The sequence below is a fragment of the Cupriavidus nantongensis genome, from assembly GCF_001598055.1.
In the GTDB taxonomy this organism is placed as follows: domain Bacteria; phylum Pseudomonadota; class Gammaproteobacteria; order Burkholderiales; family Burkholderiaceae; genus Cupriavidus; species Cupriavidus nantongensis.
In genome coordinates this window covers 969494-1083764 of sequence record NZ_CP014845.1, presented here as the reverse complement: position 1 = coordinate 1083764, position 114271 = coordinate 969494, and the positions used below count along the sequence as shown (strand labels likewise).

The window sequence follows — 114271 nt, the reverse complement described above, 5'->3', positions numbered from 1 at the left end:
GCCAGCTGGCCGTCGATGCAGCGCGACCGCTGGGCGAGATCGCGCTGATGGCGCCGCCCGAGGCGCGCGCCGCGCTGGCGCTGGGTACCGATCCGCAGCCCTATCCCGCCGCAGAACCGGTGCACCGGCTGTTCGAAGCGCGTGTGGCAGAACAGCCCGACGCGATTGCGCTGTGCTTCGGCGAGCAGCGCCTGACCTATGCGGCGCTGAACCGCCGCGCCAACGCGCTGGCGCATCGACTGATCGCGCAAGGGGTGGGCCCGGACGTGCCGGTCGGCGTGCTGGCCGAGCGCTCGGTCGAAATGGTTGTCGCGCTGCTCGCCATCCTCAAGGCCGGCGGCGCCTACGTGCCGTTCGATCCGGACTATCCCGCCGACCGCCTGGCCTACATGGTCGACGACAGCGGCGTGGCGCTGGTGCTGGTGCAGTGCCCCGATGCGATGCCGGTCCTGTCCCGTGCCGTGGCCGCCATCGACCTGGCCGATCCGGCGCTCTATGAGCAGCGCGGCGAGCATAACCCGTCGCCGGCGCTGTCGCCGGAAAACCTGGCCTACGTGATCTACACCTCCGGCTCCACCGGCCGGCCCAAGGGGGCCGGCAACCGGCACGGCGCGCTGCATAACCGGCTCTGGTGGATGCAGGCGCAGTACCGGCTGGACGGCGGCGACACCGTGCTGCAGAAGACCCCGTTCAGCTTCGACGTCTCGGTCTGGGAGTTTTTCTGGCCGCTGATGACGGGTGCGCGGCTGGCGCTGGCGGCGCCGGGCGACCATCGCGACCCGCGGCGGATCGCCGCGTTGATCGCGCAGCATCGGGTCACCACGCTGCATTTCGTGCCGGCGATGCTGCAGGCGTTTGTGGCCGACGGTGCCGATGGTGCCGACGGTGCCGTGGCCGCCGCGTGCGCCAGCCTGCGCCACATCGTCTGCAGCGGCGAAGCACTGCCGGCGGACCTGGCCCGGCGCACCATGGCCCTGCTGCCGCACGCGGGCCTGCACAACCTGTACGGCCCCACCGAGGCGGCGATCGACGTCACCCACTGGACCTGCCGCGACGACGGCGGACACGCGGTGCCGATCGGGCGCCCGATCGCCAACGTCAGCGCACATGTGCTCGACGGCGCCATGCATCCGGTGCCGGACGGCATCGCGGGCGAACTGTATCTCGGCGGCGCGGGCCTGGCGCGCGGCTATCTCGGCCGCGCGGCGCTGACGGCCGAACGCTTTGTCGCCGATCCGCACGGCGCGCACGGAGAACGGCTCTATCGCACCGGCGACCTGGCGCGGCGCCGCGCCGACGGCCAGATCGAATACCTGGGGCGGCTCGACCACCAGGTCAAGATCCGCGGCCTGCGCATCGAGCTGGGCGAGATCGAGGCGCGCCTGCTCGCGCACGGCAGCGTGCGCGAGGCCGTGGCCATCGCGCTGACCGGCGACGGACCGGCGCGGCTGGTCGCCTATGCCGTGCCCGCAACCGACGCGACTATCGACACCGACGTGCTGCGCGGCTGGCTGGCGCAGGCGTTGCCCGACTACATGGTGCCCGGCGCCATCGTCGTGCTGGAACGCATGCCGGTCACGCCCAACGGCAAGCTGGACCGCCGCGCGCTGCCGTCGCCGGAGTTTGCCGGGTCGAGCGCCTACGAGGCGCCGCAGCCCGGCGTGGAGGCGGTGCTGGCGGACATCTGGGCCGCGGTGCTGAAGGTGGCGCGCGTGGGCCGCCACGACAACTTCTTCGAGCTGGGCGGCGATTCGATCCTGAGCCTGCAGATCGTCGCGCGGCTGCGCGCGCAGGACTGGCTGCTGACGCCGCGGCAGCTGTTCGAGCGGCAGACGCTGGCCGCGGTGGCCGAGGCTTTGTCGCCGCTCGATGGCAAGGCCGATGCCGTGCATACCGAGGCAACGCCGCGCCGGACCAGCCTGCGCAGCGAGGACTTTGCGCTGGTGCAGCTGTCGCAAGGCCAGCTCGACGGCCTCGGCCTCGACGCGGCGCGGGTGCAGGACCTGTATCCGCTGTCGCCGATGCAGGCGGGCATGCTGTACCACAGCGTGGCGCGCGCGGATGCCGGCAGTGCCTATATCAACCAGCTGCGGGTCGATGTCGAGGGGCTGGACGCCGCTCGCTTCGCGCAGGCCTGGCGCGCGGCGCTGGGCTGCCACGATGCCCTGCGCACGGGCTTCCTGCAGCGCGGCGAGCAGCCGCTGCAATGGGTGGCGCACGAGGTAGAACTGCCGCTGGCCGAACACGACTGGTCGGCGCAGCCGCCCGAGGCGCTGCCGGCTGCGCTGGACCAGCTTGCCGCGGCGGACCTGGCCCGCGGTTTCGACCTGGAATGCCCGCCGCTGATGCGGCTGACGCTGGTGCGCATTGGCCCGGACCGGCATCACCTGGTCTGGACCGTGCACCACCTGCTGCTCGATGGCTGGAGCACGTCGCAGCTGCTGGGCGAGGTGCTGAAGCGCTACGCGGGCGAGCCCGTCGCGCCGGTTGAAGGCCGCTTTGCCGACTACATCCGCTGGCTGCAGCAGCGCGACGCCGGCGGCGCGCAGGCGTTCTGGGCCGGCCAGCTCGATGGCTTCGACACGCCCACGCGGCTGGCGCAGGCGCTGCCCACGCCGGCCGGCGGCGAAGGCTACGCACTGCTGCAGCACGACTGCGGCGCGGCGCTGACCGAACGGTTGTCGGCCTACGCCCGCGCGCACAAGGTGACCCTCAACACCGTGGTGCAGGCCGCGTGGCTGCTGCTGTTGCAGCGCTACACCGGCCAGCGCCGCGTGGCCTTCGGCGCCACCGTGGCCGGACGGCCCGCGGAGGTGCCGGGCAGCGAGCAAATGCTGGGGCTGTTTATCAACACGCTGCCGGTGCTGGCCGCGCCACGCCCCGAGCAGCCGGTGGAAGACTGGCTGCGCGAACTGCAAGGCTTCAACCTGGCCGCGCGCGAGCACGGGCACACGCCGCTGTCCGATATCCAGCGCTGGGGCGGCCAAGCCGGGCAGCGGCTGTTCGACAGCATCCTGGTGTTCGAGAACTTCCCGCTCGAAGACGCGCTGGCATCCGCCAGCCGCAGCGGCCTGCGCTTCGCCACGCAGGGCAGCACGGGCCTGACCGAATACGAGATGGACGTCGAGGTCAGCCTGCGCCAGACGCTGCGGCTGGGCTTTACCTACATGCGGCGCGCGTTCGACGCCGCGCAGGTGGCGCGCATCTGCGCGCAGATGACGGGCCTGCTGGAAGCCATCGGCACCGTGCCCGGGCAGACCGTCGGCGCGCTCAGCCTGCTGACGCAGGACGAGCAGGCGGCGCTGCTGGCGCTGGGCCAGGGCGACGCGCCTGCCGGCGAGACCCTGCCGGTGCACGCGCACATCGCCCGCCACGCCGCGGCCCGCCCCGACGCCGTCGCCGTGATCTGCGGCGACCAGGTGCTGCGCTATGGCGAACTGCTGGCCCGCGCCGACCGCCTTGCCGCCGTGCTGCACGCGCGCGGCATCGGCGCCGAGGACCGCGTCGGCATCGCCCTGTCGCGCTCGCCCGACCTGATCGTCGCGCTGCTGGCGGTGATGCGCAGCGGTGCCGCCTACGTGCCGTTCGATCCCGCTTATCCCAAGGATCGGCTGGCTTATTTGTTCGAGGACAGCGCGATCCGGCTGCTCGTCACCGAGCCCGCGCTGCTCGATGCGCTGCCCGCGCCGGCGGCGTTGCCGGTGCTGACGATGGATACGGTGGACGACGCCATCTCGCCGCTGGCGGAGCAGCCGATCCACCCCGGCCAGCTTGCCTACGTGATCTACACCTCCGGCTCCACCGGTCGGCCCAAGGGTGTCTGCGTCGCGCACGGCCCGCTCGCGATGCACGTGGCCGCGACCATCGACGCCTACGAGATGGGCCCGCATTCGCGCGAGCTGCATTTCCTGTCGTTCGCCTTCGACGGCGCCCACGAACGCTGGCTGTGCGCGCTGGCCTGCGGCGGCTCGCTGCTGCTGCGCGACGATGCGTTGTGGACGCCGGAGCAGACCGCTGCCGCCATGACCCGCCACGGCGTCACCAACGCCGGCTTCCCGCCCGCCTACCTGCGCCAGCTGGCCGAACATTGCGAACAGAGCGGCGAGTGCCCGCCGGTGGCGCTCTACTCCTTCGGCGGCGAGGCCATGCCGCGCGCCGCGTTTGCGCAGGCGCGCCGCGCGCTGGCGCCGCGGACCTTCATCAACGGCTATGGCCCGACTGAAACCGTGGTCACGCCGATGGTCTGGAAGGTGCGCGCCGATGCGCCCGCAGCCGAGTTCGCTGGCACCTATGCGCCGATCGGCCGCCCGGTCGGCGCGCGCCGCTGCTATCTGCTCGATGCCGAGCTGAACCTGGTGCCGCCGGGCGTGGCCGGCGAGCTTTACATCGGTGGCGAAGGGCTGGCGCGAGGCTACCTGAACAAGGGCGGCATGACCGCGGAGCGCTTCGTGCCCGATCCGTTCGCTGGCGATGGCGCGCGGCTCTACCGTACCGGCGATCTGGCGCGCTGGCTGCCCGACGGTCAGCTCGAATACCTGGGCCGCATCGACCAGCAACTGAAGATTCGCGGCTTCCGCATCGAGCCGGGCGAGATCGAGGCGCGCATCCTGGCACAGGCAGGCGTGGCCAACGCGGCGGTGATCGCTGCCGAGGGACCGTCCGGTGCGCGGCTGGTGGCGTATGTAGTCGCTGCTGCAGGCGCGACGATCGATGGCGCGACACTCCGCACCGCGCTGGCCGCGGAACTGCCCGACTACATGGTTCCGGCCGCCTTCGTTGTGCTCGACATGCTGCCGCTGACGCCCAACGGCAAGCTAGACCGCCGCGCGCTGCCTGTACCGGGAGCTGAATCCGCCGACCAGTACGTGCCGCCGCGAACCGAAGCACAACGCTGGCTCGCGCAGGTTTGGCAAGACGTGCTCGGCGTGCCGCGCGTGGGGCTGGACGACAACTTTTTCGCGCTCGGCGGCGATTCGCTGCTGAGCCTGAAGGTGATTTCCCGCGTCCGCGCCAACCGGGCGCTGGGACTGGACCTGAAGCTGCGCGACCTGATGCGCACGCCGACCATCGGCCAGCTGCTGCCGGACGGCGAGCCGGCCGCGGCCGTGGCTCAAGCCACGCCTGCCGCGGCGCTGCGCGTGCTCGCGCCCGGCCCGGCGCACGCCACGCTGCCGCCGGTGGCCTGCGTCCATGCGGCGCTGGGCACGCTGTTCGACTACGACGCCATCGTCGCGCAGCTGGGCGCGCAGCGCACGGTCTATGGCTTCCAGGCGCGCGCGCTGGCCGATCCGGCATGGCGCGACGCGTCGCTGGCATCGATCGCGGCCGACTATGTGCGGGAATGGCGCGCGGCGCAGCCGCACGGCCCTTACCTGTTGCTGGGCTGGTCGCTCGGCGCCGCACTGGCCACGCTGATGGCGCGCGAACTGGAAGCGCAGGGGCAGACGGTCCAGTGGCTGGGCCTGGTCGATCCGTTCGTGCCGGAGCTGCGTCCGCACGCCAGTGCAACGCCTGGCTGGCCCGCTGCGCTGGCGGCGTTTGCCGGGCGCCTGCTGCCCGGTACGGAACCGCTGGCGCTGCCGCGCGATGCGGCGCCCGAGCCCGACGCCGACGCCGTGCGCGCCGTGCTCGCGCCGCGCATCGCCGCGTCCACGGCGCCGCAGGCAGCGCTGGGCGCGGACGAGCTGGCGCACATGTTCCTGGCCGCGCATCGGCTCGGCGCGCTGGCCGCGGCCCAGCGCGCGCTGCCGGTGGTACGGGCGCCGCGCGCGGTCTGGTGGCGCGCCGGCCGCGACAGTGCCGCCGCGCGGCTGGCCGGCTGGCTGGGCGCGCCGCGCGAAGAGACCGTGCTGGACGGCGTGGACCACCACGCCATCGTGCGCGACCCGCGTTTGCTGGCGCAGCTGGGCCGCAGCGTCGGGCCCCGCCCCGAGTCTCAGCCCGATACCGAGGCGCGGCACCCGGCTACCGGCACGGCCACCCTCCCGACGTAGGAGGCGCGGATGAAACTTTTTAACGCTAATGACAATGATTTGCATTTACAATACGGCCGAAATCGAGAATGCCGAAATCCAGGAGGAATATGCACAGCGGTAGAACGGGTCGTCCGAGCCAGGGTCGGCCAAGCCATCAACCCTTTGCGCTGACCGCGCTGGCGCTGGCGGTTGCCATGCAGTGTGCGCACGCGCAGGACAGCGGCACGGCGCAGCCGGGCACGGCGGCGGAAGTACAGCTGCCGACCGTGAGCGTGCGCGCCGACAGCGTGGAGAACTACGGGCCGGCGAACAAGAAGTCGGTGTCCGCGACCAAGTCCGATGTGCCGATCGCGGACACGCCCCAGTCGATCAGCGTCATCACCGCCGACCAGATGCGCGCCCAGGGCGCGCAGCGGGTCGAGGAGGCGCTGCGCTACAGCGCCGGCGTGCGCACCGAGCCCATCGTCGATACCCGGCGCAGCTTCTACATGATCCGCGGCTTCACCGTGTCGCAGAACAGCCAGTATTGGGACGGCCTGAAGCTGCCGGCCTCCGGCGGCTACGGCGGCTGGGAACTCGATCCGTACAGCCTCGAACGCGTCGACGTGGTGCGCGGTCCGTCGTCGGTGCTGTACGGGCAGACCTCGCCCGGCGGCCTGATCAACCAGATCAGCAAGCGGCCGCAGGCGGAAACCGCCAACGAGATCAACCTCAGCTTCGGCAACTATGATCGCAAGGAGGTCTCGGGCGACTTCACCGGCGCGCTCGACAAGGACGGCAAGGTGCTGTACCGCCTGACCGCGCTGGCGCGCGACAGCGGCACGCAGACCGACATGGCCGGCGACGACCGCTTGTTCATCTCGCCGCAGATCACGTGGCGGCCCACCGATGCCACCAGCTTCACGGCCTACGCGCAGATCTACCACGACAACGCCGGCAACAGCGCCAACTTCTTGCCGGCGCTGGGCACGGTCACGCCGCTGGCCAACGGCTCGAAGATCCCGACCGACCTGTTCACCGGCGAGCCCGGCTTCGACCGCTTCAAGCGCGAGCAGTACCTGGCCGGCTACGAGTTCTCGCACCGCCTGAACGATACCGTGACGCTGCGCCAGAACCTGCGCTACGGCCACATGTACGTCAGCTACGAGAACATCGGCGGCAACGGCGGGCTGGTGGCGAATCCGCCCAACGGCCCCTACCTGCTGCGGCGCATCGGCTTGCGCTCGAACGAGTCGTTCGACCTGTTCACGGTCGACAACCAGGCGCAGATCAAGGTGAAGCATGGCATCTTCGACCATACCATCCTGACCGGCATCGACTACTCGCGCTCGACCTTCAACCGCCTGCGCGGCCTGACCGGCAACACGCCGGCCGCGCAGCCGCCGCTGAATATCTTCAACCCGGTCTACGGCAATTTTGTCGCGCCGAACTACCAGACCGACGAAGACACCACGCGCAGCCAGATCGGCTTCTACCTGCAGGACATGGTGCGGATCTCCGACCGCTTCATGCTGCAGCTGGCCGGTCGCTATGACAAGGCCAAGGTCAGCACCGATACGCGCGCCCTGGCGACCAACGCGGTCACCCGCACCGGCAGCGACGACGGCAAGTTCACCGGCCGCGCCGGCCTGCTGTGGGAAGGTCCGTACGGCCTGTCGCCCTACGTCAGCTATTCGACCTCGTTCGAGCCGGCCACGGCGGTGGCGTTGTTCGGCGGCGGCACGCCGCAGCCCACCACCGGCAAGCAGTACGAGGCTGGCCTGAAGTGGCAGCCCAAGGGCAGCCGCAGCTTTGCGCAGCTGGCGCTGTTCGACCTGACCCAGGCCAACGTGCTGACCACGTCGCCGGTCAACGGCTTCGCGTCGCAGCTGGGTGAAGTGCGCTCGCGCGGCGTGGAGCTGGAAGGCACGTGGTCGGTCACGCCGAACTTCAACATCCTGGCGTCGTACACGTACACCGACGCCGAGGTCACGAAGGCGGGCCCGAACGCGCCCAACGCCGGCAAAACGCCGCAATATGTGCCGCGCCACATGGCCTCGCTGTGGGCAGACTATCGACTGTCCAGCGGCTTCCTCGCCGGGGTCTGGCTGGGCGGCGGCGTGCGCTACGTCAGCAAGACCTACGACCAGACCAACGTGACCGAGGTGCCGGGCTTCACGCTGGTCGACCTGGCCGCGAGCTATTCGTTTGCCCGCCACTACACGCTGCGGCTGAACGTCAACAACCTGTTCGACAAGACCTACGTCGCCGCGTGTGACAGCGCCACCAACTGCTACTACGGGCGCCGCCGCACCATCATCGGCACGGTAACGTACCGCTGGTAAGCCAGGCATGGCCTGGCACGCCAATACCTGGCGCCAGGCACGGCCCCGCACCCGCAACCCGGGTGCGGGGCCGCGGCCTTGCAGGAGTCTCATCACATGAAAGCCCCCACGCTACGCTTCTGGTACGCGATCCACCGCTGGACCAGCCTGCTTTGCACCCTGAACCTGCTGGTGCTGTGCCTCACCGGCCTGCTGCTGATCTTCCACGAAGACATCGACGCGCTCGCCGGCCAGGAACACCACGGCCTGGTGTCGGCCGAACGCACCCTGCCCGTGCCGGCGCAGCGCCCGCCGCTGCAGGGCATGGTCGACGCGGCGCGCGCCGCCCATGCGGGCCAGGCGCCCAAGTCGATTGCCTTTGCCGAGGATGACGCCGATGCCGTCGGCGTGCGCGTCGGCCCGCCCGGCGAGCCCAAGCTGCGCCACGGCACCACGATGCAGTTCGATGCCGCCACCGGCGCGCCGCGCAAGCCCGGCCCGGTCGGCGAGACCGTCAGCGGCTTTATCCTCAAGCTGCACCTGAACCTGTTCCTGGGACTGCCCGGGCAGTTCTTCATCGGCTTTATCGGCGTACTGTTCGCACTCAGCCTGATCAGCGGCCTGGTGCTCTACGGTCCCTTCATGCGCAAGCTGGCTTTCGGGCTGGTGCGTTTCGGCAAGCCGGTGCGCGTGGTGCAGGCGGACCTGCACAACCTGTTCGGCATCGTGGTGATGGTGTGGGCGCTGGTGGTGGGGCTGACCGGCACCTTCCTGTCGTTTTCGCCGCTGATCATCGGGCTGTGGCAGAAGACCGAGCTGCAGCACCTGATCGCCACCCTGCCCGGCCCCACGCCGCCGCAACTGGTGCCGGTCGACCGCGCGCTGGAAGCGGCCCACCAGGCCGTGCCGGGCAAGGATCCGGCCTTCGTGTTCTACCCCGGCACCGAGTTCTCCACCGGCCGCCACTACGGCGTGGTGCTGCGCGGCCATACCGAGCTGCAGAAGCGCGTCTATGCGATCGTGCTGGTCGATGCCGGCGACGGCAGCGTGGCCGCGGTGCGCGGCATGCCGTGGTACCTGCAGGTGCTGCTGCTCTCCGCCCCCTTCCACTTTGGCGACTACGCCGGCAGGCCGCTGCAGATCCTGTGGGCGCTGCTGACCGTGATCACGGCGGGAGCCACCGTGACCGGACTGATCTTCTGGCTCAAGCGGCCGCGCCGCAGCCGCGAGGACGCGCGCGCACCGCTGCCGCCGCAACTGTCGGGAGACCAGGCATGAAGCTGATCGACGCTACCTGGCCGATGCCGGTGCTGCTGGGCGCGCTGTCGCTGGGCGGCCTGGCGGCCGGCATTTTCGGCGACGGCGCGTGGGATGCGCTGTGCTGGGTCGGGCTGGGCGTGCCGGTGGCGGTTACGGCTGGCTGGCTGTGGGGGCAGTGGCGGCAGCGGCGCGCGCGGGAGCAGTCTGCGCGCCGCTGAGACGCGCGCGTGCCCGCGCATCCGCCATCAGCGGGCATGTGCCGCAATACCCTTCGCCAGGCAGGCGGTGGTTCAGGCAGCAGATGCGGCGGACCGCCGCCACGCCGGGCAGCCCGGGCTCCGCGCCTGGACGGAAGGCGCCGTGGAAGGGGTTGCCGAAGCCGTCGGCGGATGCGGCATTGCTGCTCCAGGCCAGCACTTCCGCGCGCTGTGCCGCGGCAAGCGTGGGATGTGCGGCCAGTTGCCGCGCGACGCCGGCGGCAGCGACGCCACCGGTGCACCAGAGCAGCCGCGGTGATACGCGCGCGGCAGATGCGAATGCCGCCACCACCTGCGGCAAGTGTCGCGCGAGCAGCGGCGACAGCAAGCGCGGCAGCGTCGCTGTGGCCGGCGTCCCGTCGTCGGCTAGCCCTAGCCGCGCGAGACGGCCATCCGGCGCGCCTTCCCATTCGAGCGCCGGATCATCGAACGGCAGGCTGCGCCGATGCAGCGTCGCCGCCACCAGCGCACCCGGCAGCACCGCCAGCGTGTAGTCACGGAACCATGCCGCCGCCAGCGCGCGGCGGTCGTCGCAGTTCAGCGCCTGCGCCAGCTTGACGAGGCACGCATCCGCCCAGCTGCGGTCCAGCGCCGCGGTGCCGAGCGGGTGTTGGGCTGACTGTGCGGCAATGGCCAGGCGCTCGCCGAACGGGCGCAGCGGGCCGGTGAAGAATGGCGCAAGCAAGGGGATCATCGGGGTTCTGGTGCGCGCGGCCCCGCGCCATATGCGGGGGTGCCTTACGGATGACGAATGCGGCGGCAGGGAAATTACTGGCGCCGGTGCGGCTTGGGGTTATTGCGGTCGGTTTTGTTTGGTTGTCGTGCTTGGCGGGCGTGGCTGTTTCGCCGGCGTAGCCGGCGACCTACTTCTTGGCCGAGCCCCAAGAAGTAGGCAAGAAACGCGTCGCCTGTGCGGCTGGCAATCAATTCCGCGGCGTGGGTGGTTCGGGCGGTGGTGATTTCCGTTTGGCGTGGGTGCCCGTTCGAACCTGCTAACGCTATGTGAGTCAGGGGCGGTGCCTTCGATCACCCACTTTTGAACGATCCCAACAGGGTGTAGGCAGCCTGCTGCTGGCGCTATCGGTAGGACGCCTTCGGCTGCGCTGCGCGCGCTCCCTATCTCAGGTCTATTGCTCGGGCACGGAGTGCGTCGCTGCGCTCGCACGCGTTGTCGCTGGAGAGCCCAAAGGACTTTTCCCTTCCGCTTGTTTGCTCCCCTCTCCCGCGCGCTGTATGGACCGGGGACATGGGTAACACATGTGCCGGGACATGGGTAACAGTCCAGTCTCCAGTTTAATAGACCTGCTGTAGGTCTATTGTGGCCACCTTTTGATGGCAGAAGTAGACGTCAAAGGTGCCGTCCAGGTCCACGCGAGGGCGCAATGCTACGGGCGTTCCGATCAAGGCTCGTCCGACCCGGAACGTCTTTCCCCGGAAGCAGATGCGCCCACCGTCGCCTACCTTTCGCACGATGTCATCGCTGTCGTACTCGATAGGCGGGAGTTCGCGCGGCATCGCCCGTGGACTAGGCGCATAGCGGCTTGCGGGTGTCTCCATATCCAGCGCGTGGTGTGGGCGCTTGAAGTTGTACACGTGGCGCCAATGGCTGAAGTGATGCTGCGCATCATCCAGATCCCGGAAGCGCTGGTTGGCCAGCAGCTCTGCCTGCATGGTTCGATGGAAGCGCTCGTCCTTGCCGTTGGTCTGAGGATGGCCAGGTCGGCTATGACTGAGCCGCACGCCCAGGCGAATCAGCCAGGCGCCCAGCGTGGTTAACGCACGAGGCACTGGAGAACCCCAGGGCGGGCCGTTGTCTGCATTGATCCGCTCGGGCAGCCCATAGCGCGCAAAAGCCTTCGCTAACGCTTCTTGTACGGATTCAAACTGTTCGTTGCCCAAGGCCCTGAGCAGCACATTGAACCGGGAGTGATCGTCCAAGACCGTGAGCGGGTGGCACCTCTGCGTGTCGGTCGCGAAGTGACCTTTGAAGTCAATTTGCCATAGTGCATTGGGCCGGTCGTGCTCGAAGCGCTGCCATGCTGTCGCGGCCGCGCTGGCGGCCGGATCGATCAAGCCATGGCGGCGCAGCACCCAATTGACTGTACTCGGGGCGATCTGGAGGCGGTGGTCGCGCTCCAGCACGTGTGCGATCTTGCGGGCGCCCCAGGCCGAATGTTCGGCTCGAATCGCTAGCACGCGCTCTTCGACGGCAGCTGGAGTTCGACCGGGAGAGCTATGTGGACGCCGAGTTCGGTCGTCCAGATCCTCTCGATTCAACCACTTGTAACCGGTCTTGCGACTGATGCAGAAGCGGCGGCAAAGCTCCGCAATGTTGGCGTCCGCCTGGCGTGCCAGGCGGACGAACTCTTCTCTTTGCTGCTTCACGGTGGTTTGGCTCCAGGGCAACGTTATCCTCCCGCTGACTAAGCGGGAAAAGTGTTACCCATGTCCTGGCACACCTGTTACCTATGTCCCCGGTCTATACAGCGCGCGGGAGAGGGGCGGGGGTGAGGGCCGGCGCCTCAACGAAGTCAAACACCTCAATCCGCGCGCACTCGTCCCCCGGAATTCGGCGACGAACCTAATTTTCCCTCGCCGCCACCCGTCATCCGCTCAGTAACGACCCTCCGCCTCTGAGCCCGCATGACGCTATTCGCCTCCCTGCCGCGCACGCTGCGCCTTACCATCGTCCTGGCCGCCGCGGCCAGCCTGGCCGCGGGCCTGTGCGCGGTCGGCATGGTGGCGCTGATCAACCGCGTGCTGGCCACGCAGGGCGCCGAAGCGCCGCAGTTGGCGCTGCCGTTCGCGGCGCTGGCGATTGCGGTGCTGGCGTGCCGCACGCTGGCGTCTACGCTGTTCGTGCGCGTTAGCCAGAGCGCGCTGGCGCGCATCCGCGCGCAGATCTGCGAGCGCTTTATCGGCGCGCCCTATCCGCATATCGAGCAGACCGGCAATGCGCGCGTGCAGGCCGCGCTGGCGGACGACAGCACCCATTTCGCCAACGGCCTGTCGGTGATTCCCGTGGTGCTGACCAACGCCATGGTGGTGTTGGGGTGCCTGGGCTACCTGGCATGGCTGTCGTTGCCGACCTTTGCCATCGCTTGCGCGATCCTGGGCGTGGGTTCGTGGATCTATCACCTGAACCACCGCCGCGCGCTGGTGCACCTGAAGCAGGCGGGCGTCGCCCAGGACGCGCTGCACGGCCAGTTCAAGGCGCTGGTGGCCGGCGCGCGCGAGCTCAAGCTCAACCATGACAAGCAGCGCAGCTTCCTGCGCGACAGCCTCGGCACCACGCTCGAAGCGGTGCGCGCCGCGCGCACGCGCGGCCTGTCGATCTTCTTTGTGGCGCTGGGGTTCGGCAGCTTCCTGTTCTTCGCGGTCATCGGCGGCGTGCTGTTCGCGCCGCGCGCGACGCCGCTCGATCCGGCGGTGATGACGGGCTTCACCATCATGTTCCTGTACATCATGTCGCCGCTGGAATCGCTGCTGAACGCGCTGCCGGCGCTGAGCATGGGCCGCGTCGCCTACGCGCGCATCGACGCGCTCGGCGCCGATGCCGATCCCGAGGCCCCGCCGGGCGCGGCGCCTGCCGCGCCGTTCTCGTCGGTTGCGCTCGACGGCGCCAGCCACCGCTATTTCCACGAGGGCGAGAACAGTTTCTTCGCGCTCGGGCCGGTCGACCTGGTGCTGCGTGCCGGCGAGATCGTGTTCCTGGTGGGCGGCAACGGCAGCGGCAAGACCACGCTGGCCAAGCTGGTCGCGGGGCTGTACCCGCCGCTGTCGGGCCGCCTGCTCCATAACGGCAAGGCCGCGGACCCGGCGCGCCTGGCCGACTACCGGGCGCTGTTCTCGGCGGTGTTCTCGGACTTCCACCTGTTCGACACGCTGCTGGCGCACGACCCGCAGGACGAAGCGCTGGCCAATCGGCTGATCGAGCGCTTCCAGCTCGGCCACAAGGTCGGCGTGCGCGCGGGCCGCTTCACCACGCAGGCGCTGTCGCAGGGCCAGCGCAAGCGGCTGGCGCTGATCGTCGCCTGCCTGGAGCGCCGGCCGGTGCTGATCCTCGACGAATGGGCCGCCGACCAGGACCCGCTGTTCAAGGACATCTTCTATCGCGAGGTGCTGCCGGAACTGCGCGCGCAGGGCAAGGCGGTGCTGGTGATCTCGCACGACGACCGCTACTTCGGCCTGGCCGACCGCGTGGTCCGGATCGAGAACGGGCAGATTGCCGGCGACGCCGCGCCGCCCGCCGCCACGCGGGTGCCGGAAGCCTCCGCCGCCTGACCCCTTCTTCCCCATCCGCATCGATCATGGCACTGCATCCCGATCTCGAAGCGCTGCTCGACATGGTGGCAATCGCCACCGCGACCGGCAAGCGCCCGGTCATCCACCAGCTCACGCCGGCGCAGGCGCGGCGCGAATTCGACGCGGCCTCGACCGCGCTGGACCTGGAGCCCGAGCCGCTGGCGCGGGTCGAGGCGTTGCTGGTCCCGACCCGCGATGGCCAGCAACTGGATGCCCGCCTCTATGCGCCGCGCGCACACGGCGACGGGCCGGCGCTGCCGGTGCTGCTGCATTTCCACAGCGGCGGCTTTACCGTGGGCAGCCTGGATTCGCATGCCGCGCTGTGCAGCGCGCTGGCGTCGCGCACGCCGTGCGCGGTGCTGTCGGTGGCGTACCGGCTCGCACCGGAACACCGCTTCCCGACCGCGGTCCACGATGCCATCGACGCGCTGGCGTGGCTGGGCGCGCACGCCGCCACGCTGGGGCTGGACCCGCAGCGCATTGCCGTGGGTGGCGACAGCGCCGGCGGCACGCTCGGCGCGGTGCTGGCGCTGGCCGCGCGCGACGACCCCGCGCTGCCGCAGCCCTGCCTGCAGGTGCTGTGCTACGCGGGACTGGGCGGGCGCACCGACACCGAGTCGCACCGGCGCTACGGCCAGGGCTACCTGCTGGATACGGAGACCATCGAGTGGTTCTACCGCCAGTACCTGCGCGACGCCGGCGACCGTGGCGACTGGCGCTTCGCGCCGCTGCTGGCGCCCCATCATCGCGGCGTGGCGCCGGCGCTGCTGGTGCTGGCCGAGTGCGATCCGCTGCGCGACGAGGGCCATGCCTATGCGAGCAAGCTGGCCGATGCCGGGGTGCCGGTGACGGTGCGCGAGTATGCGGGCATGGTCCACGAGTTCCTGCGCATGGGCAATATCGTTGCCGATGCCGGTCAGGCGCATCAGGACATCGCCGAGGCGCTGGCGCAGGCGTTTGCCTGCGTGCCGGGCCGCGTGCAGCCGCTCGCGGCGAACCTAAATACGACGGCCGCTGCCTCGTCTCGATAGCAAGACGGGCAGCGCCTGGCGCGTGTCCGCAACCATCGCCTCGCCTGCACAGGACTTCGATGCCGACCACGCTCTCATCCTTCCCTCGCCACCTTTCCTTCGCCGCCCATCCCGCGCTGCGCTGCGAAAGCCGCTTCGACGGCGCGACGCTTACCGTCACGCAAGCCGCCGCCGCGCCGGTGCGCTTTGCGCTCGACGGCGACGGGCTGCGGCTGCTCGATACCGAGGCCGATGCCGCCGCGCTGGCGCATGCCGCGATGGCGGCGCTGGACGCCGCGTTCGCGCACGGCGCGCCGCGCACGCTGCGCGTGCAGCTCGAGTCGCGCGACGCCGAACAACGGCTGCATGCGCTCGGCGTGCTGGTGCGCGATGCGTCCGGCGCGCGCGGCAGCGTGGCCCATGCCGAACTGCTGTGGCAACGCCCCGAGCTTTACCTTGCACCTTCGGCCGGACCGTATCCGCTGCGCTATGCGCTGACCGACGGCAAGCGCCATCCGCAGCGCGCGCCCAAGCCGCACGGCGTGGTCTACGCGCGCCATATTCCGTGGCTGGACCGGACCCTGACGCTGCGCGCCGCCGCGCTCGAGCGCGACCTGCCCCTGCTGCACCGCTGGATGAACGACCCCGACGTGGCGTATTTCTGGAACGAGGAAGGCGACGAGGCGAAACACCGCGCCTACCTGCAGGGGCTGCTCGACGACCCGCACATGCTGCCGCTGATCGCCGCCTTCGACGACGTGCCGTTCGGCTACTTCGAGGTCTATTGGGCCAAGGAGAACCGCATCGCGCCGTTCTACGACGCGCACGACCACGACCGTGGCTGGCATGTGCTGATCGGCGATCCGGCGTTCCGCGGCAAGGCTTTCCTGACCGCCTGGTTCCCCGCGATCCAGCACTACCAGTTCCTCGACGACCCGCGCACCCAGCGCATCGTGGGCGAGCCGCGCGCCGACCATGTGCGCCAGATCGCCAACCTCGACAAGGCTGGTTTTTCCAAGGTCAAGGAGTTCGACTTCCCGCACAAGCGCGCCATGCTGGTGATGCTGCTGCGCGAGCGCTTCTTTGGCGAACACCTGCTGTTCCCCTCTCTGGCTACCCCTTCGACTGCTCAGCAAGGACCGAACCCATGACGCTACGCGAGATTTCCCCGGCTGCCCACGACCTGGTCGGCATCGGCTTCGGGCCGTCCAACCTGGCCCTGGCGATCGCGCTGCAGGAGCAGGCCACGGCCGGCCGCCCGCTCGACGCCCACTTCATCGAGAAGCAACAGGACTACCAGTGGCACGGCAATACCCTGGTGGCGCAGAGCGAGATGCAGATCTCGTTCCTGAAGGACCTGGTGTCGATGCGCAACCCGACCAGTCCGTACAGCTTTATCAACTACCTGCACCGCCACGGGCGCCTGGTCGATTTCATCAACCTGCGCACGTTCTACCCCAGCCGCATGGAGTACAACGACTACCTGCGCTGGGCCGCCAGCCACTTTGCCGCGCAATGCAGCCACGGCGAGGAAGTGGCACGGATCGAGCCGGAAGCCCAGGGCGGGCGCATCGGGCGCGTGCGGGTGGTGTCGGTCGATGCGCAGGGCCGCGAGCGCACGCGGCTGGCGCGCGCCATCGTGCTGTCGACCGGCGGCACGCCGCGCATTCCGGAAGCGTTTGCCGGCCTGCGCGGCGATCCGCGCCTGACCCACCACAGCGGCTACCTCAGCTGGATCGGCACGCAGCCCTGCGCCAGCGGCAAACCCATGCGCATCGCCGTGATCGGCGCCGGCCAGAGTGCCGCCGAGGCCTTTATCGACCTGCACGACAACTATCCCTCGGTGAAGGTGGACTGGATCATTCGCGGCGCGGCGCTGAAGCCGGCCGACGACAGCCCCTTCGTCAACGAGATCTTCGCGCCGGCCTATACCGATGTGGTGTTCGAGCAGGCGCAGGCAGGCCGCGACCGGCTGATCGACGAATACCTGAACACCAACTACTCGGTCATCGACGCCAACCTGATCGACCAGATCTACGCCATGCTGTACCGGCAGAAGGTGAGCGGGCAGTTCCGCGTCAACCTGCTGACCTGCAAGGCGGTGCAGGTCGCGCAAGGCAGCGCCGGCGGCATCGAGCTGGCCATCGCCGCCACCGCGCCGGGAGCGCCGGCCGATACCGACACGCGCCGCTACGATGCGGTGGTGCTGGCCACCGGCTACGAGCGCGAAAGCCATCGCCGGCTGCTGGCGCCGCTGGCGCGCTACCTGGGCGACTTCAGCGTGGACCGCAACTATCGCGTGCAGGCCGCGCCGGAGCTGGCGGTGCCGGTCTATCTGCAGGGCTTCTGCCAGAGCAGCCACGGCCTCAGCGACACGCTGCTGTCGGTGCTGCCCGCGCGCGCCGAGGAAATCGCCAGCGACATCCACGACGCGCTCGCCGGCGAGCGCTGGATGGCGCAGCCGGCTCAGGCCGGCGGCACCCAGGCGATCGCCGCCGCGTAACCGTCCGGCGCGGCAAGCCGGTACAACCGCATCCGTGCCAGCGCCGCGGCATGCGCGGCGAGTTGGCCGGCGAGTTGGCCCGATTCAGGCACCACGGCGAGGCGGCCCATGCCGCCCCGCCCGTCCGCCACCACCGACACATGCTGCAGGTGGTCGGCAATCCCCAGGCCCAGCGCCTTCAGCAGCGCTTCCTTGGCCGTCCATCGCAGGAAGAACGCGCGCGGCCAGGCGTCGGCCGGCACCAGCGCCAGCCAGGCGCGCTCGCGCGGCGTCAGGCAATGCGCGGCCAGCTCGCGCAGCGCCGGCGCACCCAGCGCCGGGTCGATCCGCTCGATATCGACGCCGACATCCCCGCCGGCTTCCGCCAGCGCGATCCACGCGTAGTCTCCCGCATGCGCGACGTTGAACGCCGGTGCCAGCGTGCCTTCGACATAAGGCTTGCCATGGCTGCCGGTGCGGAAACGCAGCGTGGACGGCGCGCACTCCAGCCGCTGCGCCAGCACGGTACGCAAGGCCACGCGCGCGCCGGTGAAGCGCCGGCGATCCGCTGGCTGGCGCAGCGTGGCGCAATGCGCCTGCTCGCTGTCGCACAGGCAGCGGGCCGCTGCAATCGCCGCCGCATGCGCAGGGTCGTTCAGGTCCACCTGCCACAGCGACAACTGCGGCAGCGGCGACGCGAGACGGAGCGGAAAGGCGGCATGGGGAGGGTTTCGACGGTCCATCCGAATCCTGACGAAGGGCAGCGACAGAAACTTAGGGGCGCTTCGAAGAACCAGGAAACGGCCTAGCGCCAACCGCGCCCGTCCCTAGACGAAGCACCCGCTGGGAAATTTTAATTTCTCCCATATGCCGAAACGGCACCATAAATTTCAATTCCGTAACATCAGCGTTACCTTTTACTTTATTGCGAATCATTCGCATTCGTATTAACGTACGACTCCGCACTGCAGCAATCCCAGGAGCCGCCCCCATGCTTTCGCTGACCGAACCAGGCCTACGTGCCGCTCCCCGCCTGGCAGGCGATTCCCTGCTCGGACTATTCGTAGCCAACCGGCGCGCGCTGGTCGGTGCCGCGGCGCGCATCGTGGGCACCCGCGACCAGGCCGAAGATGTGGTCCAAGACGCGTTCCTGCGCCTGCGCGGCATGGCCGACGAGCCGTCGATCCGCTGCCGGCTCAGCTACCTGTTCCAGGTGGTGCGCAACCTCGCCATCGACACCTACCGCCGCCAGACGCTCGAGCAGAAATGGATGGCGCCCGAAGACGAAGGCATCAACGCGCCGTCGCCGACCACCACGCCCGACATCATCGCCATGGATCGCCAGGCGCTGTGCGCGCTGGCCGGCGCGCTGGCGGAACTGCCCGAGCGCACCCAGCGCGCGTTCGAGATGTGCCGGCTGCAGGGCATGACGCAGAAGGAGATCGCGTCGGAGCTGGGGGTCTCGCCGACGCTCGTGAATTTCATGGTGCGCGACGCCTGCATCCATTGCCGCGCCAGGCTGACACGGCAACAGGCGATCTGAACGCGCCGAGCCGGTCGTGGCGCTACGCCGCTGCCGCGAACCGCTCCGCCAGGAACGCCGCGCATGCCGCCCACGAACGCCGGTCGGCCGCGGCATCATAGACGATGCCGCGCTCCGGGAAGTTGGCGCCCTCGAACGTAAACGCATGCCGCGCATGGCCATAGGCGTGCAGCTGCCAGTCGGCGCCGGCCTGCGTCAGCTCCGTGGCGATGGCGAGCACGTCCGCGGGCGGCGCCACGGGATCTTCCCAGCCGTGCAGCAGCAGCACGCTGGCGTCGATGGGGCCCTGCGCGCCGATGCGCGGCGGCTGCAGCACGCCATGGAAGCTGACCGCGGCCACCAGGCCGGGCGCGGCGGCGCGCGCCAGGTCCAGCGCACACAGGCCGCCAAAGCAGTAGCCCACCGCGGCCATCCGCCGCGGGTCCACGCCCGGCAAGCGCGTGGCCGCGGCAAACCCCGCCAGCAGCCGCTGCCGCAGCAGGCGGCGGTCGGCCAGCAGCGGGTCCATCAGGTGCGCGTTGTCGCCCTGCTCGTCGCCGCGCACGCCCTTGCCGTACACGTCGACGGCAAAGCAGGGATAGCCCAGTGCCGCGAAGCGATCGGCGCAGCGGCGCATCGCCGCGTTCAGGCCGCTCCACTCATGGGCCAGCACCACGCACGGCGTGCGTGACGCGGCCATCGCGGCCGGCCTGGCGAGGTAGCCCTCGAAGACCGTGGTGCCATCCGTATAGGTGATAAAGCCGCGCTCCGGCGGCAGGTCTGCAGCGTTCATGGTTCCCTCCGTTCAGGCCGCCAGCATGCGGCCGCGCGGGAACGTTGTCTTGAACGTTTGGGACGTGGCTGGCCCACTCACAGGTAGAACGCCGGCGCGCCGGCCGGGCGCTGCCCGAAGGATGCCGCCAACGGCGACTGCCCACTGCGCGCATACGCGCCCGGTGTCTGCGCCACGCGGCGGCGCCATGCGCGGATCTGGTGGGCCTGGTCGCTGTAGCCGTCCAGCGCATCGCCCACGCCGCGCTGTACTGCCTGGATGCTGTGCTGCAGGCGCTCCAGCTCCATCAACTGCTTTGGTCCCATCCCCAGCTGCTGCGCGAACCAGCGGTTCAGCTGGCGCCGGCTGACCGACATCAGGCTGGCGACTTCCTGCACCTGCCTCCCCTCGCGCAACAGCGCGTGCGCTGCGCGCATCGACGGCAGCGCCGCCGGCTCCCGCAGCGTCGCCAGCCGCCGCAGCAGCCAGGCATCGAGCCGGGCAACGATGCGCGCGGGCATCCAGGCGGCGCTCAGGTCGGCGCTGAGCGCGTGGCTGTCCCGGTCTCCCAGGTAACCCGCGAGATCCAACAGCCGGTCCCTGCAGTCTGGGCCGATGCCCGGAAACAGCCGCGCCAGCCCGGCACCGCTCAGCATGACCATGACGAAATACGTATCGGACCACGACTGCCAGCGCCGGCTGCCCGACTGGAAGCCCAGCAGCGATACCGTCGGCACGGTGGGGCCGCCCACCATCGCGTTCGGACGGCCGAAGTTGACCGACAGCACCGCGCCCGGGTACGGGCAGGTGGTGATATCACTGCCGGCGTAGGCGCCCTCCAGGTCCTGCACGAACCAGTAGCCGTCGACATAGGGTGTCAGCGATGGGCATGGGGGGAGGACGTGGAACATGACGGGGATGGGGATGCTGGGGTTGCTGGGGTTGCTATGGGCGTATCTTTATCACGTATCTGTGAGGGGTTGTCGTGCTTGGCTGGCGTGGGCTGTTTCGCCGGCGCAGCCGGCGACCTACTTCTTGGCCGAGCCCCAAGAAGTAGGCAAGAAACGCGTCGCCTGTGCGGCTGGCAATCAATTCCGCGGCGTTGGTGGGTCGGGCGGTGGTGATTTCCGTTTGGCGTGGGTGCCCGTTCGAACCTGCTAACGCTATGTGAGTCAGGGGCGGTGCCTTCGATCACCCCCTTTTGAACGATCCCAACAGGGTGTAGGCAGCCTGCTGCGGGCGCTATCGGCGGGACGCCTTCGGCTGCGCTGCGCGCGCGCCCTATCTCAGGTCTATTGCTCGGGCACGGAGTGCGTCGCTGCGCTCGCACGCGTTGTCGCTGGCGAGCCCAAAGGACTATTCCCTTCCGCCTGTTTGCTCCCCTCTCCCGCGCGCGGGAGAGGGGCCGGGGGTGAGGGCCGGCGCATCGACGAAGTCAACCGAATCCGTTCGTTCGCAGCATCCCCCCAGAATTCCGCGATACCCCTACAAAAAAAAGCGGGCTTCCGAAGAAGCCCGCCCTTTCTGCCGCGCTACGCCTGTATCTGGCGCCGCTGCGGTATTGCCGCTCAGGCAGGTACCTGCGTTCCGGCTGCCGCGGTCTCTTTCGAGAACAGGCTCCGGGCGGTGGCGACGTGGCTCTTCAGCACCGGCCGCAGCACCATGATCGCCAGGAAGGCCGCGGTCAGGTCCATTGCGGCGACCGTGTAGAGCACGGTGGACCAGGTGCCGGTCGCTTCCATCATCAGGTTGCCGATCGGCACGAACAGTGCGCCGATACCCTTGGCGGTGTAGAGCACGCCGTAGATCTTGCCGATGTGCTTGGTGCCGAAGGCATCGCCGGCGAGCGCCGAGAACAAGGAGTAGACCTCGCCCCAGGCCAGGAACACCACCCCGGACAGGATCAGGAACGCGTACGGGTTGCTGCCGAAGTAGCCCAGCGCGATGATGCCCAGCCCTTCCAGCGTAAAGGCGATCACCATGGTCTTTTCGCGGCCGATGTTGTCCGAGATCCAGCCGAACAGCGGACGCGAGATCCCGTTCATGATCCGGTCCAGCATCAGCGCCAGCGGCAGCGCGGCCATCACGAAGAAGTGCAGGTCGACCTGGAACTCCTTCACGCCGAGGTCCTTGGCGATCACGCCGAGCTGCGCCACGGCCATCATGCCGCCGGTGACGACCAGCACGAACATCAGCAGCATCAGCCAGAACAGCTTGGTGCACAGCGCTTCCTTGAGCGTGTAGTCGCGGGTGGCCTGGACCAGCTTGGCCGAGGCCCGGACTTCATGCGACTTCGGCGAACGCAGGAACCACGCCGCGACGAAGGCGAGCGAGCCCTGCAGCAGGCCGAAGAACAGGAAGGTGTGCTGGAAGCCCTGCGACTCGATCATCGCCGCGATCGGCAGGATGGTCGCCGCCGAGCCCGCGCCGTAGCCGCCCGCGGTCAGGCCCACGGCCAGGCCGCGGCGGTCCGGGAACCACTTGAGGGCGTTGTTGATGCAGGTGGCGTAGATCGAGCCTACGCCCAGCCCGCCCACCGCCGCGCCGACGTAGAAGCCCATCAGCGTGGTCGCCTGCGAGTTGATGCACCAGGCCGCGCCGATAAACACCGCGCCGAACGCCACCATCATGCGTGGCCCGAACTTGTCGATAAAGTAGCCTTCGATCGGTGCCAGCCAGGTCTGCACCAGCACGAACACGGTAAATGCGACCTGGATGCTGGCGCGGGACCAGCCGTAGGTGTCCTGGATCTCCGGCACGAACAGGGTCCATGCGTACTGGATGTTGGCGGTGGCGATCATGCAGATCACCCCCACGATCAGCTGGATCCAGCGAGTGCCTTCGGGGACCTGATTGACGCCCATCCCCATTGCCGATGGATTACTCATTGCGCGCTCCTTGAATAGATTGGCCATTAACTCGCGACAGGGCGGAGGAATATACGGTCGCGCTGCGCCTCAGCTTAGGGGTGGCTGCTGGCATTTCATGTCTCCTAATGTCATTGGCATTTGTTTGCCTCTTATCACGACGCGACCTGAGGTCTCCGCCCTCACCTCTCTCTCAAACTTAGGAGCGGCGATGGGATACACAGTATGTGATATATCAACGAAGTCAAGCGAAAGCCGGGGCAGGGTTTTCACTGAATTAATGCGGGCCATGGCTGGGCACCCGATATTCACGAGAAAACCGCATCGGAAGCTGTATGCAAAACCTGGCCGCGAGGCCGGATGGAGGGCTGAAACCATTGTCTGGCGCGGAACTCCGGTGCAAGCTGCGGCATCGATGAGTATTTCTGTTGAATCCGCCGCAATCACAATGGCGCATTATCATTACAACATTGTCATGATGACAGCCGCGTCATCATGACAGAATTGTCATGATTATCTCCCGCCACCACGGCGGATTCTGGCTGAATGGCCCGGATTAATTTCCTGCCAACATATAAAAAAATGCCCGCAGGCGAACCTGGCGGGCTGAGGCATGGTGCGTGACATCGGCCGCAACATGTAGTTGCAGTTATAGGCGATAAATGGAGCTGGTCAAATAGCGGAAATGGGTTTCTAGCCGATTAATTGGCAAACTCAGAGAAAACCCTGAGCTGGTCTTTCGGCGGTGCCTTCGATTTATGTGGCAATACGCCTGGATTATGACAGGGCTGTCATTTTCAGCCGCCATTTAAAAACCGCGGCGGTTGGCGGAGCTGGCTGACCCATGTAGACGAAGACGTCATCGCCTGGGCCTGAAATAGATCAAACAGCAAGCGCAGTAGAGCGCCTGGAAGGCCGGCGCGCCGGCTGGTCCGGCCTGCCCCGCTGCGGCCGGCCATCATAGATGGAATTGATAAGAATCTGGCGATGAGTAGATGTTTTGGTAAGTCCGGTAGAAGCTATGGTAAGCTCCGCGGGCATCAGCCCATGTTTCACCGACCTCCGCATGGCTCATGCACCACTAGGCTACGACGCCCTGATCCGCCAGTTCGGCTTGCGCGTGCCGCCGTTGCGCTGCACCTCGGCGCTTGGCGACAAGACCGGCGTGCTCAGCACCCATACCGGCCCGGACGGCACCACGCGCACGGTCTACCCCCGCAACCGCTATCGCGGCGGCGACACCACGGTGGACCACCTCACCTTTGCGCTGAAGAAAGAGCAGCTCGACCTGACCGTGCTGGCGGCACTGTTCGAGCAGCCGCAGGCGGTGCAGGACGTGCGCGCCTGGCTGGCGGCCACGCCCACCTCGCGCTATGCCCGGCTGAGCGCTTTCTATGCCAAATGGCTGGCCGGGGCGCAGTTCGATTACAAGCTGCCGGCGGGAGCGCCGCGGGTGCTGGCGCTGGATGAGGCGGAATACGTGACCGGCCCGTCGACGCCGGACCTGCAGTTCGGCATCCAGAACAATCACCTCGGGCCGGCGGCATTCTGCCCGGTGGTGCGCCGTACCGAGAAGCTGGCGCGGTGGATCGCCGCCGACCTGCCCGGCCGGGTGGGCAATGCCATCCGGCGCCTTGAGCCGGAGTTGCTGGCGCGCGCGGTGGATTATCTCTACCTCGCCGAAACCCGCTCGACCTATTCGATCGAGCATGAGATTCCCGATAACCAGCGCGTCGCCAAGTTCCGGCGGCTGCTGGAGTATGCCGGCCAGCGCGTGCCGCTGACCGAAGCGCAGCTGTGCGAATGGCAGAACGAGATCATCTCGGGCCTGCGCGCCGAATACAGCTTCCGCGACCAGCAGAACTGGCTGTCGCGCGGCGGGCGGCTGCGCAATATCGCGGACTATATCCCGCCGCCACCGGCGCAGCTGGGCGCGATGATGGACGGCATTGCCGCGGTCGCGGCACTGGTCGATTCCCACGCGGCAAACCCGATCGTGGTGGCGGCGTGCGTGTCGTTCGGTTTTGTCTTTGCGCACCCGTTCTATGACGGCAACGGCCGCCTGCACCGGTTCCTGATCCACCATCTGCTGCGCCAGGCCGGCGTCACGCCCGAGGGCGTGGTGCTGCCGGTGTCGGCGCGCATGCTCAAGCAGCTCGACGTCTACGCCGGCCTGCTCAAGGCCTATTCCGCGCCGCGCACGGCGCTGCTCAATTACGCGCTGGATGCGGACAGCGACACCATCCTGATCAAGTCGCCGCAGCCTTACTGGCTCTATGCGTCGTTCGACGCCACCGCGCTGTGCGAATTCGTGTTCGAGTGCATCGAGCAATGCGTCGAGCAGGACCTGGCGCAGGAAATCCAGTACCTGCGCGCGTACGACGCCAGCGTGACCCGGCTCGAAAGCTGGCTCGACCTGCGCCAGTCGCGGCTGTCGAACCTGATCGACCTGATCGTGCAGAACCACGGCGAGCTGTCGCGGCGCAAGCGCAAGCTGTTCGAGGACATTACCGACAGCGAGCTCGCGCGCATCGAAACGGTGGTGCGCGACGAGTTCGCGGAATACCTGGAGCGTTACGGCAGCCGCTGACGCGCGGCGGTGCTCGTGCCCCAATCCTGGTCCGGATCTAGCTTTTTACCTCGAATGACTCGTGATACTTGACCACACCCGAGGGCACGTGCGGGCCGAACGCAATGGCTTGAAAGTACTCTGCCGGAACCCCGGGCAGTACGAGCGACGGCTGCGCCGCGAATCCAAAGCGGGAATAGTAGGCCGGTTCCCCCAGTACCACGCAGCCTTGCGCGCCGGACTGCTTCAGGCGATCCAGGGCCGCACGGATGAGCTGCGACCCCACCCCGATGCCTTGATGAGCAGGCAGCACCGATACCGGACCCAGTCCGTACCATCGCGCACTTCCGTCCGAGATTTCGACCGGGGAAATGGCGACATGGCCGACCACGTTGCCGGACAGTTCCGCGACAAGCGAGATCTCCAACTGTCCGGCCGCCCTCAGGGCCGTGACGATCAGCTGTTCCGTGCCACTGGAGTGGGTGGCGACTGCGAACGCGGCCTGTGTCACCTGGGTAATTGCCTGTGCGTCGTCCGGACGCTCGCTCCTGATCAGGAGCGCATCAATCGCGGTCATTCAGTTTCCTAAAATCGATACGCATGGAAGCCCAACTCAAAAGCGCCGAGTGTTGTGCTGAACGTTTATCGCCTTCGCGATCGCGCTGCATGGCGCCTGGTACCGGGCGCGGTGTCATCAGTCTGGGCGGCTCCCTGCATGAAGAAGTCCAGCGCCTTGCCAAGCTCGTCTTCCAGGCCCACGTCCGCGTCGCTTAACCAGGTCATGACGGCGCCAAGGTACAGGAAATGCAGATAGTGCGCCAGGCGCTCGGCCGCCGCATCAGACCGGATCTCTGCGGCCTGTTGTGCCTGTTCGATGAGCTGAACATACAAGGAAAGCATGTCCGAACTGGTCTGCTGCTCCATGCCATCACGCACTTGCTGGAAGCGGAAGCGGATATATGGCGCCGCATACTGGCGGTGGTGTTCCCACCAGCTGGCCGATCCATGCCACAGCGTTGCCACGCGTGCGACGAAGGTCTCCCGGCTCAGAACGTAATCCCCCACCGCCGCTTGCAGGTCTTCCTGGAGTTGGTTGTGCATCCAGTGCACCAGCACCGCCTCTTTGACGGGGAAGTGGTTGTAGAGCGTGCCTCTTGCAACATCCGCCTCTGCCGCGATCTGTTCCATCGTGACCGCTTCGTATCCGTCGCGTTCGAATAACGCGTGCGCGGTGGCCGCGATGCGGTCACGCGTCTGCTTCCTTTTACGGGCCATCCGATCGTCTTCGCTCATGGCAGTTGCGGCTCAATTGGACATTGTCTAGTATTGTACATTGTCCAATATCACGAGGGAAAGCCGCCGATGCGTGCAACGAAAGAATCTCCCACGATAGTCATCGGGGCCGGGCTGGCAGGACTGGCCGCCGCGCTTTCGCTGTCTCGTCGTGGCATCCCGGTGATGGTTGTGGAGGCGCAGCGGAGCGCGGGCGGATGCTGTTCGACCGAGGTGTCCGACGGATATACCTTCAACAATGGCGCGGTCTACGTGGCCGTGCCCTCATTGCTTCGTGCCGCCTTCGGGCGCGTGGGCCTGAGCTTCGATGACGAAGTCCAACTCGCCTGCATCGCAAAGCCCCACGCGACTTTCCTGGACAATGGCACCGCCGTGCACCTTTCAACCGCGGAGCGCTCGTACGTGGACGGCGCCGACCACCACCGCCGGACGCAGGTGCTGCGAGACGGGCTGGCCAGGCTACGGGACGATTGGCGTCCGGTATACGCAACCCTGGTTCGCGACGTGCTTCCGGAAGAACCGTCGCTGCTACGTACGATCGGCAAACTCTGGAGGCACCTGCCGCGAATGGGCGGGCACGTAAGCGGCCTGATCGCGTCCTATTTTCCGGACGGGGATCTGCAGGCTGCTGTCGCGTCCACGTTGCTCTACACGGGGCTCGCACCCGACCGGCTCCCCGCGACACAGATCATCGGCTTGCTGGCTTTGCTGGAGGAAGGCTTTCACCTGCCGCGCGGCGGCATGGGCGCCATTAGCGATGCGCTGCTGCGAGCCCTGCAGAGTCAATCCGTCTCGGTGCGCTTCGGTACGAGGGTCAAGGAAATCGTCGTCAGCGACGGTGGGGTGCATGGCGTTGTGCTGACCGACGGAGAACACCTCCCGGCCTCGCACGTCATCGCGACGTGTTCGGGATTGGGTGTCGTGAAGAACCTGCTGCGAGCCGCTGACGTCCCGCGAAGCCTGGCCGCAAAGGCAAACAAGGCGCCGTTGTCGCACCGGGCCATCTCCATCCAGATCGGATATTCCGGTGCCGCGGCAGCCGACGCGTTCATCGTCAACCATGTGCCGGCGATGGAACAACAAGGCGGCCTGCACGTTCTGAAACCCAACGTCCCGCAATGGATTTCGTACACGCAGCCTACGCGAGTTCTGCCGGAACTGGCACCCGCGGGCAGGCATATCATCGAGCTGTACGCGCCCGCCAGCGATATTCGCTCGGTATCAGAGTGGAATCCGGCATGGACGGATTCGGCACTGGAGAGATACCTGGACGCGTTGCAGAAGCGGGTCCCCGGCATAACCATCGAAACGACCCGCGTGCTCGATCCGCAGGGCTTTGCCCGGGAACGACACTTGTATGAAGGTGCGCTGTATGGAATTGCCCCGGGTTCTCCACCCCACCGGTTCCTGCCGCATCGGACACCGGTCAGCGGACTATACCTGGGCGGACAAACGACGTTCCCGGGCTATGGCGTGCCTTCGGCAATGCTGTCTGGCATACAGTCCGCGGAGTCGCTGGTTGCGGACTTGTCCCGGTCGCGCTGATTTTATTGTCCAGGGAGGGCCGGGAGGCATCAGCCAGTAAGAAGCAAAGGACTACGATGCCTTGGGCAGGTCACGACACCACCGCCCTCACCTCCGCCACCTCCCCGTCATGCGTATGGTCCACCACCGCCACCTTGGCCAGCTGCAGCGCCCGCACGCGCCCCCCCGGCAGGCCGAAGCTGCGCGCCAGCTCGTCGATGCGCAGCGCTGGCAGCGGCTTGCGGCGGTCCAGGCCGGCGAAGCGGTACTGGTTGTAGAGCGCCCATGACAGCAGCACGATGCCGTTGAACAACCCCACCAACACGTAGACCGTCAGCGTGCCCATGGTAGGCAGCAGCGCGGCCCAGAACGGTACGCCGGGGCCGGCGGACGCTTCCTCCAGGATGGCGCGGATGCCGCTCGCGCCGAGGTAGAAGAAGCCGGCCCAGGCCAGCGCCGTGAGCACGGCGTCGAACAGCCAGCGCAGGCGCGAGCCGCGGGTACGGATGATCATGCTTTCGGGTTTCATGACGACCTCATGGTGTGGATGCCCCGGTCGGGGCTGGTCCAGCGCGCGCGCTGGCGCCGGGTCTTGAGCATGACCTTGGGAAAGGCCAGCAGCGTGGTCAGCATGCCGACCATCCAGTACGCCAGCGGATACCAGATGATCCAGTACAGCGTGCGCCCCAGGCGCGGCTCGTAGCGGCGGTCGATCAGCACGCTCAGGCCGAACTGCAGCAGGCACACGGCCGCGAGCACCATGCCGGTAAAGCCCGGCGGCATCAGTTTCTGGATGCGGATATTGGCCGGCAGCTCGATGAAATGTCCCAGCGCCCACAGGATCAGCGACATGGCGAAGGCGAAGGCCCAGCCCGCCGACAGGCAATACTCCGCCATCAGCGGCCACAGCCGGCGGTGGCGCCAGATCCAGATCGAGCGCACGTTCTTCATGAACACCTCGGCCCCGCCCTGGGCCCAGCGCAGGCGCTGCTTGAGCAGGCCGCGCACGGTCTCGGGCATCAGGATCCAGCACAGCGCGCGCGGCTCGTAGAAGATCGACCAGTGGTCGCGCTGCAGCTTCCAGCTGATGTCGATGTCCTCGGTGATCATGTCCAGGCTCCAGTAGCCCACGCGGTCGAGCGCGCGGCGCCGGAACGCGGCGACCACGCCCGAGACGGTGAAGACCTGGCCGTAGACGCGCTGGGTGCGCTTGATCAGGCCGATGATCGACGAGAACTCCCCTACCTGGATCCGCCCCACCAGCGTCGAGCGGGTGCGGATGCGCGGATTGCCCGTGACCGCGCCGACGCGCGGGTTGGCCACCATCGGCGCGACCAGGTAGGCGGCGGCGTCGGGGTCGAGCGCGGCATCGCCGTCGATGCAGACCAGGTATTCGCCGCGTGCGGCCAGCGCGCCCATGCGCAGCGCCATGGCCTTGCCCTGGTTGTGTGCCAGGTGCACCACGCGCAGGCGCGGATGGCGCGCCGCCAGCGCATCGAGCAAGGCGCCGGTACCGTCGCGCGAGCCGTCGTTGATGGCGATCACCTCGAAGTTCGGATAGCGCTGCGCCAGCGCCGCCAGCAGGGTTTCCTCGCCGTTCTTCTCTTCGTTGTAGCACGGCACCAGGATCGAAATGAACGGCTGGCCGGGCACCTCGGGCGCCTCGCGTTCGGGGCCCCAGCGCCACTTGCGCTCCCAGTGCCACCAGAAGTACACGCCGCCGGCGATCCACAGGCCGGACATGAACAGCGGATAGAAGAACACAAAGGCCAGCAGCAGGTCACCGGTGGCAAGGGCGGCCAGCGCAAACGGCAGCGCCAGCGCAAGGCACAGGATGACCAGGGCAAACAGTCGTTCGATCATGGTGCGGGGTACCAGGCGTTGGACAGCGCCGGCCGGATCACCTCGAGCCGGGGCTGGTTGTTGTGGAAGTCGTCCGGGTAGTAGCCGAAATTGCGCGCGCCGCGGCGCTGCAGCCGCTGCATCCAGCCGGCCAGCACCGCGCTGTCGACGGGACGGGCCGCCGGCCCGCGCCAGTCACGGGCCTGCAGCTCGAACACGGTGCGACGCAGCGCGCCCGGGCGCTGCGCGATGGTGTCGACCATGCGGTCGAGCCATGCGTTCTCCTGGCCGGCCGGCACCTGCTCCATGTACGGCATCGCCATCGGCGCGGTCCAGTCGTAGGCGGCAAGGAAGTCGTCCAGGTTCTGCGCAAACCACGCTTCGCTGTCCGGCTGCAGCACCGGCAGCGCGAAGATGTTGCGCGCGGTCTTGATGGCGGGCCCGCGCACCTCGCGAACGCGCGCGGTCAGCTCGTGGGTAAGGTCTACCAGCGCCCTGCTCTTCATGCGGGTCCAGCGCTGCATCTGCTCGGGGCTGGCGCGCAATTCGGCGATCGATGCGGGCAGGCCCGCGGCGCGATACGCGGCCAGCGCCGGCGCGCTGGCGTCCTCGAAATCGCCCAGCAAGGCGTCGTCGTGGAACAGGATGCCGTCGAAGAAGGCGTGGCGCGCCAGGTCCTCATACAGGTCGCCGATGCGGGCCCGGGCCACCGGATCGAACGGCGACAGGCGCCGGTACTGCTTCGGGTCGACCGCCGCCGTGCCGGTGGCGGGATCCCAGCGCGCCACGCGCGCCAGCGACGGGTCCAGGTCGAAGCTCAGCACCGGCATCCACGCATACACCTTGACGTTGGCGCGGTTGTCGAGCTGCCACGCGACCCGGTTGAACAGGTCGGCGCGCACCGGCAGCCAGCGGTTGGGGAAGTACACCGACCTGACCAGTCCGTCGCCGTCATCGTCGGAGAACGCCTGCAGGAACACGGTGTCGATCTTCAGGTCGGCGATGCGCTGCACCAGCAGGCCCAGGTTGCGTTCGACCTGGGCGGGATCGGGATCATAGACATAGTCCAGGTCCACGTGCGCGACGCGCATGCCGTTGGGCTCTTCCATCGCGACCACCGAGCGGGCGAAGCCGCGCAGGCCGGGATCGTCGCTGAGCAGCAGCCGCGCGCCCGACATCATGCGGTCCACCGTGGCCAGGCCGTCTTCCAGCGTCAGCGCCATCTGGTAGCCGTTCTCGGCGACGATGCGCAGCGCGGCGCCGCCCTCGGCGCCGTACGGCCAGATCCACACGCGCACCGGCTTGCCGGTGACGGCGCGCACCTTGGCGGTGATGCGGGCCACGTCGGCACGCAACCGTTCTTGCTGCGCGGCATCCGATTCATAGCGGCCGGTGCCGGCATCGAAGGCGCGCACTGCCGCGGCCGGCTCGGTATTGCCCTGCGGGTTGGCGCGCACGCCGTAGTGCAACGCATCGGTATGCGCGCCGATTTCCACCAGGCCCGACGCGGCGATCTCGCGCACCTGCTGCCAGTTCAGCAGGCGCTCGCGCGCCGTCGGCGTGCCGCCGAAATCGACCGGCTGCCCCGGCGGAGTATCGAGCCAACTGCCGACCGGTGCCAGCACCGCCGGCCAGCGATAGGCCTTCAGGATCGGCAGCACGCGCGTGTAGAAGCTGCGGTAGCCGTCGTCGAAGGTCAGCAGCACCGCGCGCTCGGGCAGCGGCGGCCCGCCGCGGCGCGCCGCCAGAACCTGGTCGACCGAGACCGCGCGGTAGCCGTTCTCGCGCAGCCAGGCCAGCTGGCCGACCAGGTGGTCGGTGCGCACGCTCAGGTAGGCCTGGTCGGGGTCCTTGTCTTCGACGTCGTGATAGGCCAGCACCACCACATGGTTGCGCGGCCACGGCTGCTCGGCGGCGGCGGCCGGGCGGTGGGCGGGCGGCGTGAACACCGGGATGTCCTTGGCGCAGGCGGCCAGCAGGCACGCGGCCAGCACCAGCCAGAGCAGGCGGCAGGCGCGCCGCAGGGTTGCGTTCATGGCTTGCATTCCTGTTCAGAAGCGGTAGGTCATGTCGAAGACGATGCGCAGCTCGCGCTCGCGCTGGCCGTCGTAAGGGCGGCTGGTGCCGGTCACGGTGGCGCCGACCTCGAACACGTCGTTGGTGCGGAAGCGCTGGCCGTAGCCCACCAGCAGGATCGCGCCGGTGCCGAAGCCGCGCTGGCTGTAGGCGCCGGTGCCGGCCAGGAACTGCTGCTCCCAGACGGTCTCGTAGCGCCGGTACAGCATGTGCGTCAGGCGCACCGACGGCAGCACGGTCAGGTCCGAGCGCGGGTTGTAGTACGGCGTGTCGGCGCGGCTATTGCGCGACGCCCACAGGTCGACCAGCAGGTCGGCCTTCAGGTGCGGCGCGGTATAGAAGCGTTGCACCCCAGACACGCCCGCTTCGAGCCGGTCGTTGCCGTCGCTGAAGCGCGACGGCGCCACGGTCAGCATCCATTCGCTGGCCTCGCTGCGGCGCCAGCGCGCGTAGGCCTGCACGGTGTCGGCATAGATGCCGTGCTTGAGCGCCTGCAGCGGCGTGCCGGTCGAGCGCAGCGCCGCCGAGGCGCCCACGCGCCAGCGGTCGTCGATGTCATAGTCCGCTGAGATGCGACCGCCCTGGCGCGCGCCCTGGCCATAGCCATGCAGCGACAGCTCGCCCTCGACGGTCAGGTCGCGCACGCGCCATTGCGCGCCGGCGCGCGCCCAGCGGTAATCGACCCGGCCCTCGTCGAAGCGGCCGGTGGCATAGCCGATGCCGCCGAAGGCGCGCCAGTCGTAATTGATGGGCGGGGTGTACAGCACCGACTCGATGCCGAAATTGCCGTTGCCGACCACCGCGCTGTCGTTGGCCAGCCCCCGGTAGCCCTCGATGCGCAGCTCGGACTTGTTGTGGACCTGCCACTCGCGATCGAGACGCCGCGCGGTGAGGTCTTCGGGGAAGCGCGCCAGGGTGTCGTCGCGCAGCAGCTCGGCCTGGCGCCATTCCTGCAGGTCCAGCGCCGCGTGCCCCTGCTGCACCTCCACCGGCAGGCTGCGCGGGGTCAGGGTCTCGGCCAGCTTCAGTTCGCCTTCGGCCGCGCGCGGCCAGCCGCGGGCGCGGTAGACGTCGGCCAGCGCGGCGCGCAGGCCGGAATGGCCCGGCGCCTTGCGCACCAGGTCTTCCAGTTTTTGCTGCGCGGAGTCGGTAGCGTCGGCCTGCAGGTCGGCCCGGGTGGCGGTCTGCTCGGCCTGCAGCCACAGGTCGTTGGGCTGGCGCATGGGCTGGCCGCGCACCCAGCGCCAGCGCGGCTGCTCGGTGCTGGCCTGCGCCACGGCCTGCGCAGCGGGATCGAAGGCCTCGGCCTCGGCGTGCGCGTAGTAGAGGCCGGTCTGGGCCTTGAGCCGGGTTTCGGCATCCAGGCCCTGCGGGTAGGCGTCGCGCACCTGGCGGAACAGCGGCGCGGCCTGCTCCGGCTGGCGCAGATACAGGTAGGCGGCGGCGACATCGCCCAGGGCATAGCTCGGAACCTCGACGCCCTCGGCGCGCAGCGCCTCGTATTCGCTCACCACGTCCTGCATCCGGACGCGCGCATGCAGCGCGGCGAGCCGGTCGATGCGCGCGCGGCGCAGTTGCGGCGCGGCCGGCGGCCCCAGCGCCTGCAGCGCGGGCAGCAATGCGTCATAGCATGCCAGCGCGCGATCGGCGATGGCAAAGCGCTCGGCCTCGGTGCGGGTCGGCATGTCGGCCAGGCGCACCAGCTCGGCCGCGGCATCGAGCTCCAGCGCCAGGCGCGCGCGCGGGTCGAACAGTTCAGGATGCTCGCCCGCGACGCGCAGCGCCGCCTCGGGCAGCCCGGCGCGCTGCAGCGCGCCGACATACTCGCGCACGACATCGGCGCGCTGCGGCGCGCGCAGGTATGCCTGGTCGGCCTCGAACAAGGCCGCATACGGCTCGCCGGCGCGCGCCTGCGCGTAGGCCAGGGCCAGGCGGCTGTCGACCGCGGCGGGCTCGCGCTGCACCAGCGCCTGCCCCAGCGCCACCGCCTCGGCGGCCCGGCCGCTGTCGGCCAGCACCTTCACCTCGCCCAGTGCGAATACCGCGTGCGTTGGAAAGCGTTGCCGGCCTTCGCGATAGCGCGCCAGCGCCTCGTCCCAGCGGCGCAGGTCGCGCAAGGCGCCTGCCACTGCCGCCAGCACTTCGGGCGGCAGCGCGCGGGTCTGGCCCAGATTGCCATAGGCTTCCAGCACTTCGTCCGGCCGTCCCGCCCAGCCGGCGATGACGATGCGGTCCCACGCCGCCCGCTGGTCCGACGGTGCGCGCGCCACGCGCTCGCGCAGCATCGTCAGCGCGGGCGCATAGTCGCCGGCACGGGCGCGCCGGATCAGCGCGTCATAGTCGGAATTTGCATGCGCCAGTGCCGGCAGCCAGCCCATTGCCGCCAGCCCCGCGGCGAGCGCCGCGGTCAGTCCGCTACCCAGCGCGGCCGGAGCGCGCCGGCGCCTCCCTTGCCGCCGCAGCGCCCCGTCGCGGGCACGCTCACGGCGCTTCATCAGTGAATCCATGGGATCCGCAGCCTGTCTCTGTGTTGCTCAAGCTGGCGCCGCGCACCGATGACACAGGCGCGCGCGGGCTTGAGTTCCGTTATCGGCTTATTGCATGGCGGCACGAGGACACGGAACCCGACCGGGCCTGGCCGGGTGCGAAAACCGGCAGAACAGGCCTACGGGATCCGGCGCGGCACCGAGGAACTGCGCCGGATGGCCATTCGCAGCGGGAATGGCGTCGTGCAACCGCAGGGGCCGATCGCTCGGGCTGCGTTGCCGCTAATGCGAAGGCGATTGTAAGGAGGGTTCCGCGGGGAGATTGTTAATTTTCGCAAACGAACTGGTGAATGGATAAATGTCTCCAATCGCTAATTCGTCCCGGTCGCGCTCGAAATAACTGCATGAGATTACGCGATACGGCACCCGCGGCGATGTGCGCTGTGGCTTGAATCCCAGTACAGACGGGCCTTTCACGGGAGTCGCTGCATTACCCCCCGGCCATGCAAATTCAGCAGGCTTGCGCTGAGCGCCTCCAATAATTCGATCCGAGCCCGCGCATTGTCCTAGTCATAATTGATTATGATTTTTATGACATAACCCGAATAGGCCAAATGGCATCTATACCCCGATCAGGGGATGTGATCGCGTTTTCGTTTAACGGATTTGGGGATTGGATGCCGCGAGGATGGCATGTGGAATGGAAGAGGAGAGAAAACACGCTGTCAGCCTGGCAGGCGCAGCGTGGCCTGCAGGCCGCCGCCTTCGCGATTGGCCAGTTGCAGCGTGCCGCCCAGCGCCTGCGTCAGTTGCAGCGCGATGGCCAGGCCCAGGCCGGTGCCGCCGGTGCCGCGGTTGCGCGAGGTCTCGACGCGGTAGTACGGCTGCATCACGCGCTCCAGTTCCGCCTCGGGGATGCCCGGGCCGCGGTCCTGCACGGCGATCTGCAGCCAGCCATCGTCCTGCCGCGCCACCGCCAGCGTGACCTCCGCGCCGAACTTCAGCGCGTTGTCGATCAGGTTGGTCAGGATGCGCCGCAGCGCCTGCGGGCGTGTCAGCAGCGGCGCGCCGGCCTGGCCTTCGATGGCGATGGTGTGGCCGGCGTCGAGGTAGTCGCCGGCCAGGCTGTCGAGCAGCGCATCGGGATCGATGCGGGCCGGGGTCTCGGTGCCGCCCTGCAGGGTGCGCGCATAGGCCACGCCTTCGCGCACCAGGTGCTCCATCTCGCGCAGATCGTTGTAGAGCTTCTGCTGCGTGGGCGAGTCTTCCATCAGATCCACGCGCAGGCGCATGCGCGTGATCGGCGTCTGCAGGTCGTGCGAGATCGCGGCCAGGATCTGCATGCGCTCATCCAGGTAGCCGGCAATGCGTGCCTGCATGGCGTTGAAGGCGGCGGCGGCGTGGGCCACCTCGGTCGGGCCGGTTTCGGGCACACGCTGCGCCTTCAGGTCCGGCCCCAGGTTCTCGGCGGCGCTGGCCAGCTGGCTGAGCGGACGCGTGACCACGCGCACCGCCAGCCAGGCACAGGCCACCAGAAGCGCCAGCTGCGCCGCCAGCATCGCCAGCAGCCACGGCGATACCAGCGAACGCTTTGGCTGTACGTCGATCGTCAGCGGGCTGCCGTCGTGCAGCCGCAGGTGTACCTGGAAACCGCCGCCCGGCTGGCTGCTGGCCGAGACCGGATAGCGTCCCTGCAGCGCCTCGGCAATGGTGTCGACGGCCCTGCGCGCCAGCGGCGCGCGCGGCGGCTCGCCCGGCGTGCCGGCATCGAGGCGGTAGCTGTAGTTGTCGCGGCGCACCCGCTCCAGCCAGGCCGCGCGCTGGTCCGCCGGCAGCATGTCGAGCATCGCCACCGAGCTGGCCACGTCGCGCTCCAGGTTGCCCAGCATCAGCCGGTCGGCCGCGCTCTTGCGCTCCATCATCACCAGGCTGTACGACAGGCTCTGCGCCAGCACCAGCCCGACCAGCAGGATCACCATCAGCCGCGCGAACAGCGTGCGCGGCCATGCCAGCCCCTTGTGCGCGCGCCCGTTCATGCGCGCTCCTCGCGGATTTCGACGGTGGCGCTGAAGACATAGCCGCCGTTGCGCACGGTCTTGATGTAGCGCGGCTCGCGCGCATCGTCGCGCAGGCGCTGGCGCAGGCGGCTCACCAGCAGGTCGATCGAGCGCTCGAACAGCTCGGCGTCGCGGCCCTGGGTCAGGTTGAGCAGCTGGTCGCGCGTCAGCACCCGCTGCGGGTGGTCGACGAAGACGCGCAGCAGCCGGTATTCCGCGCCGCTGAGCGCGACGATCACGTCCTGCTCGTCGACCAGGTGGCGGGCGTTGGTGTCGAGCCGCCACGGGCCGAACGCCAGCATGCTGGCGGCCTCGGTGACCTGCAGGTTGGGCGGCAGCATGCGCGTGCGCCGCAGCACCGAGCGGATCCGCGCCAGCAGTTCGCGCGCGGCGAAGGGCTTGACCAGGTAGTCGTCGGCGCCCATCTCCAGCCCCAGGATGCGGTCGGCTTCCTCGTTGCGCGCGGTCAGCATCAGCACCGGCAGGTTGCGCCGCTCGCCCGCGCGCAGGTCGCGGCACAGCGCCAGCCCGTCTTCGCCGGGCAGCATCAGGTCCAGCACCACCAGGTCGACCGAGCCCTTGTCCAGCGCCGCGCGCATTTCGCGCCCGTTGGCGGCCAGGGACACGCGCATGCCGCTGCGCTCGAGGTAGGCGGCAACCAGTTCGCGGATTTCGCGGTCGTCGTCGACGATAAGGATATGGTCCTGCGGGGTCATGGCGGGTCCCGGAATCGAAGAAAGAGAAGGAGAAAAAGGGGGCGGCCGGCGCCGGCAAGGACGGCCGTCGCCTGGCCCGGTGCCGCCATTATGCGGCGCTGGCGGCGCGCTTTGTATCGCTGTGTATCCGGGCCGGGTCCGGACAAGAAACATTGCACGGCGGGGCGGATGCGGAAACAACGCCGATACGCCGGGACGGTGCAATGCAGTCATCGCCAATCCCGGAGTCCACCGCCATGATCGATGCCTACCTTGCCTTTGCCGCCGGCGTGCTGACGATTGCGTCGCCGTGCGTGCTGCCCGTGCTGCCCATGCTGCTGGGCGCTTCGCTGGGCGAAACCAGCCGCCTGCGCCCGCTGGCGATCGCACTGGGTTTCGTCTCCGCCTTTTCCGCGCTGGGCATTGTCTTCGGCGCGCTCACCAGCGCCTTCAGCGACGCCCCGGGCGTGGTCCGCAACGTCGCCATCGCCATCCTGTTCGCCGCCGGGCTGGCGCGGCTGTGGCCGGCCGGCTTCGGCCGCCTCGTGGCCCCGTTCGCCGCACCCTTCGCCGCGCTCACCGACCGCGCCGCCGGCGCCGGCAGCCGCGCCGGCAACGGCCTGGCCGGCGGCTTTGTGCTGGGCATAACGCTGGGCGCGGTATGGACCCCGTGCGCGGGCCCGGTGCTGGCCTCGATCCTGGCGCTGGTGGCCAAGGCGCAGGACCTGCACCGCGCCGCCGGCCTGCTGGCCCTGTTTGCCGCCGGCGCCGCCGTGCCGATGCTGGGCATCGCCTACGGCGGCCAGTTCGCCACCACCCATGTGCGCCGGCTGGCACGCCATACGCCGCGGCTGCAGCAAGCCTTCGGCGTGCTGGTGGTAGCCACCGCGATCGCCATGTACTTCCAGTACGACACCCTCGCCGTCGCCTGGCTGACCTCGCTTTTCCCCGCCACCCAACCTGGAGCCTGAACCATGCCCCGCATCCTTCGCACCCTGTTTGCCGCAGCTGCCTTTGCCGCCGCCCCGCTGGCGATCCAGTCCGCCGCCGCAGCGCCCGCCGCGCCCGCCAATTACGGCACGGCGCCCGAATTCACCGGTATCGCCAAGTGGCTGAACTCCGAACCGCTGACCCTTGCCGGCCTGCGCGGCAAGGTCGTGCTGGTCGACTTCTGGACCTACAGCTGCATCAACTGCATCAACACCCTGCCCCATGTGCGCAAGTGGTACGACAAATACCGCGACCAGGGCCTGGTCGTGGTAGGCGTGCACACGCCGGAGTATGCGTTCGAGCGCTCCACCAGCAACGTGCAGGCCGCGCTCAAGCGCTTCGACATCCGCTATCCGGTGGCGCAGGACAACGCCTATGCCACCTGGAACGCCTGGCGCAACCAGTACTGGCCCGCGCTGTACCTGGTCGATGCCAACGGCAACGTGGTCTACAAGCACTTCGGCGAAGGCCAGTATGCAGAGACCGAGGCGGCGATCCAGAAGGCGCTGGGGCAGCGCCGCTGAACCTTGAAGCCGCCATGCAGGCGGCTTCCGCGGCATCCGCCTTGTCTTCCGGCGCATGGGAGTTGATACAAATTGTATGCAATCTTTGTATCACGGTTCGCTGATCCCTGTTATTCTTGCACGCCTGTTGAGGCGGGATGCAGGTCCTGCCCGCCTCGCTCGCGGAGCTGCCGCACCTGGCCCGCGAGCGTGCACGAGGGCGCCGGGTTCCCCGCCCGGCGCCAGAAGAACAAGACAGCCCGGAACATCCGGGCAGACGACAGGAGACTCGAATGGCGCCCTTGCTATTCCAGGTGGAAGACCGCCCCCCACGGTTGACGACGTTCTTGCTGGCGCTCCAGCACCTGCTGGCCGCACTGGGCGGCATCATCGCGGTGCCGCTGGTGATCGGCGGCGCGCTGCGCCTGCCTTCCGACCAGGTGGTGGCGCTGGTCAATGCCGCGCTGCTGGGCTCGGGCATCGTCACCATCATCCAGTGCAAGGGCGTGGGCCCGGTCGGCATCCGCATGCCGTGCGTGATGGGCACCAGCTTTGCCTTCGTCGGCGCGGCCATCAGCGTGGGTGTGGAGCACGGCGTGGCCGGCATCCTGGGCTCGGCGCTGGCCGGCTCGCTGGTGATGATCCTGGGCAGCTTTTTCATGCCGGCGATCCGCAAGCTGTTCCCGCATACCGTCACCAGCGTGGTCGTGACCATGATCGGCCTGTCGTTGATCCCGGTGGCGATCGACTGGGCCGCCGGCGGCCAGGGCAGCAGCCGCTACGGCGCCCCCGGCAACCTGGCGATTGCCGTCGCCGTGCTGGCGCTGGTGGTGGCGGTGGTGCAGTGGGGCAAGGGCATGCTGTCGGCCTCGGCCATCGTCGTTGGCATTGCCGGCGGCTACCTGTTGTGCCTGGCGCTGGGGCTGATCGACTTTACCCAGTTCCACCAGGCGCCGGTGTTCGCGGTGCCGCAGCCGCTGCACTTCGGCATGTCGTTCCCGATTTCCGGCATTGTCGCCATGTCGATCGCGTTCCTGGTCACCATCGTCGAATCGACCGGCACCTTCATGGCGCTGGGATCGGCCACGCAGCGGCCGGTGTCGGGCAAATGCCTGTCGCGCGGCATCCTGTGCGACGGCTTTGGCTCGGCTTTCGCGGCGCTGGTGTGCAGCCCGCCGCTGTCCACCTTTGCGCAGAACGTCGGCGTGGTGTCGCTGACCGGCGTGGCCAGCCGCCACGTGGTGGCGCTGACCGGCGTGATGCTGCTGCTGGCCGGGCTGTTCCCGGTGCTGGGCGCGCTGGTGGTGACGATTCCGCAGCCGGTGCTCGGCGGTGCCGGCCTGATGATGTTCGCGATGATCGTTTCGGGCGGGATCCAGATGCTCAGCACGGTCCGCTTCACGCAGCGCAATACGCTGATCGTGGCGGTGTCGATCGGCTGCGGCCTGGCCGTGACCTTCCGCCCGGAACTGCTGGCCAAGCTGCCCGCCTTTGTCCATGAGGTGTTCGGCTCCGGCATCACGGTGGGCTCGCTGTCGGCGGTGATCCTGAACCTGCTGCTGCCCGGCGGCAAGGAAGCCGCCGACGAAGCCGGCCACGGCACGGTCGGCGAGGCCGCCTGAATCCCATCATGCCACCACGCCGGCTGCGCTAGTGCGCGCCGGCGGCCGCGGATGGCTTCAGTAGCGGGTAGGGATTGATCGCCCCGCGCGCCGTGTAGATGCCGTAGTGCAGGTGCGGCGGCGTGCCCCGCGCATTGCCGGTGGTGCCGACATACCCCAGCACGGCGCCCGCGGCGACGATGTCGCCGGCGCGCACGCCGGCATATCGGTCCAGATGGGCGTAGTAGTGCATCTGCCGCCCCGGCCCCATCACCCACACCACGTTTCCCCCCAGCCGGTTGGTGCCGACGCGCGTGACGATGCCTTCGGTCGCCGACACCACTTCGCGGCCGCGCGGCGCGAAGATGTCGATGCCCTCATGCTTGCGTCCGCCGGAGCGCATGCCGTGCCAGGTATCGCGCAGCGCCCTTGGGGCAACCCCCGCCACCGGCACCGGCAGCGCCGTCGGCGCGGGCCGGGCCGACAGCCGGGCCGCGTAGATGGCGCGCTCCAGCGGCGGCTGCAGCCACGGCCACGCCAGCCAGGCCAGGCCGATCCACAGCGCCAACCACGCCAGCCGGCGGGCCAGCGCAAGCACAGGAGGAAGGAGACGCGAGGCAGCCATATGCCTTCGACGGCAGCTTGGCGTGCAAATTCCCGCTTACGCGCCCCTCATGGGCCCCACACTCCACTTCCGGCCGACCTCCCTGCCGAACCATCGCCGCCGCCGCCGGTCATAACTGGACCGTTTTCATTGCAACAGGAGAACCCATGGACTGTCCGGTGTGCCCGCAAACCCAACTCGTGATGTCCGAACGCCAGGGCATCGAGATCGATTACTGCCCCAAGTGCCGCGGCGTCTGGCTGGACCGGGGCGAACTCGACAAGATCCTGGAGCGCTCGGCGGCAGCGGCCCCGGCGCAGCAAGCCCCCATGCAGCAAGCGCCACAGCAGCACGCACCGGTGCATAACGCTCCGCCGCAGCAGGGCTACCAGCGCGGCTACGGCGACCGTGACCGCGACCGCTACTACGAGCGCGAGCAGAAGCACTATCGGAAGAAGAGCATCTGGCACGAGCTGTTCGACTAAGCCGGCCAGCGATGGAAAGAAGGGGCGACCGTGGTCGCCCCTTCTTCGTTTACGTCCCGCTACAGCCCGGCCGCGAGGCCGTCGCCGCGCGGGTCGGCCGCGCCATACATCACGCCGGTGACCGGGTCGATCAGGATGGCGCCGGCATGGCCCATGGTGTCGGTGAAGGCCTGCACCCGCTTGACCGGATGCCCGCGCCGCGCCAGTTCGGCGGTCACCGCTTCCGGCACGCGGCCTTCGATCTTGAGATCGTTCGACGACACGCCCCAGTTGCGCCCATAGAGCAGGCGCGGCGCATTGACCGCGTCCTGCGGCGACATGCCGAAATCGACAATGCGCGTCACCAGCGCTGCCTGCGTTTGCGGCTGCCCTTCGCCGCCCATGGTGCCGTAGACCAGGAACGGCTTGCCGTCCTTCAGCAGCAGCGCGGGGTTCAGCGTATGGAAGGTGCGCTTGCCCGGCGCCAGGTGATTCACATGCGCGGGATCGAGCGAGAAAAACGCACCGCGGTTCTGCAGCAGCACGCCGGTGCCCTTGGGCACGATGCCCGAGCCGAAGTCGTGATAGACGCTCTGGATCATCGACACCACGTTGCCGTCCTTGTCGGCGGTGCCGAACCACACCGTATCGCCGTGCGGATCCATCGGCTTCACGTCCGCGCCGGCGCGCAGCATGCTGATGCGCCCGGACTGGGCCTGCCCGTGCCGCGATGACAGCAGCCGCTCCAGCGGGATCTGCACGAAGTCCGGATCGGCAAGGTAGCGGTCGCGATCGGCAAACGCCTGCTTGGTCGCCTCCACCAGCACGTGGTAGTAGTCGGCCGTGCCCTCGCCCAGCGCGCGCACGTCGCGCTTGTCCAGGATGTTCAGGATTTCCAGCGAGGCAAAGCCTTGCGTGTTGGGCGGCACGTTGACGGCCTGGTAGCCGCGGTAGTTGACCGTGATCGGCTGGACCCAGTCGGCGCGGTGGCGGGCAAAGTCCGCCTGGGTCAGCACGCCGCCGTGCGCCTGCAGGTCGGCCACGATCTTGCGCGCGATCTCGCCCTGGTAGAACGCCGCGGCGCCTCCTGACGCGATCTGCCTCAGCGTGCCGGCCAGGTCGGGCTGGCGCAGCGTTTCGCCCATCCGGTAGGCCGATCCGTCCGGTTTCAGGAAGGTCTGGCGAAAGCCGTCGAAGCGCTGCAAGGCGCGGAATTCGGTGTCGGCCGGGTCGAGATTGACTCGGCTCCACGATGCCAGCGACGCCGATACCGGGAACCCTTCCTCGGCATGGCGGATGGCATCGGCCATCAGCTCCGGCCATGGCAGGCTGCGCCCCATGCCCTGGCGCGCATACTGGTACGCCGCTTCCCAGCCGGCGACGGTGCCAGGCACCGTGATCGCCGACAGGTATCCGCGCGCGGGAACCCGGTCGAGTCCCTTGTCCCGGTAAAGCGCGATGGTGGCGCGTTCGCCGGCGCGCCCGCTGGCATTGAGGGCGCGCACCTCGCGCGTGCGGGCGTTGTAGATCAGCCAGAAGGCGTCGCCGCCGATCGAATTCATGTGCGGGTACACCACCGCGATGGTCGACGCCACCGCGATGGCGGCATCGACCGCATTGCCGCCGCGCTCCAGCACGCGCAGACCGGCCTGCGTCGCCAGGCGGTTGGAAGAGGTCACCATGCCGCCGGTGGCCATCGGGTTGATACAGGTGGAAGGCGTGTCGCAGTACTTGCCGGCCTCGTCGACGGCCCATGCTGGCGCGGCGGCCAGCGTCAGTGCCGAGCACATGCCGGCCAGGCGCAGAGCGGTGAAGAATCTGGTGCGGTGCATCGCAGGCTCCCTGGGTAACACAGCGAAGTTGCATGCCGGAGCGGACGCAACCGGCACGAGCGGTAGAGCGGATTGCCCGGATTGTCTTGTGGGGCGAGCGCAAGTTAGCCTGCGCCAGACAATCTGGCTAACGGCAAAGTCGCATCCGGTGTCGGCAATCGGACATCAGCGGACATCGGCCGCGGCGCTGCCCGTGCCGCTAGCCATCGTCCACCGCTACCTCCACCACTACCACCGGACCACGCATGCCTGCCCATGATCCCGCCCTGCGCGCGCTCGCGCGGCTGCCTCGCCCGCTGTACGGCCACATCGAAGCCCTGCCCAACCGCGTGCTGGGCTACCGCCACCGGCATCCGTGGTGCCAGTTCGCCTATGCCCTGCAAGGCGTGCTGGAGGTATGGACCGACCGCGGCCGCTTTGTCGCGCCGCCGCAATGGGCGGTGTGGATTCCGGCCGGCGTGGCGCACCGCGTGCGCTGCGCCACGGGCACCCGCATCCGCAGCCTCTACCTGGACAACAGCGTGTGCGCGGCGGCGCGGGCCCGTTGCCGCGTGCTGACCGTCAGCCCACTGCTGCGCGAGCTGATTCGCACCTTCAGCCACCTGCCGGCCGAATACGACGAAGGCGGCGCCGACGGGCGCCTGGCGCGCGTGCTGATCGACCAGCTTGCCGCCGCGCCCGAAGTCGAATTCATGCTGCCGCTGCCGGCCGACCCGCGCGTGCGCCTGGTCTGCAATGGCCTGCAGCGCCATGCCGACCGCGACACCAGCCTGGCGGCGTGGAGCGCGCGGCTGGCGGTCTCGGGCAAGACCCTGACGCGGCTGTTCCAGCGCGAAACCGGGCTGACCTTCCGCGCCTGGCGCCAGCGGCTGCGGCTGCTCGATGCCGTGCCGCGGCTGGAGCGCGGCGAAGCCGTGACCGAGGTCGCGCTGGATTGCGGCTATGAGTCGCTGTCGGCGTTTATCGCGGCGTTCCGGCGGCTCTACAACATGACGCCGGGCGAGTTGTCGCGCGCCAACCGCGTCGTTCCCGCAGGCAGTCAGTGAACTGTCTCAGGCCCGCTTGCGGTGGCGCCGCGCCGCTTCCGCAGCGGCGTCGCGCAACGCCGGCGGCAGTGCGCGCAGCTCGGCCGTGAAGAAGGCCCGTTCCGCCGGACGCAGCGCGGGCAGCTGCCCGGCCAGCCGCTCCACCGCGGCGCATGCGGCGGCGGTGGCGCCCTGTTCATGGGTCAGGTACCAGGCCGATTCCAGCAGCAGGTTGGCCAGTTGCAGCGGCGCCAGCCTGACGTGGCCGGCGTCATGGTCTTCCAGCGCAAAGGCGGCCACGGCCGACCAGCGCACGAAGCCCCGCGCCGGCGCAAACGGCGCATGGAACGGCCGCAGCGCCTCGACCGCGTCGGCTACGGAAAGCGGGCGCTGGCGGCGGAACATGGCCATGCTGTCGCTGGCGCTGGCCGGGCGGTCGAGCGGCGGCGCATCGGGCCCGCAGCTGCCGCGCGCGATGCGCAGCAGGAAGATCGCGTTCCACGCCGTGCCGCCGCCGACGCCGAAGCGGTCGCAGATCCATTCCGACAGCCCCAGCCAGCGCATCGCCTGCCGCTGCACGGCGCTGGCGGACAGGCTGCGCCCGCCATCGATCAGCCCGTGGCGCCAGAACAGCCACAGGCTCAGCCCGATATTGGCCGCGGCATGCTGCACGGCATCGACCGAATCGGCTTCGTAGGCGGCCTGCAGCGCGCCCGAGAACGCGTCGAGCGCGCACTGGGCCGCCCTAGCCGCAGCCTGCGCAGCCGGCGCGGCCGCATGCGCGGGGCGCATGGCATCGGCCTTGTGCAAGAGCGCTTCGAGGTTCAGCACCTCGAAGCGCACGCGCGGGTTGTAGCGCACCACCAGGCGCAGCTCGGCATCGGCGTGCAGGTGCTCCAGGCCGGCGCGCGCGCCCTCGCCATCGCCACGGGTATAGCGCTCCCAGGCGCGCACCACCTGCGCCATGGCCTGGAACGCCGGCGTGGCCGCGCCAGCGTCAGCCGCCTGTGCCAGCCGGTCGAAACGCCGCAGCGCGGCGCGGCTCTGGTCGAGGCGCCCGCAGCGGCGCCACGCCTGGCTTTCCTTCAGCAACGACAAGGCCTGCTGGAAACCATCGCCGGCCAGCCGGCGCGCCGCGCCGAAGGACTCCGCCACGGCAAAGCCGTGGGCGCCGGCATGGCCGTCCTGCGCGCTGCGCATGGCCTGCGTCAGTTCGCTCCAGAAGGCCATGTCGCGCATCACGTAGCTGGTGCCATCGCGCTCTCCCGATTGCGCGGGATGTACACCGGCAGGGAAGCCCAAATGCCGCGCCAGCGCGACCGGCCCCAGCGTGCGGCCATTGGCGACGAAGCGCAGCCGGCGCGCGCTGGGGGCAGCCAGCCAGAACGGCCCGCGGCTGCGCTGCGCCGGATTGCCCGCGGCCGGATCGCGCGCTCGGTCAGCGCCCCACCCCACCACGATGCCCCAGCGCGCGAAGTCTGCAAACGCGCGCGACACCAGCATGCGCACGTTGGCCGCCGCGGGAAACGCGCTGCGTACCGCGGCGGCGGTGACCACGCCTTCTCCGCTGCGATACGCATGCCAGGCGCGTGCGAGCAGCCAGACCGACTGGTAGCGCGCGGGCTGGCCATCGACCTGGTAGGGACTCGACACATCGATTTGGATCAGGGCAGGCGAAGCGGGCATCGATCTGGAAGGAAGCATCAGTGGCGACGCCCGCCATGTTACGCAAGTTACAGGGCACGCGGTTGGCGCTGCGCAGCCGCTCTCCTATGCTGCGCATCACGGTCCGGGCCCGGATTGTCATTCCCTTAACTTCCCACGCACAAACCATGAACAATCGTCTTGCCCGTCTGCTGACGCCGCTGGCCTTCGGCCTCGGCCTGCTTGCCGCCCACCTGCCCGCGCTGGCCGCGCCCAAGGAAGCGCCGCTCGACGCCGCGGCGCTGTTCCGCCAGGCCGATACCACCGGCACCATGGTGATCTACGACCTGCGCCGCGACCGCATGCTGACCTACAACCCGTCTCGCGCCGCCACGCCGTATTCGCCGGCATCGACCTTCAAGATCATGAACTCCCTGATCGGCCTCGAGACCGGCGCGGTGGCCGACGTCGACCACGACAAGCTGCCCTGGGACGGCAAGGTCTGGCTGGTCGGCGGCAAGGCCGTGCTGCCCGACGCCTGCAACGCCGACGTGCCGCTGCGCGTGGCCCTGCCCAATTCGTGCGTGCCTGCCTACCAGGCGCTGGCGCGCCGGGTCGGCAGCGCGGCCTACCAGCGTTACCTGACCGCATCGCACTATGGCAATGCCGACAGCTCCGGGCCGGTGGATCGCTTCTGGCTGAACGGCAAGCTGCAGATCACCGCCTACCAGCAGATCGATTTCCTCAAGGGCCTGGTGCAGCGCACCCTGCCGTTCTCGCCCGCCACCTTCAAGGCCGTCGACGACATCACCGTGCTCGAGCGCACTGCCGATTACACCCTGCACGGCAAGACCGGCTGGGCCGACTCGGCCAGGCCGGCGGTGGGCTGGCTGGTGGGCTGGGTCGAGCGCGGCAATGACGACTACCTGTTCGCGCTGAATCTGGACCTACTGCGGCCGGAGCATGCCGGGGCGCGGATGGAGATTGCGCGGGCGGTATTGCGCAAGGTGGGGGTGTTGCCGGAGTGAAACCGGGCGGCACCGGCCGGCAGCCGTCCGCTACGGCAGAAACGCCGGCGACAGCAGCCGCAGCCCCACCGTAAAGAAGCGCGCCCCGCTACCGCCGCCGAACACGTTGCCATAGGTGGTGTCGACCTGCACCCGGTCCTGCACCACCCAGAAACGGAAACCGGCCTGGAACGACGGCTTGCCGCGGTTCTCGCCGAAGGTCTCGGCGATCAGGAACACGCGCGGGTGCAGCTGGGTCTCGGTGCCCGCGCCCCAGGTCATGCGGGTCTGGCGGTTGCCGGTGTCGCGGTTGGCGCCCAGGTTCAGGTGCGCAACAAAGCGGTCGTCGGCGAACGAGAACGACACCGGCACGTTGACATAGAGGTTGCCCAGCACCTTGCCGGGCTCGGCGTCGGGATGGTGGATCACCCCGCCCGACAGCGCGATGCCGTAGCCGTTGGTTTCCAGCGGCTTGAGCAGCGTCTTGGCCTGGAACTGGACGTTGGTGCCGTCCCAGCCGCCATCGACGCGCTGCAGCGAACCGCCCAGCGTCAGCTCCAGGTTGCCGGTGGGATTGCAGCCGGGGAGCGCCCACAGCTCATTGCCGCCGGACTGGAACTGCATCCACGATTCCAGCTGGCAGGCCTTGGGATCGACGATGCGCGCATCGTCGGTGATAAGCGGCCGCGCCGCCAGCGCCGGACGGCAGGCCGCGGCCACGATGGCCAGCGCGGCCACGCGTACGAAGAACTGGTGCCATACCATGGCAACCTCCTGAGCAAATACAGCCATCTGGCCGGCGACGATACACGCGGGCCATGACAACACATCGAAAGGCAGCAAGGGAGGTCTGGCACCGGCGGGCACAGGCATGGGCCTGGCCGCATGGGGGCATGGCAGCGCCGCGCGGCGGCACTGCAGCGAAAGACCGCAGTGTCTCAGCGCGCCGGCGCAGCCGGGGAAACTCCCGTTGCGCATGAGGGACTGGGACAACTGTCCACGGATAGCTCCGTTGGTTGGAACGGGGCGCAGTGTAATGCCGCCCCGTGGTGCGGTCAACCTGACCCACGCGCAACGCGCATGGTGTCGTGAAGAGATATCGCAACCGCTTGCAGAATGCCGTGCAGACCCTGCGCAGTCCGGTTGCCGAAGGGTTCAGGTAACCGCTGTCGTTCCCGCGAAGGCGGGAACCCAGTGACTTTATCCCCGAACAAGGCGCGAAAGACGCTGGATTCCCGCCTGCGCGGGAATGACAGTAGTACTTGACGCTTCAACGGAACGGTATTGGCCGCGGCGCGCGCGTTCCGCAACTGGCTGGTGCGGCAGGCGACGGCCGCAACGTGACCGCTCAGGACCCCGCCTTGTAGTTCGTCTCCTTGACGATCTTTGCCCACCTGGCCGCATCCTCGGCAATGGTGGCGGCGAACTGTTCCGGGGTGCCGCCCACCACCTCGTAGTCAATCGCGGCCAGCCGTTGCTTGATCTCCGGCTGCGCCAGGATGCGGTTCATCTCCTGGTTCAGCCGCGTGACGATCTCCTTGGGCGTGCCGGCCGGGGCCAGCAGGCCGGCCCACGAGTTGAACGCCATGCCGTCGAAACCGGCCTCCTGCATGGTCGGGACATCGGGCAGCGCGGGCGAGCGTTTGGACGCGAACACCGCCAGCGGGCGCAGCTTGCCGGCCTTGATCATCGCCATGCCGTTGAAGGGGTCGATGGTCATGTCGACCTCGCCCGCGACCACCGCCTGCATCTGCGGGCCGGTGCCGCGGTACGACACGCTGACCACGTCGGGCGTGCCCGCGGCGCGCTTGAAGGTGGCGCCGATCAGCTCGATCATGCTGCTGCCGGCCGACAGGCTCAGCGGCCGCGACTTCGCCTTGGCCAGCGCGACGAACTCCTGCACGGTCTTGGCCGGCACAGACGGGTGCACCACCATCACGAAGCCGATATTGCTGATCTGCGAGATCGGCGCGAAGCTTTTCAGCGGCTCATAGCCGGCCTTGTACAGCACCGGGCTGAGGGTCTGCGCGCCGGCGGTATTGAGCAGCAGCGTATAGCCATCGGGCGCCGCGCGTGCCGCCACGTCAGTGCCGATGATGCCGTTGGCGCCTGGACGGTTTTCGACCACCACCGACTGCTTCAGCGCCTCGCCCAGCTTCTGCGAAATCAGCCGCGCCACCACGTCGGTGGCGCCGCCGGGGGCGAACGGCACCACCATGCGGATCGGCTTGCTGGGATAGGTGTCGGCCCAGGCCAGCGCGGGCATTGCGCTTAGCATGGCGGCGCACAGCATCAGGCGGCGGCGCGGGTTCGGTTGCATCGGGGTGTCTCCAGGAATGACGGTGGTCGGAAGCGGTGCCGGCATCGAGGCGAGGCACCCGCATTATTCATAGTTATGAATTTATTTTTACGCACATAAACTCCACCGTCAATTCAGGGTATGTGCGGACAGCGCAGGCGATAAAGTGCTGCGCAGGCCGGCCAGACCGCGGGATTTTTGCGGAGGTGGGAGAAGTAGCGCTGCCCTCGGCCCGTCGCCGCGGTGGCCGCGCATGTCAGGGCTTGCGCGTGATGTCAGCGCCGATCGTGGTACAGCGGATCCAGGTCGTGCCGGAACAATTTCCGCAGTGGAACGGGATACTGGAACGCCAGCACGGGCTCGAGCGCGCCCTGCTGGTTCCGGAACACCTCGAACAGGCGGCGCCTGCCGTCGCTGTCCCAGCCAAAGACATAAATGTAGGCGCTGCCCCGCCATGCCAGCGTTTCGGCGCCGAACGGCGGGCCCACGTCGGCGAGCGGGCAATAGCGGGCACAAAGCGCCAGGGCGGTCTTTTCCGGCCCACTGGGTTCCTGGTTGGCGGCTGATTCAAAGGTCGCGCCCAGGCCAGGGGTGAGCGACAGAGGCGAGCCGTTGGGGTGTGCCGGCGCTAGGCGGTGAACTGGCGACTGGTGGGCAGGCACTGTCTCACTCCTTTTTATATCGAGGGTTCCATATCGCGCGCCGACGGCACCCGCCGATCAAACGCGAATGATTCGCGCCTCCATATCGCTCTACCCCTCCGTGAAAAGAAAGCGCCCGCGGGGGACTGGCGGGCGGGCTTTCCTGGATGCGGATGGGCGCATTCGGACCGTGCCGATCTTGCCCTGCTATGTCAGTCGCAGCATATCCCCCTAAAGCACTACGGCGGGGAACGTCGCCGCCGGGCGGCCGGACCGCCTGCTGCGCCGTGGGACGGCTCAGGCCGCGGCTTGCGCCAGCGTCGGGTAATCGGTCAGCCCCTGCGCGCCGCCGCCGAACAGCGTATCGCGCTGGTGCAGCGCCAGCGGCGCGCCGATGCGCAGGCGCTCGGGCAGGTCCGGATTGGCGACGAACGGACGGCCGAACGCGATCAGGTCGGCCCAGCCGGCCGCGACGGCCTCGCGTGCACGCTCGGCGGTGTACTTGCCGGCATAGATCAGCACCCCCGGGAACGCGTCGCGCAGCCGTTGCTTGAATGCGACCGGCATCAGCGGCGCGTCGTCCCAGTCCGCTTCCGCGATATGGAGGTAGCCGACGCCCAGTTCGCCCAGCAGCTTCGCAGCGCCAAGATACGTCGTCTCGGGATCGTCATCGACGCAGCCGTTGAGCGTGGTCAGCGGCGCCAGCCGGATGCCGACGCGCGACGCATCGCCGGTACCTTCGATCAGGGCCCGCGCCACTTCGCCGAGGAAGCGCAACCGGTTCTCCAGCGCGCCGCCGTACTGGTCCGTGCGCGTGTTGGCGCGCGAGTCGATGAACTGGTTCACCAGGTAGCCGTTGGCGCCGTGCAGCTCGACCCCGTCGAAGCCCGCCGCGATCGCGTTGCGGGCCGCGGCGCGGTACTGGTCGACGACCTCGCCGATTTCATCCACCGTCAGGGCGCGCGGCACGGAGGCCTGGACGAAGCCCGGCGTGCTGCCGTCCTCGCCCGCGATGAAGACGTTGACGCCCTGCGCCTGCAGCGGCGACGACGATACCGGTTGCTGGCCGCCCAGCAGGCTGGTGTGGCTGAGCCGGCCGACGTGCCAGAGCTGCGCGAAGATGCGGCCGCCGGCGGCGTGGACCGCGCAGGTCACCTTGCGCCATCCGGCCACCTGCGCCGGCGTATGGATGCCCGGCGTCCAGGCGTAGCCCTTGCCGAGCGGGGCGATATAGGTGCCCTCGCTGACGATCAGGCCGGCGCCGGCGCGCTGCGCGTAGTAGGCGGCCATCAGGTCATTGGCCTCGTCGCCGGGCTGGCTGGCGCGCGAGCGTGTCATCGGCGGCATGACGATGCGGTTCGGCAGCGTCAGGCCACCCAGTTGCAGCGGTTGGAACAGTGGATCATTGCTCATGGTGCTTGTCCTGTCAGGTTCGCGGCGATGGGAGGCGCGCGAACGGGTCATCGGATATGTAGGTGCCTCGGGTCGCTCAGTCCCATTGCGGCGCCAGGCCGTCCGGGCTGACCTCGCGGCCGTTGCGCTCCAGCGCGGCGATCTGCGCCATGTCGTCTGCGCTGAGGCGCAGGGTCTGCGCGAGCAGGTTGCTGGCCAGGTTCTCGCGTTTGGTCGACGAGGGAATCACCGAGTAGCCCAGCTGCAGCGCCCACGCCAGCACCACCTGCGCCGGCGTGGCCTGGTGCCGCTGCGCGATCGCGCCGATCACCGGGTCGCCCAGCACCTTGCCGTAGGCGAGCGTCATGTACGACGTCACGTGGATGCCTTCGCGCTGCAGGAACGCCACCAGCTCGCGGTTCTGCAGGTAAGGACTCAGCTCGATCTGGTTGGTCGCGATCGCGTCCTTGCCGACCGCGGCGATGGCCTGGCGCGTCAGCGCGATATTGAAATTGGAGACACCGATCTGCCGCGTCAGGCCTTTTTCCTGCGCCTGCGCCAGCGCGGTCATGAAGGTCTCCAGCGGCACGCCATTGCCCGGCGCCGGCCAGTGGATCAGGGTCAGGTCGACGTAGTCGGTGCGCAGCTTGCGCAGGCTCTCTTCGAGGCTCGGCACGAGCTTGTCCGGGGCGTAGTTGTCGACCCAGATCTTGGTGGTCAGGAACAGCTCGTCGCGGGGCACGCCGGAAGCCGCGATGGCCTCGCCGATCTCGGCTTCGTTGCCGTAGATCTGCGCGGTATCGATGGCGCGGTAGCCCAGCTCGAGGCCGTTGCAGACCGAGTCGATGACGACCTGGCCTTGCAGGCGGAAGGTGCCGAGGCCGAAGGCGGGAATCTTGCTCATGGTGCTAGCTCCTGGAGAGAAGTCAGGGAAGGCTGTTCGATGTCGCCATTCTGCGCGCCGGAACTGATGAGATAAACGCCTTTACTGGACAAAAATATTTGAAATTAAATCAAGGATTGCCACGCGCCGGTGCATCGTCTATAAACCAGTCTGTCCTGATTCCGGCGCACCCATGAAAATCACGCTCGACGAACTGCTGGCCTTTGCGACCGTGGTCGACAGCGGCTCGATCACGGCCGCCGCGCAGCAGCTCGACCTTACCGTCTCGGCCACCAGCCGCACCCTCGCCCGCCTCGAGGAAAAGCTCAAGACCACGCTGCTGCGCCGGACCACGCGCCGTCTCGAGCTGACCGAGGAAGGCCAGGCCTTCCTGCACGACGCGCGCGCCATCATCGACTCGGTCGAAAGCGCGGAAGAACAGATGCTGGCGCGGCGCGAGAAGCCATCCGGGCGCCTGCGCGTCGACGCCGCGTCGCCGTTCATGCTGCATGTGATCGTGCCGCTGGTGCGCGGCTACCGCGAGCGCTTTCCGCAGGTGGAACTGGAGTTGAACAGCAACGAGGGCATCATCGACCTGCTCGAGCGGCGCACCGACGTGGCCATCCGCATCGGCCGCCTGAAGGATTCGACGCTGCATAGCCGGCTGATCGGCAACAGCCGGGTGCGCATGCTGGCCAGCCCGGCCTATCTCGACGCGCACGGCCACCCGCGCAAGGCGCAGGATCTCGGCAAGCACGCGCTGCTGGGCTTCAACCAGCCTGAATCGCTGAACGTGTGGCCGATCCTGGGTGCGGACGGAGAGCCCTATCGGATCGAGCCGGCGGTGTGGTCGTCGAGCGGCGAGACGCTCAGGCAGCTGGCACTGGAAGGCGCAGGCATCGTTTGCCTGTCGGACTTCATGACCGCGCACGACCGTGAAGCGGGCCGGCTGGTGCCGGTGCTGGCGCGACAGACCCAGGACGTGCGCCAGCCGATCCATGCGGTCTACTACCGCAATACCGCGATCTCGGCGCGGATCGCGTCGTTCGTCGACTACCTGGTCGAGGCGATCGGCGGCAAGGGCGGCGCGCGCCAGGCGGCGGCGTGGGCGCAGCCGTGACGGTGGGCCGGGCCACCACGAAATCCGGGGCCCGAACCTGCGGAAACACGCGGCGAAGTAGCGTTCAAGGCGTAATGCGCGCCGCGCCACACTTCGCACGCGGGCCATCCGCTGGCAGAGGGCAGGCTGCCTTGCCACGTGCCGCTATCCCGCCTCTAATAACCTTAGGTACCGTCAAGCTGGCACTGACGGCCGGGAGGCGAAATGCGCTGCAGCCAATGCGGCTTCGGCAATCTTGCTGGCGCCAACTTCTGTGAGGCGTGCGGAGCGCGGCTTGCCCGCGTGTGCCCGCAATGCGGCGCCGAGGCCACCGCGGCGGCGCGGTTCTGCCGCGTCTGCGGCGTCGGCCTGCCCGACGCGCCCGCCACCACTGCGGCCGCGCCCGCCGCGCCGCGCCAGCACAGTCCGGCGCCGGTCCACTACACCCCGCCACACCTGGCCGGGCGCATCCTGGCCGAGCAGGCGGCGATGGAAGCCCGCGGCGAGACCGCCGGCGAGCGCAAGACCATTACCGCGCTGTTTGCCGACATGGCCGGCTCCACTGCGCTGACCCAGGACCTGGACCCGGAGGACGCGCGCCGGCTGATCGATCCGGTGGTGACGCTGATGATGGAGGCGGTCCACCATTACGAGGGCTACGTCGCCAAGTTCCTCGGCGACGGCATCCTGGCGCTGTTCGGCGCGCCCATCGCCCACGAGGACCACGCGCTGCGCGCGCTGTACGCGGCGCTGCGCATGCAGGATGCGATGCACCGGCACAGCGACCGCGTGCGCCTGGAGCAGGGCATTCCGCTGCAGGTCCGCATCGGCATCCATACCGGCGAGGTGGTGGTGCGCTCGATCCGCAAGGACGACCTGCACACCGACTACGATCCCGTCGGGCACACCATCCATATCGCCTCGCGCATGGAAGGCATCGCCACGCCCGCGTCGATCCTGGTGAGCGAGTCGACCCACAAGCTGACCGAAGGCTATTTCGAATTCAAGGCACTGGGCACAACCAGCGTCAAGGGCGTGCGCGAACCGCTGGCGGTGTATGAGGTGATCGGGCCGGGCCCGCTGCGCACGCGGCTGCAGGTGGCCGCGCACCGCGGCCTGGCGCGCTTTGTCGGGCGCCAGGACGAGCTGGCGCACCTGAACGCGGCGCTGGAGCAGGCCAAGGCCGGCCACGGCCGCATCGTCGCGGTGGTCGGCGAGGCCGGGGTCGGCAAGTCGCGGCTGTTCCATGAATTCAAGGTCAGGTCGCAGCAAGGCTGCCTGGCGCTGGAGACGTTCTCGGTCTCGCACGGCAAGGCCTTTGCCTACCTGCCGCTGATCGAGATGCTGAGGAACTACTTCCAGATCACGGCGCACGACGGCGACCGTGCCTGCCGCGAAAAGCTGACCGGCAGGCTGCTGACGCTGGACCGCTCGCTGGAGGAACACCTGCCCTACCTGCTCTACCTGCTCGGCGTGGTCGAGCCCGACTCGCAACTGCCGACCATGGACCCGGCCCTGCGGCGCCAGCGCACCTTCGACGCGATTGCGCGGCTGCTGGTCCGCGAAAGCCAGAACCAGCCGCTGGAAGTCATCTTCGAAGACCTGCAATGGCTGGATGGCGAGACCGAGGCCTTCCTCAACATGCTGGTCGGCCACGTGCCCGGCGCGCCCATCGTGCTGCTGGTGAACTACCGGCCCGAGTACAGCCACCGCTGGGACGCGGGCGCGCATTACTCGCAGCTGCGGCTGCAGCCGCTGGGACAGGCCGAGGCGCAGGAACTGCTGACCGCGCTGCTGGGCGACGACCCCAGCCTGGCGCCGCTGAAGCGGCTGATCCTCGACAAGACCGAAGGCAATCCCTTCTTCATGGAGGAAGTGGTCCAGACCCTGGCCGAGGAAGGCGCGCTGCTGGGCCAGCCGGGCAGCTACCGCATCGAGAAGGCGCCGGCGCTGCTGCACATCCCGACCACCGTGCAGGGCGTGCTGGCCGCGCGTATCGACCGGCTGCCGCTGGCGCAGAAGGAGCTGCTGCAGACCCTGGCGGTAATCGGCAAGGAGTTTCCGCTGGGCCTGGTGCTGCGCGTCACCGGCCTGCCCGAAGAGCGCCTGCATCCGCTGCTGCGCGACCTGCAGGGCGCCGACTTTATCTACGAACGCCCCGCCTTCCCCGAGGTGGAGTACGCCTTCAAGCACGCGCTGACGCAGGAAGTGGCCGGCAGCTCCTTGCTCACCGAGCGCCGCAGCGCCCTGCATGAAAGCTCCGCACAGGCGATCGAGGCGATGTTCCACGGCCGGCTCAAGGACTACTGCAGCGAACTGGCCCACCACTACAGCCACAGCGGCAATGTGCCGAAGGCGGTCGAGTACCTGCACTGCGCCGGACAGCAAGCTTTGCAGCGCTCCGCGCAGGAAGAAGCGATCCGGCACCTGAGCGAAGCCATTGCCCTGCTCAAGCGCCAGCCCGACAGCGACGAGCGCGCGCGCTTGGAGCTGACCCTGCTGCTGACGCTGGGGCCCGCGCTGATCGCCGCGCGGGGCCAGGCCTCGCCCGAAGTCGAAGCCAATTACCGGCGCGCGATGTCGCTGTGCGAGCAAGGGCGGCAGACACCCTATGTGTTCTCGGCGCAGCTGGGCATGTGGGCGTTCTACCAGCTGCGTGCGCAATACCAGGTGTCGCTGCCGCTGGCGCGGCGCCTGCTGGCGCTGGCTACCGAGTCGCAGAAGCCCAAGCAGCTGGCCGAAGGCCACCGCGCGCTGGGCGCGACGCTGTTCCGCCTGGGCCTGCTCGACGAGGCGCGCGCGCATATGGAAGCCGTGCTGGCCGTGCCGCATCCCGAGCACGCTGCCTATGACTTCCTGACCGGCTACGGCCGCGACCCGATGGTCCACGCCACCAGCACGCTGTCCTGGATCCTGTGGTACCAGGGCTTTGCCGACCAGGCCCTGGCGCGCAGCCGCGAGGCGCTGGCGCTGGCGCGCGCGCGCCCGGATGCCTACAACCTGGCGCTGTGCCTGGTGTTCGCGGCGGAACAGTACCGCTGGCGCCGCAATCCCGCCCAGACCAGGGAGTATGCCGAAGCCGCCATCGCCATTTCCTGCGAACAGGGCTTCCCGATCTACCTGGCCTGGGGCACCGTGCTGCAGGGCTGGGCGATGTCCGAGCAGGGCAGCCACGACGAAGGCATTGCGCTGATGCGGCGCGGCCTGACGGCCTACGAGGCCACCGGCGGCGAACTCGGCATGCCGAACCTGCTGGCGATGCTGGCCGAGGCCTGCGGCAAGGCCGGCCAACCCGCCGCCGCGCTGGACGTGCTGACGCGCGCGCAGGCCATGATCGAAGACACCGGCGAGCGACTCGATGAAGCCGCGGTCTATCGGCTGCGCGGCGACTTGCTGCTGCAGCTGGCCGCGCCCGACGCCGGCGCCGCCGCCAGCCATGAAGCCGAGGCCTGCTTCCAGCGCGCGCTCGCGGTCGCGCACGGCCAGGGCGCCCGGCCGCTGGAACTGCAGGCCGCGCTCAGCCTGGCGCGGCTGTGGCAGCGCCAGCGCAAGGGCGACGCCGCACGTGAAGCGCTGGCGCGCGTCCACGGCAGCTTCAGCGAGGGCACCGATGGCGCCGACTGGCAAGAGGCGCGGGCCCTGCTTGCCGAGCTTGCCGACGACGTGGCCCGCGACCCGGGCCCGGCGCGCGCATGACCACCGCCGCCAACCCGCTGCAAGAGCGCTTTGTCGCGCTCTGGACCCTGGCGGGCGGCACCCGCGCCATGGACGCGTATGCCGACCTGGCGCGCTGCTACGGCGAGCCGACCCGGCACTACCACACCCTGGACCATGTGCGCCGCTGCCTGCGCGACCTCGACTGGGCGCGCAGCGCGATACCGGATGCCGCCGACGTCGAACTGGCGCTGTGGTGCCATGACGTCATCTACGTGCCCGGCGCCGCCGACAACGAAGCGCGCAGTGCCGCGTGGCTGCAGCACTGGTCGGCCGGCACGGTTGGCACTGCCGCACGCGTGGCCGCCTTGATCCTGGAAACCACGCACGCCGACGTGCCCGCCAGCCTGGCCGGGCGCTTCACCGCCGACATCGACCTGGCCGCGCTCGGATACAGCCGCGCGCGCTTCGAGGACAACGGCGCGCGCCTGCGCGCCGAGCGCACCGACCTGGACGATGCCGCCTATGACGCCGCCGAGCGCGCCTTCCTGCAGCGCCTGCTGGCCAGTCCCCGCATCTATGCCACCGACCTGTTCCGGTCCCGCTACGAGGCGCAGGCCCGTGCCAATCTGGCCTGGCGTCTGGCCCAGCCGGCGCCTACAGGAATTCGCCGGTGATATCGACGCTGGAGCGCTGGCCTACGCAGTCATAGTTGCGCTCCAGCCAGAGCGTGGCGGCCTGCCGGCCCTGGTCGCGCAGCGCGCACAGGAAGTTCCAGTCGGCGTTGTACTTGGTCGAGACTCCGAGCGACGCCATGGTCTCGTCCGAGCGGATCGAATGGATCCACATTTCCTTCATCTCGTTGCGGTCGATCTTGCCCTGCTGGATCAGCGTGGTGACGAAGCCAATCGCGCGCATCTCGCGCATCAATGACGAGTTGAAGCTGACCTCGTTGACCCGGTTCAGGATCTCCGCCGCCGTGGTCGGCACGCCCCGGCGCACGATCGGGTTGATGTGGACGATCACGACATCGTGGGTCTCGCAGTGATAGATCAGCGGAAAGATCGCCGGGTTGCCGACATAGCCGCCGTCCCAGTAATGCTGGCCGTCGATGCTGACCGCCTGGAACAGCGTCGGCACGCAGGCCGAGGCCAGCACCGCGTCGACGCTCAGCTCTTCCTGCGCGAAGATGCGAATGCGGCTGGTCTCGATATTGGTCGCGCACAGGTACAGCCGGATCGGGCAATGCGCGCGCAGCGCCGCGAAATCCACCTGGCCGAGCAGCACGTCGCGCAGCGGATTGGCATTGCCGGGGTTGAACTGGTACGGCGACAGCAGCCGCAGCGTGATGTCGGCCATGGCGTACAGCGGGGAATGGTTCAACCCCAGCGTATGGCTGCCCTTGAACCACGGCAGCCAGCGCAACGGGTTGAAGCGCTGCGCCGAATGCGCGATGGCCTGCCAGAAGTCGTGCAGCGCCTGGCGCGCGCCGTCGCTGCCGCCCTGCATCAGGCCATAGGCCAGCACCGTGCCGTTCATCGCGCCGGCGCTGGTGGCGCTGACGCCCTCGACCGCCAGCCGGCCATCTTCCAGCAGGCGGTCCAGCACGCCCCAGGTAAACGCGCCGTGCATGCCGCCGCCTTGCAAGGCCAGCGCCACGGGCTTGGCTTGGACAGGCTCGGGCGGCATAGGTGTGTTCCCCTGGGCGGCGACAAGGCGCCATGCTCCAGTGTAGGGAAGAACCGCGCCAGGGGCGTAGGGCGCCGTGCGTGGTATGACACACAGCGCGGCGCCCGCCGCGGCATGACCGCCCCCGCGATCGTGGCAGCGACGTCACTTGCGGACGTGCCCGCGCCCCGCTACGCCAGCTCGAACCCGTGCCGCGCCAGCGGCAGCGAGCGCAGGCGCTGGCCGGTCGCCGCAAACAGCGCATTGGCCAGTGCCGGCGCCAGCGTCGGCACCGCCGACTCGCCCACGCCGCCGATGCGCTCGCCACTGGGCGCAAGCACCGCCTCGAAGCGCGGTGTCTGCGCCAGATTCAACAGCGGATAGTCGTGGAAGTTGGATTGCTGCACGCGGCCATCGGCAATGGTGATGGCGCCGGTCATGGCCGCGCTCAGGCCCCAGATGCTGGCGCCCTCCAGCTGGCGCTCGACCGTCGCCGGGTTGATCACGGTGCCGCAGTCGATCGCATTGACAATACGGTGCAGCGTGATGCGCTGGCCCTGCACCGACAGTTCCACCACCGTCGCGCACAGCGAGCCCCACGCCTGCGACAGCGCCACGCCGTGGAAGCGCCCTGCCGGCGCGCCGCCCCAGCCGACGTGCTGCGCCAGCCGCTGCAGCAAGCGCGCCGGACGCGGTCTGTCGGCCAGCAGGTTCAGCCGGAACTGCAGCGGATCGGCTTTGGCGTGATGGGCCAGTTCGTCGATAAAGCTTTCGGCGAAGAAGGTGTTCTGCGTATAGCCCACGCCGCGCCAGAACCCGACAGGCACGGCGGTATTGACCATCGCATGGCGCACGGCGACGTGGGGCAGCGCGTAAGGCAGGTCCACCACCCCTTCGACCGATTTCGGGTCGACCCCGCCCTTGACCCGGTCCGGGAAATTGCGGACATAGATCGACGAGCAGGCCACGCGCGCGTCGAGTGCGCGGATGCCGGCCGTGTCCGGGGCCAGCACCGCGCTGAAGCGCGCCGCCGCCGCGGGCCGGTAGAAATCGTGCTGGATATCCTCCTCGCGCGACCAGATCAGCTTGACTGGCTGCCCGGCCGCCTTCGACGCCAGCGCGGCCTGGACAAAGACATCGAACTCCTCGCGCCGGCCGAAGCCGCCGCCAACGAAGGTTCCGTGCACGACGATGCGGTCGGCGGGCAGCCCGAGCACGCCCGACAGCCGCTGCGCGATCTCGCCGCAGACCTGGGTCGGGCCCCAGATCTCGGCGCGGTCGGCGCGCACGTCGGCGGTGGCGTTCATCGGCTCCATGGTGGCGTGGGCGAGGTACGGCACCTCGTATTCGGCGGTGTAGGCCTGCGCTGCATGCATCTGCGCGTCCGGGTCGCCGTGCCGCAGTGCCACCGCCGAGGCGCTGCGCGCGGCATCGCGGTAGCCGGCCATCAGTGCGGCGTCGCCGGCCGGCTTGCCTTGCGGCAGCTGCCAGTCGGGCTGCAGCGCGGCCAGGCCCTTGCGGGCGGTCCAGTAGCTGTCGGCCAGCACCACCACGGCGTCGTCCAGCGGCACCACGCGCCGCACGCCGCGCACTGCCAGCGCCGGCCGGGCATCGACCCGGCGCAGCGTGCCGCCGAAGGCCGGGCACGCTATCACGGAACCGACCAGCATGCGCGGCACCTTGACGTCGACGCCGAACACCGCGGCGCCGCGCGTCTTCAGCGGAATGTCGAGCCGGTCGGTCGGGCGGCCCAGCAGCTTCCAGTCGCGCGGCTCCTTCAGCGCCACATTGGCGGGGCGCGGCAGCGTGGCCGCGCGCGCGGCGAGTGCACCGTAGCCCAGCGTGCGCCCGCTGGGCTCGTGCCGCACCACGCCCTGCGCGGCACGGCACTGCCCCACCGGCACGTTCCAGCTTTGCGCGGCGGCCTCGCGCAGCATCTCGCGCGCGGTCGCGCCGATGCGGCGCAGCGGCTCGAATGACCAGCGCGCCGAGGTGCTGCTGGCAGTCGCCTGCACCTTGAACATGCGGTTGTTGTAGACCGGGTCGGTCGGCGCCAGCTCGGCACGCACCTGGCGCCAGTCGCACTCGAGCTCTTCGGCGATCAGCATGGGGGCGGAGGTCATCACGCCCTGCCCCAGCTCGGCCGACGGCACCATGATGGTCACGCTGCCGTCGGCATCGATGCGCAGCCAGGCGTTGACGTCGTCCGGATCGCGCGCGGGCGTGCCGGCATCGGCGGCGTCGGCGGCCTTCGCCAGCGGCAGGTGGAAGCCCAGCACCAGCGCCGCCGGCATGGCGCCGGCGGCTTGCAGGAAACGGCGGCGGCTTGTGTGGAGATGGCTCACGATGACGCCCTCCCCTTGGGGTCGCCAGCGCTCTGCGCGGTGGCGGCGCGCAGGATGGCGCGTTCGATGCGCGGATAGGTGCCGCAGCGGCACAGGTTGGTGATGCCGGCGCGGATCTCCTCCGGCCGCGGCGAGGGATTGTCCTTCAGCCACGCGCAGGCAGCCATGATCATGCCCGACTGGCAATAGCCGCACTGCGGCACCTGCTCGACGATCCATGCACGCTGAACCGGGTGCGAATTGTCGGCCGACAATCCTTCGATGGTAGTAATGTCGGCGCGCGCGACGCTGCCGACAGGCGTGATACAGGCGCGCACGGCCTTGCCGTCGACATGCACGGTGCAGGCGCCGCACAGGCCGGCACCGCAGCCGAATTTGGTGCCGGTATAGCCCAGGTAATCGCGCAGCACCCACAGCAGGGGCATGTCGCGTTCGGCCTCGACGGCGTGGCGCTTGCCGTTGATCTTCAACTGCAGTTTCATGGGGGTCTCCTCGTTGCGCACCGGCTTCGGGGCGGCCGGTTCGGCTGCGAGCCAGTATCGGCCGGGCGGCATGGCGGGACAATCGACTTGTTTTGCCAGCACCTGTGAGGCAAGATCACAGCCATGATCCGCAGGCTCCCCTCGATGCAAGTGCTCCAGGCCTTTGCCGCCACCGCGCGCACAGGCAGCATGACGCGCGCCGCCGATGCGCTGTGCGTAACGCATGGCGCGATCAGCCGGCATATCCGTGCGCTGGAGTCACAGCTGGGGTGCACCCTGTTCCTGCGCGCCGGCCGGCAACTGGAACTGACCGCCACCGGCCGCGAACTCGCCGACGACCTCGATCGCGCGCTGCGCGCGGTGGAGCTGTCACTGGCCGGCGCCGCCGAGCGGCGCGCGCGCGAACGCCAGTCGCTGCATGTCAACGTCAGCCCCGAACTGGCCGGCGCCTGGCTGGTGCCCAAGCTGCCGCAACTGCGCGAGGCGCTGCCCGGCCTGGACCTGTCCATCGCCGCCAGCACCGAAGACCCCGACTTTGCCCGCTGGGATCTCGACGTCAGCCTGCGCTACGGCCCCGCGCCCTTCACCGGCTACCAATGCCTGAAGCTGCTCGACGACGACATCATCGTGGTCTGCAGCCCCGGTTTCGCCCGGTTGCATGCCGGCATGACCCCGGCCGACGCCGCGCACCTGCCGCGGCTGCGGCACGCGCGCTTCCGCTGGTCGCAGTGGGGAGCGGCTGCTGGCGTGGTACTGGATGAGCCCGAAGACGGCATCGTGTTCGACTGCCGCGCATTGCTGATCGAGGCTGCGGCCAATGGCATGGGGCTGGCGTTGACGCGGGGCTTGCTGGCACGTGAGGCCATCGCCGCGGGACGGCTGGTGCGGCCGTTGGCGGATAGCTTTCCGGCCAGTCATAACTGCTACATCGTGTGGCGTGGGGATAATCCCAAGCAGGGGTTGATTCGGGGATTTGCGGAGTGGTTGCGGGAGGCGGCGGTGCGGGGATAAGAACGCTTGCCTATCACCTATTGCAACCGCTGAAACGATCACGGTGCATGCATCGGTCCAAGTGCCGGCAAGGGCCGTCCGACGGCGTCATCGAGCGCGAGCCGCTTGGATGCCGCTGCGCAGACCGATCTGACCGCGCAGATCACCCCCCGCGTCGCCTTGCCGTCGCATGAATGACCTTACGGATATTTCACGCCAAGGCGCAACCGTCGGAATGCCCGCGGAGCTGCCAATGATCCCGGCGAGCCAGTTCTCAACGGCGTATCCAGATGGGGCCAAAGTTCGGGCAACTGGCGCACCTCCACCTCACTAAGGCGAACTGGCGGCCCTTCAGGGACAACAGGTTTGCCATTTCGACAGCTTCGGCCCAGGAGTATCAATCTAGTTTACGGAGCAGGTGGATGCCCAATCATAACGCCGCACGATCGTTCTCTGCCCGGGGTAGCCGTCGGTGTAGTACTGGAAATAACCGCGGCAACCGATCGTGAACCCAGGGTCGATGTTGTAAGGCCCACCCCACACGGATGTCGACATCAATGTCGGAGGTGACCACGATATTCCTTGATTTTCGGACGAGATCTTGTAAACACCGAATTTTCCAGAACTGTCTGGCATAGCGAATAGAATTGCCCAGCCACAACCGGCGCACGGTGTTTGTCTATATCCGGTCTCAGCAGCAATGTATGGATGCAATGCAGAGCCGTTCGGCGTGTGAAACAGAGTCGATTCACCCGTCCACGTTATTCCATCATCGCTTGACCAAATCTGATGCAGATCCGTATAGGGATATCCGTTTGGCTGAACTCCGTCGGCGCACGTCGCATTTCTGCTTGGCGCAGAATCGTAGCGGGAGAAGACCAGCATGATCGCGCCGTAACTATTCTGAACCGCCCGGGGATACTCGGCGTCGCATGTGTTGGTGATGTGCATCGGCGAACTCCAAGTTCCGCCACCATCGAATGATCTTGCCAGCTTAATACGACCGCTACCAACGCCACCCACACCCTCCGGGCCGTTCATCGTGAAGAACGCCAGCATGGTGCCGTTGTGCAAAGTAAGCAGGCTAGGAATCCAGTAGTCATTGAAACCGTCTCCCGTGACCAAAGTAGGTCCCGACCAAGATCCATTTGCAGCGACTTTGGTCCGAAGCATAATGTTGTTCTTTTGCGTTCCGGACGGGTCACGCCATTTTGCATAAACCAGGTTCAGACGATCGCGCAAAGAGTCGTACTCCAGGTATGGATCGTACTCGTCGCCAACATCATTCGTTATCATCAGTGGCGTTGACCAAGTGATCCCTCCATCAGTCGAAGTTCTCTCGTAGACGTTCTGGCGAGTTGACGCTCCGCTCCAGTCAAGGTAGACACACGAAATGACTTTCGCAGTCGCGAAGTTCGCGCAACTCGCCTTTGGGGATGTCAATGCCGTGTTGTAGAGATTGCTCGTGGCGATAACACCCTCTTCGCTCCATTGTGCGATGGCTGGGGCCACGCAGATGGAGAGACCGGCCGCACACAGAACGATTGAAATCGCTGCTCTTACCCTATTTATCATTTCTTCTCCATGAAAAAAAAGAAGACTCGGCACATTCACTCAATCAAATTAAAGGCAAGGCTCTATTCGGCAAGAACTGATCACTAAACCTTGCTTCGGCTCTGAAGGCCCCTCCATTCCGGACCAAGCACGTAACGGGGCAGACGTCGCGAGATTGGCTCGTTCAGCTAAAAAATAGACTAGATTGGCGCCGTCCATCCCACGTTGCTAACGGATTGTGACGCCCGTCACGAAACTCGGTTCCACGCGCCATTAACCTAGCTCCCTCAATGCAGGAGACATGCGGCCGGGCCGGTACGCTTTCCATCCGGAATGCATGCGCTACGCCCCACGTCCTGTCAGAAACGATAGCGAGATGGCATGACTGACTCCGGATACGGGTCCGTGGCCGTGGTGGTCCCGGTCTACAACGAAGAAGCCGTTGTTCGGGAGTTTCACGCGCGGTTGTCAGCAACGCTCGATGGCATCGAGCATTTGCGCACAACCGTCATTTACGTGAACGACGGAAGCAACGATCACACGCTCGGCATACTGCTGGCACTGCGGGAGCAGGATCCCCGCATTGCCATCGTCAACCTGAGCCGCAATTTCGGCAAGGAAATTGCTCTGTCCGCGGGGCTGGACTATGCGGACGCCGATGCCGTCATTGTCATCGACGCCGACCTGCAGGATCCGCCGGAGCTTATCCCGGAATTCCTCCGGCTATGGGAAGCCGGGAACGATGTCGTGTACGGTCAACGCGTCAGCCGACGGGGCGAGACCCGACTGAAGAAGGCAACGGCATACCTTTTCTATCGGGTCATCCAATCCCTTAGCCGCGTTCACATTCCGGAGGACACCGGGGATTTCCGGCTGTTGAGCCGGCGCGCGGTGGCAGCGCTGCGGTCGCTTCGCGAGCAACATCGCTACATGAAGGGCTTGTTCTCATGGATCGGATATTCGCAGGTTGCACTGCGCTATGAGCGCGCTCCGCGATCTGCGGGCACCTCGAAGTTCAATTACCTGAGGCTTTGGGCTTTTGCCCTGGAAGGGATCACGTCGTTTTCGATTGCGCCGCTGAAGATCGCCACCTATGTGGGACTTGGGATTGCCGGATTGTCGTTCATCGGCGCGGCGTTGGTGTTCTACAAGGCCATGGTCTATGGTGATCCGGTGCGGGGCTATCCGTCGCTCATGGTCACGAATCTCTTCCTGTCAGGGGTACAGCTGATCGGGATCGGCGTGCTGGGCGAGTATCTCGGCAGGATGTTCAATGAGAGCAAGAATCGGCCACTGTACTTTGTCGAAGAGCATATCCCGGCCGGCATGGCTGATGACTCCAGAACGCTGGCGAGGCTCGTTTCGGGCACGGGCAGTGCAATTGGGATTGACCGGGAGGCTCAGCAGCAGGCGGTCAGGATCGCGGGTGGAATCTAGTTGGTGGTGATGTACCAGATCCTGGCCGCGATATTTCGACCGCTGCGCTCCCCTGGTCGCATGCTCGGTGGCAAGCTCGCAGCCCGGCATGCGGATACCGTGCCAAGCAAAACGGCCAGGCCGCATATCGCCACGGCAGTCGCCCTCGTTACGCTCGTCGTCTTCTGGTTCCTCGGACGCGGTCTCGTTGTCGGGACGCTTGCCAACGTAGAGCAGCTGACCGGCCACTATGCAGCCACGGCATTCGCCTGGGCAAGCCCGGCGGCTCATCTGAAGCCCGAGCTCCTGGCTGGGGCCGGCGCCTTGCAACTGACAGGTCGTGCGCCGCATGACCAGCGCTGGACCCTGCGTTGCGGGAACGCTCTGGAGCTAGTCATAGAGCGGCCCGCCGGCCTGTTTCGCCAGTGGGTTCCGCTGGTGCCAGCGTGCGAAAGTTCCGGCCTATCGATTCACTCCGACTGGTCGATGGTTCCCGCTGACGGCGCGGGGGCCCGCGATCCGCGCCAGCTGTCCTTTCAGGTCTTCGAAGTCCGCGACAACGCCGGGCCGAGACCGCTGGCACAGCTCGTTTCGGGATCGACCGGCTTCTTCGAGGTAGAGAAGCACGATTTCGCCACCTCGGCAGAGCATGTTCTCACCTCGCGCTGGGATGCCGACTGGTATCGCCGCATTGCGAGCCATGGCTACCACTACGACGGTGACAGCGGCAGGCAGCAAAGCGTCGCCTGGCCGTTCCTGTACCCCATGGCCGTGCAGGCATTGGCAGCCGTGCTCGGCAAACCGGTAACGTCGATGATGCTGGCATTCAATGCCGTGTGTCTTCTGCTTGCGCTGGCGCTGCTTTTCGCCATCGGACGTGCTGCCGGCCTCGACGCCGGTCCGGCGCTCATTGCACCCGCATGGCTAGTGTTCAATCCGTTCGCCTTCTTTCTGGTAGGAGGCTTCTCCGAGTCGCTGTTCCTGCTGCTCGAGTGCGCGGTCGTGTTGTCGCTGCTCCATCGGCGTTACTGGCTAGGCGCGTGGGCCGTTGCACTGCTGACCGCAACGCGCTTTATCGGATTGCTGTCGGTGGTCTGGCTGATCTATGGCATCTGGTCCGACAGTACCTCGAGCCAGCGCAAGCGGATCCTCCAATCCCTTGCCGTCGCTGGAATCGCCATGCTGGGAGTGGTTGGCGACATGGCGATCAAGTGGATGCAGACCGGTTTTCCCTTTGCCGCCTTTACGGTGCGCCGAGCGTGGCAGGTCACCCCGCCAGGCCAGTGGCTGGGCATGCTCGATATCGGGAAACTGTTCGAGGGCGAATACCTGGGGCTCGTCTTCCTGGGGCTGTTGCTCTTCCTTTCGTGCATCGCCGCACTCTGCAAAGCCATCCGGCAGTCGTGCCATCCGACAGCCATGCTGATTGGCATTGGCGTCACGCTGGTAGGCGGAACGCTTGTGCTCAACCCCGAATTGCACTCGGTGGGACGCTACCTGCTGCCATTGGCGCCGTCCATCGTGGGCGTGCTCGCGTTGGGCCGGGGCCACGGCAGGCTGGTTGCTTGTGCTGCTGTTATCACGGCGGCTGGGGCGGCAGCCATGCCGTTCATCGTGCAGCGTATTGCCATCGGGTGGCCGCCTTATTGAATTGCTGGCGAACGCCTACGGCAAGCGCGCTCCTATCCCACCCAGACCGCCGCATCATCCAGCGGATAAACCGGCCTCTCAACCCGCCGGAACGGAAACCGCTCATAGCGCGAACTGGTAACCCCCTCCCCGTCGCACTCGACCACCGCTTTCGCAATCGGCACAAACACCGGCCTGCAGTACATGCGCGACTTCAGCAGCAGGAACCTGGCCCGATGCGGATCGATGCCGATATGGGTGAAGATCCCCAGGTCCCAGTGCTCTTGCGGGGTCTCGGTCACGATCACCTGCGCCGCTCCGATGTCGAGCAAGGCGGTACGTCCCATGCGGATGCGCTGCCCGGTGTAGGTCGGTCCGGTGATGGTGTACTCGCCGTCGCTGATCGCGGCGACCGTGCCGGTCAGCGGCCTGCTTTGCGGATAGACCTCCAGCTGGGGCAACGCGACCTTGTCGCCGACCGGCAGCGTGATGCGGGCGCCGACGCCGGCGTCGACCAGCGCTGCCACTGCCTGCGGGTCGCAGACGGGTCCGACCGCGATGCCGGTCAGGCCCTGCACCAGCGCTTCGTGCAGCACCGCCATGTTGTCGCAGGTGCCGCCGGACATGCAGTTGTCGCCATGGTCGAGCAGCAGCACCGGTCCTTCCTGCGCACCGTTGGCGCTGTCGGCAAGCCGGGCGGCGCGCGCGATGGAGCTGGCGAGCGGCTCGGCCTGGTAGCCGAAGGCGTCGCGCTCGGCCCAGGCCTGCGCCGCGATCCGGCTGGCGACCTCGTCGGCCCTGGCCGGGTCGCCATCGCCGACGACGATCACGCTCAGGCAGGGCGCGGCGATGTCGGCCAGGCCGAAGCCGGCCAGCACCGACACCGCCAGCATGCCGTCGCGCTCGGCCTCGCGCGCCAGCGCGACGGCGCGCTGCATCGCGCCTTCGTCGGTGCGGCTGCGCAGCGTGTGGGTGATCAGCGGCGGGCGCCGCCATGCCATCACCGGGCGCACACGTCCGGCGATCATGTCGAGCAGCAGCCGGCCGGCGTGTGCGCCGGTTTCGTACATGTCCACGTGCGGATACGTCTTGAAGCTGACCGCGATGTCGGCATGATCGACCAGTGCCTGCGTGATATTGCCGTGCAGGTCCAGGGCGACCGCGACCGGCGCGTGCGGCAGCACGGCGCGCAGGCGGCGCAGCAGGTCGCCTTCGCCGTCGTCGCTGTTCTCGGCCACCATCGCGCCGTGCAGGTCGAGCATCACCGCATCGCAGCCGTCGGCGGCGGCGATGATGGTGTCGCACAGGTGGGTGTAGGCGTCGGCGGCGACGCGTCCGCTCGGGTTGGCGCCGGCGATCACCGGCACCACGATCTCGGCGCCGGCAGCTTCGGCCAGGTCGATGAAGGCGGCGGCGGCGGTGCGGGTGCCCTTCGCGGCGCGATAGGCGGCGTCGCCATAGGCCGGCGTAAACGAGGCCAGCGGCGTCGGCACCGGTGAAAAGGTGTTGGTCTCGTGGTTGAGTCTGGCAATCAGGATCTTCATCGGGCAGTCCGTTCCGGTGTCATGGCCGCGTGGCGGCATCGAGCATGGCGTGCAGCAGCACGTTGCAGCCGGCCTCGAGGTGCTCGGGCCGGGCGTCTTCGATTTCGTTGTGGCTGATGCCGTCCTTGCACGGCACGAAGATCATCGCCGCGGGGGCGACACGGGCCAGGTAGACCGCGTCATGGCCGGCGCCGCTGATCACGTCCATGGCGGAATGGCCGAGCCGTTGCGCGCCACCGCGCACCGCCTCGACCAGCCGCGCATCGAATGGCTGGGGCGGGAAGTACACCACCTGCCGCAGATCGATGGCGATGCCGCTGCGCGCCGCCAGCGCGGCAACCTGGCTACGCAATGCCGCGTCCATCGCCGACAGCACCGTGTCGTCGCCGGCGCGCAGGTCTACCGTCATCGTCACCTTGCCCGGGATGACGTTGCGCGAATCGGGATGCACACCGAGGCAACCCACCGTGCCGCGGCCATGCGGCGGATGATCGAGCGCGATGCGGTTGACCATGCCGACCAGCTCGGACGCCGCCAGCAGTGCATCCTTGCGCAGCGCCATCGGCGTGGGGCCCGCATGCGCCTCCATGCCGGTCAGCACCACGTCGTACCAGCGCTGGCCGAGCGCGCCGGTGACCACGCCGATGGTGGTGTCGTTGGCCTCCAGCACCGGTCCCTGCTCGATATGCGCTTCAAAATAGGCGCCCACCGGGCGCGCACCGACCGGCTCGGGCCCGGCGTAGCCGATGGCCTGCAGCGCCTGCCCGACGCTGATGCCGTCGCGGTCGCGCTGCTGCAGCACGTCTTGCAGTGCAAACTCACCGACGAACGCGCCCGAGCCCATCATTACCGGCACGAAGCGCGAGCCTTCCTCGTTGGTCCACACCGCGACCTCGAGCGGGGCATCGGTGACGATGCCGGCGTCGGCCAGCGTGCGCAGCACTTCGATGCCGGCGAACACGCCGTAGTTGCCGTCGAACTTGCCGCCGGTCGGCTGGGTGTCGATATGGCTGCCGGTCATCACCGGCGGCAGGGAGTCGTCGCGCCCGGCGCGCCGCGCGAAGATATTGCCGATGGCATCGACGCGGACCGTGCATCCGGCGGCTTTGGCCTCGGCAACGAAAAAGTCGCGGCCCTGGCGGTCGAGCTCGGTCAGCGCCAGCCGGCATACGCCGCCCTTGGGCGTAGCGCCGATGGTGGCCAGGCGCATCAGGGTGTCCCACAGGCGCTGGCCGTCGAGGCGCAGGTCGGCGCGCGCGCCGGCTGCGACCGACGCCGCTCGCGCAGCTTGCAATGTCGTCATGTCATTCCTCGTCCCGGTCGGCCGGCATCGCGGCCGCCGTCATCCATGGTTCAGGCTGCCAGGCCGACGCCGAGATAGCGGTCCTTGACCGCCTCGTCGGCGCGGAAGGCATCGTTGCTGCCGGTGTAGACCACCCTGCCCTGCTCGATGATCACGTGGCGGTCGGCCAGCTGCGTGCAGACCTCGAGGTTCTGCTCGACCAGCAGGATCGGCACGCCCGCGGCCTTGATGACCTTGAGCTGCGCCACGATCTCTTCCACGATCACCGGCGCGAGCCCTTCGACCGGCTCGTCGAGCATCAGCAGGCGCGGATGGTTCATCATGGCGCGCCCGATCGCGAGCATCTGCTGTTCGCCGCCGGACAGCTGCGCGCCGCCGTTGCCGCGCCGCTCGCGCAGGCGCGGGAAGATGCGGTAGATGTCCTGCAGCTGCCACGGCGAATCGCGGCGCGCCGCCAGCTTGAGGTTCTCTTCCACCGTCAGCAGCTTGAAGATGCCGCGATGCTCGGGCACCAGGCACAGGCCCTCGGCGGCAATCCGGTGCGGCGGCATGCCGGCAACGTCCTTGCCGCGAAAGATCACGCGCCCGCCCCTGGGCTGGACCACGCCGGCGATGGCCTTGAGCGTGGTCGACTTGCCGGCGCCGTTGCGCCCCAGCAGCGTGACCAGCTCGCCTTCGCCGACCGCCAGCGATACGCCCTGCAGCACATGGCTCTTGCCGTAGTAGCCATGGATCTCCTGTACGTCGAGCATCATCCCTTGCCTCCGGTGATCATGTTGCCGAGATACGCGGCGCGGACGCGCGGGTCCCCGCGCACCGCCGCGGGCGGCCCTTCCATCAGCACCTTGCCTTGCTGCATCACGGTGACGGTGTCCGAGATATCCATGACGATGTCCATGTTGTGTTCGATCAGCACGACGGTGTGGTCCGCGGCCAGCCCGCGGATCAGCCGCTTCATCGCGCCGAGGTCGTCGACGCCCATGCCCGAAGTGGGCTCGTCCAGGAAGATCGCGCGCGGCCGCGCCGCCAGCGCCATGCCGACTTCCAGCCGGCGCTGCTGGCCGTGCGACAGCGCGCCCGCCGCGCTGTCGGCGACGCGCGCCAGTTCCAGCCGTTCCAGCACCTGGTCGACCACTTCGCCGCAGGCGAGCTCGCCCACCGGCAGGCGCCAGCCGCTCATGGCCTTGCGCGGCGACGTGCCCAGCGCGGCGAGGCGCAGGTTCTCGCGCACCGGCAGGCTCGGGAACAGGCTGGTGACCTGGAACGAGCGCGCGATGCCGCGCTGCACGCGCTGGTAATCGGCTTCGGCCGTGACGTCCTTGCCGTCGAAGACGATGCGGCCGGCGCTGACTTCCTTGGTGCCGGTCAGCATGTGGAACAGCGTGGTCTTGCCGGCGCCGTTGGGGCCGATCACCGAATGGATCGTGCCCGGCATCACGCGCAGGTCGACCCCGCCCAGTGCCATGAACTTGCCGTACTGCTTGACGATGCCGGTGGCTTCAAGGATGGGGGTGGTGGCGGTGCTCATGCGCGTTCCTCCTGCGTAACGGGCGCGCGGCGCACGCCGCGCAGTCGGTCCCATAGCGTGGCGCCCAGGCCCCACAGCCCGCGCTGCATGAACAGGCTGACCGCGATCAGCAGCAAGCCGAGCAGCATCAGCCAGCGCGGCCACAGCGTCGACAGCCAGTCCGCCAGCAGCACATAGAAGGCGGCGCCAAGCACCGAGGCAAAGATATTGCCGGTGCCGCCGATCACGGTCATCACCAGGATCATCTCGCTGGCGTGGTAGTCGATATTGGTCAGCGGCGCGATGCCGGTCAGCATCGCATGCAGCGCGCCGGCCAGCCCGGTCACCGCGCCGGAGACCATGAACGCCAGCAGCTTGAACGCCTTGACGTTGTAGCCGACCGCCAGCGCGCGCTCTTCGTTGTCGCGGATCGCCAGCAGCGTGCGGCCCAGCACCGACTCGGTCACGCGCAGCACCGCCAGGAAGACCGCCAGGAACAGCACCGCGACGAAGCCATAGAACTGCCACGGCGACGCCAGCGGCACCAGCGCATGGCCGGCCACCGACAACGGCGGACGCGGGATATCCAGCAGGCCGTTGTCGCCGCCGGTGATGCCGGGCGCGGTATAGGCCAGGAAGTAGAACATCTGCGCGAACGCCAGCGTCAGCATCACGAAGTAGGTGCCGCGCTGCCGGATCGCAAACCAGCCCACCAGCGCCGCCGCGGCCGCGCCGATCGCGATTGCCAGCAGCAGCGCCAGCGGCATCGGCAGGCTGGCGCGGGTCAGCGCCAGCCCCACCGCATAGCTGCCCAGCCCGAAGAAGATGCCCTGGCCGAACGACAGCAGGCCGGTGTAGCCGAGCAGCAGGTTGCACGCCATCGCGGCCATCGCGTAGATCAGCACTTCGGTGGCGAGCGTGCCGGAGCGCATCGTCAGCGGCAGCAGCAGCGTGACGCCAAGTGCCAGCCACCAGAAGCGGTAGCGCAGGAGCCATTGTCTTTGCATCGCCATCATCCCCTCCCCAGCAAGCCATGCGGGCGCAGCAGCAGCACCGCGGCCATGGCGACATAGATCATCAGCCGCGCGCCTTCGGGCCACAGCGTGCTCATCAGGCTCTGCACCACGCCGACCAGCAGGCCGCCCACCAGCGCCCCGGTGAAGCTGCCCATGCCGCCGACCACCACCACGATAAAGGCCACGCCCAGCGCCTCGACCCCCATGAACGGCTCGGCGCCGCGGATCGGCGCGGCCAGCACGCCGGCGATCGCCGCGGTGGCGGCGCCGAGCGCAAACATCAGGCTGAACAGCCGGAACACATTGATGCCTAGCAGCGACACCATCTCGGTGGATTCGCTGCCAGCGCGCACCGCGCTGCCCAGGCGCGTGCCTTCCAGCAGCCACCACAGCCCGATCGCCAGCAGGCCGGTAAAGCCGATCACGAACAGCCGGTACTTGGGATAGATGAAGTCGCCCCACATCACCACCCCCTGCAGCGCATCCGGCGGCGGCACGTCGACGCCGAGCGGCCCCCAGCCGACGATGATGAGTTCCTGGATGGCGAGCGCCAGGCCCACCGTGACCAGGATGTGGAACTCGTGCGGCTGCGCATAGACATGGCGCAGCATGACCTTCTCGGTCAACCACGCCAGCGCGCCGATGATGATCGGCGCGAATACCAGCGCCACCCAGAAGTTCATGCCGACCTGCAGCGCCTGGAAGCAGAGGTAGGCACCCAGCGCATAGAAGGCGCCATGCGCGAAATTGACGAAGCGCAACAGGCCGAACACGATCGACAGCCCTACCGCCAGCAGGAAGTAGAGCATGCCGATGCCGACGCCGTTGATCACCTGCAACAGATAGACGTTCATGAGTCGTACGGATGTAGGAAGCCGCCATGCGCGCGCAGCCGCGCGGCATGGTGCTCAGGGGTGCTTCAGTGTGTGCTTCGCGGGGCGATGGCGCCGCGGCGTCAGGGCATCAGGCCATCTTGCACTGGGTCTGCTCGACCGGCAGGAAGGCCTTGCCGACGCTGACGATTTCGGCGTAGTCGTCCTTGTCCTTCATGCGCGATTTGGCTTTGCCCTTGAGCAGGTAGTAGTTCTTCAGCACCTGGTGGTCGGCGGCGCGGATTTCCTCCGGCCCGGTCAGGCCCTCGTACTTCATGCCTTCGAGCGCGGCCACCACGGCCTTCGGATCGGCGCTGCCGGCCTTGATCATGCCGTCGACCATGATCTTGGTGCAGATGTACGAGCCCGCCAGGCTGTAGTTGGGATTGGCCTTGAACTTGGCCTGTGTGCGCTTGACCAGGTCGCGGTTCAGTGGCGTATCGACGCCGTGCCAGTACTGCGCGCCGAAGTAGACGCCCTCGCACAGGTCGGCGCCGAGCGACTCGAACTGCTCCAGCCCCGAGGCCCAGGCCAGCAGGATGGTGGTGTTCTTCTTCATGCCGAAGCTGACCGCCTGGCGCAGCGTGTCGGCGGACTGTGAGCCGAAGTTCAGGATCAGCAGCACGTCCGGCTTGGCGGCCAGCGCATTGGTCAGGTAGCCGCTGAATTCCTTCTCGGTCAGCGCGTGGTAGCTGTTGCCGACGTGCTCGATGCCCTTTTCCTTGAAGATCGCCTTCGCCGCCGACAGCAGCCCGTCGCCGAACACGTATTGCGGCGTGATGGTGTACCAGCGCCTGGCCTTGGGCATCGATTCGATCAGCGGCCGCACGGTGCGCTCGATCGCGCCGAAGGTCGGCACCGACCAGCGGAAGGTGGCGCGGTTGCAGTCCTTGCCGGTGATCTCGTCGGCCCCCGCGGTGGTCACGAACACGCCGCCGAATTTTTCCGCTTCCTTGCCCATGGCCAGCGATTCGGACGACAGGATGCCGCCGGCGAAATAGCGCGCCGCCTTCTGCTGCGCCAGTTCCTGCACCTTGCGCACCGCGGTGGCGGGCTTGCCTTCGGTGTCGAGCACGCTGTAGCGCAGCGGCCGGCCTAGCACCTGTCCGTACTGGTCGATGGCGAGCCGCATGCCCAGGTCGGCGAACTTGCCGTTGGCGGCGAAGGCGCCCGACATCGGCACCGGGCAGCCGAATTCCAGCGCCTCGCCCGCGGCAAGGGCGCTGCGGCCATGGATCAGGGAGGTGGGGACGGCGGACAGCGCCGCCAGTTTCAGCAGGTCACGACGATTCAAGGCTCACTCCTCGTTATGTGGGGATTGGGCTGCACGGGGCGAAAGTCTGGCCAACGCCAAGGCCTGGCGCTGCACCGTCTCCCCGACATGCTGGTGACTTTCGCCCGGCGCCGACACTGCCCGAGCAAGAATCGAACCTGTTTATTCTATTTATACGTATAAATAGAATAGAATCATCTTAGGAGTCGGCCGGAATCGTTGTCAACAAAGGAAAGGTCAGGGTTTACGCAACCTCGGCGCATCGCGTCATGTGCCCGGCGAATGGGGCGACGGCGGACAGATTGGTGCGGACACAGAGCCTGGCCATGCCAGCCAAGCGGGCAGCATGCACGCGGCTGGGGCAAGCCGCGGCGCTGCGCCGGCGCGCTTGGCTAGAATGCAAGCGCCCCGGCCTTCATGGCTTGCGGCGCATGACAAGGAAAGAGCAATGGCGATGTTTCGGGAGGGCAAGACCGGGGCCATCGAGATCCGCAAGCAGAAGCGCGCGGACCTGGTGGCGGAAGAGCTCAAGCGGCTGATTACCCAGCGCAACCTGCGCCCGGGCGACAAGCTGCCGCACGAGGTCAAGCTGCAGCAGATGTTCTCCGTCAGCAAGAGCACCATCCGCGAGGCACTGAAGTCGCTGGAGGTGCAGGGGCTGATCCGGGTCAGCACCGGGCCGGCGGGCGGCGGCACGATCGTCGAAGTGCCGCTGGACCGCACCTTCCAGCTGATGCAGAACTACCTGTTCTTCAAGGACGTCGGCATTGCCGACATCTACACCGTGCGCCGGCTGCTGGAGCCGGAGCTGGCCGCCGGCGCGGTGCCGCATCTGACCGATGACGATTTCCGCGCGCTGGAACGCACCATCGACCTGTGCGACCCGGCCTCGGCCGCGGCGGCGACGCCGCTGCTGGACCAGCGCCAGGAAGACCTGACCTTCCACGACATCCTGGCCGCCGCCAACCCCAACCCGATGCTGCGATTCTCATGCGAGCTGATCAACGAGATGATCCGCCAGCTGGTGGTGTTCGGCAACGACACCCCGGCCTGCGAGCACGAGAAATTCGGCGCGGCCAACGTCAAGTTCCACAAGCGCATCGTCGAGGCGGCACGCCGGCGCGACGCCGATACCGTGCGCGCGCTAATGTCGGCGCATATGGAAGAGTGCACGCATTACGTCACGCGCATGAACGGGCGCGTCCATGGCCGCCTGGTGCTGGACTCCGAAATGCCGCGGCGCGGCCGCATGCTGCCGGCGGACGACGAATGAACCGCGCGCAGGCGCACCCGCTATCGCGTCAGCCAGCCGCATCCAGGCGCATCGCCGCCCGCTTCAGCCGCGCCACGCCTTCGGCGATCTGCTCGGGCGCCGCACCCGCGAACGACAGCCGGAACGCGGGCCGTGCGCGCCGCTGCGCGTAGAAGCCCGTCCCGGGGACGAACAACACCTTTTCCGCGATCGCATGCGGCAGCAGCGCGGCCGCGTCGTCGATGCCTTCCAGCGCTGCCCACAGGAACATGCCGCCGGCGGGCAAGGCAAAGCGGATGCGCTCGCCGAAGGCTTGCCACAGCGCCTGGGCCAGCCGGTCGCGCTTGTCGCGATAGAACGCGATCTCGCGCTCCACCTGCGCGGGCAGGCGGCCGTCCGCCAGGTATTGCGCGACCGCCAGCTGGATCCACGGCGGCGTGCAGAGGTCCGACACCTGCTTGGCAATCACCGCGCGGCGGATGATTTCCGGCTCGGCCACCATCCAGCCGATACGCAGGCCGGGCGCCAGCGTCTTCGACAGGCTGGCCAGGTGCACCAGCCACGGACGGGCACCTGACACCTGGTCGCTGAGCGCCAGCAATGACGGCGGCGCGGCGCCGTCGAAGCTCAGCGCGCCATAGGGATCGTCTTCGACCAGCACCACCTGTTGCCGCGCCGCCAGTTCCAGCAGCCGCAGCCTGCGCTCGGGCGACAGCGTGGTGCCGGTGGGGTTGGCGAAGGTCGGCACGGTGTAGATCAGCCGCGGACGCACCGCGCCGTCTGCCAGCATGGCCGCGAGCGCGTCGACGTCCATGCCGTGCTGGTCGGACGGTACGCCGCGCACGTCGGCGCCCGCCAGCCGCAGCGCCTGCAGCGTCGCCGAATAGGTCGGCTCCTCGACCAGCACCACGCTGCCCGGCTCGACCAGTGCGCGCACCAGGAAATCGAAGCCCTGCTGCGAGCCGCTGGTGACCAGCAGCTGGTCCCGCGTCACGGCGGCACCGCGCTCCGCCATCAGCGCCACCAGGGCGTCGCGCAGCCCTGGCGCGCCTTCAGTGGCGCCGTACTGCAGGCATTCGGCAGGCCGCTCGCGCAGCACCTGCGCGGACGCCGCGCCGATGCCGTCGGCATCGAACAGCGCGGCCGACGGGTAGCCGCCGGCGAAGGAGATCATCTCCGGATCCGACAGGTACTTGAACAGCTCGCGGATCGGCGAACCTTCCGGCTCGCGCAGCGCGGGGACGAACGGGTAGGCGGCAGTCATGGTCAGGCCGCCCTCAGCATGCCGCGGCGGTCATCTTGAAGATGCCCTGGGCATTGCCCGCATCGAAGCCCAGGTCGGTGCGCGTGACCGCCTGCGTGTCATCGACGTAGCGGTCGCGGGTGATGAACTCGTAGAACGAGCCCGGCACCTCGCGCACCACCTCGGCGCCGTCCGCGCCGACGAAGGTACGGCGCACCGGGTCGGCGCGGAACGCGGTCTGCCGCACGCGGCCGCTGCGCGACACTTCCACCTTGTCCTTGATCGGCCGGCCCAGGCGCTTCTGCGCCTCGGCCAGTGCGAACACGTCCTCGACGCGGTCGGTGGCGTGGTTGAAGGCATTGCCCTCGGTGGCGATCCACGCCATCTCGGCCGATTCGGCCAGCAGCGCCTCGTAGTCGGCCAGCCGCGGCGCTGCGTGATGGCGCTCGAAGCAGCGCGCCAGCGCACCGATCAGCTCGCCGGCCTCCGCCAGCGGCAGCGACCCTTCGCGCTCGAGTTCCCACAGCAGCGCCTGCGCGCGCGGCGTCAGCGGATCGACCGAGGTTTCGAGCACGCGGCTGACCGCCTGCTGGAACCCTGCGCTGAAACGCTCGGGATGCAGCTCGCTGACGAAGAACTGCGCGATCTCTTCCGGCGCGTCTTCATGCGCGTACGAGCGCCCGGTCATGCCGATGCGGTCGAGCGGATAGGTGCCGTTGAGGCGGTAGCCCAGCGGGCGCAGGATGCGCGTAAACGCGGCCTCGCCGGCGGGCAGCGCGCCATGGTCGGGCCAGCGCACGGTGCGCAGCGCGCCATGGTCGAAGTGGACCTTGCCGCCGGCGGCGGCCACGTCTTCGGTGTAGGCCTTGCCGGTCGGCACGCGCTCGAGGATGCCGGCGAACAGCACCAGGTTCAGCGCGTGGGCAATCTCGGCGCGCGACGGGTGCCCGGCTGCGCCGGCCGGCAGCTGCGCGGGCGCGCTCACCAGCGCGGACAGGCGTTCGGCGCCGGTTGCGCCAAGGTGCAGGGAAACGAGTTGGTTGATGTTGTTGCTCATGATGCAGGGAAGGCCCATCGGCCTGATAACGAGATGAAAATCAATGACGGCTTTGAGTCCAGACTCAGTCCACCGAAGCGCCGGACAGGCGCACGATCTCGCCCCACTTCTGGCGGTCCTTCTTCAGCACCTCGGCGAAGGCTTCGGGCGTGCTCGGCGCCGGCTCCGCGCCGAGGTCGCGCATGCGGGACTGCACGGCGGGATCGCCGAGCGCGCGCGCCAGGTCCTGGCTGATTTTCTGCGCCACCGCGCTCGATACGCCGCGCGGCGCCAGCAGGCCGAACCACGGGCTGGCGTCGAAGCCCGGCACCGGGCCGGCGGCGGCCACGGTCGGCACATTGGGCAGCGCCGACGAGCGCGCCGGCGTGGTCACCGCCAGCGCCTTGAGCTTGCCGGAGCGCACGAACGGCAGCGACGCCGGCAGGTTGTCGAACATCACGTCGACGCTGCCGCCCATCAGGTCGGCAATCGCCGGACTGCTGCCCTTGTAGGCGACGTGGCTCATCTCGGTGCCGGTCATGCGCTGGAACAGCTCGCCGGCCAGGTGGGTCGAGGTGCCGTTGCCCGCCGACGCCATGTTGACGCGCCTGGGGTTGGCCTTCAGGTAGGTAATGAACTCCGCCAGCGTCTGCACTTGCGCGCGCTCGGCAAATGCCGGCGACAGCACCACCACGTTGGGCACGCGCGCCACCATCGTCACCGGCGCGAAATCGGCCGCGGCGTCATAGGGCAGCTTCTTGTACAGGGTGGGGTTGATGCCGAACTCGCCCACCGAGCCCATCAGCAGCGTATAGCCGTCGGCGCTGGACTTGGCGGCGACGCCGGTGCCGACGATGCCGCCCGCGCCGGGGCGGTTCTCCACCAGCACCGGTTGCTTCCATTGCAGCGCGAGCCGCTCGCCGACCAGCCGCGCCACCATGTCGGTGGTGCCGCCCGGCGGATACGGCACGATGATGCGGACGGGCTTGCCGGGGAAATCGTCGGCGGCGACGATGCCGGAAAGGGTCATGCCAAAGGCGAAAGTGCCGGCGGCCAGCGCGCTGAACAAGCGTTTCATTGTTGTTTTCCTGTCTACCTGATGGTTGTCGTTATGGCGGTGCCGCGATGGTGGGGGCCGCGGGACCAGGGCTGAATCATTTCTCATCAAGTCCGCCGGTTCAAGCGAGATTTCGGTATAGGATGATGACTTTATGTCATCAACTACCCTTCCCTTCCCGCGATGCGGCAACGCCTTCCCAGCCTTTCCAGCCTGCGCGCCTTCGAAGCCGCCGCGCTGCACCTGAACCTGCGCCGCGCCGCCGCCGACCTGTTCATCACGGAAAGCGCGGTCTCGCGCCAGATTGCCGCGCTGGAAAGCCTGCTCGGCGTGCAACTCTTTCACCGCGCCAACCAGCGCATCACGCTGACCGCGGCCGGTGCGCTGTACAGCGTCCAGGTGCGCGAAATGCTGCGCAAGCTGCAGCGCGACACGCTCGAGGTGATGGCGCACGAAGGCGCGGGCGGTACCGTCGAGCTGGCGTGCGTGCCGACCCTGGCGGTCGAATGGCTGATCCCGCGGCTGCCCGATTTCTACGCGCGCCATCCCCGGGTGGTGGTCAATATCAGCGCCCAGTCCGACGTGTTCCTGTTCGACGGCACGCCCTACGACGCGGCGATCCATTTCGGCGAAGCGGTCTATCCCGGCGCGCGGGCGGACCTGTTGTTCGGCGAGGAATCCGTGGCGGTGTGCCACCCGCAGCTGTTCGGCCGCAAGAAGCGCCTCGACGCGCACGACATCGCGCATGCGCCGCTGCTGCACCTGGCCACGCGCAGTTTCGGCTGGAAGCAATGGATGGAGGCGGCCGGCATCGACGACGTCAACGCCATGCGCGGCGCCCGCTTCGACCACCACAGCATGGTCATCGCCGCGGCGCGGGCCGGCCTGGGCATCGGCCTGGTGCCGCGTTTCCTGGTGGAGGAGTACCTGGCGAGCGGGCAGCTGGTGAGCCCCGTGGCCCGCTCGTTGCGCTCCACCAGCGCGTATTACCTGGTCCAGCCCGATACGCGCCCGATGAGCCATGCCATGCAGCATCTGCGTAGCTGGCTGCTGGAGGCGGCCTCGGCCTTTGCCGAGGGCCAGGACATGGGTTCTGCAGGACCGAAGTCAGCCGCGCGGGGTTGAAGGCTGCAGGCGGGCGTGGCCTATCCCTTCTCCCCGCGCCACACCCGCTGCAGCTCCCACGCCGGCGCCTCGCCCGCAGGCTGCGGCAAGGCCTGGGCCTCGGCGAGCATGGCGCCGGCCTGCGCCTGCAGCTTGTCGAGGCAGCGCGACAGCACCCGCGCCTCTTCGGCCGTCAGGCAGGCGGCCAGCTGCGTATTGAAGGCACGCGCCTGCGCAAAGGCGGTGCGGTAGACCGCCTCGCCCTCCTCCGTCAGCGTGAAAGCGGCCGCGCGCCGGTCGTGCGAACGTATTTCCCGGCGCACCAGGCCGCGCACCACCAAGGCGTGCACGGCGCGGCTGGCCAGGACCTTGTCGAGGCCGGCGCTCTGCGCCAGTTCGGTCAGCCGCGTACCGGGCTGCTCGCCCAGGAACGAAATCATGCGCCATTCGCGCCGCGTCACGCCCGCCCGCGCGCGCAGGTGCAGCGCCGCCGCGCCCAGCGCGACCCGGTTCAAATGGTAGACCCGGTAGTTGATGAAATCGGCCAGCCGGCGGGGCCGCTGCAGGCGGTTGCTGTCGTTCCCGATGTTCTCGCGCGCCATGCCACACCCCCGATTTAGTTGACTTTGTCAATTATATCGACGGGTGTTAGCTTCCTCTCCATGCCGGCCGCCGGCGCATAACAGACAGGAGACACCGTGAGCCCCAGCAACTTCGTTCACCGCCTTGCCGCATGCCTGCTGGCAGCCGCCGCGGCCTGGTCCGCGCCGGCCAGCGCGCAGTCCGACCGGCCGCTGCGCATCCTGGTGGGCTACCCCGCCGGCGGCACCGCCGACCTGGCCGCGCGCCTGGTCGGCGACAAGCTGCGCGAGACCCTGAACCAGACCGTGGTGATCGAGAACAAGCCCGGCGCCGGCGGGCGGCTGGTGATGGACTACGCGCGCACGCAGCCGGCCGATGGCAATACGCTGGTGGTCGCCAACTCGGCAGTGATGACCATCGCGCCGCTGGTCTACCGCAAGCTCAACTACGACATCCAGCGCGACTTCACGCCGGTGGCGCAGGCCGCCAACTTCCAGCTGGCGCTGGCCACCGGTCCGGGCAGCCCGGCGCGCACGCTGAAGGATTACGTCGCGTGGATCAAGGCCGGTGCGCAGAACAATTCCTACGCGTCGCCCGCGCTCGGCAGCATTCCGCATTTCTTCGGGCTGATGATCGGCAAGCAGGTCGGCGTCGACATGCTGCACGTGCCGTTCAACGGCTCGGCGCCGCTGATGAGCGCACTGGTCGGCGGGCAGGTGCCGGCCTCGGTCGACACCCTGGCCGACCTGACCGAGATGCATCGCGCCGGCAAGATCCGCGTGCTGGCGACCTCGGGCACGCACCGCTCGGTGGCGCTGCCGGACGTGCCGACCTTTACCGAACTCGGCTACAAGGGCATCGAGGGCGAAGGCCGCTATGGCGTGCTGGCGCCGGCCGGCACCCCGCGCGCGGCGCTGGAGCGGCTCAACGCCGCCATCGTCAAGGCGGTGCAGTCGCCCGACGTGCGCGACAAATTCCTGAAGCTGGGGCTCGAACCGGCCACCGGGTCCGCCGAGGCCTTCGCCGGCGTGCTGAAGGCAGACGCCGCCAAATGGGCGCCGGTGGTCAGGGCATCGGGCTATACCGGCGACTGATGCCGCCAGCCGGCTTCCCGCAACCTTATCGACCATGACGATCCGCCCATGACGATCCGCAATACCCTTTTCATCATGTGCGACCAGCTGCGGCGCGACCATCTCGGTTGCTACGGGCACCCGACGCTGCGCACGCGCAATATCGATGCCCTGGCCGCGCGCGGCGTGCGCTTCGACCGCGCCTATGTCACCTCCGGCGTCTGCGGCCCCAGCCGCATGAGCTTCTACACCGGCCGCTACGTCAGCAGCCACGGTGCCACCTGGAACCGCGTGCCGCTGTCGGTCGGCGAAGTCACGCTGGGCGAATACCTGAAGGACAGCGGCCGCGCGCTGGCGCTGGCGGGCAAGACCCATGTGATGCCCGACAACGCCAACCTGAAGCGGCTGCACCTGGACGGCGGCACCGAGCTGGAGACGCTGCTGCGCAGCGGCCACTTCACCGAAGTCGACCGCCACGACGGCCATCACGCCGAGCCGCGCAGCGCCTACGCCGACTGGCTGCGCCGGCAAGGCTACGACAGCGCCGATCCGTGGACCGACTACGTGATCAGCGCCGAGAACGCGCAAGGCGAGATCGTCTCCGGCTGGCACATGCGCAACGCCGGACTGCCGGCGCGCGTGGCCGAGCCGCATTCCGAGACCGCCTACACCGTCGGCCAGGCCATGCAGTACATCGCCGCGCGCGGCGACGATCCGTGGGTGCTGCACCTGTCGCTGGTCAAGCCGCACTGGCCCTACCTCGCGCCCGCGCCGTACCACGCCGCCTATGCGCTGGACGACTGCCTGCCGCTGCAGCGCCACGAGGCCGAACTGGAAGACCCGCATCCGGTGCTGTCGGCGTATCGCACGCAGGAGGAATGCGCCAACTTCATGCGCGCCGAGGTCTCGGACACGGTGCGCCCTGCCTACCAGGGCCTGATCCAGCAGATCGACGACCGGCTCGGTTTGCTGTGGGAGCAGCTGGAACGGCTGGGGCGCTGGGACGACACGCTGATCGTCTTCACCGCCGACCATGGCGACTTCCTCGGCGACCACTGGCTGGGCGAGAAGGAGCAGTTCTACGACACCGTGCAGAACATCCCGCTGATCGTCTACGACCCCTCGCCGCAGGCCGACGCGACCCGCGGCACCGCGCAGGAGAACCTCGTCAGCGCGGTCGACGTGGTGCCGACGGTGCTCGATGCGCTGGGGCTGCCGCCCGCCGACCACCGCGTCGAAGGCCGCTCGCTGCTGGACCTGACACGCGCCGCCGCGCGAGAGGGTGCGGGTGCGTGGCGCGATGCCGTGGTCTCCGAGCTGGACTATGCCTACCGCGGCGCGCGTGTCGCGCTGGGCCGCCATCCCGGCGAATGCCGCGCCTGGATGGTGCGCGACGCGCGCTGGAAATACGTGCACTGGCAGGGGTTCCGGCCGCAGCTGTTCGACCTGCACAACGATCCGCAGGAGTACTTCGACCTGGGCGCCGATCCCGGGCATGAAGCCGTGCGCAGCGCCATGCGGCTGCGCCTGCTGGACTGGTTCTGCACGCTCAAGCCGCGCGTGACGGTGACCAACGAAGAGGTCGCGGCCAAGACCAATGTGTACAAGCAGGCCGGCGTGTTCTTCGGCGTCTGGTAGCCGGATCGCCGCCGGCCGAGCCCGGCGCGGCCAGCGCCGCTTGCCTGAAAAAGTTGCACGGTTTGCCTGTCGATACTGCAACCGTGTGCCGCGGCCGGCATCCCGGGCCGCGCGCGCGGCCTGCTACCGCCAACGCCCGGGCGCGCACCGGATGGCGTATCCCTTGCAACAGGTGCCGGAGGGCCCTGTGTTCGGGGCCGGCAACCGGAGCGATCATGAAGAACATCTGGATCCTGGTGGCGGACGAATCCGTCGCCCGCATCTTTGCCTCGCATGGCGACAGCGCCCCGCTCGAAGTCGTCAAGGAAATCACCGACGTGGCCGCGCACGCCGACCGTGCCGACCTGCGCCGCGACGCCTACGGCCGCCGCGGCCAGGCTGCCGTCCAGGGCGACGCGGGACACCCCGGCGCCCACCAGGTAGGACCGTCGACCGTCACGTCTTCGGCGGGCGAGGACGAGCTGCACCAGGAAGCGCAGCTGTTTGCCCGGCGCGTGGCCGACTACCTCGACGACGCGCGCAACAAGCAGCGCTTCGATGAACTGGCGCTGATCGCGGCGCCGCGCTTCCTGGGGCTGTTGCGCAAAGCCCTGCCGCCCGGCGTGACCGATGTGGTCACCCGGGAAATCGACAAGGACTTCAAGTACGTCGCCAACAACGACCTGCAGCAGCGGCTGGCCGATGAAGGCATCGTGCCGGCGCGGCGCGACGAACGCGTCAATACCGGCCGCGACCGTTAGCGGGATGACATCACAACGCAGCCGCCCGTGCTGGCGCAGGCGGCTGCGCCGCGGTCAGCGGGCGGTGCCGGAACCGCTGGCGGCGCCACTGCCGCCGCTCGAAGTACCGCTTGGGCTGGTGGTGCTGGTCGCACCCGAGGTGCCGGTGGACGTGCTCGCGCCAGGCGTGCTGCGGCTGCGGTTTTGTTCCGTCACCGAGCCCGATCCGGACAGCGAGCCGGAGCCGCTGGTGCTGCCGGTGGCGGTGCAGCCCGCCAGGATGCCAAGTGCGAGCAAGGCTGTGCCGATGCGCAAGGGTGTTCTCATGTTGTCCTCCATCTGGCAGATTGGCGGCAAGCCTTGCTGCATGGCACAGCCTGCCGGCGGGGCGCCGACGGCGCCGCTGCACTGGAGAAGACGCAACTGACGTACCAGATTGGGACGGGCGCAGTGCAGCACTGCGCCGACGCGCGCACCGCGCAGTGCGTGCCTGCGCCACAGTAAGAAGTACGCGCGGCCGGTAAAAGTTACCGCGCGGGTACCTGATGATCACCGGAGCGTCGCGCCCTGGCGGCGCATGCTGCAACCAGCCGGCGCTGGGCTCAGCACATCAGCGCGTCAGCGTCCACTTGTAGGCATAGCGGTCCGGCCGGAACAGCAAGTCCGCGCAGAACAGCGGCGTGCCTTCGATATCGTGCGGCGTGCAGCGCAGGCGCAACAGCGGCAGCCCCTGGTCGACGCCGAGCTTGCGGGCCACGTCGGCCGGCGCCGCGATCGCGCTGGCTTCCATCGCCACGTCGCGCAAGCGATACCCCAGCCGGCTTTCGAACAGTGCCATGGCGTCGTTGGTCTCGACATCTTCCTGCACCAGGCGGCGCATCAGCGGCTCGGGCCCCATCAGGTTGAAGTACGCGACCGCGACGTCGTCCCAGTAGCGCACCGTGGCCACGCTCAGCACCTTCTCGCCCGGCTCCAGTCCCAGTGCCGCCGCCACATGGGGCGGCGCCCGCAACAGCCGCACCGACGCCAGCTTGCCGTAGGCCAGCCGGCCCCGCGCCCGGCCGGTCTCGTAGAAGCCGGTCAGCGCGCCCAGGCTGGGGGTATCGGCCGGGCGCGTGACGAAACTGCCCTTGCCATTCACTTTCTCGATCAGCCCGGCGTTGTGCAGGCCGGACAGGGCCTGCCGCACGGTGATGCGGCTGACGCCGAACTCGGCCATCAGCTCGGCCTCGGACGGCAGCTTCGCCCCTGGGCCGAAGGTGTTGCTGGCGATGCGCTGGCGAATCTCGCTTTCGATCTCTTTGAACCTGGGCAGTGCCACGTGTATCCCGCCCGAGGGCGGCTCCGAACTGGGTGATGCGAATGATTGCGGCGGATTATACCTATCATGACAGGTAAGGTCCCAACCTATTGACCTGTTATGACAGGTGATGGCAGTATCCATCGTCACCAGCGCTCCGCGTCCCCACCCCTCACCTGCATTGGCACAACACTACCAAGGAGACCACCATGCAAGACACCGCACCGGCCACCATCAGCCCGCAAGACTACCGGGCGCTCGAGCACGAGCCCTTTCCGTTCACCGTGCGCCGCTGCACGCCGACCATCGGCGCCGAGGTCGAGGGCATCGATTTCCGCGAGACGCTGGACCACGACACCTATCTCTCGCTGCGCCGCGCACTGCTGAAGTACAAGGTGCTGTTCTTCCGCAAGCAGGCCATCACGCCGGCCCAGCACGTTGCGGTGGCGCGGCGCTTCGGCGAACTCGAGGTCCACCCGATGTTCACCAACCATCCGGAGCATCCGGAACTGGTGGTGTTCGGCCGCAACGACAAGACCCGCGGCCGCGAGAACCTGTACCACTCCGATGTGTCGTGGCGCGAGATCCCGTCGATGGGTTCGATGCTGCGCTGCCTGGAGTGCCCCGAGGTCGGCGGCGACACCATCTGGATCAACATGGCCGCGGCCTACGACAACCTGCCGCAGGAGATGAAGGACCGCATCGCCAGGCTGAAGGCGGTGCACGACGCCATGCCGGCATTCGGCACCGCGCTGAGTGAGGAAAAATACGCCGAGATGCGCGCCAAGTATCCGCCCATGGTGCACCCGGTGGTACGCACCCATCCGGAAACCGGCGAGAAGATCCTGTTCGTCAACGAGGCCTTCACCACGCACTTCGCCAACTTCGCCAAGGAACAGCCGTACCGCTTCGGTTCGGATTTCCGCCCCGCGGAACTGGACCTGATGCAGTACCTGTACCGCCAGGCCGCCGCGCCCGAATACCAGGTGCGGCTGCGCTGGCAGCCGGACACGATCGCGCTGTGGGACAACCGCTCCACCCAGCACTACGCCGTGCAGGACTACTTCCCCGCGGTGCGCCACATGAACCGCGCCACCATCATCGGCGACCGTCCGGTCTGACCGAAAACCAATCCATCGAGGCAACCGGACATGCATAACGTCGACAAGTTCTATATCCAGGGCCAATGGGTGCAGCCCGCTGCAGGCGCCACCCAGGCCGACATCATCGACCCGGCCACCGAAGCGGTGGCGGGCAGGCTTGCCATGGGCACCGCCGCGGACGTGGACCGCGCCGTCGCCGCCGCGCGCGCGGCCTTCCCGGCGTGGTCGGTCTCCACCCGCGAAACCCGCATCGCGCTGCTCGAGCGCATCATCGCCGCCTACCAGGCGCGCATGGCCGACCTGGCGCAGGCGGTGCGCCAGGAAATCGGCGCGCCGATCACGCTGGCCACCAACCTGCAGGCGGCGATCGGGCTGGGTCAATTGCAGGCGACGCTGCAGGCGCTGCGCGACTTCGCCTTCGAAAGCCCGCGCGGCAAGAGCGTGGTGCTGCGCGAGGCGATCGGCGTGGCCGCGCTGATCACGCCGTGGAACTGGCCGCTGAACCAGATCGCGGCCAAGGTGGCGCCGGCGCTGGCGGCCGGCTGCACCGTGGTGCTCAAGCCCTCGGAGATCGCGCCGCTGGACGCGCAGATCTTTGCCGAGATCATGGATGCCGCCGGCACGCCGCCGGGCGTATTCAACATGCTCTATGGCGAAGGCCGCGTGGTCGGCGCCGCGCTGTCGTCGCATCCCGGGGTCGACATGGTGTCGATCACCGGCTCGACACGCGCGGGCGTCGAAGTGGCGATCAACGCCGCGCCCACGGTCAAGCGCGTGGCGCAGGAGCTGGGCGGCAAGTCGCCGCTGATCGTGCTGGACGACGCCGACCTGCAGGCCGCGGTGACCAGCGGCGTGGCCCAGTGCATGGTCAATTCGGGCCAGACCTGCGTGGCGCCCACGCGCGTGCTGGTGCCGCGCGCACGCTACGAGGAAGCGGTGCAGATCGCGGCGGCGGTTGCCAATGCGGTGAAGGTGGGCGATCCGACGGACCCCGAGACCAAGATGGGCCCGATCTCCAATCGCGGGCAGTACGACAAGGTGCAGCGCCTGATCGGCGTCGGCCTCGAGGAAGGCGCACGGCTGGCCGCCGGCGGCCCGGGCCGTCCCGAAGGCCTGGCGCGCGGCTTCTATGCCCGCCCGACCATCTTTGCCGACGTGCGCAACGACATGGCCATCGCCCGCGAGGAAATCTTCGGACCGGTGCTGTGCCTGTTGCCGTACGACAGCGAAGACGAAGCCGTGGCCATCGCCAACGACACCGACTTCGGCCTGGCCGCCTATGTCGCCTCGTCCGACCCGGCGCGCGCGCGCAGGCTGGCCGCGCGGCTGCGCGCCGGCAATGTGCGCATCAACGGCGCGATGATGGATATCACCGCGCCCTTCGGCGGCTACAAGACTTCCGGCAACGGCCGCGAGTACGGCCCCGAAGGCATCGCCGAGTTCCTCGAGACCAAGACCGTGACCGGCTGAAGTCGCCCGGTCCTGCCACGCGCCGCCCGGCCGCCAGCGCCATGCTGGCCGCCGGGCGGTGTCGTTTGCGCGGCGCCTGCACGCGCGCTGCCGCGCTTGTCTGACAGCGGCAGGCGGCGGCGTCCGACAGTCCAACGCCTGCCCGCAAGCTATCTTCGAGGGTAGCGCCAGGCCTTTTGCCGAAGCGCCCGGCTATGTCGACCGTTCCCGATCCCACCGCCCCGGGGCTGCCCGCGCAGCCCGTCCCGCTACGCAGCGACGATGGCCGCCCCGCCGGGGCGGCCACGGACCCGTCCGCGCCAGCGCCCGCGCTGCTGACCGATGCCGCCGTCGCCGCCGCGCTGCATCGCGCCAGCACCGCGCTGATGGTGCTGGCGGTGCTGTTCTCGCTGTACGCCGTGCACGTGGCGCGCGATTTCCTGGTGCCGGTGGTGATTGCGGTGGTGATGGCCTACCTGCTCGATCCGCTGGTGTGCGCGCTGCAGCGGCTGGGGCTGGCACGCTCGCTGGCCAGCACCCTGGTGCTGCTGGCGCTGCTGGCAGCGCTGCTCAGCGGCGCCTACCTGCTGCAGGGCCAGGTCGAGTCGATGGTCAACAGCCTGCCGGAGATGGCCAGCAAGCTGTCGCGCTCGGTCGGCGCGCTGCTCAGCGGCGACGACTCGATGTGGCAGAAGATACGCCGCGCCGCCACCGTGCTCAGCGGCACCGGCCAGCCGCCGCCGGCGCGCGGCACGCAGGTAGTGGTGGAGCAGTCGGCGGGCCAGATCAACAACATGCTGCTGGCCGGCTCGGTCAGCATCTTCACCATGGCGGCGCAGGCGGTGGTGGTGGTGTTCCTGCTGTATTTCCTGATGCTTGCCGGCGATACCTTCAAGCGCAAGTTCATCAAGATGGTCGGCACCACTATCTCGCAGAAGAAGATCAGCGTGCACATGCTGGACGAGGTCAACCGCTCGATCCGCCGCTATATGGGGATGCTGCTGGTGACCAACGTCGGCCTCGGCGTGTGTACCTGGCTGCTGCTGAAATGGCTCGGGGTCGACAACGCCGGCAGCTGGTCGATTGCGGCGGCGGCGCTGCACCTGGTGCCCTACTTCGGCGCGCTGGCGATCGCGCTGTGCCTGGGCATGGCGACGTTCATGCAGTTCGGCACGCTGGGCATGGCCGCCGCCGCGGCCGGCGGCTCGCTGCTGATCGCCACGCTGATCGGTTCGGTCATCACCACGTGGATGACCGGGCGCATGGCGCGCATGAACGCCGTGGCGGTGTTCGTGGCACTGCTTCTGTTCACATGGCTGTGGGGCGTGTGGGGGATGCTGCTCGCGATCCCGCTGATTACCATCGCCAAGGTGGTAGCGGATCACATCGAAGGCATGGAAGTGGTAGCAGAGTTCCTTGGCGAATAAGGTGCGTTCGCGCACCTGTCGCTTCGAATCTGCACCGCTATACTGAAACAGCGAATGCTGCACCACAGCATTATCGGGCACAGCGGTTCGCGCGGAGGAAAAACACCATGTCTCTATGCGACCTGTGCGAGTCGCAACTCGACCGCCCCGGCCATGTGCCGCCGCATCCGCGGCTGGCGATATCGGCGACGCTGCGCATGGCGAGCGGACAGAATGCGTTTGTGTACCGCTGCGGCCACTGCGGCGAGACACTATTGCTTGCATCCGACGACGGTGAAGTACCGGACCGCTGGACGCGCCTCGACGCCGACGGCTGGCGTTGATCTCGACGATTTCCCGGGGTCACAGCACTGTTGGTGCCGCCTTGATCCCGCACAAGTCCGGGGTCCGGAAGCGTCGACATAATGGGCCATCATGGCCAAGAAATTTCCCATCCATCCCAGCCATCCCGAGCGCATCTGCTGGGGTTGCGACCAATACTGCCCGGTCGATTCGATGCGCTGCGGCAACGGCTCCAGCCGCACCCAGCACCCCATCGAACTGCTAGGCGACGACTGGCTCGAATACGGCGACTGGGGCATCGAGGCCCCGCCCGCCCCGGCACCGTCCGGGACCACCCCCGGGTAGCGGGATTACAATCGTTGTCTCCGCCCAACGACAAAGAACCGGCGCTACTGCCGGCATACACCGAGACAACCATGCTGAACCTCACGGATTCTTCACTGCTGCGGCAGCAATGCCTGATCGACGGCCGCTGGATCGATGGCGAGCGCCGCATCGACGTCACCAATCCCGCCACCGGCGAGCGCGTCGGCCAGGTGCCGCAACTGGGTGCCGAAGAGACCCGCCAGGCCATCGAGGCCGCCAACCGCGCGCTGCCGGCATGGCGCGCCCGCACCGCCAAGGAACGCTCGGCGCTGCTGCGCAAGTGGTTCGAGCTGATCATGGCGAACCAGGAAGACCTGGCCCGCATCATGACCGCCGAGCAGGGCAAGCCGATCGCCGAGGCACGCGGCGAGATCGCCTACGCGGCCTCGTTTATCGAGTGGTTTGCCGAGGAAGGCAAGCGCGTCTATGGCGATACCATTCCCGCCCCGGTCAGCAACCAGCGCATCGTCGTGACCAAGGAACCGGTCGGGGTCTGCGCCGCGATCACGCCGTGGAACTTCCCCGCCGCCATGATCACCCGCAAGGCCGGCCCGGCGCTGGCGGTCGGCTGCACCATGGTGGTCAAACCCGCCTCGCAGACACCGCTGACGGCGCTGGCGCTGGCGGCCCTGGCCGAGCGCGCCGGCATCCCCGCCGGCGTGCTGTCGGTGGTGACCGGCTCGGCCAGCGCGATCGGCGGCGAGATGAGCAGCAATGCGCTGGTGCGCAAGCTGACCTTCACCGGCTCGACCGAAGTCGGCCGCGTGCTGATGGCGCAGACCGCCGCCACCATCAAGAAGGTGTCGATGGAACTGGGCGGCAACGCGCCCTTTATCGTGTTCGACGACGCCGACCTCGACGCTGCCGTCGAAGGCGCGATCGTTTCCAAGTACCGCAATGCCGGCCAGACCTGCGTCTGCGCCAACCGCATCTACGTGCAGTCCGGCGTGTACGAGGCGTTTGCGCAGAAGCTGGTGGCCGCGGTGGCGGCGCTGAAGGTGGGCAACGGCATGGACGACGGCGTGCGCATCGGCCCGCTGATCGACGACAAGGCCGTGGCCAAGGTGGAAGAGCATATCGCCGACGCGCTCGGCAAGGGCGCGCGCCTGCTGCAGGGCGGCCAGCGCCATGCGCTGGGGCACTCCTTCTTCCAGCCGACGGTGCTGGCCGACGTCGCGCCCGGCATGCTGGTGGCGCGCGAGGAAACCTTCGGCCCGCTCGCGCCGCTGTTCCGCTTCGACACCGAGGACGACGTGGTCGCCATGGCCAACGACACCGAGTTCGGCCTGGCCAGCTACTTCTATGCACGCGACCTCGGCCGGGTCTGGCGCGTCTCGGAACGGCTGGAATACGGCATGGTCGGCGTCAACACGGGCCTGATCTCGAACGAGGTGGCGCCGTTCGGCGGCGTCAAGCAATCGGGCGTGGGCCGCGAGGGCTCGCATTACGGCATCGACGATTACCTGGTGATCAAGTACACCTGCATGGCCGGCATCTGACCCCGCACGCCCTCTGCACGCCCTCTGCACGCCCTCAGCCCGCCGTCCGCACGGCGTGCCGGGGGCCGGGCTGCGCAGGCGCGAGCCGGCAGCTGTCCCGAAAGCGCGCGATCTGGTCGTGCACGTGCTGCATCTGTTCAATCTGGTAGCTGGCGCGCTCCCGGCTGTAGCGGGTGCCGAACTCGTACAGCGCCCCGTCCGCGGCCCGGGCCAGCCCCTCCAGTGCCTGCGCCAGCGTGCGTCCTTCCACGCTGCGGTGCCGGCGCAGGCGCCACGACAGCGCCTCCTGGCCCTGGTCGAGCAGGTTCTGCTGCAGGAAGCCAAGCCGCTCGGCAAGGCCCTGCGCGTCCTGCAGCACCGACAGGTAGGCGCACACGACCGCGAGCCGCTGCTGCATCTCGCCACCGGACAGCAGCTCGCGCGCGCACGCGCCCCAGGCGTGCGCCTCGGGCCCCGGCTCGTGCCCGCCGCCTTCGCGCGGATAGACCGCCAGCGGCAGCACCTGCACCGCCAGCCCGGGCGGCAGTACGCTGGTGAAGCGGCTGGCAATGCATTGCTGCAGCGTGCGGTCGAGCGTGCAGCACGTCTTGATGTCCGCGTCGACATAGAAATCCAGCGCCGGCTGCCGGCCCTGGCCCACCAAAACCACCGCGCGGACCGGCGGATGTCCCGCCATGGCCAGCGTTTCCAGCCCGGCTTCGATGCAGCGCTGTTCGGCGGCCTCGGCGCCAAGGGCCTGGACGATGTCCTGCATCTGCAGCGTGCCCGCGATTTCGGTGCGGCCGACCGCGTGCAGCCACCCGCCGCGGCGGTCGGCGGCCGTGGTAATCCGCTTCAGATCGACATGCGCTATCGCATTGCCCGCATTGCCTGTCATATTCCCTCCGATTACAGAAGTCGTGTGTCAATCCCGCGATGCCATGACGATCGCGGCATGCATGCCTTGCAAGGTGTGCAGCGGCCTGGGCCCGGTCAGCGCGGCCACCAGCTGGCTGTCCTCCAGCCGGAACCGGTACAGCAGCCGGCCGGAGCGCGCCAGCGCGACGGTCTGCGCCGGCGTCAGCGCGGCCAGCTGGCGCCCCGCCTCGCGCCCCAGGCCAAGCCGGAACAGCGCCTCGGCCTCGTTCTCGCGCATCAGCCGCTGTACCAGCAGCAGGTAGGACAGGTTCAGCGCCTCGATCTGCCGCAGGCAGCCGGCGTCCGTTTCCGGTTGCGTGTCCGGCACGCTTGCGCAAGAGGACCTGTCCTGTTCCATGTCACCCATGCACCGGTGCGGATGCTCCGCCCGCCATGCGCAATCTCGGCGCGGGCGCATGGGCAAGGATCATCGGGCGCGCGGCAATGGCCCGCAGCGCGGGCTTGTCGAGCAGCGTGATGGTGCGGTGCCGTACCGTGATCAGTCCGCCTTCGGCCAGCCGCGAGAACTGCCGGCTGACCGTTTCCAGCGTCAGGCCGATATAGCTGCCGATTTCCTCGCGGCTCATGCGCAACACGAAGGCCGACGAAGAAAAACCGCGCAGCGCGAAACCGTCCGCCAGCCACAGCAGGAACGTCACCAGCCGCTCCTCGGCGGTCATCAGTGCCAGCATGGTCTGCACCGCGCGCGCGCGCTGCAGCTGGCCGTCCAGCGCCAGCAGCAACTGGCTGCCGAGCGGCGCCAGCGTGGCCGCGGCCACGCGCAGCGCGTCCGCGGCGAACAGGCACAGCTTGGTGTCTTCCAGCGCGGTGGCGTACGACGCATAGTGCGGGCGGACCAGGCTGTCCAGCCCAACCATGTCGCCGGGAAAGTGGAAGGCGACCACCTGGGTGCGCCCGTCTTCGGTGGTGACATGGGTCTTGATGGTGCCGGCGCGTATCGCATAGACCGATGTCACCGGGTCTCCCATCAGATACAGGAACTCGCCCTTGCGCAGGCGCACCATGCGTTGCGCCGCTTCGATGCCGCTTGCTCCGGTCACGCTGGTCAGGCCGGGCACGCCGCGTACCTGGCCGGGCGGCGCGCAATCAGGGCAGACGCCGGCCATCAGGCAACACGTGCTGCACGGCATGGCTGCGCGCTGCGGCTGGCGATCGTCGGACTGTGTCATCGGCGCTGTGGGCTGTGAGACCTTGAGAACCTCGTGCGTCCATTCTATGGAGCCGCCCTGGCCAGACAATCCGTACATTCTGATTCCCGGCACGGAAGCGTCCGACCTTGCCGTGCGCCGGCCTGCCGGGGCGTCCGTGCTGCACTTGGCCGACCGGGAAGGTGCCGGCGAAGCGCAAGCAGGCGTATCCTTACCGCACCATCAGGACCCGATGCGCCGGCAGCGCCGGCACGTCGCCAACCCATCCCATGACAAAACGCCCCCACGATTCGCAGCCGCTAGCCGGCAACGCCAGCACCCCCGACGCCGGCGGCCCGGACCTTCCGCTCGCCGCGGATACCCTCTACCGGACGCTGGTGGAAGCTGTGCAGGACTACGCCATCTTCACGCTCGACGAGGGTGGCCATGTGTCCAGCTGGAACAAGGGCGCGGCGCGCATCAAGGGCTACCGGCGCGAGGAGATCCTGGGCAAGCACTTTTCGCACTTCTATACGCCCGATGCCGTGGCCCGGCGCTGGCCCGACGCCGAACTGAAAGCCGCCGCCGAACTGGGCCGCTTCGAGGACGAGGGCTGGCGCGTGCGCAAGGACGGCAGCCGTTTCTGGGCCAACGTCATCATCACCGCCCTGCGCGACGCCGACGGCCGGCTGATCGGCTTCGGCAAGGTCACGCGCGACCTGACCGAGCAGCGCCGCGCCGCCGAGGCGCTGCGCCAGAGCGAGGAATCGCTGCGCCTGCTGGTCGAGGGGGTCAAGGACTACGCACTCTTCATGCTCGATCCCGGCGGCCATATCGTCAGCTGGAACTCAGGCGCGTCCTATATCAAGGGCTACCGCCGCGACGAGATCATCGGCCGTCATTTCTCGCTGTTCTATCCGCAGGAAGACATTGCCGCCGGCAAGCCGGCGCGGCACCTGGACCTGGCCCGGCGTGCCGGGCGCATCGAGGACGAGGGCTGGCGCGTGCGCAAGGACGGCTCGCTGTTCTGGGCCAATGTCACGCTGACCGCCGTCTACGACGATTCGCGCGCGCTGCGCGGCTTTGCCAAGGTCACGCGAGACATGAGCGAACGGCGCCGCCGCGAAGAGCTGGAACGTTCCAGCCAGCGCCTGAACGAGTTCCTGGCCACGCTTTCGCATGAGCTGCGCAATCCGCTGGCGCCGGTGCGCAGCGCGCTGACCGCGATGCGGCTGGCCCCGGGCGACGGCGCGCTGGCCAACCAGAGCCTGGCCCTGATCGAGCGCCAGGTGACGCACCTGAGCCGGCTGGTCGACGACCTGCTCGATATCGGCCGCATCACCTCCGGCCGCATCGAGCTGCGTACCGCGCCGGTGGAACTCGACGAGATCCTTGCGCTGGCGATCGAGGGCGCGCGCCCGGCGCTCGATGCCAAGTCGCAGCGCGTCGATGTGCAGGGCGCGCCCGGCACCATCCGCATGGATGCAGACAAGACCCGGCTGGTGCAGGTGCTGCAGAACCTGGTGCTCAATGCGTCGAAGTTTTCACCGCCGGGCACGGTGGTGACGATCGCCACGGCGGTGCAGAACCGTACCCTGGAAATCCGGGTGACAGACCAGGGCCGCGGCATCTCGCCGCATGCGCTCGACGACATCTTCCAGCTGTTCGTGCAGGAGAGCCGGCCAGGCACCGATGTGCAAGGCGGTCTGGGCATCGGGCTGTCGCTGTGCCGCTCGCTGGTGGAACTGCACGGTGGCACCATCGCGGCCAGCAGCGCCGGGCCGGGGCTGGGCAGCACCTTCACGGTACGGCTGCCGCTGCCGGCCGCGCGCCGGTCCGACGATGCGCACCACGCCGCCCTGCCCGCCGCCGGCCAGGACAAGGCCGACCTGCAGGTGCAGCGCATCCTGCTGGTCGACGACAACCGCGACGCCGCCGACAGCCTGGCGATGCTGCTCGAGATGTGCGGCCACGAGGTGACCATCGCCTACGACGGCTCCGAGGCCCTGCACGTGGCGCCGCGCTGCCGTCCGCATATCGCGCTGATCGACCTGGCCATGCCGGGCATGGACGGTTTCGAGGTGGTGCGCGCGATGCGCGGCGTGGCGGGCACCGAAGCGACCCGCTTCGTCGCGCTGACCGGCTTCGGCCAGCCCACGGACCGGCAGCAAACCGAGGCCGCCGGCTTCGATGCGCACCTGGTCAAGCCGGTGGAGCTGGAAACCCTGTTCAGCACCATCGCGCGGCTGCGCCAGCCTGGCTGAGCGGCGCGCATCCGGCCGAACCCGACCTTCGCCAATCCCGAACCCGCGCGCGCCGCCGCTGCGACACACTGACGCCCGTTCCATCGCAACAGATCAAGGAAAGGAGACAGCGATGCAGGGTTGGATCAGGCGTGCGGCCATGGGGCTGCTGTTTGCATGCGCGGCCACCGCCGCGGGGACCGCGCTGGCGGACTACCCCGACAAGCCGGTGCGGCTGGTGGTGCCGTTCCCGCCGGGCGGCGCCACCGACCTGCTGGCGCGCGAGATCGGCAACGCGCTGTCGGCACGGCTGCAGCAGCCGGTGGTGATCGAAAACCGCCCCGGCGCCGGCGGCAACCTGGCGGCGATCGCGGTGGCGCGGGCCCCGGCCGACGGCTATACGCTGCTGTTCGGCACCTTCGGCTCGCTCGCGGTGAACAAGAGCCTCTATGACAAGCCGGGCTACGACCCGCTCAAGGACTTCGCGCCGGTGGCGTCGGTCGCCTACCTGCCCAATGTGCTGGTGGTGCATCCCAGCGTGCCGGCGCGCACCGTGCCGGAACTGCTGGCGCTGGCGCGCAAGGAGCCGGCCAAGCTGACCTACGGCTCGTTCGGCAACGGCTCGTCGTCGCACCTGGCGGGCGAGCTGTTCACGCACCTGGCCGGCGTCGATATCACGCATATTCCGTACAAGGGCAGCGCCGCGTCCATGACCGACCTGATCGGCGGGCGCATCACCATGATGTTCGACAGCGTCTCCACCGCACTGCCGTATATCCGCGACAAGCGCGTGCGCGCGCTGGCGGTGACCACGCAGAAGCCGTCCGAGCAGTTGCCCGGCGTACCGACGCTGGCCGCCGCCGGCGTGCCCGGCTACGAGCTGACCGCATGGTTCGGCGTGGCGGCGCCGGCGGGCACGCCCAGGGCCGTGATCGACCGCCTCAACGGCGAGATCGTCGCCGCGCTGAAGCAGCCGGACCTGGCCTCCAGGCTGGCCAGCCAGGGCACGGTGCCCTTCCCCGCTACGCCGGCACAGTTTGGCAGCTATATCCGCGCGCAGTACGAGAAATGGGACGGCCTGATCAAGTCCGCCAACATCAAGCTCGACAACTGACAAGGCACTCTCAGCCCGCCTCCGGCGCGCCGAAGCGCCACGACAGCCGTGCCGCCGCCTGCCGCAGCAGCGCGGCGGTGGCGCCTTCGGTGCCGCTGTCGAAGCTGCCGCTGGAACCCATCACCGCGATCACCAGCGCCAGGCTGCCGGTGTGGTCGAACACCGGCGCCGCCAGCGTGTCGATGCCCGGCACCGGATGGCTCAGCGCATTGTCGATGCGCGCCGCGCGCACCTGCGCCAGCCGCGCGGCATAGGCCGGCGCCAGCTTGCCACCGGGCCCGAGCACCTGCTCGGCAGCGGCGCCCGCCATGCGCAGCGCATCGTTGCGCAGCAGGCCCGCCAGCACGTTGGCCGGCAGGTGCGCCGCCACGGTGCGGCCAATCGCGGTATGGACCAGCGACAGCACCGTGCCCACGCGCAGGCTGACATGCTGCGGCCGCGCCGATTCTTCCAGCCGCACCACGGTGGGCCCCAGCGGCCCCAGCACCGCCATCGCCACGCTCAGGCCGGTGGACCCGGCCAGCTCGATCACTTCCGGCTCGGCCTCGCGCGTCGGCGACAGCCGCTGCAGCGCGATCAGCCCCAGTTCCAGCGCCAGCGGCCCGCACCGGTAGTTGCCGGCGGCATCGCGCGCCAGCAGCCCGGTCTTCTGCAGGCTGACCAGGTGCGGAAAGGCCTTGGCCGCCGGCATGCCCGCGGCCAGCGCCAGGTCGCGCAGCGGCAGCGGCCGGCCCGCGGCCACCAGCGCGCCGAGCAACTGGCCGGTGCTGTCGAGCGACTGGATGCCGCGCTGCGGCTTGCCGCCGTCGGGGTCCTGCGGGGTTTCGCTCACGTCGCTCATGCCGCTCATGCCTGTTCACCGTTCGGTTCGCGCGCAGCCGCGCCAGGCTCCGTGCCGATCTCCGCGCCGATCTCCGCACCCGCGGCCAGCAACGCCCGCGCCGCCGCGCCGTGCCAGTCGACGTCGATGGCACCGGTCGATCCCACCAGCGTCAGCACCAGCCGCAGCGCGCCGGCGCCGTCGAGCACCGGCACGCTGAGGCTGCTGACGGCCGGGCTGGGCGCATCGATGCTGCGCTCGATGCCGCGCGCGCGGATTTCCGCCAGCCTGGCGCTGAACGCCGCCAGGTCCGCCGCGGTGGCATCCGGCTGCTGCGCCTGCCATAACGGCTGCCACTGCGCCGGCGGCTGGAACGCGCAGAACACGCGGCCGGTGGCGGTGGCCGCCAGCGCCATCACCGTGCCTACGTGCAGGTTGACGTGCAGCGGCACGGTGGCCGGCACATAGCGCACGATGGTCGGCCCCTGCGGCCCGGCCAGGCAGATCGCCACGCTGCAGCCCAGCGCCTGCGCCAGCGCGTCCGCGCGCGGCAGCGCGGCGCGCCAGGCGGCGTCCTGCTCCAGGTGCAGCAGGCCCAGGCGCAGCGACAGCGGTCCGGGCTCGTAGCGGCCGGACAAGTGATCGCGCTTGATCAGGCCCAGCCGCGCCAGGCTGACCAGATAGGCATGCGCCTGCGCCGGCGCCAGTTGCGCCACGTCGGCCAGCGCCGCCAGCGGCATCGGCACGCGCGCCGCGGCCAGCGCCGCGAGCAGGCGCGCGCCCACCTCCACGCTCTGGATGCCGCGCTGCGCCTTGTCGGCACGCGCAGCCGTTGCGCCCGCCGGCGTTACCGCTGTCCCCGCCCTGGGTCTGGCCATCAGCGTCCTGTGTGTTCGGAAAAACCGGATATTAATCGAACGCCTCCCCGAACCCGCCGCGCGCGGGTTTACCCCAAGCTCAAATCCACCGCCGGTTCGCCTCTTTAATTATTTGTCATAGGCTAATCATTTAGCTATTGATTAATTTGCCGACCTTTCCTAAGATGGCATTACCCCGTCGCGACACGGCCCACCCGGCCGTGCGACATCCGGAAATCCATACGAACGGGGGCGAGACAGCCAGTGCCACGCCGCATGCGTTTGCGGCCATTCCCGCGCCGTCTTGCCCTGCCCACAAAAGGAAAAGACGCCATGTCCAAGGCATTCGCATCGCAGGCCGACCTGGAAGCCAAGCAGATCACCTTCACCCAGCTGTCCGAGAACGCGTGGGCCTATACCGCCGAGGGCGATCCCAACTCCGGCGTGGTGATCGGCGATGACGGCGTGCTGATCGTCGACACCACGGCCACGCCGGCGATGGCGCAGGACCTGATCGCGCGTATCCGCACCATCACCGACAAGCCGATCAAGTACGTGGTGCTGTCGCACTACCACGCGGTGCGCGTGCTGGGCGCGTCGGCGTACTTTGCCGAGGGCGCGCAGCAGATCATCGCCAGCCGCGGCACCTACGAGATGATCGTCGAGCGCGGCGAGGCCGACATGAAGTCCGAGATTGAACGCTTCCCGCGCCTGTTCGCCGGCGTCGAGACGGTGCCCGGCCTGACCTGGCCGACGCTGGTGTTCGACAAGGAGATCACGCTGTTCCTCGGCAAGCTGGAAGTGCGCATCGCCCACCTGGGCTCTGGCCATACCAAGGGCGACACCGTGGTCTGGCTGCCGCAGCAGAAGGTGCTGTTCTCCGGCGACCTGGTCGAATACGACGCCGCCTGCTACTGCGGCGACGCGCAACTGGCCGAATGGCCGGCCACGCTCGACGCGCTGCAGGCGCTAAACCCCGAGAAGCTGGTGCCCGGCCGCGGCCCCGCGCTGACCACGCCCGATGAAGTGAAGAAGGGCATCGCCTACACCAAGGACTTCGTCACCACGCTGTTCACCGCGGGCCAGGAAGCGGTGGCGGAAAAGCTCGACCTGAAGGCCGCGATGGCGCACACGCGCCGCGCCATGGACCCGAAGTTCGGCCACGTCTTTATCTACGAGCACTGCCTGCCGTTCGATGTCTCGCGCGCCTACGACGAGGCCAGCGGCATGCGCCACCCGCGCATCTGGACCGCCCAGCGCGACCAGGAAATGTGGGCCGCGCTGCAGGACTGACGACGGCACCCCGGCAAGCCATCGCACAACAAAGCATTTCAGGTGGAGGAGACACAAGCATGAGCAGCATCGACTACCAGCGGCTGACGTTCGCATACCAGCCCTGCGCGGAACAGCAGCGCGCCGGCCAATCCGCCGAGGCCGCGCCCGCGGCGGTGCATCCGGTGGTCGTGGTCGGCGCCGGCCCGGTGGGGCTGGCCACCGCCATCGACCTGGCGCAACGCGGCGTGCGCGTGGTGCTGGTGGACGACGACTGCACGCTGTCCACCGGCTCGCGCGCGATCTGCTTTTCCAAGCGCACGCTCGACATCTTCGACCGCCTCGGCTGCGGCGAGCGCATGGTCGACAAGGGCGTGCGCTGGCATGTCGGCAGGGTGTTCCTGCGCGACCAGCAGGTCTACAGCTTCGACCTGCTGCCCGAGAGCGGCCACCGCCGCCCGGCCTTCATCAACCTGCAGCAGTACTACCTCGAAGGCTACCTGCTGGAGCGCGCGCAGGCGCTGCCCAATATCGAGATCCGCTGGCGCAACAAGGTGGTCGGCGTGGAAAGCCGCCGCGCACCTGACGCCGGCGTGGTGCTGACCATCGAGACCCCCGACGGCTGCTACCCGCTGGCCGCACGCTATGTGGTGGCCGCCGACGGCTCGCGCAGCCCGATGCGCAAGCTGCTGGGCCTGGACAGCAAGGGCCGCACCTTCCGCGACCGCTTCCTGATTGCCGACGTGAAGATGGAGGCCGATTTCCCGGCCGAGCGCTGGTTCTGGTTCGACCCGCCCTTCCACCCGCACCAGTCGGTGCTGCTGCACCGCCAGCCGGACAATGTCTGGCGCATCGACTTCCAGCTGGGCTGGGATGCCGACCCGGTGCTGGAGAAATCGCCCGAGCGCGTGATCCCGCGGGTGCAGGCGCTGCTGGGCAAGGACGTGAAGTTCGAGCTGGAGTGGGTCAGCGTCTACACCTTCTCCTGCCAGCGCATGGACAGCTTCCGCCACGGCAATATCCTGTTCGCCGGCGATGCCGCGCACGGGGTCTCGCCGTTCGGCGCACGCGGCGCCAACAGCGGCGTCCAGGACGCCGAGAACCTGGCGTGGAAGCTGGCCTACGTGCTGCAGGGCCATGCCTGCGACCGGCTGCTCGACACCTACGCCAGCGAGCGCGAATTCGCCGCCGACGAGAACATCCGCAATTCCACCCGCTCGACCGACTTCATCACGCCCAAGAGCGCCGCCAGCCGCGTGTTCCGCGACGCGGTGCTGGCGCTGTCGAGGCGCCATGCGTTCGCGCGCGGCCTGGTCAACAGCGGCAGGCTGTCGGTGCCAGCGGTGCTGCACGACTCGCCGCTGAACACCCGGGACGCCGCCCCGGATGCAGGCGGCAAGCTGGTGCCGGGTGCGGTCTGCTGCGATGCGCCGGTGTCCGGCGTGGACGGCGCCGGCTGGCTGCTGTCGTATCTCGGCGGCGATTTCACCTTGCTGGTGTTCGGCAGTCCGGAGGCCATCGATGCCGGCACGCTGGCGGACCTGGCCGCGCTGAAGCAGGCCGGCACGCCGCTGCAGCTGGTCTATGTCACCGACGCCGCGCAGCCGCCCATGACCTGTACCCACGCCACCGTGCTGCGCGACGACGAAGGCCTGGCGGCGGCGCGCTACGGCGCCGCGCCCGGCACCTGCTACCTGGTCCGTCCGGACCAGCATGTGTGCGCGCGCTGGCACCGTCCCGACCCGGCCGCGATCCGCGCCGCGCTGGCGCGCGCCACCGGCGCCGACCTGCGCGCACCGCAGCCGGGCCGCATGGCCGCCTGACCAACGTGCGCCAGCCCTGCCCCACGGAGATAGCCATGCCCAATTCGCTCAACACCCAGCCCAACCTGGCGCGGCCCGACGACTTCTACGAAGCGCTGATCGAGATGCACCGCGACCTCGACGAGGCCCAGAGCCAGGCTGCCAACGCGCAGCTGATCCTGCTGCTGGCCAACCATATCGGCGACCACGACGTGCTGCTGGCGGCGATGGCCGAGGCGCGCGCCGGCGTCGTCGCCAGCGCCGACACCTGCGCCGACACCAGCGCCGACACCACGCCGGCCTGACCGGACAGCCGGGCGCAGGCGCGGCCCGGTCCGCGCCTGCGCCACGCGCTTTCTTTCAACCCATCCCGGGCCAACGCGCACCAGACGCGGCCCACTGGCGGCAAACGCCCGGCTGCCCACCGCCGCAGCCACCACCGCACGGAGACAACATCGATGAGCCATCCGGTCTCAGGGGAGCTTTCGTCCCTATCCAGCCTGGCGCCTTCCGCCCCGGCCGCCCCAACCACCGCAGCACTCGCCGCGCGCGACGAGGACGCGCTTTACCGCAAGGTCTGGCTGCGCATCATTCCCTTCCTGTTCGTCTGCTACGTGGTGTCGTTCCTGGACCGCATCAACATCGGCTTCGCCCAGTTGCAGATGAAGCAGGACCTGGGTTTCAGCGACGCCATGTACGGCCTTGGCGCCGCGGTGTTCTACGTCGGCTACGTGCTGTGCGAGGTGCCGAGCAACATGCTGCTGGCGCGCTTCGGCGCGCGCCGGACCTTCACCCGCATCATGGTGCTGTGGGGCACCGTGTCGGTGGCGATGATGGCGGTGTCGACGCCGGCGCAGTTCTACGCGCTGCGCTTCCTGCTGGGCGTGTTCGAGGCCGGCTTCTTCCCCGGCATCGTGCTGTACCTGACCTACTGGTTCCCCGCGCGCCGGCGTGCCGCGGTGATGGCGATCTTCTTTGCCGGCGTGGCGGTGGCGGGCGTGCTGGGCGGGCTGGTATCCGGCTGGATCATGCGCGACATGGCCGGCGTGCTGGGGCTGCAGGGCTGGAAATGGATGTTCGCGATCGAAGGCGCGCCGGCGGTGCTGCTGGGACTGGCGGCCGCGCGCCTGCTGGTCGACGGGCCGCAGCAAGCCAGCTGGCTGAGCGAGCGCGAACGCGCCCACCTGCTGCGCGACACCGCCGCGCATACGCAGGGCGGCGGCCATTCGCTGCACGCGCTGCGCCAGGTGCTGCGCAACCCGCGCGTGTACCTGTTCGCCTTTATCTATTTTTCGCTGACCTGCGGCTCGCTCGCGCTCAGCTTCTGGATGCCGCTGATGATCCGCGATTTCGGCGTGACCGACGTGATGTCGGTAAGCCTGTATTCGGTAGTGCCCAATGCGGTGGGCGCGGTCGGCCTGATCCTGATTGCGCGGCATTCGGACCGCACCGGCGAGCGCCATCGCCATTTCCTGCTGTGCACCGCGGGCGGCGCGCTGGCGCTGGCGGCGCTGACCTTGCCGCTGCCGGGGCTGGCCGCGATGCTGGCGATCCTGTCGGTGGCGGCGGTGCTGATCTTTGCCGCGCTGCCGGTGTTCTGGGCGCTGCCGCCGGGCTACCTGCCGGGCGCAGGTACCGCCGCCGGGATCGCCTTCATCAGCAGCATCGGCATCACCAGCGGCATCGTCAGCCCGTGGGTGATCGGCCAGATCAAGACCCGCACCGGCAGCCTGGACCATGCGCTCTACCTGCTGGCGGCGCTGCTGCTGGCAAGCGGCCTGGCGATGTGGCTGGGCGTGCCGAAACAGCCCGCGCGGCCGGCGTGAGCCTGGCCTCGGGAAACCTCAATTCCGGATGGTCCGCACCCGCACGGGTGCGGCGTTCAGTGGGATCGGCCGCAGGGAATCACGGAGGCGATTTCCTCCCGCATCACCTCGACCACGTCGTCGATCTCCAGCCCCTCGGCCGTGACCAGCACGTCCTGGCCGCGGCCGATGGCGTAGACCACGCCGCGCCAGCGGCCGGGCTCGACCGCCTCGCACAGGCGGATATTGAATTCGGTGTCCTGGTCCTGGCTATACACCGTCACCAGGTCGCCCACCTGGGGAGTGCGCACCGCTTCTCCGTCGAACGCCCGGGCCACCACGGTCACCGGCGACTGCGTCAGCCCCCTGGCAAATCTTGCACGCATGGTCCGCTCCTCTGATTGCGATCCAAGTCCAGCTTACAAGAGGCCGGACAAATAACCAGGGATTTCCATCGGAAAGTGGAACCGGAAGCGCTTCGCGCCTGTCAGACGCCGCCGGATAGACAGCGCGCGCAGATCGACCACAATAAAAGGACCGATATCCGAGGAGACCCGACATGGGCAGCAACATACACGTCGTTCCGCACGACGAAGGCTGGGACGTGATCCACGAAGGCGCACGCTACGCCGAATCGCACCACGCCACGCAGGAAGAGGCGGTCGCCGCCGGCACCTCGCAGGCCCAGCGCGAGCATGTCGAACTGCTGATCCATGGCCGCGACGGCCAGATCCGCTCGCGCAACAGCTTCGGCCACGATCCCCGCACCATTCACGGCTGAGCCGCGCTGCTTGCCGCAACGCTGGGGGTTGCCGGCAAGCTGCCGGCGCCCGCGCAAACATGCCACAGCATCGGGCCGACCCGCACGCCGTGGCCGCCATAGCGGCTGCGACCGTGCCGTGGCCGGCGATCGACCACGCGGCCGAAAGCCCCTTCGACAGCCCCTTTGCCAACAGTGCCGCGGCGCTCGCCGATCGGCTCGGCAAGCATCGCGTGGTGCTGCTGGGCGAGAGCACGCATGGCACCGCCGAGTTCTATCACGCGCGCGCCGCGCTGACCGCGCAGCTGGTGGCGCGCCACGGCTTCCGCATCATTGCTGTTGAGGCGGACTGGCCTGACGCCGCCGCGGTCGACCGCCACGTGCGCGGGCGCGCGCCGCGCCCCGCCGAATCCCCCGGCACCGCGTTCACGCGCTTCCCGGTCTGGATGTGGCGCAACCTCGAGGTGGCGCGCTTTATCCGCTGGCTGCACGCGCACAATGCCGCGCTGGCGCCGGCCCGGCGCGCCGGCTTCTTCGGCCTCGATATCTACAGCCTTGGCGCCTCGATGGCGGCAGTGCTGGCTTACCTGGAAGGCGTCGATCCCCGTGCCGCGCAGGCCGCGCGCGAACGCTACGGCTGCCTGGAACCGTGGCGGCGCGACCCGGCGCGCTACGGCCGCGCCGTGCTGCACGGCACCCATGCCGACTGCGAGGACGCGGTGGTCGAACAGCTGCAGGCCTTGCTCGACAAGCGCCTGGCCTACGCGCGCGACGGCCACGAGGAGTTCCTCGACGCGGCGCAGAACGCGCGCCTGGTGGCGTCGGCCGAGCGCTACTACCGTGTCATGTACCACGGCAGCGACGACAGCTGGAACCTGCGCGACACGCATATGTTCGAGACCCTGGAGCAGCTGCTGCACGCGCATGGGCCCGAAGCGCGCGCGGTGGTGTGGGCGCACAACTCGCACATCGGTGATGCGTCGCAGACCGAGATGGGCACCGAGCAGGGGCAGCTGAATATCGGCCAGCTATGCCGCGAGGCCTTCGGCGACGCGGCCGCGCTGGTTGGGTTCAGCACCTACGATGGCACCGTCGCGGCGGCGACTTCGTGGGACGGAGCGATGGAAATCAAGCAGGTGCGTCCGGCGCGGACCGACAGCTACGAGCACCTGTTCCACGCCGCCGGCCATGCACAGGGCTGGATCGACTTGCGCGGGGACAGTGTCGACGACGGCAATGGCAGCGTTGTGCACGCCGAACTGCGCGAGCTGCTGATGCCGGCGCGGCAGGAGCGCTTTATCGGCGTGATCTACCGCCCGGAAACGGAACTGCAGAGCCACTACGCACGCGCCATCCTGCCGCGGCAGTTCGACGTGCTGGCGTGGTTCGACCGCAGCAGCGCGGTGCCGGCGCTGCCGGAGGCGCCGGCACCGGGCGCGCCCGAGACCTGGCCTTCAGGACTCTGAGACGCTGGCGCGGCCCGGCCGCTCTTTTCCTCAGTTATTTGCGGCTCTTCGGCGCCTTCGGTTCCGAAGCCGGATAGTCGTACCGTTGCGGCGATTGCGGCCCTTCGTTGACGGCGGGGCTGGCCGGCGTCGCGGGCGTTGCCGGTGTGGCGCGGGTGCCGGGGCCGCCCGGCGTGGCGGGTGTGGCCGGCGTTGCAGGGGTGGCGCGGCGCGTGTCGCCCTGGCCCGGCATGACATCCGAGGCCGACGTGCCCGGCGCGCGCGTGTCGGCGCCAGGACGCGTGGTAGTGGTCTGGGCCCACGCGGGTGCGCTCAGCAGCGCGGCCAGCGCAAGGATCGCGGTGTATCTCATGACAGTCTCCTTCCTCGTGAACGGCCGGCGGCGTCTGGCAGCGGCCGGAACTGGCTCCGGTGCGAAAGCCATGCCAGCGCGCGTGGCTCAGCCGCCGGTGCGGTCGGGCGCGACCTCGATGTGATTGACGATGTCGCGCCCGCCGGCATGCGCGCGCACGCAGGCCTCGATCGCGTCGCGGTCGGCAGCGCTGCCGATCGCGCCACGCAGCGTGATGCGGCCCTGCGCCACGTCGAGCGCAATCTCGCTGGCATCGAGGCCGCTCTCCCACAAGCGCTCGCACAGCGCGGCCTGCAGCGCCGTGTCGGCCGCGCCGACGGCGTTGCCGCGCGGGTTGGTGTCGGTCTTGGTCGAACCGGACATGGGCATGGCCTCCGCGCCGCAGCCTCAGTACATGCGCATGCCGTGGCCGGGATGGCCCTCGGCCGCGGCCGCCCTGGCCACGCGCAAGTGGTTGACCAGGTCCCTGACGCCGAAGACCTCGTCGGCGATATCCTCGATGCGGTACTTCTGGTGGCGGTCCGGCACGCTGCCCTCCAGCGTCACCACGCCCTGCTCGACCCGCACCTCGACCTCGTTCAGGTCCAGCCGGCCACTGCGCGTGAGCTGCTCGCACAGGTCTTCCAGGATGCGCTCGTCGCTGCGCCGGTAGTTGCGCGGCCCGACCGGCCGCCAGGGCTCCGGTCCGCCGCGGTAGAGGTCCATGCGCTCGTTGTAGCCGGTGAACTGGCGGTAGGGATCGGCCCGGCCGCGGGCTTGCGCGGCCGGGGCATCCTGCGGCCGCCATTCCCCGGTAGCACGGCCAGCAGCGCGGCCGCCCCCGAATTCGCGCGGGTCGACCGGCTGGTCATAGTCGTACACGCCATAGGCGCCCACGTAGTGGCTGCGCATATCGGCCTCGGGCACGGCGCTTTCGTGCCACGGCGGGCCGCGCCAGTTGTCTCTGCGATCCATCGTTGCCTCCGTTGTTGCCTCTTGCTTGCCTTGACACGTTGCGCTACTTCAGCCGCGGCGGCACCAGGCCGTGGTCCGCGGTGCGCAGCTGGCCATGGCGCAGCTGCGCGACCGCGCAAGCGAGCGCGCGCGCCACGTTGTCGACTTCGCCCTGCACGCTGGTGTCGTGGTCCAGCGCGACATGGCTGGTGGCATAGGGCTCGTAGTAGCCGATATACCGGTCCAGCCGCGCCTGCGCGCCGGCATCGATCAGTCCCATCCAGTCCAGCCAGTCCGACAGCGCGCGGCGCACGCCTTCGATGCCGGCGACATCGCCATGCACGACCAGCCCGTAGGCGCGCCCGGCCAGGTGCTTGGGATAGTCCCAGCCCGTCAGCTCGATCGCCTTGGCCCGCGTTACGTCCTTGCCGTGCGTGGTGGTGGGATCCGGGTTGCCGCCATCGGCGCAGACCAGCCGGTCCATCATCAGCTTGAGCGGGCTGCTGGCCTGGTACCAGTACACCGGCGTGACGATCAGCACGCCGTGGCACGCGGCCCAGCGCGGGTAGATCTCGTTCATCCAGTCATTGACCTGCCCCAGCGCATGGTTGGGATAGCAGCTGCACGGCCAGTGGCACAGCGGCATCGCGGTCGATACGCAGCCCTTGCATGGGTGGATATGCAGCTGCGCGTCGGAAGTCAGGTGGCTCAGGTCGAGCAGGTCGACCTCGATGCCCTGCGCTTCCAGCTGGTCGCGCGCGCGCCCGGCCAGGCGCCAGGACTTCGACATTTCGCCCGGGCAGGTGTAGTCGTTGCGCGAGGCCGCGCACACCAGCAGCACGCGCGAACGCGTGGAGGGATCGGCCTGGCGCTGCTGCGCCACGCGCACCGCCTCGCTGGCCGCGCGCCATTCGTCGGAGAGGTCGTAGTCCGGGTCGGCATAGCCCGCGCCGGCCTTGTGCGTGAGCGGCGCCTTGCGGCTTTGCGCATAGGCATCCCAGGCAATGCGCTCGAGGCGTTCCAGCGCTTCGTCCTCCTGCCGGTAGGCCGGGTCCATGAAGCGCGCCAGGAAGCGCTGGCGAAAGACTTCGCGCGGCAGCGGACTGGTGACCTGGCCCTTGCGCACATCCTCGGGGTTGCCGGCGTGGCGCGGCGTGCGCGGCGCATCGTGCGCGGGACGTTCGGGCGGCTTGGGGTGCATGGGCGGCTGCTCGGGCATGGCGTTCTCCGTGATGGTCTCCGTGATGGTCTCCGCAGTGGTCTCCGTAGTGCTCTCCGTACGGGTCGTTGCGCACCGGACATGCAAGATGGGCGCCACCGCCGCGCAAGGTGTGCGCCGCGCGCGTCGCGCAGCTTTTACAGGCGCGGTCCGCCGCTGCATGTACATTTTTCCCCGCATTTGCAGCCGCCGCTGCCGCCAGCGGGCGCGCGCTATCCCTGCTGCGCCGCGCGTGCGCCATGCACTGGCTGGCACGGAACCTGCCGCCCTGCGGGGAAATCGACTGCGCGACTGCGGATACGCAATGGAAAGCAAGCGAGTGATTGCGATGAGCCACAGCGGCGCCGGCGGCAGCAACAACGTCGGCATCGCGCGCTATCTGCTGCGCCACGGGCTGCACGTGGTCACGGCGGAATCCTGCACCGCCGGCCTGATCGCCTCGCGCATCGCCGAGGTGCCGGGCTGCGGCGACGTGTTGCGCTGCGCGATCGTGGCCTACTCGCCGGCCGCCAAGGAACAGCTGCTGCACGTCCAGGCCGAGACCATCCGGCGCCATGGCCTGACCAGCGAGGCAGTGTCGCTGGCGATGGCGCGCGGCGCCATGCAGCTGACCGGCGCGGACCTGGCGATCGCCAACACCGGCGTGGCCGATGGCGGCGGCGACGGCGATATCCCCGCCGGCACGCAGTGCTTTGCCTGGGTATTCCGCCGCCACGGCCATGCCGCGCACGACGTGGTGTCGCACGCGGAGGGCATCGCAGCCTTTACCGAGACACGCCGCTTTGCCGGTGCGCGCAACGCCGTGCGCGAAGCCGCCGCCGACTGGGCGCTGGCACGCATCTGCCATTACCACGAACTGGCGCGCAGCGGAGAAGGCCGCGAGCCGCGCACGTGAATCGCCGGCGTGCCGAAACGGCATGCCGGCAATCCCGAGGGCCCTGGGCCCGACCGACGTAGTCTTGCAATGGAGACCATCATGAAACGCACTCTCGCTACCACGGCACTGGTCGTCGGCACCGCGCTCTGCCTGCCGGCGGCCTTTGCTCAACAGGCACCGGCGTCGCCGAACGTGCCGAACCCCAGCGTGCCACCGATCGAAGGTTCGCCTCCGGCCTCGCGCAACCAGCCGGCCGCTACCGACATGGGCTCCGCTTCCGCCCCCGGCGCCAGGGACACCATGAAGAAATCCAAATCCAAGTCGGACAAGGCCACCAACACCGCGCGCAGCAAGAAGCCGCGCGAGCAAGGCGCGCCCGCCGCACCGACCGCCGACGCGCCAAGCGGCCCCAAGGGCGATTCGCCGGATCCGGCGTCGAAGCAGTAAGCGCCTGGCTGATCCCGGTCACGCGGCGCGCCGTGCGCCGGCTGCCCGGCTGCAGCGCCCGCCACCGGATGGTTGCTGGCGTCCGCGGGCGCGGCGGCAGCCTAGCCGCCGCCGCGCATGGCCCGCGTCGCCTGCGCCAGCAGGGCCTCGCGTTCACGCCGGCGCCAGCGCACGCAGCGCCATAGCTCCTCCAGATACGGGAGCCCCGCCAGCAGCACCACCGCCACCAGCAGGCCGGCCAGATACGCCGGCGGCAGCGGCTCGGCCTTCAGCGCCAGTGCCATCCGCGCCGGCTCGGTGCCGCGCCCGAACAGGGCCAGGAACTGGTCCCAGTGCAGCACCACCACATACGACGCCGCGGCCAGCGGCAGTACTTCCAGCAGGCTGTGCATATGCTGCTCGACCGGTGCGATATGGCGGCGCCTGCTGGCGTAGTGCACATCCCACCAGGCGGTGATCTCGTGGACCACCAGCGCCGCCAGCACCACCGCGATCAGCAGCGCGTTGACCTCGAGGAACAGCACCAGCAGCAGCGGCAGGCCCACTTCGGCCAGCATCAGCATGTGAAGCAAGGATTCGTGGACGCCGGCGTTGCGTTCGATCTGCGTGGCCCGGTGGCACAGCCAGTCGCCCACGCCCGCCAGCAGCCACAGCGGCACCAGCCCGTACATCAACACCAGCCGGGCGGCATGTTCGAAGGCAGGGAGGTCGGTCGGCATGATGATGTGGCGCGACGCACGCGTGCTACGGCCGCTCTTGCGGCGCGCGGTACTGCTGCCGCAGCACCCGGAACAGCTCGTGGTTCAACCGCACGCCGCGATACTGGCGGCGCACCACGGCGCGCAGGCGCGAGCCCAGCACATGCGCGCGCAGCGCCCGCGCATAGCGCCGCTGCACCGCATGCTCGCGCTTGCTGATGGCCTGCACGATGGATCGGTCGGAACTGTGCTTGCCGATGCCCTGGGCCGCGGGGGCCGGCAACGCCTGCGGCACCTCGCCCAGGTCGAGCAGGCACGCCTGCAGTTCATGCGCGGCCCGCGCGAACGCGTTGGCGCGGCTGGTCAGCACGGACTTGAGATGGGGGTTGGCGGCCGCGGTGGCAGCGCGGCGGCAACCCAGCTCGCCCTCGCGCGAGGCCGCGATCAGCGCGTTGAGCAACAGGATTTTTTTCTTCGCCATGGCACACCTGCCCTGGTCCGCGGGCGGACCGTGAAGTCACCGTTCGGAGCCGGCGCCTGCCGGCGGTTGCGCGTTGGCGCCGGGCATGCGGCGCATGCCGGACTGGTCCAAGGATAGCGGCTGGCCCCGCGCAGCGCCAGCTGCGGCAAAAGCGTGCTGCGACGCCGCCCGCCACGCCTTGCGCGCTTCGCGCATGCCGCGCAGGTTCATCGCGATCAGCGCCAGCTGCAGCACGATCAGCGCATGGGCGTCGCCGTGCCAGCCCCACGCAATCCACAGCACGTTGCTGGCCAGGAACACCCAGAAGCCGGCGCGCCGCCGCGTGATCGAACGCGAGCCGACCAGCCAGGTCGCCAGCACCGTCACCACCATTGCCGGCCATTGCGCCGCCTCCAGCCACTGATCCATGGGTCCCCTTTGATGGCTTGCTGCCGTGCCGGCGATGGCACGCATGGGCTCACAGGGGCAAGAACCATACCGGCGAATGCACCGGCCGGCAGTGCGCGCGCGGCCTTGCGCGATATTTCCATCAGCACGGCGGCCACCAGTACTTTTTACAAGCCGTTGCCGGATCGGCACATGCGCCGCCGCGCCGCACGCCTTGCGGTGCCTGCGAGAACCGGCGCGTCGCCGCACGGGGGCGCGCTGGCACGCACTTCGCATGGCTGAGCCATCCCGGCGGCTGGCCGCAAGGCGCCGCTCCGGGATTTTTGTTGCTCCGCCGGAGCGATTCACCGGGAGGACATGTGCGGATCTGCCAGATCGACCTGACCGGAACGCCCGAAGCCGATCAGCATGCGCTGCAGCGCGTGGCGGCACTGGGGTTCGACCACGTATTGATCGGCGGCTGGCCGCACCTGCCCGAGGACGACACGCTCGCCGCGTGCGCCCGGCATGGACTGGCCCCTCTGCTCGATATTTCACTCGACCGCTATATGGCGGACGGCGCGGCCGGCACCGACGACCTGCCCGATGCCGCCTGGATCGACACCGCGGCGCCGGCCTTCGCGCCGCATGAAACCGACAACCACATCCCCGGCACGCGCCTGCGCTGGCATGACCGGCAGATCGCCGAGGCGCTGGTGCAATGGTGGGCGGCGCGGCTGCGCATGGCCTGGGCCGCGGGCGCGGCCGGCTTCTGCTGCCGCGCGCCGGCACGCGTGCCCGGTGAGTCCTGGGCCGAGCTGCTGGCAACCCTGCGCGGCGATGCGGTGCCGGAAACGGCGCGCGGCACGCCGCGCTTTCTCGCCTGGACCCCGGGGCTGACGCCGGCACAGCTGGACGAGCTGGCGCCCGCCGGCTTCGACGGCGCCTTCTGCTCGCTGCCGTGGTGGGACTACCGCAGCGCCTGGCTGACCGAGGAAATGGCACGGCTGCGCCGCCTCGGCCGGGTGCTGGCGGCGCCGGCGCTGGCGCCGGCGCGCCATGACGCGCTCAGCGCGCGGCGCGCGCTGTGGACCGCCGCGGCGATCGGCGACGGCATCCTGGTGCCGGCCGGCTTCGAGACCGGCGGCACGCAGGCGCGCGATCCGCTGGCGCCGGACGGCCACGCGCACGACGGCGTGCCCTACGACATCACCCACGAAGTGCTCGAGGCCAACACCTGGCTGGCCGCGCGCGACCCCGCGCCGGCGCTGGCGGTGCGCCTGCTGAGCGGCCCTGACGCGCCGCTGACCGTGCTGGCGCGCCTGCCCGCCCCCGACGGCCATGGCAACGGCCACGATGCCGCGCCGCAGCGCGAGGATCCCGCCGTGCCCGACGCCGGCATCGCGCTGGCGGTGGTGCTCAACCCCGATCCGATGGAGCCGGCCAGCCTCGGCGCCGACCGCGTGCTCAGTGCCATGCCGCATGCCAGCGCCCGCCTCGAACCCGCAGCGGGCGGCCCGGGCGGCACCCTCGACGGCACCAGCCGACTCGACGCGCTGTCCAGCATCACGCTGGCGCCTGCCGATATCCGCCTCTATGAAGTGCCGCCGGTGCCGCTGAGCCGGCCCGGCATGCCGCGGCCCGATGCGAGCGCGCCGCACGGCCACGAAACCCTGGCGGTCACCGGCCTGGGCAGCGTGGTGGCCGCCATGGAGGCGCCGCGCATCGCCATCGAACGGGTCGAGCCCGCCTGCGATGCCGGCCGCTTCGCCGTGCGGCGCGTGGTGGGCGAGCGCGTCGCCGTCAGCGCCGATATCTGGATGGATGGCCACGACAAGCTGGCCGCGGCGGTGCTGTGGCGCGCGCCGGGCGAAAGCGAATGGCGCGAAACGCCGATGCAGCCCGGCATCAACGACCGCTGGGAAGGCAGCTTCCCGCTGGTGGCGCTGGGCCGGCATGAATTCACGGTCGAGGCCTGGCGCGACCCCTACGCCAGCTGGCTCGACGAGATTGGCAAGAAGCGCGCGGCGGGACTCAACGTCGCGCTCGAGATCGAGGAAGGCGCGCGGCTGGTGGCCGATGCGCTGCTGCGGCCCGGCGGTAATGAAAAAACGGCCAACGGCAAAGCGCGCAACGGCAGGAAGTCCGGCAAGAAGGATAGCCAGCAGACCGCAACCGACAGCGAACTGTCCGCCATCGTCGACGAGCTGACCGCCGCCGCCGGCGATGACGAACGGCGCCTGCAGCTGCTGCTGTCCGAGCGCACCGCCGCGGCCATGCAGGCCATGATGCAGACCCCGGCCGGACGCCCGTTCGCGTCGCGCCATCCGGTGGCGATGCCGGTCGAGGCCGACCGGCTGGCCGCGCGCTTCGCCAGCTGGTATGAGCTGTTTCCGCGCTCGCAGAGCAACGACGCGCAGCGCCATGGCACCTTCGACGACGTCATCGCGCGCCTGCCCGCGATCCGCGCGATGGGCTTCGACGTGCTGTACTTCCCGCCGATCCACCCGATCGGCCGCACCCATCGCAAGGGCCGCAACAACAGCCTGCGCAGCGAGCCGGGCGACCCCGGCAGCCCCTACGCCATCGGCAGCGCCGAAGGCGGCCACGATGCGCTGCATCCCGAGCTGGGCACCTTCGAGGACTTCAGCCGGCTGATCGACGCCGCCGCGGCCAACGGCCTGGAGCTGGCGCTGGACTTCGCGATCCAGTGCTCGCCCGACCATCCGTGGCTGCGGGACCATCCGGAATGGTTCGCGCACCGGCCCGACGGCTCGCTGCGCTACGCCGAGAACCCGCCGAAGAAGTACGAGGACATCGTCAATGTCGACTTCTACGCCGCGGCGCCTGCCGGTGCCGCGCTGTGGCAGGCGCTGCGCGACGTGGTGATGTTCTGGGCCGACCACGGCATCCGCATCTTCCGCGTCGACAACCCGCACACCAAGCCGCTGCCGTTCTGGGAATGGATGATCGCCGACGTGCGCGCGCGCCACCCCGACACCATCTTCCTGGCCGAGGCGTTTACCCGGCCCAAGATGATGGCGCGGCTGGC

General features: G+C 68.8%; 97 protein-coding genes (2 of these 97 cut by a window edge). 46 read left to right on the top strand and 51 right to left on the bottom strand.

The genetic code is table 11. From position 1 onward, the window contains the following. The 4 genes from A2G96_RS26055 to A2G96_RS26040 form a co-directional block, all read left to right on the top strand. A protein-coding gene (locus A2G96_RS26055; RefSeq protein ID WP_062803081.1) for a non-ribosomal peptide synthetase crosses the window boundary here: on the top strand, positions 1-5993 show its 3' portion. The gene continues 5893 nt to the left of window position 1, outside the view; the window shows 5993 of its 11886 coding nt (coding positions 5894-11886); the start codon falls outside the window, past its left edge; it ends in the stop codon at positions 5991-5993. A gap of 176 nt (positions 5994-6169) precedes the next feature. Then, positions 6170-8299 (top strand): TonB-dependent siderophore receptor, encoded by a 2130-nt coding sequence (locus A2G96_RS26050; RefSeq protein WP_231909749.1) that lies wholly within the window; start codon positions 6170-6172, stop codon positions 8297-8299. A 96-nt stretch (positions 8300-8395) separates the two neighbouring features. Further along, on the top strand, positions 8396-9556 hold the full coding sequence (locus tag A2G96_RS26045) for a PepSY-associated TM helix domain-containing protein (RefSeq protein WP_062803079.1): 1161 nt from the start codon (positions 8396-8398) through the stop codon (positions 9554-9556). Then, entirely contained in the window at positions 9553-9756 is a 204-nt protein-coding gene (locus A2G96_RS26040; RefSeq protein WP_062803078.1) for a hypothetical protein, read from the top strand. Before A2G96_RS26045 ends, A2G96_RS26040 begins: the two co-directional genes overlap by 4 nt. On the opposite strand, the gene fhuF is transcribed toward A2G96_RS26040, so the two are convergent. Both fhuF and A2G96_RS26030 read right to left on the bottom strand, forming a co-directional pair. After that, positions 9689-10489, bottom strand: coding sequence for a siderophore-iron reductase FhuF (gene fhuF / locus A2G96_RS26035; protein WP_062803077.1), 801 nt, complete (start codon positions 10487-10489; stop codon positions 9689-9691). The genes A2G96_RS26040 and fhuF overlap by 68 nt on opposite strands. Positions 10490-11088: 599 nt before the next feature. Then, positions 11089-12201 (bottom strand): IS481 family transposase, encoded by a 1113-nt coding sequence (locus A2G96_RS26030; RefSeq protein ID WP_062798133.1) that lies wholly within the window; start codon positions 12199-12201, stop codon positions 11089-11091. A gap of 237 nt (positions 12202-12438) precedes the next feature. Between A2G96_RS26030 and A2G96_RS26025 the strand changes: the two genes are divergently transcribed. From A2G96_RS26025 to A2G96_RS26010, 4 genes are read left to right on the top strand one after another with little or no spacing between them, the layout of a single operon-like run. After that, positions 12439-14079, top strand: coding sequence for a cyclic peptide export ABC transporter (locus A2G96_RS26025; RefSeq protein ID WP_062803076.1), 1641 nt, complete (start codon positions 12439-12441; stop codon positions 14077-14079). A gap of 26 nt (positions 14080-14105) precedes the next feature. Continuing rightward, positions 14106-15131: an alpha/beta hydrolase gene (locus A2G96_RS26020; protein WP_062803075.1), complete on the top strand. Its 1026-nt coding sequence runs from the start codon at positions 14106-14108 to the stop codon at positions 15129-15131. Between the two features lie 59 nt (positions 15132-15190). Beyond that, entirely contained in the window at positions 15191-16261 is a 1071-nt protein-coding gene (locus A2G96_RS26015; RefSeq protein ID WP_062803074.1) for a GNAT family N-acetyltransferase, read from the top strand. Continuing rightward, positions 16258-17613 (top strand): lysine N(6)-hydroxylase/L-ornithine N(5)-oxygenase family protein, encoded by a 1356-nt coding sequence (locus tag A2G96_RS26010; RefSeq protein ID WP_062803073.1) that lies wholly within the window; start codon positions 16258-16260, stop codon positions 17611-17613. The genes A2G96_RS26015 and A2G96_RS26010 overlap by 4 nt, the downstream gene beginning before the upstream one ends. Here A2G96_RS26010 and A2G96_RS26005 read toward each other — a convergent pair. Then, positions 17577-18335 carry a 4'-phosphopantetheinyl transferase family protein gene (locus A2G96_RS26005; protein WP_062803072.1) on the bottom strand — a complete coding sequence of 253 codons (759 nt, stop codon included), beginning with the start codon at positions 18333-18335 and terminating at the stop codon, positions 17577-17579. The genes A2G96_RS26010 and A2G96_RS26005 overlap by 37 nt on opposite strands. Positions 18336-18583: 248 nt before the next feature. Here A2G96_RS26005 and A2G96_RS26000 point away from each other — a divergent pair, with 248 nt between their 5' ends. After that, positions 18584-19135 carry an RNA polymerase factor sigma-70 gene (locus tag A2G96_RS26000; RefSeq protein ID WP_062803071.1) on the top strand — a complete coding sequence of 184 codons (552 nt, stop codon included), beginning with the start codon at positions 18584-18586 and terminating at the stop codon, positions 19133-19135. Between the two features lie 22 nt (positions 19136-19157). On the opposite strand, the gene A2G96_RS25995 is transcribed toward A2G96_RS26000, so the two are convergent. The 3 genes from A2G96_RS25995 to oxlT all read right to left on the bottom strand — a co-directional run bounded on the left by A2G96_RS25995 (position 19158) and on the right by oxlT (position 22774). Beyond that, a complete protein-coding gene (locus A2G96_RS25995) occupies positions 19158-19907 on the bottom strand; it encodes a dienelactone hydrolase family protein (RefSeq protein ID WP_062803070.1) in 750 nt (249 codons plus the stop codon). Positions 19908-19984: 77 nt separating this feature from the next. Then, positions 19985-20797, bottom strand: coding sequence for a helix-turn-helix domain-containing protein (locus tag A2G96_RS25990; protein WP_062803069.1), 813 nt, complete (start codon positions 20795-20797; stop codon positions 19985-19987). A gap of 657 nt (positions 20798-21454) precedes the next feature. Continuing rightward, positions 21455-22774, bottom strand: coding sequence for an oxalate/formate MFS antiporter (gene oxlT / locus A2G96_RS25985; protein WP_062803068.1), 1320 nt, complete (start codon positions 22772-22774; stop codon positions 21455-21457). Positions 22775-23819: 1045 nt separating this feature from the next. Between oxlT and A2G96_RS25980 the strand changes: the two genes are divergently transcribed. Next, positions 23820-25343 (top strand): Fic family protein, encoded by a 1524-nt coding sequence (locus A2G96_RS25980; protein ID WP_062804140.1) that lies wholly within the window; start codon positions 23820-23822, stop codon positions 25341-25343. 37 nt (positions 25344-25380) lie between these two features. On the opposite strand, the gene A2G96_RS25975 is transcribed toward A2G96_RS25980, so the two are convergent. Both A2G96_RS25975 and A2G96_RS25970 read right to left on the bottom strand, forming a co-directional pair. Then, positions 25381-25899, bottom strand: coding sequence for a GNAT family N-acetyltransferase (locus A2G96_RS25975; protein WP_062803067.1), 519 nt, complete (start codon positions 25897-25899; stop codon positions 25381-25383). A gap of 65 nt (positions 25900-25964) precedes the next feature. Continuing rightward, entirely contained in the window at positions 25965-26615 is a 651-nt protein-coding gene (locus A2G96_RS25970) for a TetR/AcrR family transcriptional regulator (RefSeq protein WP_062803066.1), read from the bottom strand. A gap of 69 nt (positions 26616-26684) precedes the next feature. On the opposite strand from A2G96_RS25970, the gene A2G96_RS25965 reads away from it, so the two are divergent. After that, on the top strand, positions 26685-28160 hold the full coding sequence (locus tag A2G96_RS25965; RefSeq protein ID WP_062803065.1) for a phytoene desaturase family protein: 1476 nt from the start codon (positions 26685-26687) through the stop codon (positions 28158-28160). Between the two features lie 70 nt (positions 28161-28230). Here A2G96_RS25965 and pgaD read toward each other — a convergent pair whose 3' ends face one another. The 6 genes from pgaD to A2G96_RS25935 form a co-directional block, all read right to left on the bottom strand. Beyond that, a complete protein-coding gene (gene pgaD / locus A2G96_RS25960) occupies positions 28231-28668 on the bottom strand; it encodes a poly-beta-1,6-N-acetyl-D-glucosamine biosynthesis protein PgaD (protein WP_062803064.1) in 438 nt (145 codons plus the stop codon). Then, a complete protein-coding gene (gene pgaC, locus A2G96_RS25955; protein ID WP_062803063.1) occupies positions 28665-30002 on the bottom strand; it encodes a poly-beta-1,6-N-acetyl-D-glucosamine synthase in 1338 nt (445 codons plus the stop codon). The genes pgaD and pgaC overlap by 4 nt, the downstream gene beginning before the upstream one ends. Further along, a complete protein-coding gene (gene pgaB, locus A2G96_RS25950; protein ID WP_062803062.1) occupies positions 29999-32017 on the bottom strand; it encodes a poly-beta-1,6-N-acetyl-D-glucosamine N-deacetylase PgaB in 2019 nt (672 codons plus the stop codon). Before pgaB ends, pgaC begins: the two co-directional genes overlap by 4 nt. 15 nt (positions 32018-32032) lie before the next feature. Continuing rightward, complete coding sequence (gene pgaA / locus A2G96_RS25945; protein WP_231909748.1) at positions 32033-34552, bottom strand: poly-beta-1,6 N-acetyl-D-glucosamine export porin PgaA; 2520 nt, start codon at positions 34550-34552, stop codon at positions 32033-32035. A 716-nt stretch (positions 34553-35268) separates the two neighbouring features. Further along, positions 35269-36579: a sensor histidine kinase gene (locus tag A2G96_RS25940; protein WP_062803060.1), complete on the bottom strand. Its 1311-nt coding sequence runs from the start codon at positions 36577-36579 to the stop codon at positions 35269-35271. Continuing rightward, positions 36576-37316 (bottom strand): response regulator, encoded by a 741-nt coding sequence (locus A2G96_RS25935; RefSeq protein WP_062803059.1) that lies wholly within the window; start codon positions 37314-37316, stop codon positions 36576-36578. Before A2G96_RS25935 ends, A2G96_RS25940 begins: the two co-directional genes overlap by 4 nt. A 236-nt stretch (positions 37317-37552) precedes the next feature. Here A2G96_RS25935 and A2G96_RS25930 point away from each other — a divergent pair, with 236 nt between their 5' ends. The 3 genes from A2G96_RS25930 (at position 37553) to A2G96_RS25920 (ending at position 40410) form a co-directional block, all read left to right on the top strand. Continuing rightward, positions 37553-38266 carry a cytochrome c biogenesis CcdA family protein gene (locus A2G96_RS25930; RefSeq protein ID WP_062803058.1) on the top strand — a complete coding sequence of 238 codons (714 nt, stop codon included), beginning with the start codon at positions 37553-37555 and terminating at the stop codon, positions 38264-38266. A gap of 3 nt (positions 38267-38269) precedes the next feature. Then, positions 38270-38809, top strand: a complete 540-nt coding sequence (locus A2G96_RS25925; protein WP_062803057.1) for a thioredoxin family protein — start codon at positions 38270-38272, stop codon at positions 38807-38809. Between the two features lie 272 nt (positions 38810-39081). Beyond that, the gene (locus tag A2G96_RS25920; RefSeq protein WP_062803056.1) at positions 39082-40410 is read left to right on the top strand and encodes a nucleobase:cation symporter-2 family protein; all 1329 of its coding nucleotides are present in this window, start codon (positions 39082-39084) and stop codon (positions 40408-40410) included. A 28-nt stretch (positions 40411-40438) separates the two neighbouring features. Here the strand turns inward: A2G96_RS25920 and A2G96_RS25915 are convergent, their stop codons facing one another. Then, positions 40439-41014, bottom strand: a complete 576-nt coding sequence (locus tag A2G96_RS25915) for a M23 family metallopeptidase (protein WP_062803055.1) — start codon at positions 41012-41014, stop codon at positions 40439-40441. Between the two features lie 146 nt (positions 41015-41160). Between A2G96_RS25915 and A2G96_RS25910 the strand changes: the two genes are divergently transcribed. Beyond that, positions 41161-41478, top strand: coding sequence for a TFIIB-type zinc ribbon-containing protein (locus A2G96_RS25910; protein ID WP_062803054.1), 318 nt, complete (start codon positions 41161-41163; stop codon positions 41476-41478). 59 nt (positions 41479-41537) lie between these two features. Here the strand turns inward: A2G96_RS25910 and ggt are convergent, their stop codons facing one another. Then, complete coding sequence (gene ggt, locus A2G96_RS25905) at positions 41538-43154, bottom strand: gamma-glutamyltransferase (RefSeq protein ID WP_062804139.1); 1617 nt, start codon at positions 43152-43154, stop codon at positions 41538-41540. A 380-nt stretch (positions 43155-43534) separates the two neighbouring features. Here ggt and A2G96_RS25900 point away from each other — a divergent pair, with 380 nt between their 5' ends. After that, entirely contained in the window at positions 43535-44335 is an 801-nt protein-coding gene (locus A2G96_RS25900) for an AraC family transcriptional regulator (protein WP_062803053.1), read from the top strand. Positions 44336-44341: 6 nt separating this feature from the next. On the opposite strand, the gene A2G96_RS25895 is transcribed toward A2G96_RS25900, so the two are convergent. Beyond that, a complete protein-coding gene (locus tag A2G96_RS25895) occupies positions 44342-46000 on the bottom strand; it encodes a hypothetical protein (protein WP_062803052.1) in 1659 nt (552 codons plus the stop codon). A gap of 146 nt (positions 46001-46146) precedes the next feature. Here A2G96_RS25895 and blaOXA point away from each other — a divergent pair, with 146 nt between their 5' ends. Beyond that, the gene (blaOXA, locus tag A2G96_RS25890) at positions 46147-46986 is read left to right on the top strand and encodes an OXA-1206 family carbapenem-hydrolyzing class D beta-lactamase (protein WP_062803051.1); all 840 of its coding nucleotides are present in this window, start codon (positions 46147-46149) and stop codon (positions 46984-46986) included. Between the two features lie 30 nt (positions 46987-47016). Here the strand turns inward: blaOXA and A2G96_RS25885 are convergent, their stop codons facing one another. The 5 genes from A2G96_RS25885 to dkgB all read right to left on the bottom strand — a co-directional run bounded on the left by A2G96_RS25885 (position 47017) and on the right by dkgB (position 52201). Then, positions 47017-47730, bottom strand: a complete 714-nt coding sequence (locus A2G96_RS25885) for a hypothetical protein (protein WP_062803050.1) — start codon at positions 47728-47730, stop codon at positions 47017-47019. Positions 47731-48313: 583 nt separating this feature from the next. Next, complete coding sequence (locus A2G96_RS25880; protein ID WP_062803049.1) at positions 48314-49285, bottom strand: Bug family tripartite tricarboxylate transporter substrate binding protein; 972 nt, start codon at positions 49283-49285, stop codon at positions 48314-48316. A gap of 254 nt (positions 49286-49539) precedes the next feature. Then, complete coding sequence (locus A2G96_RS33510) at positions 49540-49926, bottom strand: hypothetical protein (RefSeq protein WP_150124249.1); 387 nt, start codon at positions 49924-49926, stop codon at positions 49540-49542. Positions 49927-50202: 276 nt separating this feature from the next. Continuing rightward, positions 50203-51318, bottom strand: a complete 1116-nt coding sequence (locus tag A2G96_RS25870; protein WP_062803047.1) for an alkene reductase — start codon at positions 51316-51318, stop codon at positions 50203-50205. A 76-nt stretch (positions 51319-51394) separates the two neighbouring features. Next, positions 51395-52201: a 2,5-didehydrogluconate reductase DkgB gene (gene dkgB, locus A2G96_RS25865; protein WP_062803046.1), complete on the bottom strand. Its 807-nt coding sequence runs from the start codon at positions 52199-52201 to the stop codon at positions 51395-51397. A gap of 172 nt (positions 52202-52373) precedes the next feature. Here dkgB and A2G96_RS25860 point away from each other — a divergent pair, with 172 nt between their 5' ends. The 3 genes from A2G96_RS25860 (at position 52374) to A2G96_RS25850 (ending at position 57610) form a co-directional block, all read left to right on the top strand. Further along, the gene (locus tag A2G96_RS25860; RefSeq protein WP_062803045.1) at positions 52374-53300 is read left to right on the top strand and encodes a LysR family transcriptional regulator; all 927 of its coding nucleotides are present in this window, start codon (positions 52374-52376) and stop codon (positions 53298-53300) included. A 204-nt stretch (positions 53301-53504) separates the two neighbouring features. Beyond that, positions 53505-56975: an adenylate/guanylate cyclase domain-containing protein gene (locus A2G96_RS25855; protein ID WP_062803044.1), complete on the top strand. Its 3471-nt coding sequence runs from the start codon at positions 53505-53507 to the stop codon at positions 56973-56975. Next, the gene (locus A2G96_RS25850; protein WP_062803043.1) at positions 56972-57610 is read left to right on the top strand and encodes an HD domain-containing protein; all 639 of its coding nucleotides are present in this window, start codon (positions 56972-56974) and stop codon (positions 57608-57610) included. The genes A2G96_RS25855 and A2G96_RS25850 overlap by 4 nt, the downstream gene beginning before the upstream one ends. Here A2G96_RS25850 and A2G96_RS25845 read toward each other — a convergent pair. The 3 genes from A2G96_RS25845 to A2G96_RS25835 form a co-directional block, all read right to left on the bottom strand. Next, positions 57591-58622, bottom strand: coding sequence for a patatin-like phospholipase family protein (locus tag A2G96_RS25845; protein WP_062803042.1), 1032 nt, complete (start codon positions 58620-58622; stop codon positions 57591-57593). The genes A2G96_RS25850 and A2G96_RS25845 overlap by 20 nt on opposite strands. A gap of 170 nt (positions 58623-58792) precedes the next feature. Further along, positions 58793-60946 (bottom strand): xanthine dehydrogenase family protein molybdopterin-binding subunit, encoded by a 2154-nt coding sequence (locus A2G96_RS25840; RefSeq protein WP_062803041.1) that lies wholly within the window; start codon positions 60944-60946, stop codon positions 58793-58795. Beyond that, positions 60943-61428: a (2Fe-2S)-binding protein gene (locus A2G96_RS25835; RefSeq protein WP_062803040.1), complete on the bottom strand. Its 486-nt coding sequence runs from the start codon at positions 61426-61428 to the stop codon at positions 60943-60945. Before A2G96_RS25835 ends, A2G96_RS25840 begins: the two co-directional genes overlap by 4 nt. 144 nt (positions 61429-61572) lie before the next feature. Here A2G96_RS25835 and A2G96_RS25830 point away from each other — a divergent pair, with 144 nt between their 5' ends. Continuing rightward, on the top strand, positions 61573-62439 hold the full coding sequence (locus tag A2G96_RS25830) for a LysR substrate-binding domain-containing protein (protein ID WP_231909747.1): 867 nt from the start codon (positions 61573-61575) through the stop codon (positions 62437-62439). Positions 62440-62820: 381 nt separating this feature from the next. On the opposite strand, the gene A2G96_RS33505 is transcribed toward A2G96_RS25830, so the two are convergent. After that, positions 62821-63993 carry a sialidase family protein gene (locus A2G96_RS33505; protein WP_150124248.1) on the bottom strand — a complete coding sequence of 391 codons (1173 nt, stop codon included), beginning with the start codon at positions 63991-63993 and terminating at the stop codon, positions 62821-62823. A gap of 360 nt (positions 63994-64353) precedes the next feature. Between A2G96_RS33505 and A2G96_RS25825 the strand changes: the two genes are divergently transcribed. Both A2G96_RS25825 and A2G96_RS25820 read left to right on the top strand, forming a co-directional pair. After that, on the top strand, positions 64354-65409 hold the full coding sequence (locus A2G96_RS25825) for a glycosyltransferase family 2 protein (protein ID WP_062803038.1): 1056 nt from the start codon (positions 64354-64356) through the stop codon (positions 65407-65409). A 9-nt stretch (positions 65410-65418) separates the two neighbouring features. Next, positions 65419-67038, top strand: a complete 1620-nt coding sequence (locus tag A2G96_RS25820) for a mannosyltransferase family protein (protein ID WP_150124247.1) — start codon at positions 65419-65421, stop codon at positions 67036-67038. Between the two features lie 32 nt (positions 67039-67070). Here the strand turns inward: A2G96_RS25820 and A2G96_RS25815 are convergent, their stop codons facing one another. The 7 genes from A2G96_RS25815 to A2G96_RS25785 form a co-directional block, all read right to left on the bottom strand. Then, complete coding sequence (locus tag A2G96_RS25815) at positions 67071-68561, bottom strand: M81 family metallopeptidase (RefSeq protein ID WP_062803036.1); 1491 nt, start codon at positions 68559-68561, stop codon at positions 67071-67073. Between the two features lie 19 nt (positions 68562-68580). After that, positions 68581-69864 carry a Zn-dependent hydrolase gene (locus A2G96_RS25810; RefSeq protein ID WP_062803035.1) on the bottom strand — a complete coding sequence of 428 codons (1284 nt, stop codon included), beginning with the start codon at positions 69862-69864 and terminating at the stop codon, positions 68581-68583. A 50-nt stretch (positions 69865-69914) separates the two neighbouring features. Then, positions 69915-70619, bottom strand: a complete 705-nt coding sequence (locus A2G96_RS25805; protein ID WP_062803034.1) for an ABC transporter ATP-binding protein — start codon at positions 70617-70619, stop codon at positions 69915-69917. Next, on the bottom strand, positions 70616-71392 hold the full coding sequence (locus tag A2G96_RS25800; RefSeq protein ID WP_062803033.1) for an ABC transporter ATP-binding protein: 777 nt from the start codon (positions 71390-71392) through the stop codon (positions 70616-70618). Before A2G96_RS25800 ends, A2G96_RS25805 begins: the two co-directional genes overlap by 4 nt. Then, positions 71389-72384, bottom strand: a complete 996-nt coding sequence (locus A2G96_RS25795; protein ID WP_062803032.1) for a branched-chain amino acid ABC transporter permease — start codon at positions 72382-72384, stop codon at positions 71389-71391. The genes A2G96_RS25800 and A2G96_RS25795 overlap by 4 nt, the downstream gene beginning before the upstream one ends. Beyond that, positions 72384-73241, bottom strand: a complete 858-nt coding sequence (locus A2G96_RS25790) for a branched-chain amino acid ABC transporter permease (protein ID WP_062803031.1) — start codon at positions 73239-73241, stop codon at positions 72384-72386. The genes A2G96_RS25795 and A2G96_RS25790 overlap by 1 nt, the downstream gene beginning before the upstream one ends. Positions 73242-73350: 109 nt before the next feature. Continuing rightward, positions 73351-74553, bottom strand: a complete 1203-nt coding sequence (locus A2G96_RS25785) for an ABC transporter substrate-binding protein (RefSeq protein ID WP_062803030.1) — start codon at positions 74551-74553, stop codon at positions 73351-73353. 427 nt (positions 74554-74980) lie between these two features. Between A2G96_RS25785 and A2G96_RS25780 the strand changes: the two genes are divergently transcribed. Continuing rightward, positions 74981-75805 carry a FadR/GntR family transcriptional regulator gene (locus A2G96_RS25780; RefSeq protein WP_062803029.1) on the top strand — a complete coding sequence of 275 codons (825 nt, stop codon included), beginning with the start codon at positions 74981-74983 and terminating at the stop codon, positions 75803-75805. A 28-nt stretch (positions 75806-75833) separates the two neighbouring features. Here A2G96_RS25780 and A2G96_RS25775 read toward each other — a convergent pair whose 3' ends face one another. From A2G96_RS25775 to A2G96_RS25765, 3 genes are all read right to left on the bottom strand, one after another. After that, positions 75834-77048, bottom strand: coding sequence for an aminotransferase-like domain-containing protein (locus A2G96_RS25775; RefSeq protein WP_062803028.1), 1215 nt, complete (start codon positions 77046-77048; stop codon positions 75834-75836). A gap of 13 nt (positions 77049-77061) precedes the next feature. Further along, entirely contained in the window at positions 77062-78084 is a 1023-nt protein-coding gene (locus tag A2G96_RS25770; RefSeq protein ID WP_062804138.1) for a DUF1338 domain-containing protein, read from the bottom strand. 64 nt (positions 78085-78148) lie between these two features. After that, positions 78149-79141 (bottom strand): Bug family tripartite tricarboxylate transporter substrate binding protein, encoded by a 993-nt coding sequence (locus tag A2G96_RS25765; protein WP_062803027.1) that lies wholly within the window; start codon positions 79139-79141, stop codon positions 78149-78151. A 162-nt stretch (positions 79142-79303) separates the two neighbouring features. Between A2G96_RS25765 and A2G96_RS25760 the strand changes: the two genes are divergently transcribed. Next, positions 79304-80245 (top strand): LysR substrate-binding domain-containing protein, encoded by a 942-nt coding sequence (locus A2G96_RS25760; protein ID WP_062803026.1) that lies wholly within the window; start codon positions 79304-79306, stop codon positions 80243-80245. A 20-nt stretch (positions 80246-80265) separates the two neighbouring features. On the opposite strand, the gene A2G96_RS25755 is transcribed toward A2G96_RS25760, so the two are convergent. Next, positions 80266-80826: a MarR family winged helix-turn-helix transcriptional regulator gene (locus A2G96_RS25755; RefSeq protein ID WP_062803025.1), complete on the bottom strand. Its 561-nt coding sequence runs from the start codon at positions 80824-80826 to the stop codon at positions 80266-80268. 96 nt (positions 80827-80922) lie between these two features. Here A2G96_RS25755 and A2G96_RS25750 point away from each other — a divergent pair, with 96 nt between their 5' ends. From A2G96_RS25750 to A2G96_RS25735, 4 genes are all read left to right on the top strand, one after another. After that, positions 80923-81900 (top strand): Bug family tripartite tricarboxylate transporter substrate binding protein, encoded by a 978-nt coding sequence (locus tag A2G96_RS25750; RefSeq protein WP_062803024.1) that lies wholly within the window; start codon positions 80923-80925, stop codon positions 81898-81900. Positions 81901-81948: 48 nt separating this feature from the next. After that, complete coding sequence (locus A2G96_RS25745) at positions 81949-83517, top strand: sulfatase-like hydrolase/transferase (protein WP_062803023.1); 1569 nt, start codon at positions 81949-81951, stop codon at positions 83515-83517. A 215-nt stretch (positions 83518-83732) separates the two neighbouring features. Beyond that, positions 83733-84257 (top strand): host attachment protein, encoded by a 525-nt coding sequence (locus tag A2G96_RS25740; protein WP_062803022.1) that lies wholly within the window; start codon positions 83733-83735, stop codon positions 84255-84257. A 64-nt stretch (positions 84258-84321) separates the two neighbouring features. After that, positions 84322-84663 carry a hypothetical protein gene (locus A2G96_RS25735; RefSeq protein ID WP_150124245.1) on the top strand — a complete coding sequence of 114 codons (342 nt, stop codon included), beginning with the start codon at positions 84322-84324 and terminating at the stop codon, positions 84661-84663. Positions 84664-84846: 183 nt separating this feature from the next. Here A2G96_RS25735 and A2G96_RS25730 read toward each other — a convergent pair whose 3' ends face one another. After that, on the bottom strand, positions 84847-85557 hold the full coding sequence (locus A2G96_RS25730; RefSeq protein ID WP_062803020.1) for a GntR family transcriptional regulator: 711 nt from the start codon (positions 85555-85557) through the stop codon (positions 84847-84849). Between the two features lie 188 nt (positions 85558-85745). Between A2G96_RS25730 and A2G96_RS25725 the strand changes: the two genes are divergently transcribed. The 6 genes from A2G96_RS25725 (at position 85746) to gabD (ending at position 91662) form a co-directional block, all read left to right on the top strand. Beyond that, positions 85746-86657, top strand: a complete 912-nt coding sequence (locus A2G96_RS25725; RefSeq protein WP_062803019.1) for a TauD/TfdA dioxygenase family protein — start codon at positions 85746-85748, stop codon at positions 86655-86657. A 30-nt stretch (positions 86658-86687) separates the two neighbouring features. Continuing rightward, entirely contained in the window at positions 86688-88109 is a 1422-nt protein-coding gene (locus tag A2G96_RS25720) for an aldehyde dehydrogenase family protein (RefSeq protein WP_062803018.1), read from the top strand. 194 nt (positions 88110-88303) lie between these two features. Continuing rightward, complete coding sequence (locus A2G96_RS25715; RefSeq protein WP_062803017.1) at positions 88304-89515, top strand: AI-2E family transporter; 1212 nt, start codon at positions 88304-88306, stop codon at positions 89513-89515. Positions 89516-89622: 107 nt separating this feature from the next. Beyond that, positions 89623-89838, top strand: coding sequence for a hypothetical protein (locus tag A2G96_RS25710; RefSeq protein ID WP_062803016.1), 216 nt, complete (start codon positions 89623-89625; stop codon positions 89836-89838). Positions 89839-89929: 91 nt separating this feature from the next. After that, positions 89930-90142 (top strand): DUF3079 domain-containing protein, encoded by a 213-nt coding sequence (locus A2G96_RS25705; RefSeq protein WP_062803015.1) that lies wholly within the window; start codon positions 89930-89932, stop codon positions 90140-90142. A gap of 71 nt (positions 90143-90213) precedes the next feature. Beyond that, positions 90214-91662 carry an NADP-dependent succinate-semialdehyde dehydrogenase gene (gabD, locus tag A2G96_RS25700; RefSeq protein ID WP_062803014.1) on the top strand — a complete coding sequence of 483 codons (1449 nt, stop codon included), beginning with the start codon at positions 90214-90216 and terminating at the stop codon, positions 91660-91662. A 34-nt stretch (positions 91663-91696) separates the two neighbouring features. On the opposite strand, the gene A2G96_RS25695 is transcribed toward gabD, so the two are convergent. From A2G96_RS25695 to A2G96_RS25685, 3 genes are read right to left on the bottom strand one after another with little or no spacing between them, the layout of a single operon-like run. Further along, positions 91697-92539: a hypothetical protein gene (locus A2G96_RS25695; protein WP_062803013.1), complete on the bottom strand. Its 843-nt coding sequence runs from the start codon at positions 92537-92539 to the stop codon at positions 91697-91699. A gap of 27 nt (positions 92540-92566) precedes the next feature. Beyond that, the gene (flhD, locus tag A2G96_RS25690; protein WP_231909746.1) at positions 92567-92887 is read right to left on the bottom strand and encodes a flagellar transcriptional regulator FlhD; all 321 of its coding nucleotides are present in this window, start codon (positions 92885-92887) and stop codon (positions 92567-92569) included. Positions 92888-92918: 31 nt separating this feature from the next. Then, entirely contained in the window at positions 92919-93749 is an 831-nt protein-coding gene (locus tag A2G96_RS25685) for a Crp/Fnr family transcriptional regulator (RefSeq protein ID WP_062803011.1), read from the bottom strand. Positions 93750-93997: 248 nt separating this feature from the next. Here A2G96_RS25685 and A2G96_RS25680 point away from each other — a divergent pair, with 248 nt between their 5' ends. Together A2G96_RS25680 and A2G96_RS25675 are read left to right on the top strand one after the other, a co-directional pair. Next, on the top strand, positions 93998-95971 hold the full coding sequence (locus tag A2G96_RS25680) for a PAS domain-containing hybrid sensor histidine kinase/response regulator (protein WP_062803010.1): 1974 nt from the start codon (positions 93998-94000) through the stop codon (positions 95969-95971). A gap of 112 nt (positions 95972-96083) precedes the next feature. Then, on the top strand, positions 96084-97064 hold the full coding sequence (locus A2G96_RS25675) for a Bug family tripartite tricarboxylate transporter substrate binding protein (protein WP_062803009.1): 981 nt from the start codon (positions 96084-96086) through the stop codon (positions 97062-97064). A gap of 10 nt (positions 97065-97074) precedes the next feature. Here the strand turns inward: A2G96_RS25675 and A2G96_RS25670 are convergent, their stop codons facing one another. Together A2G96_RS25670 and A2G96_RS25665 are read right to left on the bottom strand one after the other, a co-directional pair. After that, positions 97075-97905: an IclR family transcriptional regulator gene (locus A2G96_RS25670; RefSeq protein ID WP_062803008.1), complete on the bottom strand. Its 831-nt coding sequence runs from the start codon at positions 97903-97905 to the stop codon at positions 97075-97077. 5 nt (positions 97906-97910) lie between these two features. After that, positions 97911-98762: an IclR family transcriptional regulator gene (locus tag A2G96_RS25665; RefSeq protein ID WP_062803007.1), complete on the bottom strand. Its 852-nt coding sequence runs from the start codon at positions 98760-98762 to the stop codon at positions 97911-97913. 312 nt (positions 98763-99074) lie between these two features. Between A2G96_RS25665 and A2G96_RS25660 the strand changes: the two genes are divergently transcribed. The 4 genes from A2G96_RS25660 (at position 99075) to A2G96_RS25645 (ending at position 103641) form a co-directional block, all read left to right on the top strand. Further along, entirely contained in the window at positions 99075-100034 is a 960-nt protein-coding gene (locus tag A2G96_RS25660) for an MBL fold metallo-hydrolase (RefSeq protein ID WP_062803006.1), read from the top strand. 59 nt (positions 100035-100093) lie between these two features. Further along, positions 100094-101836 (top strand): FAD-dependent oxidoreductase, encoded by a 1743-nt coding sequence (locus A2G96_RS25655; RefSeq protein WP_062803005.1) that lies wholly within the window; start codon positions 100094-100096, stop codon positions 101834-101836. Between the two features lie 35 nt (positions 101837-101871). Further along, complete coding sequence (locus A2G96_RS25650) at positions 101872-102120, top strand: DUF2783 domain-containing protein (RefSeq protein ID WP_062803004.1); 249 nt, start codon at positions 101872-101874, stop codon at positions 102118-102120. Positions 102121-102273: 153 nt separating this feature from the next. After that, a complete protein-coding gene (locus A2G96_RS25645; protein ID WP_062803003.1) occupies positions 102274-103641 on the top strand; it encodes an MFS transporter in 1368 nt (455 codons plus the stop codon). Positions 103642-103697: 56 nt separating this feature from the next. Here A2G96_RS25645 and A2G96_RS25640 read toward each other — a convergent pair whose 3' ends face one another. Further along, positions 103698-104006 (bottom strand): hypothetical protein, encoded by a 309-nt coding sequence (locus A2G96_RS25640; protein WP_010814535.1) that lies wholly within the window; start codon positions 104004-104006, stop codon positions 103698-103700. A 173-nt stretch (positions 104007-104179) separates the two neighbouring features. Between A2G96_RS25640 and A2G96_RS25635 the strand changes: the two genes are divergently transcribed. Beyond that, complete coding sequence (locus tag A2G96_RS25635; protein WP_018007233.1) at positions 104180-104401, top strand: DUF2188 domain-containing protein; 222 nt, start codon at positions 104180-104182, stop codon at positions 104399-104401. Between the two features lie 59 nt (positions 104402-104460). Then, positions 104461-105846 (top strand): erythromycin esterase family protein, encoded by a 1386-nt coding sequence (locus A2G96_RS25630; RefSeq protein WP_062803002.1) that lies wholly within the window; start codon positions 104461-104463, stop codon positions 105844-105846. A gap of 34 nt (positions 105847-105880) precedes the next feature. Here the strand turns inward: A2G96_RS25630 and A2G96_RS25625 are convergent, their stop codons facing one another. From A2G96_RS25625 to A2G96_RS25610, 4 genes are all read right to left on the bottom strand, one after another. Further along, complete coding sequence (locus A2G96_RS25625) at positions 105881-106198, bottom strand: hypothetical protein (RefSeq protein WP_062803001.1); 318 nt, start codon at positions 106196-106198, stop codon at positions 105881-105883. An 87-nt stretch (positions 106199-106285) separates the two neighbouring features. Further along, the gene (locus A2G96_RS25620) at positions 106286-106561 is read right to left on the bottom strand and encodes a BON domain-containing protein (RefSeq protein WP_062803000.1); all 276 of its coding nucleotides are present in this window, start codon (positions 106559-106561) and stop codon (positions 106286-106288) included. A gap of 24 nt (positions 106562-106585) precedes the next feature. Further along, positions 106586-107152, bottom strand: a complete 567-nt coding sequence (locus A2G96_RS25615; RefSeq protein ID WP_062802999.1) for a BON domain-containing protein — start codon at positions 107150-107152, stop codon at positions 106586-106588. Between the two features lie 43 nt (positions 107153-107195). Beyond that, complete coding sequence (locus A2G96_RS25610; RefSeq protein ID WP_231909745.1) at positions 107196-108350, bottom strand: flavodoxin family protein; 1155 nt, start codon at positions 108348-108350, stop codon at positions 107196-107198. Positions 108351-108678: 328 nt separating this feature from the next. Here A2G96_RS25610 and A2G96_RS25605 point away from each other — a divergent pair, with 328 nt between their 5' ends. Beyond that, positions 108679-109245: a CinA family protein gene (locus tag A2G96_RS25605; protein ID WP_062804136.1), complete on the top strand. Its 567-nt coding sequence runs from the start codon at positions 108679-108681 to the stop codon at positions 109243-109245. Between the two features lie 81 nt (positions 109246-109326). Continuing rightward, on the top strand, positions 109327-109674 hold the full coding sequence (locus A2G96_RS25600) for a hypothetical protein (RefSeq protein ID WP_062802998.1): 348 nt from the start codon (positions 109327-109329) through the stop codon (positions 109672-109674). Positions 109675-109775: 101 nt separating this feature from the next. Here the strand turns inward: A2G96_RS25600 and A2G96_RS25595 are convergent, their stop codons facing one another. The 3 genes from A2G96_RS25595 to A2G96_RS25585 are packed head-to-tail and all read right to left on the bottom strand — an operon-like array spanning position 109776 to position 111261. Next, positions 109776-110393, bottom strand: coding sequence for a hypothetical protein (locus A2G96_RS25595; RefSeq protein ID WP_062802997.1), 618 nt, complete (start codon positions 110391-110393; stop codon positions 109776-109778). Between the two features lie 25 nt (positions 110394-110418). Next, entirely contained in the window at positions 110419-110853 is a 435-nt protein-coding gene (locus tag A2G96_RS25590; RefSeq protein ID WP_062802996.1) for a PA2169 family four-helix-bundle protein, read from the bottom strand. Positions 110854-110889: 36 nt separating this feature from the next. Then, positions 110890-111261, bottom strand: a complete 372-nt coding sequence (locus tag A2G96_RS25585; protein WP_062802995.1) for a hypothetical protein — start codon at positions 111259-111261, stop codon at positions 110890-110892. A 338-nt stretch (positions 111262-111599) separates the two neighbouring features. Here A2G96_RS25585 and A2G96_RS25580 point away from each other — a divergent pair, with 338 nt between their 5' ends. Further along, on the top strand, positions 111600-114271 hold the 5' portion of the coding sequence (locus tag A2G96_RS25580; RefSeq protein WP_062802994.1) for an alpha-1,4-glucan--maltose-1-phosphate maltosyltransferase. It continues 772 nt past the right edge of the window; only the first 2672 of its 3444 coding nucleotides appear in the window; the start codon lies at positions 111600-111602; its stop codon lies off the right edge, out of view.

Excerpts from the sequence above, each read along its gene's own strand:
- A2G96_RS26050 (WP_231909749.1), top strand. The coding sequence starts at position 6,170 with ATGCAGTGTGCGCACGCGCAGGACAGCGGCACGGCGCAGCCGGGCACG.
- A2G96_RS26045 (WP_062803079.1), top strand. The coding sequence starts at position 8,396 with ATGAAAGCCCCCACGCTACGCTTCTGGTACGCGATCCACCGCTGGACC.
- A2G96_RS26040 (WP_062803078.1), top strand. The coding sequence starts at position 9,553 with ATGAAGCTGATCGACGCTACCTGGCCGATGCCGGTGCTGCTGGGCGCG.
- fhuF (WP_062803077.1), bottom strand. The coding sequence starts at position 10,489 with ATGATCCCCTTGCTTGCGCCATTCTTCACCGGCCCGCTGCGCCCGTTC.
- A2G96_RS26025 (WP_062803076.1), top strand. The coding sequence starts at position 12,439 with ATGACGCTATTCGCCTCCCTGCCGCGCACGCTGCGCCTTACCATCGTC.
- A2G96_RS26020 (WP_062803075.1), top strand. The coding sequence starts at position 14,106 with ATGGCACTGCATCCCGATCTCGAAGCGCTGCTCGACATGGTGGCAATC.
- A2G96_RS26015 (WP_062803074.1), top strand. The coding sequence starts at position 15,191 with ATGCCGACCACGCTCTCATCCTTCCCTCGCCACCTTTCCTTCGCCGCC.
- A2G96_RS26010 (WP_062803073.1), top strand. The coding sequence starts at position 16,258 with ATGACGCTACGCGAGATTTCCCCGGCTGCCCACGACCTGGTCGGCATC.
- A2G96_RS26005 (WP_062803072.1), bottom strand. The coding sequence starts at position 18,335 with ATGGACCGTCGAAACCCTCCCCATGCCGCCTTTCCGCTCCGTCTCGCG.
- A2G96_RS26000 (WP_062803071.1), top strand. The coding sequence starts at position 18,584 with ATGCTTTCGCTGACCGAACCAGGCCTACGTGCCGCTCCCCGCCTGGCA.
- A2G96_RS25995 (WP_062803070.1), bottom strand. The coding sequence starts at position 19,907 with ATGAACGCTGCAGACCTGCCGCCGGAGCGCGGCTTTATCACCTATACG.
- A2G96_RS25990 (WP_062803069.1), bottom strand. The coding sequence starts at position 20,797 with ATGTTCCACGTCCTCCCCCCATGCCCATCGCTGACACCCTATGTCGAC.
- oxlT (WP_062803068.1), bottom strand. The coding sequence starts at position 22,774 with ATGAGTAATCCATCGGCAATGGGGATGGGCGTCAATCAGGTCCCCGAA.
- A2G96_RS25980 (WP_062804140.1), top strand. The coding sequence starts at position 23,820 with ATGGCTCATGCACCACTAGGCTACGACGCCCTGATCCGCCAGTTCGGC.
- A2G96_RS25975 (WP_062803067.1), bottom strand. The coding sequence starts at position 25,899 with ATGACCGCGATTGATGCGCTCCTGATCAGGAGCGAGCGTCCGGACGAC.
- A2G96_RS25970 (WP_062803066.1), bottom strand. The coding sequence starts at position 26,615 with ATGAGCGAAGACGATCGGATGGCCCGTAAAAGGAAGCAGACGCGTGAC.
- A2G96_RS25965 (WP_062803065.1), top strand. The coding sequence starts at position 26,685 with ATGCGTGCAACGAAAGAATCTCCCACGATAGTCATCGGGGCCGGGCTG.
- pgaD (WP_062803064.1), bottom strand. The coding sequence starts at position 28,668 with ATGAAACCCGAAAGCATGATCATCCGTACCCGCGGCTCGCGCCTGCGC.
- pgaC (WP_062803063.1), bottom strand. The coding sequence starts at position 30,002 with ATGATCGAACGACTGTTTGCCCTGGTCATCCTGTGCCTTGCGCTGGCG.
- pgaB (WP_062803062.1), bottom strand. The coding sequence starts at position 32,017 with ATGAACGCAACCCTGCGGCGCGCCTGCCGCCTGCTCTGGCTGGTGCTG.
- pgaA (WP_231909748.1), bottom strand. The coding sequence starts at position 34,552 with ATGAAGCGCCGTGAGCGTGCCCGCGACGGGGCGCTGCGGCGGCAAGGG.
- A2G96_RS25940 (WP_062803060.1), bottom strand. The coding sequence starts at position 36,579 with ATGAACGGGCGCGCGCACAAGGGGCTGGCATGGCCGCGCACGCTGTTC.
- A2G96_RS25935 (WP_062803059.1), bottom strand. The coding sequence starts at position 37,316 with ATGACCCCGCAGGACCATATCCTTATCGTCGACGACGACCGCGAAATC.
- A2G96_RS25930 (WP_062803058.1), top strand. The coding sequence starts at position 37,553 with ATGATCGATGCCTACCTTGCCTTTGCCGCCGGCGTGCTGACGATTGCG.
- A2G96_RS25925 (WP_062803057.1), top strand. The coding sequence starts at position 38,270 with ATGCCCCGCATCCTTCGCACCCTGTTTGCCGCAGCTGCCTTTGCCGCC.
- A2G96_RS25920 (WP_062803056.1), top strand. The coding sequence starts at position 39,082 with ATGGCGCCCTTGCTATTCCAGGTGGAAGACCGCCCCCCACGGTTGACG.
- A2G96_RS25915 (WP_062803055.1), bottom strand. The coding sequence starts at position 41,014 with ATGGCTGCCTCGCGTCTCCTTCCTCCTGTGCTTGCGCTGGCCCGCCGG.
- A2G96_RS25910 (WP_062803054.1), top strand. The coding sequence starts at position 41,161 with ATGGACTGTCCGGTGTGCCCGCAAACCCAACTCGTGATGTCCGAACGC.
- ggt (WP_062804139.1), bottom strand. The coding sequence starts at position 43,154 with ATGGCCACCGGCGGCATGGTGACCTCTTCCAACCGCCTGGCGACGCAG.
- A2G96_RS25900 (WP_062803053.1), top strand. The coding sequence starts at position 43,535 with ATGCCTGCCCATGATCCCGCCCTGCGCGCGCTCGCGCGGCTGCCTCGC.
- A2G96_RS25895 (WP_062803052.1), bottom strand. The coding sequence starts at position 46,000 with ATGCCCGCTTCGCCTGCCCTGATCCAAATCGATGTGTCGAGTCCCTAC.
- blaOXA (WP_062803051.1), top strand. The coding sequence starts at position 46,147 with ATGAACAATCGTCTTGCCCGTCTGCTGACGCCGCTGGCCTTCGGCCTC.
- A2G96_RS25885 (WP_062803050.1), bottom strand. The coding sequence starts at position 47,730 with ATGGTATGGCACCAGTTCTTCGTACGCGTGGCCGCGCTGGCCATCGTG.
- A2G96_RS25880 (WP_062803049.1), bottom strand. The coding sequence starts at position 49,285 with ATGCAACCGAACCCGCGCCGCCGCCTGATGCTGTGCGCCGCCATGCTA.
- A2G96_RS25870 (WP_062803047.1), bottom strand. The coding sequence starts at position 51,318 with ATGAGCAATGATCCACTGTTCCAACCGCTGCAACTGGGTGGCCTGACG.
- dkgB (WP_062803046.1), bottom strand. The coding sequence starts at position 52,201 with ATGAGCAAGATTCCCGCCTTCGGCCTCGGCACCTTCCGCCTGCAAGGC.
- A2G96_RS25860 (WP_062803045.1), top strand. The coding sequence starts at position 52,374 with ATGAAAATCACGCTCGACGAACTGCTGGCCTTTGCGACCGTGGTCGAC.
- A2G96_RS25855 (WP_062803044.1), top strand. The coding sequence starts at position 53,505 with ATGCGCTGCAGCCAATGCGGCTTCGGCAATCTTGCTGGCGCCAACTTC.
- A2G96_RS25850 (WP_062803043.1), top strand. The coding sequence starts at position 56,972 with ATGACCACCGCCGCCAACCCGCTGCAAGAGCGCTTTGTCGCGCTCTGG.
- A2G96_RS25845 (WP_062803042.1), bottom strand. The coding sequence starts at position 58,622 with ATGCCGCCCGAGCCTGTCCAAGCCAAGCCCGTGGCGCTGGCCTTGCAA.
- A2G96_RS25835 (WP_062803040.1), bottom strand. The coding sequence starts at position 61,428 with ATGAAACTGCAGTTGAAGATCAACGGCAAGCGCCACGCCGTCGAGGCC.
- A2G96_RS25830 (WP_231909747.1), top strand. The coding sequence starts at position 61,573 with ATGCAAGTGCTCCAGGCCTTTGCCGCCACCGCGCGCACAGGCAGCATG.
- A2G96_RS33505 (WP_150124248.1), bottom strand. The coding sequence starts at position 63,993 with ATGATAAATAGGGTAAGAGCAGCGATTTCAATCGTTCTGTGTGCGGCC.
- A2G96_RS25825 (WP_062803038.1), top strand. The coding sequence starts at position 64,354 with ATGACTGACTCCGGATACGGGTCCGTGGCCGTGGTGGTCCCGGTCTAC.
- A2G96_RS25820 (WP_150124247.1), top strand. The coding sequence starts at position 65,419 with ATGTACCAGATCCTGGCCGCGATATTTCGACCGCTGCGCTCCCCTGGT.
- A2G96_RS25815 (WP_062803036.1), bottom strand. The coding sequence starts at position 68,561 with ATGAAGATCCTGATTGCCAGACTCAACCACGAGACCAACACCTTTTCA.
- A2G96_RS25810 (WP_062803035.1), bottom strand. The coding sequence starts at position 69,864 with ATGACGACATTGCAAGCTGCGCGAGCGGCGTCGGTCGCAGCCGGCGCG.
- A2G96_RS25805 (WP_062803034.1), bottom strand. The coding sequence starts at position 70,619 with ATGATGCTCGACGTACAGGAGATCCATGGCTACTACGGCAAGAGCCAT.
- A2G96_RS25800 (WP_062803033.1), bottom strand. The coding sequence starts at position 71,392 with ATGAGCACCGCCACCACCCCCATCCTTGAAGCCACCGGCATCGTCAAG.
- A2G96_RS25795 (WP_062803032.1), bottom strand. The coding sequence starts at position 72,384 with ATGGCGATGCAAAGACAATGGCTCCTGCGCTACCGCTTCTGGTGGCTG.
- A2G96_RS25790 (WP_062803031.1), bottom strand. The coding sequence starts at position 73,241 with ATGAACGTCTATCTGTTGCAGGTGATCAACGGCGTCGGCATCGGCATG.
- A2G96_RS25780 (WP_062803029.1), top strand. The coding sequence starts at position 74,981 with ATGGCGATGTTTCGGGAGGGCAAGACCGGGGCCATCGAGATCCGCAAG.
- A2G96_RS25775 (WP_062803028.1), bottom strand. The coding sequence starts at position 77,048 with ATGACTGCCGCCTACCCGTTCGTCCCCGCGCTGCGCGAGCCGGAAGGT.
- A2G96_RS25770 (WP_062804138.1), bottom strand. The coding sequence starts at position 78,084 with ATGAGCAACAACATCAACCAACTCGTTTCCCTGCACCTTGGCGCAACC.
- A2G96_RS25765 (WP_062803027.1), bottom strand. The coding sequence starts at position 79,141 with ATGAAACGCTTGTTCAGCGCGCTGGCCGCCGGCACTTTCGCCTTTGGC.
- A2G96_RS25760 (WP_062803026.1), top strand. The coding sequence starts at position 79,304 with ATGCGGCAACGCCTTCCCAGCCTTTCCAGCCTGCGCGCCTTCGAAGCC.
- A2G96_RS25755 (WP_062803025.1), bottom strand. The coding sequence starts at position 80,826 with ATGGCGCGCGAGAACATCGGGAACGACAGCAACCGCCTGCAGCGGCCC.
- A2G96_RS25745 (WP_062803023.1), top strand. The coding sequence starts at position 81,949 with ATGACGATCCGCAATACCCTTTTCATCATGTGCGACCAGCTGCGGCGC.
- A2G96_RS25740 (WP_062803022.1), top strand. The coding sequence starts at position 83,733 with ATGAAGAACATCTGGATCCTGGTGGCGGACGAATCCGTCGCCCGCATC.
- A2G96_RS25725 (WP_062803019.1), top strand. The coding sequence starts at position 85,746 with ATGCAAGACACCGCACCGGCCACCATCAGCCCGCAAGACTACCGGGCG.
- A2G96_RS25720 (WP_062803018.1), top strand. The coding sequence starts at position 86,688 with ATGCATAACGTCGACAAGTTCTATATCCAGGGCCAATGGGTGCAGCCC.
- A2G96_RS25715 (WP_062803017.1), top strand. The coding sequence starts at position 88,304 with ATGTCGACCGTTCCCGATCCCACCGCCCCGGGGCTGCCCGCGCAGCCC.
- A2G96_RS25710 (WP_062803016.1), top strand. The coding sequence starts at position 89,623 with ATGTCTCTATGCGACCTGTGCGAGTCGCAACTCGACCGCCCCGGCCAT.
- A2G96_RS25705 (WP_062803015.1), top strand. The coding sequence starts at position 89,930 with ATGGCCAAGAAATTTCCCATCCATCCCAGCCATCCCGAGCGCATCTGC.
- gabD (WP_062803014.1), top strand. The coding sequence starts at position 90,214 with ATGCTGAACCTCACGGATTCTTCACTGCTGCGGCAGCAATGCCTGATC.
- A2G96_RS25695 (WP_062803013.1), bottom strand. The coding sequence starts at position 92,539 with ATGACAGGCAATGCGGGCAATGCGATAGCGCATGTCGATCTGAAGCGG.
- A2G96_RS25685 (WP_062803011.1), bottom strand. The coding sequence starts at position 93,749 with ATGACACAGTCCGACGATCGCCAGCCGCAGCGCGCAGCCATGCCGTGC.
- A2G96_RS25680 (WP_062803010.1), top strand. The coding sequence starts at position 93,998 with ATGACAAAACGCCCCCACGATTCGCAGCCGCTAGCCGGCAACGCCAGC.
- A2G96_RS25675 (WP_062803009.1), top strand. The coding sequence starts at position 96,084 with ATGCAGGGTTGGATCAGGCGTGCGGCCATGGGGCTGCTGTTTGCATGC.
- A2G96_RS25670 (WP_062803008.1), bottom strand. The coding sequence starts at position 97,905 with ATGAGCGACGTGAGCGAAACCCCGCAGGACCCCGACGGCGGCAAGCCG.
- A2G96_RS25665 (WP_062803007.1), bottom strand. The coding sequence starts at position 98,762 with ATGGCCAGACCCAGGGCGGGGACAGCGGTAACGCCGGCGGGCGCAACG.
- A2G96_RS25660 (WP_062803006.1), top strand. The coding sequence starts at position 99,075 with ATGTCCAAGGCATTCGCATCGCAGGCCGACCTGGAAGCCAAGCAGATC.
- A2G96_RS25655 (WP_062803005.1), top strand. The coding sequence starts at position 100,094 with ATGAGCAGCATCGACTACCAGCGGCTGACGTTCGCATACCAGCCCTGC.
- A2G96_RS25650 (WP_062803004.1), top strand. The coding sequence starts at position 101,872 with ATGCCCAATTCGCTCAACACCCAGCCCAACCTGGCGCGGCCCGACGAC.
- A2G96_RS25645 (WP_062803003.1), top strand. The coding sequence starts at position 102,274 with ATGAGCCATCCGGTCTCAGGGGAGCTTTCGTCCCTATCCAGCCTGGCG.
- A2G96_RS25640 (WP_010814535.1), bottom strand. The coding sequence starts at position 104,006 with ATGCGTGCAAGATTTGCCAGGGGGCTGACGCAGTCGCCGGTGACCGTG.
- A2G96_RS25635 (WP_018007233.1), top strand. The coding sequence starts at position 104,180 with ATGGGCAGCAACATACACGTCGTTCCGCACGACGAAGGCTGGGACGTG.
- A2G96_RS25630 (WP_062803002.1), top strand. The coding sequence starts at position 104,461 with ATGCCACAGCATCGGGCCGACCCGCACGCCGTGGCCGCCATAGCGGCT.
- A2G96_RS25625 (WP_062803001.1), bottom strand. The coding sequence starts at position 106,198 with ATGAGATACACCGCGATCCTTGCGCTGGCCGCGCTGCTGAGCGCACCC.
- A2G96_RS25620 (WP_062803000.1), bottom strand. The coding sequence starts at position 106,561 with ATGTCCGGTTCGACCAAGACCGACACCAACCCGCGCGGCAACGCCGTC.
- A2G96_RS25615 (WP_062802999.1), bottom strand. The coding sequence starts at position 107,152 with ATGGATCGCAGAGACAACTGGCGCGGCCCGCCGTGGCACGAAAGCGCC.
- A2G96_RS25610 (WP_231909745.1), bottom strand. The coding sequence starts at position 108,350 with ATGCCCGAGCAGCCGCCCATGCACCCCAAGCCGCCCGAACGTCCCGCG.
- A2G96_RS25605 (WP_062804136.1), top strand. The coding sequence starts at position 108,679 with ATGAGCCACAGCGGCGCCGGCGGCAGCAACAACGTCGGCATCGCGCGC.
- A2G96_RS25600 (WP_062802998.1), top strand. The coding sequence starts at position 109,327 with ATGAAACGCACTCTCGCTACCACGGCACTGGTCGTCGGCACCGCGCTC.
- A2G96_RS25595 (WP_062802997.1), bottom strand. The coding sequence starts at position 110,393 with ATGCCGACCGACCTCCCTGCCTTCGAACATGCCGCCCGGCTGGTGTTG.
- A2G96_RS25590 (WP_062802996.1), bottom strand. The coding sequence starts at position 110,853 with ATGGCGAAGAAAAAAATCCTGTTGCTCAACGCGCTGATCGCGGCCTCG.
- A2G96_RS25585 (WP_062802995.1), bottom strand. The coding sequence starts at position 111,261 with ATGGATCAGTGGCTGGAGGCGGCGCAATGGCCGGCAATGGTGGTGACG.